Annotated in this window: 126 protein-coding genes and 1 pseudogene; 66 read left to right on the plus strand and 61 right to left on the minus strand. The window is 58.6% G+C overall.

Annotation, left to right across the window (positions count from 1 at the left end; genetic code table 11):
* The first annotated feature begins 1,447 nt into the window (after positions 1–1,447).
* Together ACRZ95_RS19360 and ACRZ95_RS19365 are read left to right on the plus strand one after the other, a co-directional pair.
* Positions 1,448–2,197: a class I SAM-dependent methyltransferase gene (locus ACRZ95_RS19360; RefSeq protein WP_170681376.1), complete on the plus strand. Its 750-nt coding sequence runs from the start codon at positions 1,448–1,450 to the stop codon at positions 2,195–2,197.
* Positions 2,194–3,135: a hypothetical protein gene (locus ACRZ95_RS19365; protein ID WP_170681374.1), complete on the plus strand. Its 942-nt coding sequence runs from the start codon at positions 2,194–2,196 to the stop codon at positions 3,133–3,135. The genes ACRZ95_RS19360 and ACRZ95_RS19365 overlap by 4 nt, the downstream gene beginning before the upstream one ends.
* 771 nt (positions 3,136–3,906) lie before the next feature.
* Here the strand turns inward: ACRZ95_RS19365 and ACRZ95_RS19370 are convergent.
* From ACRZ95_RS19370 to ACRZ95_RS19395, 6 genes and pseudogenes are all read right to left on the minus strand, one after another.
* Entirely contained in the window at positions 3,907–4,371 is a 465-nt protein-coding gene (locus ACRZ95_RS19370) for a hypothetical protein (RefSeq protein WP_480555473.1), read from the minus strand.
* 215 nt (positions 4,372–4,586) lie between these two features.
* Positions 4,587–4,718: pseudogene (locus tag ACRZ95_RS19375) on the minus strand (hypothetical protein); the annotation flags it as partial.
* The gene (locus ACRZ95_RS19380) at positions 4,669–4,794 is read right to left on the minus strand and encodes a hypothetical protein (RefSeq protein ID WP_480555436.1); all 126 of its coding nucleotides are present in this window, start codon (positions 4,792–4,794) and stop codon (positions 4,669–4,671) included. The pseudogene ACRZ95_RS19375 and the gene ACRZ95_RS19380, both read right to left, overlap by 50 nt.
* Before the next feature lie 445 nt (positions 4,795–5,239).
* Positions 5,240–5,554 carry a DUF1244 domain-containing protein gene (locus ACRZ95_RS19385; RefSeq protein WP_170681372.1) on the minus strand — a complete coding sequence of 105 codons (315 nt, stop codon included), beginning with the start codon at positions 5,552–5,554 and terminating at the stop codon, positions 5,240–5,242.
* Positions 5,555–5,630: 76 nt separating this feature from the next.
* Positions 5,631–5,870 carry a DUF6868 family protein gene (locus ACRZ95_RS19390; protein ID WP_170681370.1) on the minus strand — a complete coding sequence of 80 codons (240 nt, stop codon included), beginning with the start codon at positions 5,868–5,870 and terminating at the stop codon, positions 5,631–5,633.
* 61 nt (positions 5,871–5,931) lie between these two features.
* Positions 5,932–6,669: an N-formylglutamate amidohydrolase gene (locus tag ACRZ95_RS19395; protein WP_170681368.1), complete on the minus strand. Its 738-nt coding sequence runs from the start codon at positions 6,667–6,669 to the stop codon at positions 5,932–5,934.
* Positions 6,670–6,796: 127 nt separating this feature from the next.
* Between ACRZ95_RS19395 and pyk the strand changes: the two genes are divergently transcribed.
* The 5 genes from pyk to rplT all read left to right on the plus strand — a co-directional run bounded on the left by pyk (position 6,797) and on the right by rplT (position 11,254).
* Positions 6,797–8,242 carry a pyruvate kinase gene (gene pyk, locus ACRZ95_RS19400; RefSeq protein WP_170681366.1) on the plus strand — a complete coding sequence of 482 codons (1,446 nt, stop codon included), beginning with the start codon at positions 6,797–6,799 and terminating at the stop codon, positions 8,240–8,242.
* 246 nt (positions 8,243–8,488) lie between these two features.
* Complete coding sequence (locus tag ACRZ95_RS19405; protein ID WP_170380993.1) at positions 8,489–8,926, plus strand: universal stress protein; 438 nt, start codon at positions 8,489–8,491, stop codon at positions 8,924–8,926.
* Positions 8,927–8,940: 14 nt separating this feature from the next.
* Positions 8,941–10,491: an alanine/glycine:cation symporter family protein gene (locus ACRZ95_RS19410; protein WP_170681364.1), complete on the plus strand. Its 1,551-nt coding sequence runs from the start codon at positions 8,941–8,943 to the stop codon at positions 10,489–10,491.
* 182 nt (positions 10,492–10,673) lie between these two features.
* A complete protein-coding gene (gene rpmI, locus ACRZ95_RS19415; RefSeq protein WP_010443552.1) occupies positions 10,674–10,874 on the plus strand; it encodes a 50S ribosomal protein L35 in 201 nt (66 codons plus the stop codon).
* Between the two features lie 14 nt (positions 10,875–10,888).
* Positions 10,889–11,254 (plus strand): 50S ribosomal protein L20, encoded by a 366-nt coding sequence (gene rplT, locus ACRZ95_RS19420; protein ID WP_008756009.1) that lies wholly within the window; start codon positions 10,889–10,891, stop codon positions 11,252–11,254.
* 91 nt (positions 11,255–11,345) lie between these two features.
* Here rplT and ACRZ95_RS19425 read toward each other — a convergent pair whose 3' ends face one another.
* Both ACRZ95_RS19425 and ACRZ95_RS19430 read right to left on the minus strand, forming a co-directional pair.
* Complete coding sequence (locus ACRZ95_RS19425) at positions 11,346–12,164, minus strand: DUF2189 domain-containing protein (RefSeq protein ID WP_170681362.1); 819 nt, start codon at positions 12,162–12,164, stop codon at positions 11,346–11,348.
* Positions 12,165–12,306: 142 nt separating this feature from the next.
* Positions 12,307–13,698 carry an aminotransferase class III-fold pyridoxal phosphate-dependent enzyme gene (locus ACRZ95_RS19430; protein ID WP_170475109.1) on the minus strand — a complete coding sequence of 464 codons (1,392 nt, stop codon included), beginning with the start codon at positions 13,696–13,698 and terminating at the stop codon, positions 12,307–12,309.
* Positions 13,699–13,922: 224 nt separating this feature from the next.
* On the opposite strand from ACRZ95_RS19430, the gene ACRZ95_RS19435 reads away from it, so the two are divergent.
* Positions 13,923–15,551, plus strand: coding sequence for an acyl-CoA synthetase (locus tag ACRZ95_RS19435; RefSeq protein WP_170681360.1), 1,629 nt, complete (start codon positions 13,923–13,925; stop codon positions 15,549–15,551).
* On the opposite strand, the gene ACRZ95_RS19440 is transcribed toward ACRZ95_RS19435, so the two are convergent.
* The 4 genes from ACRZ95_RS19440 to hmgA all read right to left on the minus strand — a co-directional run bounded on the left by ACRZ95_RS19440 (position 15,548) and on the right by hmgA (position 19,236).
* Entirely contained in the window at positions 15,548–15,883 is a 336-nt protein-coding gene (locus ACRZ95_RS19440; protein WP_170681358.1) for a DOPA 4,5-dioxygenase family protein, read from the minus strand. The genes ACRZ95_RS19435 and ACRZ95_RS19440 overlap by 4 nt on opposite strands.
* A 90-nt stretch (positions 15,884–15,973) precedes the next feature.
* Positions 15,974–17,230 carry a fumarylacetoacetase gene (fahA, locus tag ACRZ95_RS19445; RefSeq protein ID WP_170681356.1) on the minus strand — a complete coding sequence of 419 codons (1,257 nt, stop codon included), beginning with the start codon at positions 17,228–17,230 and terminating at the stop codon, positions 15,974–15,976.
* A 20-nt stretch (positions 17,231–17,250) separates the two neighbouring features.
* Positions 17,251–17,874, minus strand: a complete 624-nt coding sequence (locus tag ACRZ95_RS19450) for a LysE family translocator (RefSeq protein WP_170681354.1) — start codon at positions 17,872–17,874, stop codon at positions 17,251–17,253.
* 6 nt (positions 17,875–17,880) lie between these two features.
* Positions 17,881–19,236 (minus strand): homogentisate 1,2-dioxygenase, encoded by a 1,356-nt coding sequence (hmgA, locus tag ACRZ95_RS19455; RefSeq protein ID WP_170681352.1) that lies wholly within the window; start codon positions 19,234–19,236, stop codon positions 17,881–17,883.
* A 57-nt stretch (positions 19,237–19,293) separates the two neighbouring features.
* Between hmgA and ACRZ95_RS19460 the strand changes: the two genes are divergently transcribed.
* From ACRZ95_RS19460 to ACRZ95_RS19470, 3 genes are all read left to right on the plus strand, one after another.
* Positions 19,294–19,734 (plus strand): MarR family transcriptional regulator, encoded by a 441-nt coding sequence (locus ACRZ95_RS19460; protein ID WP_170380509.1) that lies wholly within the window; start codon positions 19,294–19,296, stop codon positions 19,732–19,734.
* Between the two features lie 59 nt (positions 19,735–19,793).
* The gene (locus tag ACRZ95_RS19465; protein WP_170681350.1) at positions 19,794–21,050 is read left to right on the plus strand and encodes an adenylate/guanylate cyclase domain-containing protein; all 1,257 of its coding nucleotides are present in this window, start codon (positions 19,794–19,796) and stop codon (positions 21,048–21,050) included.
* 82 nt (positions 21,051–21,132) lie between these two features.
* A complete protein-coding gene (locus ACRZ95_RS19470) occupies positions 21,133–22,473 on the plus strand; it encodes a serine hydrolase domain-containing protein (RefSeq protein ID WP_170681348.1) in 1,341 nt (446 codons plus the stop codon).
* 160 nt (positions 22,474–22,633) lie between these two features.
* Here ACRZ95_RS19470 and ACRZ95_RS19475 read toward each other — a convergent pair whose 3' ends face one another.
* Positions 22,634–23,569, minus strand: a complete 936-nt coding sequence (locus ACRZ95_RS19475; RefSeq protein WP_170681346.1) for a hydrogen peroxide-inducible genes activator — start codon at positions 23,567–23,569, stop codon at positions 22,634–22,636.
* Positions 23,570–23,692: 123 nt separating this feature from the next.
* On the opposite strand from ACRZ95_RS19475, the gene ACRZ95_RS19480 reads away from it, so the two are divergent.
* Positions 23,693–24,379 (plus strand): GNAT family N-acetyltransferase, encoded by a 687-nt coding sequence (locus ACRZ95_RS19480; protein WP_170681344.1) that lies wholly within the window; start codon positions 23,693–23,695, stop codon positions 24,377–24,379.
* Positions 24,380–24,435: 56 nt separating this feature from the next.
* On the opposite strand, the gene ACRZ95_RS19485 is transcribed toward ACRZ95_RS19480, so the two are convergent.
* Positions 24,436–25,245, minus strand: coding sequence for a division plane positioning ATPase MipZ (locus ACRZ95_RS19485; protein WP_170681342.1), 810 nt, complete (start codon positions 25,243–25,245; stop codon positions 24,436–24,438).
* Between the two features lie 217 nt (positions 25,246–25,462).
* Between ACRZ95_RS19485 and ACRZ95_RS19490 the strand changes: the two genes are divergently transcribed.
* Positions 25,463–26,350, plus strand: coding sequence for an AEC family transporter (locus ACRZ95_RS19490; RefSeq protein ID WP_170681340.1), 888 nt, complete (start codon positions 25,463–25,465; stop codon positions 26,348–26,350).
* A gap of 80 nt (positions 26,351–26,430) precedes the next feature.
* The gene (locus tag ACRZ95_RS19495) at positions 26,431–28,017 is read left to right on the plus strand and encodes an MFS transporter (protein ID WP_170556343.1); all 1,587 of its coding nucleotides are present in this window, start codon (positions 26,431–26,433) and stop codon (positions 28,015–28,017) included.
* Positions 28,018–28,145: 128 nt separating this feature from the next.
* On the opposite strand, the gene rpmE is transcribed toward ACRZ95_RS19495, so the two are convergent.
* Both rpmE and rplS read right to left on the minus strand, forming a co-directional pair.
* Complete coding sequence (rpmE, locus tag ACRZ95_RS19500) at positions 28,146–28,367, minus strand: 50S ribosomal protein L31 (RefSeq protein WP_170380502.1); 222 nt, start codon at positions 28,365–28,367, stop codon at positions 28,146–28,148.
* Between the two features lie 11 nt (positions 28,368–28,378).
* Positions 28,379–28,762 (minus strand): 50S ribosomal protein L19, encoded by a 384-nt coding sequence (gene rplS / locus ACRZ95_RS19505; protein WP_170380501.1) that lies wholly within the window; start codon positions 28,760–28,762, stop codon positions 28,379–28,381.
* 366 nt (positions 28,763–29,128) lie between these two features.
* On the opposite strand from rplS, the gene ACRZ95_RS19510 reads away from it, so the two are divergent.
* Positions 29,129–29,926 carry a glycoside hydrolase family 25 protein gene (locus tag ACRZ95_RS19510; protein ID WP_170681338.1) on the plus strand — a complete coding sequence of 266 codons (798 nt, stop codon included), beginning with the start codon at positions 29,129–29,131 and terminating at the stop codon, positions 29,924–29,926.
* 5 nt (positions 29,927–29,931) lie between these two features.
* Here the strand turns inward: ACRZ95_RS19510 and ACRZ95_RS19515 are convergent, their stop codons facing one another.
* From ACRZ95_RS19515 to ACRZ95_RS19565, 11 genes are all read right to left on the minus strand, one after another.
* Positions 29,932–30,357, minus strand: coding sequence for a hypothetical protein (locus tag ACRZ95_RS19515; RefSeq protein WP_170681336.1), 426 nt, complete (start codon positions 30,355–30,357; stop codon positions 29,932–29,934).
* Positions 30,358–30,495: 138 nt separating this feature from the next.
* Positions 30,496–31,305: a tRNA (guanosine(37)-N1)-methyltransferase TrmD gene (gene trmD, locus ACRZ95_RS19520; RefSeq protein WP_170681334.1), complete on the minus strand. Its 810-nt coding sequence runs from the start codon at positions 31,303–31,305 to the stop codon at positions 30,496–30,498.
* A complete protein-coding gene (locus tag ACRZ95_RS19525) occupies positions 31,302–32,117 on the minus strand; it encodes a hypothetical protein (protein ID WP_170681333.1) in 816 nt (271 codons plus the stop codon). The genes trmD and ACRZ95_RS19525 overlap by 4 nt, the downstream gene beginning before the upstream one ends.
* Entirely contained in the window at positions 32,117–32,620 is a 504-nt protein-coding gene (gene rimM / locus ACRZ95_RS19530; protein ID WP_170681331.1) for a ribosome maturation factor RimM, read from the minus strand. The genes ACRZ95_RS19525 and rimM overlap by 1 nt, the downstream gene beginning before the upstream one ends.
* A 142-nt stretch (positions 32,621–32,762) precedes the next feature.
* The gene (gene bluB, locus ACRZ95_RS19535; RefSeq protein ID WP_170681329.1) at positions 32,763–33,398 is read right to left on the minus strand and encodes a 5,6-dimethylbenzimidazole synthase; all 636 of its coding nucleotides are present in this window, start codon (positions 33,396–33,398) and stop codon (positions 32,763–32,765) included.
* Positions 33,399–33,410: 12 nt separating this feature from the next.
* Entirely contained in the window at positions 33,411–33,800 is a 390-nt protein-coding gene (gene rpsP / locus ACRZ95_RS19540; protein ID WP_170350323.1) for a 30S ribosomal protein S16, read from the minus strand.
* 71 nt (positions 33,801–33,871) lie between these two features.
* Positions 33,872–34,168: a chorismate mutase gene (locus ACRZ95_RS19545; RefSeq protein WP_170380494.1), complete on the minus strand. Its 297-nt coding sequence runs from the start codon at positions 34,166–34,168 to the stop codon at positions 33,872–33,874.
* Positions 34,165–34,716 (minus strand): GNAT family N-acetyltransferase, encoded by a 552-nt coding sequence (locus tag ACRZ95_RS19550; RefSeq protein ID WP_170681327.1) that lies wholly within the window; start codon positions 34,714–34,716, stop codon positions 34,165–34,167. The genes ACRZ95_RS19545 and ACRZ95_RS19550 overlap by 4 nt, the downstream gene beginning before the upstream one ends.
* Complete coding sequence (locus ACRZ95_RS19555; protein WP_170681325.1) at positions 34,713–35,267, minus strand: GNAT family N-acetyltransferase; 555 nt, start codon at positions 35,265–35,267, stop codon at positions 34,713–34,715. The genes ACRZ95_RS19550 and ACRZ95_RS19555 overlap by 4 nt, the downstream gene beginning before the upstream one ends.
* The gene (gene ffh, locus ACRZ95_RS19560; protein ID WP_170681323.1) at positions 35,268–36,776 is read right to left on the minus strand and encodes a signal recognition particle protein; all 1,509 of its coding nucleotides are present in this window, start codon (positions 36,774–36,776) and stop codon (positions 35,268–35,270) included. It lies immediately after the preceding gene.
* A 206-nt stretch (positions 36,777–36,982) separates the two neighbouring features.
* The gene (locus ACRZ95_RS19565) at positions 36,983–37,501 is read right to left on the minus strand and encodes a hypothetical protein (protein WP_170681321.1); all 519 of its coding nucleotides are present in this window, start codon (positions 37,499–37,501) and stop codon (positions 36,983–36,985) included.
* An 88-nt stretch (positions 37,502–37,589) separates the two neighbouring features.
* On the opposite strand from ACRZ95_RS19565, the gene ACRZ95_RS19570 reads away from it, so the two are divergent.
* Positions 37,590–38,120, plus strand: a complete 531-nt coding sequence (locus ACRZ95_RS19570) for a prolyl-tRNA synthetase associated domain-containing protein (protein ID WP_170681319.1) — start codon at positions 37,590–37,592, stop codon at positions 38,118–38,120.
* Here ACRZ95_RS19570 and ACRZ95_RS19575 read toward each other — a convergent pair whose 3' ends face one another.
* Positions 38,121–38,861, minus strand: coding sequence for an aspartate/glutamate racemase family protein (locus ACRZ95_RS19575; protein ID WP_170681318.1), 741 nt, complete (start codon positions 38,859–38,861; stop codon positions 38,121–38,123).
* A gap of 73 nt (positions 38,862–38,934) precedes the next feature.
* A complete protein-coding gene (locus tag ACRZ95_RS19580) occupies positions 38,935–39,516 on the minus strand; it encodes an NAD(P)H-dependent oxidoreductase (protein ID WP_170681316.1) in 582 nt (193 codons plus the stop codon).
* A 112-nt stretch (positions 39,517–39,628) separates the two neighbouring features.
* Here ACRZ95_RS19580 and ACRZ95_RS19585 point away from each other — a divergent pair, with 112 nt between their 5' ends.
* The 4 genes from ACRZ95_RS19585 to ACRZ95_RS19600 all read left to right on the plus strand — a co-directional run bounded on the left by ACRZ95_RS19585 (position 39,629) and on the right by ACRZ95_RS19600 (position 42,245).
* Positions 39,629–40,507, plus strand: coding sequence for a LysR family transcriptional regulator (locus ACRZ95_RS19585; RefSeq protein WP_170681314.1), 879 nt, complete (start codon positions 39,629–39,631; stop codon positions 40,505–40,507).
* Positions 40,504–41,409 (plus strand): DMT family transporter, encoded by a 906-nt coding sequence (locus tag ACRZ95_RS19590; protein WP_170681312.1) that lies wholly within the window; start codon positions 40,504–40,506, stop codon positions 41,407–41,409. Before ACRZ95_RS19585 ends, ACRZ95_RS19590 begins: the two co-directional genes overlap by 4 nt.
* Before the next feature lie 59 nt (positions 41,410–41,468).
* Complete coding sequence (locus tag ACRZ95_RS19595; protein ID WP_170681310.1) at positions 41,469–41,744, plus strand: hypothetical protein; 276 nt, start codon at positions 41,469–41,471, stop codon at positions 41,742–41,744.
* A gap of 87 nt (positions 41,745–41,831) precedes the next feature.
* A complete protein-coding gene (locus ACRZ95_RS19600) occupies positions 41,832–42,245 on the plus strand; it encodes a universal stress protein (protein ID WP_170681308.1) in 414 nt (137 codons plus the stop codon).
* A 1-nt stretch (position 42,246) separates the two neighbouring features.
* Here ACRZ95_RS19600 and ACRZ95_RS19605 read toward each other — a convergent pair whose 3' ends face one another.
* Entirely contained in the window at positions 42,247–42,582 is a 336-nt protein-coding gene (locus ACRZ95_RS19605; RefSeq protein ID WP_170681306.1) for a metalloregulator ArsR/SmtB family transcription factor, read from the minus strand.
* 84 nt (positions 42,583–42,666) lie between these two features.
* Between ACRZ95_RS19605 and ACRZ95_RS19610 the strand changes: the two genes are divergently transcribed.
* The 8 genes from ACRZ95_RS19610 (at position 42,667) to ACRZ95_RS19645 (ending at position 49,004) form a co-directional block, all read left to right on the plus strand.
* Positions 42,667–43,578: a DMT family transporter gene (locus ACRZ95_RS19610; RefSeq protein WP_170681383.1), complete on the plus strand. Its 912-nt coding sequence runs from the start codon at positions 42,667–42,669 to the stop codon at positions 43,576–43,578.
* A 185-nt stretch (positions 43,579–43,763) separates the two neighbouring features.
* Positions 43,764–44,096 carry an AtpZ/AtpI family protein gene (locus tag ACRZ95_RS19615; RefSeq protein WP_170380482.1) on the plus strand — a complete coding sequence of 111 codons (333 nt, stop codon included), beginning with the start codon at positions 43,764–43,766 and terminating at the stop codon, positions 44,094–44,096.
* 2 nt (positions 44,097–44,098) lie between these two features.
* Entirely contained in the window at positions 44,099–44,857 is a 759-nt protein-coding gene (locus ACRZ95_RS19620) for a F0F1 ATP synthase subunit A (protein WP_170681303.1), read from the plus strand.
* A gap of 48 nt (positions 44,858–44,905) precedes the next feature.
* The gene (locus ACRZ95_RS19625; RefSeq protein WP_170681301.1) at positions 44,906–45,130 is read left to right on the plus strand and encodes a F0F1 ATP synthase subunit C; all 225 of its coding nucleotides are present in this window, start codon (positions 44,906–44,908) and stop codon (positions 45,128–45,130) included.
* Between the two features lie 86 nt (positions 45,131–45,216).
* The gene (locus ACRZ95_RS19630) at positions 45,217–45,768 is read left to right on the plus strand and encodes a F0F1 ATP synthase subunit B' (RefSeq protein WP_170681299.1); all 552 of its coding nucleotides are present in this window, start codon (positions 45,217–45,219) and stop codon (positions 45,766–45,768) included.
* A gap of 5 nt (positions 45,769–45,773) precedes the next feature.
* A complete protein-coding gene (locus ACRZ95_RS19635) occupies positions 45,774–46,334 on the plus strand; it encodes a F0F1 ATP synthase subunit B (RefSeq protein ID WP_170681297.1) in 561 nt (186 codons plus the stop codon).
* Positions 46,335–46,481: 147 nt separating this feature from the next.
* The gene (locus ACRZ95_RS19640; protein ID WP_170556363.1) at positions 46,482–47,339 is read left to right on the plus strand and encodes a DUF5672 family protein; all 858 of its coding nucleotides are present in this window, start codon (positions 46,482–46,484) and stop codon (positions 47,337–47,339) included.
* A 150-nt stretch (positions 47,340–47,489) separates the two neighbouring features.
* Positions 47,490–49,004, plus strand: a complete 1,515-nt coding sequence (locus tag ACRZ95_RS19645; protein WP_170681295.1) for an FkbM family methyltransferase — start codon at positions 47,490–47,492, stop codon at positions 49,002–49,004.
* 17 nt (positions 49,005–49,021) lie between these two features.
* Here the strand turns inward: ACRZ95_RS19645 and ACRZ95_RS19650 are convergent, their stop codons facing one another.
* A complete protein-coding gene (locus ACRZ95_RS19650; protein WP_170556365.1) occupies positions 49,022–49,798 on the minus strand; it encodes an FCD domain-containing protein in 777 nt (258 codons plus the stop codon).
* 149 nt (positions 49,799–49,947) lie between these two features.
* On the opposite strand from ACRZ95_RS19650, the gene ACRZ95_RS19655 reads away from it, so the two are divergent.
* The 4 genes from ACRZ95_RS19655 (at position 49,948) to ACRZ95_RS19670 (ending at position 55,595) form a co-directional block, all read left to right on the plus strand.
* On the plus strand, positions 49,948–51,156 hold the full coding sequence (locus tag ACRZ95_RS19655) for an aminotransferase-like domain-containing protein (protein WP_170681292.1): 1,209 nt from the start codon (positions 49,948–49,950) through the stop codon (positions 51,154–51,156).
* A 35-nt stretch (positions 51,157–51,191) separates the two neighbouring features.
* The gene (locus ACRZ95_RS19660) at positions 51,192–51,587 is read left to right on the plus strand and encodes a hypothetical protein (RefSeq protein ID WP_170681290.1); all 396 of its coding nucleotides are present in this window, start codon (positions 51,192–51,194) and stop codon (positions 51,585–51,587) included.
* Positions 51,588–51,728: 141 nt separating this feature from the next.
* The gene (locus tag ACRZ95_RS19665) at positions 51,729–55,184 is read left to right on the plus strand and encodes an AAA family ATPase (protein WP_170681288.1); all 3,456 of its coding nucleotides are present in this window, start codon (positions 51,729–51,731) and stop codon (positions 55,182–55,184) included.
* 54 nt (positions 55,185–55,238) lie between these two features.
* Positions 55,239–55,595, plus strand: a complete 357-nt coding sequence (locus ACRZ95_RS19670; protein WP_170668012.1) for a hypothetical protein — start codon at positions 55,239–55,241, stop codon at positions 55,593–55,595.
* Positions 55,596–55,619: 24 nt separating this feature from the next.
* Here ACRZ95_RS19670 and ACRZ95_RS19675 read toward each other — a convergent pair whose 3' ends face one another.
* From ACRZ95_RS19675 to cobD, 4 genes are all read right to left on the minus strand, one after another.
* Entirely contained in the window at positions 55,620–56,105 is a 486-nt protein-coding gene (locus tag ACRZ95_RS19675; RefSeq protein ID WP_170681286.1) for a LysM peptidoglycan-binding domain-containing protein, read from the minus strand.
* A gap of 132 nt (positions 56,106–56,237) precedes the next feature.
* Complete coding sequence (locus tag ACRZ95_RS19680) at positions 56,238–57,401, minus strand: lytic murein transglycosylase (RefSeq protein WP_170681284.1); 1,164 nt, start codon at positions 57,399–57,401, stop codon at positions 56,238–56,240.
* Between the two features lie 10 nt (positions 57,402–57,411).
* Positions 57,412–58,332, minus strand: coding sequence for an adenosylcobinamide-phosphate synthase CbiB (cbiB, locus tag ACRZ95_RS19685; RefSeq protein ID WP_170681282.1), 921 nt, complete (start codon positions 58,330–58,332; stop codon positions 57,412–57,414).
* A complete protein-coding gene (gene cobD, locus ACRZ95_RS19690; RefSeq protein ID WP_170681280.1) occupies positions 58,329–59,288 on the minus strand; it encodes a threonine-phosphate decarboxylase CobD in 960 nt (319 codons plus the stop codon). Before cobD ends, cbiB begins: the two co-directional genes overlap by 4 nt.
* Positions 59,289–59,469: 181 nt before the next feature.
* Here cobD and ACRZ95_RS19695 point away from each other — a divergent pair, with 181 nt between their 5' ends.
* The gene (locus tag ACRZ95_RS19695) at positions 59,470–59,832 is read left to right on the plus strand and encodes a response regulator transcription factor (RefSeq protein ID WP_170556374.1); all 363 of its coding nucleotides are present in this window, start codon (positions 59,470–59,472) and stop codon (positions 59,830–59,832) included.
* Here the strand turns inward: ACRZ95_RS19695 and ACRZ95_RS19700 are convergent.
* On the minus strand, positions 59,814–60,803 hold the full coding sequence (locus ACRZ95_RS19700; protein WP_170681278.1) for a glutathione S-transferase family protein: 990 nt from the start codon (positions 60,801–60,803) through the stop codon (positions 59,814–59,816). The two genes, ACRZ95_RS19695 and ACRZ95_RS19700, sit on opposite strands and share 19 nt — an antisense overlap.
* Positions 60,804–61,015: 212 nt before the next feature.
* Between ACRZ95_RS19700 and ACRZ95_RS19705 the strand changes: the two genes are divergently transcribed.
* On the plus strand, positions 61,016–61,369 hold the full coding sequence (locus tag ACRZ95_RS19705) for a hypothetical protein (protein WP_170494124.1): 354 nt from the start codon (positions 61,016–61,018) through the stop codon (positions 61,367–61,369).
* An 89-nt stretch (positions 61,370–61,458) separates the two neighbouring features.
* Here ACRZ95_RS19705 and ACRZ95_RS19710 read toward each other — a convergent pair whose 3' ends face one another.
* Together ACRZ95_RS19710 and ACRZ95_RS19715 are read right to left on the minus strand one after the other, a co-directional pair.
* The gene (locus ACRZ95_RS19710) at positions 61,459–61,986 is read right to left on the minus strand and encodes a L,D-transpeptidase family protein (protein WP_170681276.1); all 528 of its coding nucleotides are present in this window, start codon (positions 61,984–61,986) and stop codon (positions 61,459–61,461) included.
* A gap of 3 nt (positions 61,987–61,989) precedes the next feature.
* Positions 61,990–63,162, minus strand: coding sequence for a PatB family C-S lyase (locus ACRZ95_RS19715; protein ID WP_170681274.1), 1,173 nt, complete (start codon positions 63,160–63,162; stop codon positions 61,990–61,992).
* A 94-nt stretch (positions 63,163–63,256) separates the two neighbouring features.
* Between ACRZ95_RS19715 and def (ACRZ95_RS19720) the strand changes: the two genes are divergently transcribed.
* From def (ACRZ95_RS19720) to speB, 6 genes are read left to right on the plus strand one after another with little or no spacing between them, the layout of a single operon-like run.
* Positions 63,257–63,775 carry a peptide deformylase gene (gene def / locus ACRZ95_RS19720; RefSeq protein WP_170681272.1) on the plus strand — a complete coding sequence of 173 codons (519 nt, stop codon included), beginning with the start codon at positions 63,257–63,259 and terminating at the stop codon, positions 63,773–63,775.
* The gene (gene def / locus ACRZ95_RS19725; RefSeq protein WP_170681270.1) at positions 63,772–64,266 is read left to right on the plus strand and encodes a peptide deformylase; all 495 of its coding nucleotides are present in this window, start codon (positions 63,772–63,774) and stop codon (positions 64,264–64,266) included. The genes def (ACRZ95_RS19720) and def (ACRZ95_RS19725) overlap by 4 nt, the downstream gene beginning before the upstream one ends.
* A gap of 44 nt (positions 64,267–64,310) precedes the next feature.
* A complete protein-coding gene (gene fmt, locus ACRZ95_RS19730; RefSeq protein ID WP_170681268.1) occupies positions 64,311–65,225 on the plus strand; it encodes a methionyl-tRNA formyltransferase in 915 nt (304 codons plus the stop codon).
* A 6-nt stretch (positions 65,226–65,231) separates the two neighbouring features.
* On the plus strand, positions 65,232–65,468 hold the full coding sequence (locus tag ACRZ95_RS19735; protein WP_170380460.1) for a hypothetical protein: 237 nt from the start codon (positions 65,232–65,234) through the stop codon (positions 65,466–65,468).
* Between the two features lies 1 nt (position 65,469).
* Positions 65,470–65,706 (plus strand): GlsB/YeaQ/YmgE family stress response membrane protein, encoded by a 237-nt coding sequence (locus ACRZ95_RS19740; protein WP_170380459.1) that lies wholly within the window; start codon positions 65,470–65,472, stop codon positions 65,704–65,706.
* 59 nt (positions 65,707–65,765) lie between these two features.
* Entirely contained in the window at positions 65,766–66,587 is an 822-nt protein-coding gene (gene speB / locus ACRZ95_RS19745) for an agmatinase (protein ID WP_170681266.1), read from the plus strand.
* 2 nt (positions 66,588–66,589) lie between these two features.
* Here the strand turns inward: speB and ACRZ95_RS19750 are convergent, their stop codons facing one another.
* The 7 genes from ACRZ95_RS19750 to ACRZ95_RS19780 form a co-directional block, all read right to left on the minus strand.
* Positions 66,590–67,192, minus strand: coding sequence for a COG3904 family protein (locus tag ACRZ95_RS19750; protein WP_480555454.1), 603 nt, complete (start codon positions 67,190–67,192; stop codon positions 66,590–66,592).
* 36 nt (positions 67,193–67,228) lie between these two features.
* Positions 67,229–67,852, minus strand: a complete 624-nt coding sequence (locus tag ACRZ95_RS19755; protein WP_170681264.1) for a trimeric intracellular cation channel family protein — start codon at positions 67,850–67,852, stop codon at positions 67,229–67,231.
* Positions 67,849–68,316 (minus strand): ribonuclease HI, encoded by a 468-nt coding sequence (gene rnhA / locus ACRZ95_RS19760; protein WP_170380455.1) that lies wholly within the window; start codon positions 68,314–68,316, stop codon positions 67,849–67,851. The genes ACRZ95_RS19755 and rnhA overlap by 4 nt, the downstream gene beginning before the upstream one ends.
* Positions 68,309–68,902 (minus strand): class I SAM-dependent methyltransferase, encoded by a 594-nt coding sequence (locus ACRZ95_RS19765; protein ID WP_170681262.1) that lies wholly within the window; start codon positions 68,900–68,902, stop codon positions 68,309–68,311. The genes rnhA and ACRZ95_RS19765 overlap by 8 nt, the downstream gene beginning before the upstream one ends.
* Positions 68,899–69,351: a DUF3429 domain-containing protein gene (locus tag ACRZ95_RS19770; RefSeq protein WP_170681261.1), complete on the minus strand. Its 453-nt coding sequence runs from the start codon at positions 69,349–69,351 to the stop codon at positions 68,899–68,901. Before ACRZ95_RS19770 ends, ACRZ95_RS19765 begins: the two co-directional genes overlap by 4 nt.
* Entirely contained in the window at positions 69,348–70,298 is a 951-nt protein-coding gene (gene ispH, locus ACRZ95_RS19775) for a 4-hydroxy-3-methylbut-2-enyl diphosphate reductase (RefSeq protein ID WP_170681259.1), read from the minus strand. Before ispH ends, ACRZ95_RS19770 begins: the two co-directional genes overlap by 4 nt.
* 187 nt (positions 70,299–70,485) lie before the next feature.
* Positions 70,486–71,061: a LabA-like NYN domain-containing protein gene (locus ACRZ95_RS19780; protein WP_039541714.1), complete on the minus strand. Its 576-nt coding sequence runs from the start codon at positions 71,059–71,061 to the stop codon at positions 70,486–70,488.
* Positions 71,062–71,199: 138 nt separating this feature from the next.
* Between ACRZ95_RS19780 and folK the strand changes: the two genes are divergently transcribed.
* From folK to rnc, 9 genes are all read left to right on the plus strand, one after another.
* A complete protein-coding gene (gene folK, locus ACRZ95_RS19785; protein ID WP_170681257.1) occupies positions 71,200–71,769 on the plus strand; it encodes a 2-amino-4-hydroxy-6-hydroxymethyldihydropteridine diphosphokinase in 570 nt (189 codons plus the stop codon).
* A gap of 96 nt (positions 71,770–71,865) precedes the next feature.
* On the plus strand, positions 71,866–72,219 hold the full coding sequence (rpoZ, locus tag ACRZ95_RS19790; RefSeq protein ID WP_170380450.1) for a DNA-directed RNA polymerase subunit omega: 354 nt from the start codon (positions 71,866–71,868) through the stop codon (positions 72,217–72,219).
* Between the two features lie 26 nt (positions 72,220–72,245).
* Positions 72,246–74,378 (plus strand): RelA/SpoT family protein, encoded by a 2,133-nt coding sequence (locus ACRZ95_RS19795; RefSeq protein ID WP_170556386.1) that lies wholly within the window; start codon positions 72,246–72,248, stop codon positions 74,376–74,378.
* A gap of 16 nt (positions 74,379–74,394) precedes the next feature.
* The gene (locus ACRZ95_RS19800; protein WP_170380448.1) at positions 74,395–75,093 is read left to right on the plus strand and encodes a DUF2062 domain-containing protein; all 699 of its coding nucleotides are present in this window, start codon (positions 74,395–74,397) and stop codon (positions 75,091–75,093) included.
* Positions 75,086–75,832: a pyridoxine 5'-phosphate synthase gene (locus ACRZ95_RS19805; protein WP_170681255.1), complete on the plus strand. Its 747-nt coding sequence runs from the start codon at positions 75,086–75,088 to the stop codon at positions 75,830–75,832. Before ACRZ95_RS19800 ends, ACRZ95_RS19805 begins: the two co-directional genes overlap by 8 nt.
* A complete protein-coding gene (locus ACRZ95_RS19810; protein WP_170681253.1) occupies positions 75,829–76,452 on the plus strand; it encodes a LysE family translocator in 624 nt (207 codons plus the stop codon). The genes ACRZ95_RS19805 and ACRZ95_RS19810 overlap by 4 nt, the downstream gene beginning before the upstream one ends.
* Positions 76,449–76,868: a holo-ACP synthase gene (acpS, locus tag ACRZ95_RS19815; protein WP_170667994.1), complete on the plus strand. Its 420-nt coding sequence runs from the start codon at positions 76,449–76,451 to the stop codon at positions 76,866–76,868. Before ACRZ95_RS19810 ends, acpS begins: the two co-directional genes overlap by 4 nt.
* Before the next feature lie 56 nt (positions 76,869–76,924).
* A complete protein-coding gene (gene lepB / locus ACRZ95_RS19820; protein ID WP_170667993.1) occupies positions 76,925–77,764 on the plus strand; it encodes a signal peptidase I in 840 nt (279 codons plus the stop codon).
* On the plus strand, positions 77,761–78,441 hold the full coding sequence (rnc, locus tag ACRZ95_RS19825) for a ribonuclease III (protein WP_170463210.1): 681 nt from the start codon (positions 77,761–77,763) through the stop codon (positions 78,439–78,441). Before lepB ends, rnc begins: the two co-directional genes overlap by 4 nt.
* Positions 78,442–78,674: 233 nt before the next feature.
* Here rnc and ACRZ95_RS19830 read toward each other — a convergent pair whose 3' ends face one another.
* Positions 78,675–80,051: a multicopper oxidase family protein gene (locus ACRZ95_RS19830; protein ID WP_170681251.1), complete on the minus strand. Its 1,377-nt coding sequence runs from the start codon at positions 80,049–80,051 to the stop codon at positions 78,675–78,677.
* 158 nt (positions 80,052–80,209) lie between these two features.
* On the opposite strand from ACRZ95_RS19830, the gene era reads away from it, so the two are divergent.
* The 3 genes from era to ACRZ95_RS19845 all read left to right on the plus strand — a co-directional run bounded on the left by era (position 80,210) and on the right by ACRZ95_RS19845 (position 81,872).
* Positions 80,210–81,118: a GTPase Era gene (era, locus tag ACRZ95_RS19835; protein ID WP_170681249.1), complete on the plus strand. Its 909-nt coding sequence runs from the start codon at positions 80,210–80,212 to the stop codon at positions 81,116–81,118.
* A complete protein-coding gene (locus tag ACRZ95_RS19840; RefSeq protein ID WP_170681247.1) occupies positions 81,115–81,444 on the plus strand; it encodes a DUF1491 family protein in 330 nt (109 codons plus the stop codon). Before era ends, ACRZ95_RS19840 begins: the two co-directional genes overlap by 4 nt.
* Positions 81,445–81,548: 104 nt before the next feature.
* Positions 81,549–81,872 carry a SemiSWEET transporter gene (locus ACRZ95_RS19845; protein WP_170681245.1) on the plus strand — a complete coding sequence of 108 codons (324 nt, stop codon included), beginning with the start codon at positions 81,549–81,551 and terminating at the stop codon, positions 81,870–81,872.
* 7 nt (positions 81,873–81,879) lie between these two features.
* Here the strand turns inward: ACRZ95_RS19845 and trhA are convergent, their stop codons facing one another.
* Both trhA and ACRZ95_RS19855 read right to left on the minus strand, forming a co-directional pair.
* Positions 81,880–82,548 carry a PAQR family membrane homeostasis protein TrhA gene (gene trhA, locus ACRZ95_RS19850; RefSeq protein WP_170681243.1) on the minus strand — a complete coding sequence of 223 codons (669 nt, stop codon included), beginning with the start codon at positions 82,546–82,548 and terminating at the stop codon, positions 81,880–81,882.
* Positions 82,549–82,670: 122 nt separating this feature from the next.
* Entirely contained in the window at positions 82,671–84,956 is a 2,286-nt protein-coding gene (locus tag ACRZ95_RS19855) for a fatty acid cis/trans isomerase (protein ID WP_170681232.1), read from the minus strand.
* A 140-nt stretch (positions 84,957–85,096) separates the two neighbouring features.
* Here ACRZ95_RS19855 and recO point away from each other — a divergent pair, with 140 nt between their 5' ends.
* Positions 85,097–85,822 (plus strand): DNA repair protein RecO, encoded by a 726-nt coding sequence (gene recO, locus ACRZ95_RS19860; RefSeq protein WP_170681230.1) that lies wholly within the window; start codon positions 85,097–85,099, stop codon positions 85,820–85,822.
* On the opposite strand, the gene ACRZ95_RS19865 is transcribed toward recO, so the two are convergent.
* The 3 genes from ACRZ95_RS19865 to ACRZ95_RS19875 form a co-directional block, all read right to left on the minus strand.
* Positions 85,806–86,198, minus strand: a complete 393-nt coding sequence (locus ACRZ95_RS19865) for an META domain-containing protein (protein WP_170681228.1) — start codon at positions 86,196–86,198, stop codon at positions 85,806–85,808. The genes recO and ACRZ95_RS19865 overlap by 17 nt on opposite strands.
* A gap of 43 nt (positions 86,199–86,241) precedes the next feature.
* Positions 86,242–86,790 (minus strand): hypothetical protein, encoded by a 549-nt coding sequence (locus tag ACRZ95_RS19870; protein WP_480555461.1) that lies wholly within the window; start codon positions 86,788–86,790, stop codon positions 86,242–86,244.
* Positions 86,791–86,998: 208 nt separating this feature from the next.
* Positions 86,999–88,690: an acyl-CoA dehydrogenase family protein gene (locus ACRZ95_RS19875; RefSeq protein WP_170681226.1), complete on the minus strand. Its 1,692-nt coding sequence runs from the start codon at positions 88,688–88,690 to the stop codon at positions 86,999–87,001.
* Positions 88,691–88,834: 144 nt separating this feature from the next.
* Here ACRZ95_RS19875 and ACRZ95_RS19880 point away from each other — a divergent pair, with 144 nt between their 5' ends.
* Positions 88,835–89,599, plus strand: a complete 765-nt coding sequence (locus ACRZ95_RS19880; protein ID WP_170681224.1) for a sulfite exporter TauE/SafE family protein — start codon at positions 88,835–88,837, stop codon at positions 89,597–89,599.
* 4 nt (positions 89,600–89,603) lie between these two features.
* Here the strand turns inward: ACRZ95_RS19880 and ACRZ95_RS19885 are convergent, their stop codons facing one another.
* The 3 genes from ACRZ95_RS19885 to ACRZ95_RS19895 form a co-directional block, all read right to left on the minus strand.
* Positions 89,604–90,068: a hypothetical protein gene (locus ACRZ95_RS19885; protein WP_247748283.1), complete on the minus strand. Its 465-nt coding sequence runs from the start codon at positions 90,066–90,068 to the stop codon at positions 89,604–89,606.
* Between the two features lie 111 nt (positions 90,069–90,179).
* Positions 90,180–90,470 (minus strand): hypothetical protein, encoded by a 291-nt coding sequence (locus ACRZ95_RS19890; RefSeq protein ID WP_170380432.1) that lies wholly within the window; start codon positions 90,468–90,470, stop codon positions 90,180–90,182.
* Positions 90,471–90,813: 343 nt separating this feature from the next.
* Positions 90,814–92,412, minus strand: coding sequence for a phosphoenolpyruvate carboxykinase (locus ACRZ95_RS19895; RefSeq protein ID WP_170681222.1), 1,599 nt, complete (start codon positions 92,410–92,412; stop codon positions 90,814–90,816).
* Positions 92,413–92,473: 61 nt separating this feature from the next.
* Between ACRZ95_RS19895 and ACRZ95_RS19900 the strand changes: the two genes are divergently transcribed.
* The 8 genes from ACRZ95_RS19900 to ACRZ95_RS19935 are packed head-to-tail and all read left to right on the plus strand — an operon-like array spanning position 92,474 to position 98,184.
* Positions 92,474–92,740: a hypothetical protein gene (locus ACRZ95_RS19900; protein ID WP_170681220.1), complete on the plus strand. Its 267-nt coding sequence runs from the start codon at positions 92,474–92,476 to the stop codon at positions 92,738–92,740.
* A gap of 21 nt (positions 92,741–92,761) precedes the next feature.
* On the plus strand, positions 92,762–93,466 hold the full coding sequence (locus ACRZ95_RS19905; protein ID WP_170380430.1) for a response regulator transcription factor: 705 nt from the start codon (positions 92,762–92,764) through the stop codon (positions 93,464–93,466).
* Positions 93,467–93,498: 32 nt separating this feature from the next.
* On the plus strand, positions 93,499–95,217 hold the full coding sequence (locus ACRZ95_RS19910) for a sensor histidine kinase (RefSeq protein ID WP_170641374.1): 1,719 nt from the start codon (positions 93,499–93,501) through the stop codon (positions 95,215–95,217).
* 36 nt (positions 95,218–95,253) lie between these two features.
* Positions 95,254–95,691 (plus strand): HPr kinase/phosphorylase, encoded by a 438-nt coding sequence (locus tag ACRZ95_RS19915; protein ID WP_480555465.1) that lies wholly within the window; start codon positions 95,254–95,256, stop codon positions 95,689–95,691.
* Entirely contained in the window at positions 95,688–96,569 is an 882-nt protein-coding gene (gene rapZ, locus ACRZ95_RS19920) for an RNase adapter RapZ (RefSeq protein WP_170681216.1), read from the plus strand. The genes ACRZ95_RS19915 and rapZ overlap by 4 nt, the downstream gene beginning before the upstream one ends.
* Positions 96,566–96,958, plus strand: a complete 393-nt coding sequence (locus ACRZ95_RS19925; RefSeq protein ID WP_170474049.1) for a PTS sugar transporter subunit IIA — start codon at positions 96,566–96,568, stop codon at positions 96,956–96,958. Before rapZ ends, ACRZ95_RS19925 begins: the two co-directional genes overlap by 4 nt.
* Before the next feature lie 16 nt (positions 96,959–96,974).
* Positions 96,975–97,244, plus strand: coding sequence for an HPr family phosphocarrier protein (locus ACRZ95_RS19930; protein WP_170380425.1), 270 nt, complete (start codon positions 96,975–96,977; stop codon positions 97,242–97,244).
* 40 nt (positions 97,245–97,284) lie between these two features.
* Entirely contained in the window at positions 97,285–98,184 is a 900-nt protein-coding gene (locus ACRZ95_RS19935; protein WP_170681214.1) for a lysophospholipid acyltransferase family protein, read from the plus strand.
* A gap of 74 nt (positions 98,185–98,258) precedes the next feature.
* On the opposite strand, the gene ACRZ95_RS19940 is transcribed toward ACRZ95_RS19935, so the two are convergent.
* A complete protein-coding gene (locus ACRZ95_RS19940; RefSeq protein ID WP_170474043.1) occupies positions 98,259–99,134 on the minus strand; it encodes a 3-hydroxybutyryl-CoA dehydrogenase in 876 nt (291 codons plus the stop codon).
* 173 nt (positions 99,135–99,307) lie between these two features.
* On the opposite strand from ACRZ95_RS19940, the gene ACRZ95_RS19945 reads away from it, so the two are divergent.
* Positions 99,308–100,135, plus strand: a complete 828-nt coding sequence (locus tag ACRZ95_RS19945) for a DUF6473 family protein (protein WP_480555467.1) — start codon at positions 99,308–99,310, stop codon at positions 100,133–100,135.
* A 59-nt stretch (positions 100,136–100,194) separates the two neighbouring features.
* Here the strand turns inward: ACRZ95_RS19945 and ACRZ95_RS19950 are convergent, their stop codons facing one another.
* The 6 genes from ACRZ95_RS19950 to ACRZ95_RS19975 all read right to left on the minus strand — a co-directional run bounded on the left by ACRZ95_RS19950 (position 100,195) and on the right by ACRZ95_RS19975 (position 104,615).
* On the minus strand, positions 100,195–101,124 hold the full coding sequence (locus tag ACRZ95_RS19950; protein WP_170380422.1) for an electron transfer flavoprotein subunit alpha/FixB family protein: 930 nt from the start codon (positions 101,122–101,124) through the stop codon (positions 100,195–100,197).
* Positions 101,124–101,882 carry an electron transfer flavoprotein subunit beta/FixA family protein gene (locus ACRZ95_RS19955; RefSeq protein WP_170556409.1) on the minus strand — a complete coding sequence of 253 codons (759 nt, stop codon included), beginning with the start codon at positions 101,880–101,882 and terminating at the stop codon, positions 101,124–101,126. The genes ACRZ95_RS19950 and ACRZ95_RS19955 overlap by 1 nt, the downstream gene beginning before the upstream one ends.
* Positions 101,883–102,236: 354 nt before the next feature.
* Positions 102,237–102,809 (minus strand): cob(I)yrinic acid a,c-diamide adenosyltransferase, encoded by a 573-nt coding sequence (locus tag ACRZ95_RS19960; protein ID WP_170380420.1) that lies wholly within the window; start codon positions 102,807–102,809, stop codon positions 102,237–102,239.
* 2 nt (positions 102,810–102,811) lie between these two features.
* Positions 102,812–103,012: a twin transmembrane helix small protein gene (locus tag ACRZ95_RS19965; protein WP_170380419.1), complete on the minus strand. Its 201-nt coding sequence runs from the start codon at positions 103,010–103,012 to the stop codon at positions 102,812–102,814.
* Between the two features lie 79 nt (positions 103,013–103,091).
* Positions 103,092–103,919, minus strand: a complete 828-nt coding sequence (locus ACRZ95_RS19970; RefSeq protein WP_170681212.1) for an SDR family NAD(P)-dependent oxidoreductase — start codon at positions 103,917–103,919, stop codon at positions 103,092–103,094.
* A gap of 69 nt (positions 103,920–103,988) precedes the next feature.
* Positions 103,989–104,615 carry an SH3 domain-containing protein gene (locus tag ACRZ95_RS19975; RefSeq protein WP_480555471.1) on the minus strand — a complete coding sequence of 209 codons (627 nt, stop codon included), beginning with the start codon at positions 104,613–104,615 and terminating at the stop codon, positions 103,989–103,991.
* A 202-nt stretch (positions 104,616–104,817) separates the two neighbouring features.
* Between ACRZ95_RS19975 and parC the strand changes: the two genes are divergently transcribed.
* From parC to ACRZ95_RS19990, 3 genes are all read left to right on the plus strand, one after another.
* Positions 104,818–107,166 (plus strand): DNA topoisomerase IV subunit A, encoded by a 2,349-nt coding sequence (gene parC, locus ACRZ95_RS19980; protein WP_170681210.1) that lies wholly within the window; start codon positions 104,818–104,820, stop codon positions 107,164–107,166.
* A gap of 97 nt (positions 107,167–107,263) precedes the next feature.
* Positions 107,264–107,854, plus strand: coding sequence for a hypothetical protein (locus tag ACRZ95_RS19985; RefSeq protein WP_170380416.1), 591 nt, complete (start codon positions 107,264–107,266; stop codon positions 107,852–107,854).
* A gap of 115 nt (positions 107,855–107,969) precedes the next feature.
* Positions 107,970–108,060: GTP-binding protein (locus ACRZ95_RS19990; protein WP_215675807.1), on the plus strand; the 91-nt coding region annotated here is incomplete at its 3' end.

Below are 108,060 nucleotides of genomic sequence, written 5' to 3' on the forward strand. Positions count from 1 at the left end.
CTTTCAAAAAGCAAGATGTTCGCGTATCGGATCTTCCTATTCTAACGAAGAACGATCTGATTGAGATCGGACTTCCGATTGGGCCGCGTAGAAGAGCTGCTACCTTATCTTGAAGCAATTTCAGCGAGTAAGTCCGAATGGTGGAAGCTGGTCGAATTGCGCGATTCACTGGTATCTGTCTTGTAAGTGCGGGACATATCGACGGAAAAAAAGCCGTCATTGTCCCTGATGATGGCGGTAATGAGACCGATTTTGAATTTTCTGTGTAGGCCGGTTTGGCATGGCGCAGTGCCTTTCTAGTGACGTTTGAGCAAAGGGGTGTAGGACCTTTTCGCACGAGCCCCTACAGGGCCTGTCCGGTCCAAAAATCCCGCACTGCGCTGCCGACCCCGCACGGGCAAAACTCAGGCTGCGGTGTAGCTGCTGGTGTTGCCGTAGCGACGCGCCTCGGCCCATTCCAGCAGGTGTCACGGCGGTAGAGCGGCCCGACTTATAGAATTTGGGCCAAACCCTGTCACACGCCATTTCTGAATGGTGCGCATGCTCTGACACAGAAAGCGTCGAATACCATTCAGTCTTGTAATAAGGGGCCGTGTCCACTTTTACAGAATTTGCATGCCATCGGGAATTCTCTCGAAGCTCCATGCTGCCGGTCACGCACACCTCATCTTGTTCGCGTGGTCAAAAAACCTACTCGGTGTAGGGTCCAGGTTGGGTAAGTTCACCCCAAATATTGCAGAGACGTGATCGGTATTTTTGCTGCTAGAGGAAACAAGTGACGCAGCCAAGTTCCGACGCTTAGGAAATGGCTGGTATGTGGACGAACCTGCCATTCTGGTGACTAATCAAACGCCCGCTTTGTAGTGCGCCAGAAATATGACGCCGTAGTCGTCCAGTTCGTCATTGGGAGTAGGATTCTCGCATTGAAAACTCCGGCCAGAAGAAGTTGTTTGCTGGCGCCAAGAGTTGGTTGGTTACGAGGATTGGATCGGCTCGACGGAGCTCGCTTGCTCCCATGGCTTCGTCAATCAACCGCCTCATCGGGTAGCCGAGGGTTTCAGTCTCCGTTAAAAACTTTCGGGACGAGGTCGCGGATCAGCTCCGACAAGACCATGCGATTTCAGCCGATGGCCGTTTAGCTTAACAGGATATGTTCGATATCAAGCGTGACTTCGAATTGATACTATCAAAGAAGAACCGCTGAGAGCATCAAATGGATGGAAAGGTGAGATTTGTATATCGGTTCAGGCGTAAAGGGTGTCTTTCTAGCTGAGAACGCCGAACGCTTTGCTCCTGCCTCGAAGAACTAAGCTGGACCGGTCCTCAAGCAGTTGCATTTGCACTCGAAAAGCTGAATTGTCGCTAGAAGGAGTGAACGGTACAAGCCGGGTTACTAATCTGCCCGATTGCAGTTCGAAGCCGCTAGAACTTTTGGAAGGTGTGTTCAATGTTTAGTCCAGCAAGGGGCTTTCCTTATCGGCGCTTCTTTCGCCGGCTTCACAGCAAGTACATCTTCGATTGGTATTTGGAGATTGGTTGCAGGGAGGGAACAATCCTGTCCATGGTTCAGGGAAAGACGATCGGGGTTGATCCACATTTTCGACTTTCTTCTGGAGTTTTGGGCAAAAAACCGGAAATGCTTCTCTACCAAGAGGAAAGTGATACTTTTTTCGCAAAGGGGAGACTTGAACGGCTGGGCGCGAAAATTTCCGTAGCTTTCATCGATGGGATGCACCTCTTCGAGTACGCGTTAAGGGATGTACTGAATACCGAACGGTCAATGGCTCTCGATGGTGTGATTTTCGTTCACGACTGCTTTCCAAGAAACACAAAGATGACGACCCGCGATCTATCTTCGCTACCAGAAATTTGGACAGGCGATGTATGGAAATTGATCCCGATACTGCAGGAACACCGGCCCGATCTTAAGCTTACTGCCTTTGACGCGGCACCGACGGGACTATTAGCGATCACTGGCCTAGATCCGAAGCAATCGCACTTGAAGATTGGGACGTCTTTAGACGACATCGTTTCGCACTATCAGGATATGGAAATTGACGAATTTGGTATTGAACGCTTCTTCGAGCAACTTCCTTTTTCCAGCGCGTTGGACGAAGTACGTGCCAGTTTCCCAATAGCAGCACACCTGCACCGTCCTGAACTTGCCTTGCCTGAAGCATCCATCGTAACTCCATGAAACAGCGTGTTATTTTCGCCTTTCCACGTTGGCGTCGCAATCAAGGATCGGTGGTGCCTCGAGTGCAGCAAAATGCCAAACTCTTGGCCGAAGTGTATTCCGACACCTATGAAGTTGAGACGGTAGCACTTGCCAAACCACGCTTTACCGAACAGCATGAAGAATTTGTTCGACATGCTAAAGGTGCAGTTGTCATAGGACTTCAAACAAGCCTGCGCCTTCTTGGACGTGATCGCATGATTGCCCTGCGAGAGACCTCTGCCGGCATGTGCTCGGATCACGTAGACAGTGTCCCTGAAACAGACGAGCTAGGGATTTACCATGCACATATACTTGCGTCCCGCGTAGGCTGCCGGCGCGTAAATACACGTCTTGCAAAGGAAGGTGTTTCCGGGTCTTCCGTTGTCCATGTGACCCATCACGCCGATCCGCGGATTACTCTTGTTTCGGCGGCTTCAAGATCGGATTTTCGAATTGGCTATCTTGGGAACCCAAGAAAGATGATTGCACCGCCCGACCCGCGAGCGGTCCAAGTTCTAACTTATAAGGATCAGAGTGATTATACTAAAGCGCTGCAGCAAATGACTGACTATCCGATGCACTACGGTGTCCGGCCTCGAAGTGCGAGCCGAGAGGTTTCAAAGCCTTTCACCAAGGGCTTCTTCGCCGCGGCTATGGGGGCGAACATCTTGGTCAACAGGCAAACAGATGACGCGGAATTCTACCTTGGAACGGACTATCCATATTTGATCAAGTCATTCAGGGCACGCCACATCGCTGAAGGCATAGAGACCGCGCGGGCAGGCTATGGCGGTGCGGAATGGCGACGTGGACTTGAAGTTATGGAACATGTTCGTCAGCTCAGCACACCGAATTTCGCCATTAGAGAACTTGCGGAGGCGATCAAAACTGCGCTTGCCATTGCGGACCAGAATTAGGCTGGTTTATTGGGCAACACGGCGTGTTTTTCTTTGATCGTTCGATGCTACAATTGACGGGGTTAGAAAGGCGCATCTCTGCGGCTTCCTATTCTCCATCTGACGTCTTCCCAGTCCAGTCACAGTAGCCTGATCTGAAACCGTGTAGCTGGCGACCAAACCTATGTGAAATGGAAGCCCAAGCCACAAAGCTGGTACCGAAAGTAGTCCAACGAAAAGAAAATTTGAGGACCGCAGACTCATAAAAGAATTTCGATCAATTTATGCTCGTTTCGCTCGAACTGAATGACCGCCTTGGGCTCCAAGCGGTCATTTGAGAGATCGGCTTGGATTGTGGTCTTCCCTTCCTGTTGTAAACACGGTCCCGCGCATACCCCGGGAAGTGAGAAAACTCGTATGTACCTTATACGTAGACGCTACACGTAATTTAGTACGTGTAAGTAAACGTTTAGGGGGCTGGTCGCGTCGAGCGTTTTACCTAACTAGGCGGAGATCATGGTTGGGTTTCAGTGAGCCTACGATTGTATTGAGCGCGCTGTGTTTTCCTCCGCTGCCGGCTGTACAGGATCATAAGCCAAATGCGCGTACTGCATGGTTGTCTGAATCTGACTGTGACCCAGCTATCGCCCGACCATCTGGATTGGCACACCCGACGATACGGCATTTGACGCATAGGTACGGTACAGGTCGTGAATGCGGACATCGTGCAGACCCAGCCCGTTTAGTATGCGACGCCATGGCTTTTGCAGGTTGGTGGCGCGATGGCCAGAGCTAGCCCCGGAAATGACGCAAGGGTTGTCGCGAAGCTGTGGCAAGGCGCTTAGAACCGCTCGGACCGCTTGTAGTAGAGGAATGCGTCGCGCCTGTTTTGGTGTCTGGAAGCTCCATTCCTGCATCTGTAGTGAAGGGCCATTGCAGCGTCTGGATTTCGCCGAGGCGACACCCGGTCAGGATCAGCAACCGGAAGGCGGGGACAGCAAAGGGCAACTCCGATCCATCGCGTTCCGCGTCTGTAAAAGCCCGCCCAAGCCGTTGCAACTCGTTTTGGCTCAGAAACCGTTCCCGTTTCTCTTCGCGGTATTTTGCGACATGGCAACAGGGGTTTGACCCATTAGGCCGCAAGCCCCAGATTTTCCACTGATTGAGCATCTTGGACAGTACGCCCAATGTCCGGTTTGCCTGATAGGGCTTGTCCCGGAATTTGTGGTGCAGTTCGGCAAGGTCTTTTCGCTCCACATCAACCACTTTGAAGCTGCCGATGGCTGGATCTTTGAAAAGGTCACTAGCCCTGCGATATTCCCCTTGGGTAGACGGCTTACAGCGTGTTCTTTGATGTGAGTATCAAAGAACCGCTCACACAAGGCCGCAACCGTTGATGCGCGGCGATGCTGGGCAACCTCTTCGGCGGGGTTCACACCCCTAGCCACTTGTCCCATGAGCTCCTTTGCCAACTTCCGCGCTTCGGCTACGGTGATCTTGCCATGCCGACCGATGGAAACACGCCGTGTCCGTCCATCTTTCCGATACCGCGCTTCATAGGTTATTGGCCCCGGAAGGCATGACGCGGACGCCAAACCCGGCAATCTGGCTGTCCCAGACAAAGTAGTATTTCGCCTCAACTGGTAAGGCTTCTACCGCGGGTTTGGTCAGTTTGGGCATCCCTCATCCTTTCGCTGTCATCGCCCCATGGAAGCATTGTGGAAGTAACGGGAAGCGTTTCATGGCGTAGGAGGTAGAAACGGGGCGTGCTGGTCGCCAAAATTAAAAATGATTCCAATAAGATAGATTAAATCCGCGCCTTCCGGCGTAGTTGGTATAGGTGAGCGTAAGCTATCTCATAACCTGAAGGTCGTAGGTTCAAATCATACTACCCCAACCAATGTTTAGGGTCAGATAATAACAGCTTGAATGCCGCGTCCGCGCGGTGTTTCTATTTGCGACAACCCAACTGAAAGCACTGTGGAAGCATCACGAGCGGAAACGGCTTGTTCAGAGATCAACCTAAACTCGAAAAACATGAGCACGCATCACAGAGTGCTTTGGGGTGCTTCCGCATAGGAATTGCTCATCAGTCTTAAGTGTTTGGCCGCGTGGTTTCAAGTTCTTAGCCCTTCTTCGTGACATTCTCATCAAACGCGACCTTGAAGGCGGCTTGTTTGTCCGGGCTGGCTTCGGTCTGGTAGTTGGCTTTCCATTCATCCATGGTCATGCCGTAGAAGATCTGACGAGCTTCGTCTTTGCCCATCTCGATGCCTTTGTCGTTGGCCGCTTCCTGATACCAGCGTGACAGGCAGTTGCGGCAGAACCCGGCTAGATTCATCATGTCGATATTCTGAACGTCGGTGCGATCTTCCATCAAATGCTTTTGCAGCCGACGGAACGCTGCGGCTTGAAGTTCGATTTCGGTTTGCTTTTCCATGGTCTGGCTCCGAATAAGTGGATGCGGTCTGTTTCCGAATTAACGCTCTGATGTGCGTGTTTCAACTGACTCAGCGTTAGGCCAGTTTCAAGGCCAGCCAGGGAATGATGCAGAAAATCAAAGTGAGGATCTTGTAGTTGGCCAGATACCTAAAATAGGCGCGCTTTACATCAGGCCGCTCCATTCGGAACATTCCGGCATGAACCCCTGCAATCCAGTCCTGCAAAAGCACAATCATAACGGTTGTGAACAGCAAAACGACGATGTTCAGTACCGCCATCCAGCCAAAAACACTTGTCAGCAACTCTTGTGTCATGGTCGCCTCCTTCCCGGTCTCCAATGTGGGGGCTGAAGGTGCAGCTCACAACAATGTGCGATCAAAGGCCGCTGTCTGTTAGCGCATCCTGAAGGATCACTGCGAGCCTTTCTGCCCATGCCCGCTGTCCCGCGTGATCCGCGATCAGATCATTGCGAAGCTCGATCAATGCATTTGGTCGACCGTGCGAGGTGCAATGCGTGTCGATGGCATCGCCGGGCAGAACGCCGGTATAGGGCTCATTTACGCCGACGCACAGATCGTCTTCGGCCTTCAGGCGGTTGATCAGAGGGCGTGAAAAGCGCTCATCCGGGGTGTGCAGAACGCCTACATGCCAAGGGCGTGGTTCCCGACCGCGGAGTTGGCGGGTGAAAGAGTGCATAGACACAATCACCGCATGGGGCAGGGCGGCCAACCTCCCAAGCGCGTCGTGATAAGGGCGGTAGCACATGTCCAAACGCCGCTCGCGCTCGGCCGAATCAGCGTGGCGATTGCCGGGAATGATCGAACCGTCATAGAGCTTCATCAGCAGGGTCGGGTCGTCCTCACCCCGGTTCGGATCAATCACAAGGCGCGAGAAATTGGCTGCGATGACCGGCGCGTTCAGGATCTCGCCCAGATGTTTCGAGACCTCGTAGGCACCGACATCATAGGCGATGTGGCGTTCCATATCTTCGCGCGGCAATCCTAGATCCCCGCCGTTGATTTCGGGAGGAACGGTGTTGGTCGCATGATCGCAGGTGATCAGCCATCGGGATGGGCGATCCTCGCCATGGATAAAAAACGGAGTGTATGTCATGTGCCTGTCATCAAGTTTGCGGCAGGTGTATGGCAGTTGCTTCCAAAAGGGAATTGCGCAATAACCACCCACATACTGTTTGCGGTAACATTGCCGCATCACCGAGGGATTGAGGAGAGCGAAACCAGTGCGACGCCTTAGAAATGTAAAAATCGTGGCGACGCTGGGACCGGCGTCCAATGACTATGACACCATCCGGGCCTTGCATGAGGCCGGGGCCGACGTCTTTCGCCTGAACATGAGCCATGGCAGCCATGACGAGATCCGCGAACGGCATCGCATCATTCGTCAGGTGGAAAAGGATCTGGACAGCCCGATCGCGATCCTGGCCGATCTTCAAGGCCCGAAGCTGCGTGTTGGGGTTTTTGCCAATGATGCGGAAGAACTGGTCGAGGGTGCCGCGTTCCGGCTGGACCTCGACCCCGAGGCCGGAGACATCAACCGTGTTTGCCTTCCACACCCCGAGATTTTTGCAGCGCTCGAACCCGGCGCGCGGCTGCTGGTCAATGACGGCAAGATCCGTCTGACCGTGCAGGATTGCGGCCAGGACTTCGCCAATTGCACTGTCGAAGTCGGCGGGACGATCTCGAACCGCAAGGGTGTGAACGTGCCTGATGTGCTGCTGCCACTGGCAGCCTTGTCGGCCAAGGATCGCGATGATCTGGAGTTTGTGTGCCAATTGGGAGTGGATTGGCTGGCGCTCAGCTTTGTACAGCGGGCCAAAGATGTGTTCGAGGCGCGCGCGCTGGCGGATGGACGAGCGTCGATCCTGTCGAAGATCGAAAAGCCCGCAGCGGTTGAGGCGTTTGACGATATTCTCGACGCATCAGACGGGATCATGGTGGCCCGTGGCGATTTGGGTGTTGAGCTGCCGGTTTCGGCTGTTCCTCCGATCCAGAAACGTCTGGTTCGCAAGTGCCGTGGTGCGGCCAAGCCGGTAATCGTCGCGACCCAGATGCTTGAGAGCATGATCGAAAGCCCGATGCCTACCCGCGCCGAGGTCTCGGACGTTGCAACTGCGATTTACGAAGGCACGGATGCCATCATGCTCAGCGCGGAATCTGCGGCCGGTTCGTACCCGATCGAGGCCGTGCAGACGATGAACAAGGTCGCCATCGAGGTCGAGGCCGACCCGACCTACACGCAGATCATCGCCGCCTCGCGTACTGCCAAAGGGTCGACCATCGCGGACGGTATCGTGGCGGCCGCGCGGGAGATCGCGGAAAAGACCGACATCAAAGCGATCTGCTGTTTTACCCAAAGCGGCACCACAGCGCTGTTGACTGCGCGCGAACGTCCCGGCGTCCCGATCATCGCCATGACGCCAGCGACTGGAACCGCCCGCCGTCTGTGCCTGAGCTGGGGTTGTCACTGTGTGATGACGCCCGAGCTTGAGAGGTTCAAAGGGGCCGTGGTCAATGCGGCCCGCGCCGCGCGCGGAGGGGGCTTCGCCGCCGAGAGCGATCAGATCGTTGTTACCGCAGGCGTTCCGTTCAATGTCCCCGGAACCACCAATATTCTGCGTATTGCCCCTTGTGATGAGCGGCTGATCTACAACACCGATCCGGGATGAGTTCGCCCGGATTTCAGGAAGGATCATATTGAGAACTCTCAGGCCGCCTAATTTTTAGGCGGCTTTTCTTGTTTGTTTTCAAGGGGAAGATGCCCGTAGGGTTGTATTCAGCAAAAATACCTCTGTTTTTTGGTGATTTTGCCGGATACTGAACCTTAGGGCGATCATCTCAGATAGTTCCAGGTTCCGGTCGCCCTACCGGGGGCACGGGTCCCGGTCAAACCAGAAAAAAAATGGAGGAACGTCATGACAACAAAGATTGTCATTGGACTGGACGGGACAGAAACCGGAGAGCGCGCTATCGCCTTTGCCAAGGATTTGGCTGGGCGGATTGGCTCATGCGAAATGCTGGTTGTTTATGTCATCGAATGGTCCCCTTTCACTTTCCAAACACCGGAAGAAAACGCCCAACGGCACAAGCGTCGCGAGGAAGAGGTCGAACTGGCCACCTCGCGGATCATTGCCCCTACGGTTGAGGCGCTAAAGGCCGATGGGTTCGAAGCGCACGGCATCGTGCGCCATGGCGACGTGGCCGAGACGCTGAACGCGATCACGGTCGAAAACGGCGGCACTCAGATCATCGTCGGCCGCGCCTCGGCGGATGGGTTCAAGAAACGGCTGTTTGGAAGCTCGACTCAGAACTTGGTCATGCATGCCGACGTGCCTGTCACGGTCGTGAACTGAGCGGAGGGATTAGGATGAATATGCTTCAAAAACTGGGCCTTGGTGCGACCATGGCTCTGATGTCTAGCCCCGCTTTCGCGCAAGAGGCGCCCGGTCTGGACGAGAAGATCAATCAGGCTTTCGCGGATTTTACCGGCCCCTTCGTTAGCTTTATCTTCGCGCCGTTTCCGGGCACTGGATTCCCATGGATCGTGGGGTGGCTGGTCGTCGCGGCCACAGTGTTTTCGCTCTATTTTGCCTTTGTGCAATTCCGATTCTTCGGACACTCGATCAGCTTGGTTAAAGGCGATTACTCCGACCCCAATGACGCGGGTGAGGTCAGCCATTTTCAGGCCCTTGCCACCGCTTTGTCGGGGACCGTTGGTCTTGGGAACATCGCCGGTGTGGCGGTTGCCATCGGGATCGGTGGACCGGGTGCCACGTTCTGGATGATCGTCGCCGGCCTGCTGGGCATGGCGTCGAAATTCACCGAATGTACTTTGGGTGTGAAATACCGAAATGAATATGAAGACGGCACCGTTTCGGGTGGCCCGATGTATTACATGTCAAAGGGCTTTGCGGAACTGGGCCTGCCGGGCGGTAAAATCCTGGCCGTGCTGTTCTCGATCTTCTGTATCCTTGGCGCATTGGGCGGGGGCAACATGTTCCAGGCCAATCAGGCGCATCAGCAGATTGCTGGGATTGTCGGAGACTATCCAGGCTGGATCACAGGTTTGGTCTTTGCGGGCATCGTCTTTGCGGTGATCGTGGGTGGCCTGAAATCCATCGCGCGTGTGACCGAGAAAGTCGTGCCGTTCATGGGTGTCATGTACGTGCTGGCGGCGCTGGTTATCATCCTGATGCATGCAGACCAGATCGGGTGGGCCTTTGGTCAGATCTTCGCAGGTGCTTTCACCGGTCTCGGCGTTGCTGGCGGTATGGTCGGTGCGCTGATCCAGGGCTTCCGTCGTGCGGCGTTCTCGAACGAAGCGGGCGTGGGTTCCGCGGCGATTGCGCACTCAGCCGTACGGACCAAAGAACCGATCACCGAGGGCTTTGTCTCGCTGCTTGAGCCGTTCATCGACACGGTTGTGATCTGTACAATGACTGCGCTGGTGATCATCATCACCCAGCAACTGATCGTTGATCCGGCAACCGGCAACTACATGCTGAACGAAGCGGGCAATGCGATTGCAACGGTCGACGGCAATACCGGCGTCAGCCTGACCTCGGCGGCCTTCGGCAGCGCGTTCAGCTGGTTCCCGTTCATTCTGGCGATTGCCGTGGTCCTGTTTGCCTTCTCGACGATGATCAGCTGGTCCTACTATGGCCTCAAAGCCTGGACCTATCTGTTCGGCGAAGGCCACACCAAAGAGTTGGTGTTCAAGATCATTTTCTGCATCTTCGTTGTCATTGGTGCGGCGGCCAACCTTGGCCCGGTCATCGACTTCTCGGATGCGGCGATCTTTGCGATGGCGGTTGTGAACGTCTTTGCGCTCTACTTCCTGATGAAAGTGGTGCGTCAGGAGCTGGCGTCCTACTCCGAGCGTCTGAAGAGCGGCGAAATCCGCAAATTCAGCCACTAAACCAATACACCGGGGCGGCCCTATGCTGCCCCGGTGCCTAGGCCGCTGCGAAAAGCGCAGATTCTGGGCCAACCCCCCTTGCCAGTATGACCGAACTTGCGTAAACGGCGCATCTGATCGCGTGACCGGCCGAGATGGCATGCCGAGTCGCGTTTAGTACCGAACCCTGAAAGGAGACGGAAATGCCTAAGATGAAGACCAAGTCGAGCGCCAAGAAGCGCTTCAAGGTGACTGCGACCGGTAAGGTCCTTGCTGGCCAGGCCGGCAAACGGCACGGCATGATCAAGCGGACCAAGAAGTTCATCCGCGACGCCCGTGGCAACACCACCCTGTCCGCCCCCGACGCCAAGATCGTCAAGGGCTACATGCCCTACGACCGCTAAGAGGAGATTAAGAGATGTCCCGCGTTAAAGGTGGAACCGTAACTCACGCCCGTCACAAGAAGGTCATCAAGGCCGCCAAAGGTTACTATGGCCGCCGCAAGAGCACCTTCAAAGTTGCCCGTCAGGCCGTCGACAAGGCCAACCAGTATGCAACCCGCGACCGCAAGAACCGCAAGCGCAACTTCCGTGCGCTGTGGATCCAGCGTATCAACGCCGCAGTCCGTTCGCATGACGAGGCTCTGACATATTCCCGCTTCATCAACGGCCTGAACCTGGCCGGTATCGAAGTGGACCGCAAAGTTCTGGCAGACCTGGCCGTACACGAACCGGAAGCGTTCGGTGCGATCGTCGCCAAAGCTCAGGCCGCTCTGGCTGCCTGATCTCTGAAAAGAGAGACAGTGAACAAAGGGCCGTCCCATTTGGGGCGGTCCTTTTTGTTTTGGATGTGCCTGTCCCTTAAAGGAGTCCCGTTCAGTCCTCGGCCGGAGGGACGGCGCGCTGATACAGGTGCCACGTGGTGTGACCAAGGATCGGTAGGATGAAGATCAGGCCCAAGAATGCCGGGATCAGCGAGAGCAGCATGGTTACCGAGATGATCGCGGCCCAACCCAGCATCACCACCGGGTTCTCGGTGACGACTCGGATCGAGGTCAGCATGGCTGATACGAAGTTGGTCTCTCGGTCAAGAAGCAGCGGCATGGCGACAACGGTGACCGAAAACAGCACGGCCGACAGGCCCGCGCCGATACAGGTGCCAATGGCCAGAAAGGTCCAGCCCTCGGGCGTGAAGAAGACGGTGTTCAGAAATCCGTCAAAATCCGAGAAGGACGCATTCTGCAGGATGATCGCCAACCAAAGGCGCACCTGATAGACCCACACCCAGAAAATGAACAGGGTGACAAAGGCCATCCAGCCCATCTCGCGTTTGCGTTGATTGGCCATCACCGTCAGGATATCGGACCAGCCGAACTGTTCCCCGCTCTGCAATCGTCGGGACATCTCATAGAGCCCGGCAGCGGCAAAGGGCGCGACCAGTGGAAAGCCCACAATGGCCGGAATGATCATCCAGACCTTGCCGAGCCAGATCAGGCACCAAACAAACACAAGGCCAAAAACGGCGTAGAACAGGCCGAAAAACCCGCTCATGACAGGGCGGGCCAGAAAGTCTGCCATGCCCGCCTTCAACGAGTCCTTGATATCTTGCGCGCTTACAGTGTTGACCTTGAGCGCTGCACCTTGCGGCGATGCCATATCGCCCGACGGGTCCGTGTCTGAGGTTTTGGGTGTCATGATACACTCCTCTGCATGCAAGTCTGCGCCGGTTGATACGCAAGAGCAAGAGGTGTGTCTGATCGTCTGGTTAGTAAAAAGGCTTGCGACCCAGAGGTCGGGAAACCGGGGCGCGATTGCCCGGTTTCCCGTTTTTCATTCTCTAGCCGAACACACGTCCCAGCGCGCTGTCGACCGCATCGGTGATCTGGTCGATATCATCCGCCGTCGCGATGAGCGCAGGCGAGAAACACAGCGTGTTGTTGCGACCCGGCAGCGAGCGGTTGGTCGCGCCGATGATGACACCCTGCGCCATGCAGTCTGCCACCACGGCCTGTACCTTCTTTTCGTCCATCGGTTCACGCGTGGAGCGGTCTGCAACCAGTTCGGCACCCAGGAACAGGCCTTTGCCACGCACATCGCCGATGACCTTATGCTTCTCCATCAGCGCTTGCAGGTTACCCATCATGCGATCGCCCATGTCGACGCAGTTGCCTAGCAGGTTCTCATCCTCGATGATGCGCATATTCTCGATCGCCGCGGCCGGACCAGCGGTGCAGCCGCCGAAGGTCGAGATGTCACGGAAATAGTTCATCGGATCCGCCGCGTCGTCTTTGAACATGTCAAAGACCTCTTCGGTGGTGACCAGACAGGCGATGGCCGCATAGCCCGAGGCAACGCCTTTGGCCATGGTGACAAAGTCAGGCTTCACGCCATACTGTTGGTAGCCAAACCAGGTACCCGTGCGACCGACGCCGCACACAACCTCATCAATATGCAGCAGCACGTCGTACTTCTTGCAGATCTCCTGAACGCGCTGCCAGTAGCCTTCGGGTGCTTCGATCACACCGCCACCTGCGGTCACAGGTTCAAGGCACAGCGCGCCAACGGTGTCTGGCCCTTCGCGCAGGATGACCTCTTCGATCTGGTCAGCTGCCCATTCGCCAAAGTTTTCCTCCGGCGCGCCGTTCAGTTCGTGCTTGCGGTATTCCATGCAATGGGGAACACGCACGAAATCCGGAGCAAACGGGCCGTATTGCGCATTGCGCTCGTCCTGACCGCCCGCTGACATCGCCGCCAGAGTCGAGCCGTGATAGTCGCGATCGCGATACAGGATTTTGGTCTTTTTGCCGCCATAGCGCTTATGCGCGATCTGACGGATCATCTTGAAGGCTTTCTCGTTCGCCTCGGAGCCTGAGTTTGTGTAGTAAACGCGGCTCATGCCCGGCATCTTTTCGATCAGCTTCTCCGCAAAGATCGAACCGGGAATCGACCCTGCCGAATTCGCAAAATAACAGAGCTTCATCAGCTGGTCATAGACCGCCTTGCAGATGGATTCGCGGCCATAGCCGACGTTCACCGTCCAGACGCCGCCAGAGACCGCATCCAGATGCTCTTTGCCTTTCTGGTCCCAGACGCGCATGCCTTTGCCTTCAACAATGATGCGGGGATCGTTTGTTTCAAAGGGTTTATGCTGGATCAGGTGGTGCCAGATATGGGCGCGGTCGGCCTCGACCACGCGGGAAAGATCGTTTTCGTTGAACGTGCCGTCCATGACATGTCCTTTCAGTCTGATGCGGTGTGCAGATTGTGGGATCGGTCCCACGATAGCAAGTAAATGCGATGGCCCAGATCACCGCGAATGGGGGCGCGAATATAGGGCCAGATGTCATCATAGCGTATCGCCAGAGCCCCGCCACTTGTCGTATTTCTACAAGATAGTCACAGCCTCGTGTTTATGGTCATGTGGCGACACACGCGAATTGGGAGGGTTGGCGGATGCAAGCAGCCAATATGTATGAGCGTCATCTGGATAAGAACCGTGCGAATTACACGCCGCTATCCCCGCTCAGCTTCATCGAACGGACGGCGGCGGTGTATCCCGACTACCCGTCCGTCGTCTATGGAGACCGCCGCTACAGCTGGGCGCAGACCTATGCGCGCTGCCGCCGTCTGGCCGGCGCCCTGACGGCTCGTGGGGTGGGAAAGGGCGATACCGTCTCGATCATCGCCGCGAACATCCCCGAGCTCTATGAGGCCCATTTTGGCATTCCCATGGCTGGCGCTGTTCTGAACGCAATCAACACGCGCCTTGATGCGCCGATCATCGCATTCATCCTCAACCACGCCGAGGCCAAGGTGCTGTTGGTCGACCCCGAGTTTTCCGCCGTCGTCAAAGAGGCGCTGCCGCAGGTCGATCATGACCTTCTGGTGATCGATATCGAAGATCCTAGCTTTGATGGTGGCGAACGCCTTGGCAGCCTGACCTATGAAGCCCTTCTGGGCGAAGGCGACCCTAAGTTTGACTGGTCTCTGCCCGCAGATGAGTGGGATGCGATCACGCTCAACTATACCTCTGGCACGACCGGCAACCCCAAGGGCGTGGTCTATCACCACCGTGGGGCCGCCTTGAATGCGCAGTCCGACCTGCTGGATTGGGGTATGCCTAAGCACTCGGTCTATTTGTGGACCCTGCCGATGTTCCACTGCAATGGCTGGTGTTTCCCCTGGGCTATGGCGCTGAATGCCGGAGTCTCGGTCTGTTTGCGCGCGGTTCGGGCCGAACCGATCTATGCCGCCTTTCGGGAAGAGAAAGTCACCCATTTCTGCGGCGCGCCTATCGTGCTGAACATGCTGGCGCATGCCCCAGACTACCTCAAGGATTTCGACCACCAGATCAAGGTAATGACCGCCGGTGCCCCGCCGCCTGCCGCCGTGATCGAAGCGATGGAGGGGATGGGCGTCGAGGTGACCCATGTCTACGGCCTGACCGAGACCTACGGCCCTTCAGTCGTCTGTGCGTGGAAGGATGAGTGGAACCAGAAGGCTCCAGCCGAACGGGCCGCCCTCAAGGTGCGTCAGGGCGTGCGCTATTCGGCGCTTTCGGGTCTGATGGTAGCTGATCCCGAAACGTTGGAGCCGGTGCCCGCCGATGGTGAAACCATGGGTGAGATCTTCATGCAGGGCAATGTGGTAATGAAAGGCTATCTCAAGAACCCGGATGCCACCGACAAGGCGTTCAACGGCGGTTGGTTTGCCTCGGGCGATTTGGGGGTGATGTACCCCGATGGTTATGTCGCGCTGAAGGACCGATCCAAGGACATCATTATCTCGGGTGGTGAGAATATCTCATCTGTCGAGGTTGAAGGTGTCCTCTATAAGCACCCTGCGGTTATGGAAGCCGCAGTGGTCGCCCGCCCGGATGAGAAATGGGGCGAAACCCCATGTGCTTTCGTTGAGTTAAAGCCTGAGGCTAGCGCGACCGAGGCCGATCTGATTGCGTTCTGCCGGGACAACATGGCCCATTTCAAAGCGCCCAAGACCGTGGTGTTCGGGACTTTGCCCAAGACATCCACCGGCAAGGTTCAGAAATTCGTGCTGCGGGATCAGGCGCGGGCGTTGGGCTAGGCCTTGTCGAATATCGACAGGTCCAGATCCAAAAACTCTCCCATCCATACGGCGTGATCCCGGTGGTCGGCCAGGTGATCGCCGGTTTCAGCATGGGTGAAGATCGTCAGGCCCTGCCGGTTGAGCATCAACCACGGAATAACCTGATCGAACGCGTCGGCGGCAAAGCCCAGCTGGCAGCTCCACTTCGGATGCGGGCCAACCGGGCGCGCGTGCATGCGCCCCATCTGGACCGGAAAGAGGCGGGCCGCCTCTTCGCAGATTTGTTGCGCTAAATCCTGTGTGTCGGCGTCGAAATAGACATGGGCGTGATAGCCGGTGATCTTAGACATCGGGGGCCTCATTGCTTGGATGCAATGAACCTAGGCGGTCTTGGCGCTCAATCCTACCAACACCGGCACACAGGTGCTGTGCGGCATGGCTCAGGGTTTGAAAGGGTCTTCCAGCGCCGGTAGTACAGTGCCATGGCAAGTCCCGAACCCGATTGTGTAGCCATCCCCCTGCGCAGAGCCGGACAGGGTGAGCGTGTCACCGTCTTCAATGAAGCTGCGGGCCTCACCGGTCTCAAGACTCAACGGGTCCTTGCCGCCCCAGCAGAGTTCCAGCAGCGAACCTCGGGTATCGCGCGTCGGCCCGGAAATCGTGCCGGACCCCAGCAGATCACCGGTATTCATCGGGCAGCCCGAACTGGCGTGATGGGCCAGTTGTTGCGCGGCGGAGTAGTACATCTCGCTGTAGTTCGTGCGCGTTATAGTGGTCGCCGCCTGTCCTTCGGGGGTCAGCGTCACCTCAAGCGAAAGGTCATAGAGCATCGGGCCACAATCCTTCAGGTGATCCAGCAACTCGAATTCGCGCTCAGGTGTGTCACAGCGGAACGGCTCCAGCGCCGGTTTGGTCACGATCCATGGGCTGATTGATGTGGCCGTGGCCTTGGCTTGGAATGGGCCAAGAGGCTGATACTCCCACGCTTGAATATCCCGGGCGGACCAGTCGTTCAGCAATACGTAGCCGAAGATATGATCATCCGCCTGCTGCACCGAGATCGGGCCGTCGGACGGAGTGCCAACGATTGCCCCCATCTCAAGCTCAAAGTCGAAGCGGCGGCTGGGCAAGAAGGCGGGTTTGTCCTGATCGGGCGACTTCAGCTGCCCCCACGGGCGCCGGATATCCGTACCCGACACCACGACCGAGGATGCCCGGCCGTTGTACCCAATGGGAATATGCAACCAGTTCGGTGGCAGCGCGTTTTCGGGGTCCCGGAACATCGAACCCACGTTAAAGGCGTGATGCCGACCAGCGTAGAAATCGGTGTATTCGCTGACCGCGAAGGGCATGTGCATGACAACCGCGCTTTGCGGTACCAGCAGGGGCTCCACCACATCTTGCTCCGTCGCGCCTTCGGACAGAAGCGTCGTCAGGCGGTCGCGCAGGGCGGCCCAGACGGCGGGGCCTTGCTCCATCAAAGGGTTCCAGAACGGCAGGTCGAAAAGCGGCTCATCGGTCAGAGTGATGACCCCTTCGGCCTCGGCTGCAGTGACATCGAGGATCATGTCCCCAATGGCGACACCGCATCTGGGTTCTTCGTCGCCGGCGGCAAACACCCCGTAGGGCAGGTTGTTCAAAGGAAATGGATGGGTCGCATCATTGGCCGAAGCGACCCAGGATTTCAGCAAAGGCATCTTTTGATCCTTGTCTTGGTTTATTGAGCGTCTCGCAGGGACTTCAGCCCCAGCAGAACGGCAGCCAGAATCATGAACCCGCCACCCGCGCGATCCAGCCACAGCCGCGCAGACCCTTTGAGCCGCGTCGCCAGCCAACTGGCGCTGGCCCCGTAAGCGGTCAGAAACAAGCCGTCCATGATCAGATAGGTGGCCGAGAGGATCGCGAATTGCGGCAAGAAGGGCAGCGCGCCGTCGATGAACAGCGGAAACAGAGCAGCAAAGAACACAACTGCTTTGGGATTGGCGGCTGAGGTGATGAAGCCCTGCATCCACAAGGTTTTGCGGCTGGCCACCTGCGCGGTTTGCGCTGTTTGAGGTTTGGCTTTGACAATCGCTTTGACGCCGAGAAAAACCAGATATGCGACACCCAACCATTTGATCACAGCCAGCGCGGTGCCCGAGGCCGCAATGATCGCGGCAAGCCCGAGACCCGCCGCCAACATCTGCAACAGGTTCGCCGTCAGATCACCAGCAGCCGTGAACACGCCCCGGCGCAGCCCGTTGGTGGCCGAGTTCGACAGCATCAGAAGCTGGCTTGGCCCCGGTGTGCTCATCAGCAGCAGGACGGTGGCGACATAGGTGATCCAGATATCAAAGCTCATTGCAGGTCATTTCTTTCCCGGTGTTCCATCGAACTTTTTCTCAAGCGAGGACCAGCAGTCAATATAGTCGTCCTGCAAGGGTGCCTCGGTCGCGGCAAAGGCGGTCAGATGTTGCGGGAAGCGGGTTTCGAACATGAAGGACATCGTGTGGTCCAGCTTGTCCGGCCCCAGATTTGCGTTTGAGGCTTTTTCGAACGCTTCGCGATCCGGACCATGCGGGATCATCATGTTGTGCAGGCTCATGCCGCCGGGAACAAAGCCCTGAGGTTTAGCGTCATACTGGCCGTAGATATTGCCCATCAGCTCGGACATGATGTTCTTGTGGTACCACGGCGGGCGGAACGTATCCTCGGCCACCATCCAGCGTTCGCGGAACAGGACGAAGTCGATATTGGCTGTGCCGGGCTGGCCCGAAGGGGCCGTCAGTACGGTGAAAATCGACGGATCGGGGTGGTCGAACAGGATCGCGCCAACCGGGCAGTAGGTGCGCAGGTCGTACTTGTAAGGCGCATAGTTGCCGTGCCAGGCCACTACGTCCAGCGGGCTATGACCGATCTGAGTGACGTGGAACTGCCCACACCATTTGATCGTCACGGTTGAAGGCACCTCTCGGTCCTCGAACGCCGCGACGGGCGCTTTGAAATCGCGCGGATTGGCCATGCAATTGGCGCCAATCGGGCCGCGACCCGGCAGTTCGAATTTCTGGCCGTAATTTTCGCAGACAAATCCGCGCGCCGGACCTTCCAGCACTTCAACACGGTAGAGCAGCCCGCGCGGAAGGATTGCGATTTCCTGCGGCTCCAGATCTATGATCCCAAGCTCGGTCACAAAGCGCAGGCGGCCGTCTTGCGGAACCACCAGAAGCTCGGAATCGGCCGAGAAGAAATAGTCGTCCACCATCGAGTCGGTGACCAGATAGACATGGCTGGCCATGCCGACCTGTGTGTTCACATCCCCCGCCGTCGTCATGCTGCGCATGCCGGTCAACCAGGTCAAAGGGGCGTCAGAATGCGGAACTGGGTCCCAGCGATACTGGCCCAGGCTGATCACATCCGGGTCGATACAGGGCGCGGACTTCCAGTAGGGCAGGTCGATTTTCTCATAACGATGGGAATGCTTGACCGAAGGGCGAATGCGGTAGCACCACGTCCGCTCGGGCGGGTTGGCGGTGAAGGCCGTGCCGCTGAGCTGTTCGCCATAGAGGCCATAGTTGCAGCGTTGCGGGCTGTTCATGCCCTGCGGCAAGGCGCTAGGCAGGGCCTCGGTCTCAAAGTCATTGCCGAAGCCAGGCATGTAGCCGGGACGCGTTCCTACAGGTGTGACAGCCTGCGTCAGGCCATGCGGTTCAGCCTTGTTGGTCATCTTGAACTCCTCGGTTTTCTGCTTGTGAATTATTAGTTGTTTTTGTAACTAACAAGCATGTCCCAAGAAAAAGATGATTTTGATCTGCAGATTTTTTTGCCGTTTCTATTGAATCAGGCAGCTGAGGCAGCCTCGTTGGAGTTTCAGCGCCTCTACAAGGAACGCTATGGCATGCTGCGCAGCGAATGGCGGGTGCTGTTTCATCTGGGTGTCTTTGGCACTCTGACCGCGAAAGAGATTGGCAAGCGCGCGAAACTGCACAAAACCAAGATCAGCCGCGCGGTTCACAAGCTGGAACAAAGCCGTTACCTCAAGCGCACAAGGGATGAGGATGACCGAAGGGTCGAATGGCTGACGCTGACGCCCGCCGGTCAGGCCGTCTATCGTGAACTGAGTGGTATCGCAGAGCGCTATGATGGGAAACTGGCGGGCGCATTCTCGGAAGAAGAGGCCGCCATGCTGAGGAAAATGCTGCGACGGCTGGCAGGGATGGCTTAGGGTCTGGTAATTTCCATCACGCAGCCCACATTCAGGGCAGTACTTTGACGGACAGTTCCATGACCTCTTCAGATCCCATCTTTGACCTTATCGACTGGCTTGTTTCCAAAGGGCTAGAAGGGGCTGGTCAGGAAGAATTGCTTGACGGCTTTTGCAACCGCCTGATTGATCTAGGCCTTCCCCTGATGCGGTTCCACGCGGCGCAGTCGACGCTGCATCCGCTTTATGGCGGCACTGGCTATAGCTGGTATCGGGATTCCGGCGGGGAATCTGAGCGGTTCGCAAACACCGACACCCCAAGCGAGGTCTGGCAACGCAGCCCTCTCTATGCGCTTTTGCATGAAGACATGGATGACCTGCGCGTTCGACTGGTGGACCAGAACGAACCAAGCCGTTTCCCCTTGCTGAATGACCTGCGAGAGATCGGGGCGACGGATTACTATGCAACGGGTGTTTCGTTTGAACGCTCCGATCAGGTGCGCCCGGCGGGTGAGAAAAAGATCGGTGACGGAGTGCTGATGTCCTGGACCAGTGACGCCCCGACCGGTTTTGATGACAGCGATCTGGGGAAAATTCATGTCGCTCTGCCGCATCTTGGGCTTGCGTTGAAATCCGCCAAGAACCAGACCATGGCCAAGGATCTGATGCGCGTCTACCTGGGACGTGATGCGGGGCGGCGCGTCCTCTCTGGCGAAATCCGTCGCGGTTCATTGCAGCAGATTGATGCGGTGATCTGGAATTTCGATCTCGAAGGGTTCACCACCCTGTCTGAGGATATGCCGGGTCACGAGATCATCGACATGCTGAACGACTATCTGGCCGTTGCCGTGGGTGTGGTGCACGACAATGGCGGCAACATTCTAAAGTTCATGGGTGACGGGCTGATGGCCATGTTTGATGTGGGAGAGAGCGACGCTGATGCCCGTGCGGCTCTCGCAGCCGTCGCCATGTTGCAAAGCCGGATGGAAGAGCTGAACGCGCGACGACTGGCAGATGGGCAGAGGGTGGCAAATTTCACCCTGGCGCTGCATTCGGGTGAGATCCTTTATGGCAATATCGGCTCGGAAACCCGCCTGGATTTCACGGTGATTGGCCCTGCGGTGAATCAGGCGGCCCGGATTGCCGGGATGCATCGGTCGTTGGGCCAGAGGATTCTCGTCTCCGACGACGTCGCCCGCGCCGCACAACCTTGCAGCCAGGAACTGATTTCGGTCGGGCGCTACATGTTGCGCGGTGTGAACGAACCGAAAGAGCTGTTTACGATATACAGCCCCACGCAGCTCTCGGACGAGACAGAGATCAAGAACGCAACGTAACGGTGGCGCGGCGCCCGTCGTGGTGAAACCTTCTGGTCAAGTGGGAAAAAAGGGGCGGGCCGCTTAGGTCCGAAGGGGGCGCATGTTCGGGAAGGTTCTAAAATACGCGGTTGGGACGTTGGCATTGGCTTTTGTCGCAGCAGGTGGTTACCTGTGGATCGCGCCACCGGATCTGTTGAAAGTGGGCACCAACTATTCCGCCAAGATCGTCTGTTCGAACGTGTTCCTGGCCGGGCGCGATGCAGAGACTGTGTTGCAAAGCGATGTTCAGGCGCCGGGACATCCCTTGCTGAAGCAGGTTTCGGTCAGCGTCGACGAACAGGGCCAATCGGTTGAGGCGCGGATGTTTGGCGTCTTCGCTCCGGCCACATCCCAGTATCGTCCCGGTTTGGGGTGCACCAACGTTCATGCGGCAAATCTGTCAGATCACACGCTACCCGAACCCGCGCCCGTACCCAACGGTCTTTGGCCGCAAGGAAATGAGGTGGTTCTGTCCGAGAACCCCACGCTGACTGATGTTTTGTCGGACCCTTCCTTACTGGGCGAGGGCTACCGCGCTGTCGTGGTGGCCAAAGACGGGCGCATCATTGCCGAGGCTTATGCTGATGGCTTTGATGCCGAAACCCCTTTGCTGGGGTGGTCGATGACCAAAACGATCACTGCGGGGCTAATTGGTACGCTGATCCAGTCGGGCGACATGGCGCTGGGCGATGATCTTACGGACGTCTTCCCAGATTGGGCCGGGGACTCGCGCCGCGACATCACAGTCGAGGATATGCTTGCCATGTCCAGCGGCTTGCAGTGGGATGAGGAATATGGCGACGTCTCGGACGTAACGCGGATGCTGTATCTCAAGGATGACATGGTCGATTTCGCCGCCGGACGCCCCGCCGCCTATCCCACCGCGACCGAGTTCAGCTATTCCTCGGGCACGTCCACAGTTCTGTCGCGGGTGTGGCAGGGCCAGCTTGAAGAGGGCGACCTCGGCTACCCCCGCACCGCATTATTCGACCCTCTGGGCATGCACTCAGCTGTGATGGAGACCGATGGGGCAGATACATTCGTGGGTTCAAGCTACATGTACGCCACCGCGCGCGACTGGGCGCGCTTTGGGCAGTTTCTGCTGCAAGGCGGTGTTTGGAAAGGGCAGCAGATCTTGCCCGAAGGCTACACCGATTGGATGTTTGAACCCGTCGCGACCTCAGACGGGGCTTATGCCAAAGGGCACATGTGGCTGGACGGCCCACGTGGTGAGCCGCAATTCGAGGACACCGTCTGGCTGCAGGGCCATGACGGCCAATCCGTAGGCATTTTTCCTTCGCAGGATTTGGTCGTGGTGCGTTTGGGGCTGACGCCGTCACGGTTGGGATATTCGCCACTGCCTTTGGCCAAGGCTCTGATCGCGGCTATGGGTGACGGCTGAGCTGCTGCAGCGTACAGACGGCGGTCGCAGGTTTTCCTCTTGCTCGGACCTGTTGCGTCGATCTCCGAAAAGAGATGCCAGCGCGGATTGGCCAAATTCGGGTTTCTATCCTGAAGAAGAACCACCTGCTCGCAGGCATATCGGTCCAAACGCACTCCTTCTAGCCCTCGATGCTGACCAGTCCCGAAAACTCATTTCTGGCGACACTTAGAATAATCTCCGAAAGGAAGGCGAACGTCTTGTGGTGACCGCTGGACTTTCGCCAAACCAGACCGATGGACCTGTTCAACCGTCCCGGGCGATAGGGCACCAGAACTACATCTCCGCCGACCTCTGGAATTTCAGATGCGGCGTAGAGTGACGGAAGGAAGGACACGCCGATATTCATTGCTGTCATCTGCCGAATTGCGTCAAGACTTGTACCCTCGTAGTCGTAAAGGAGGTTGGCCCCCAAGCTATTGGCGAGGTCTGCAACTTGGTTGTGAAGCGTGAAACGACGAGAGAGCGCCAGAATGCTCTCACCCTTCAGGTCTTGGTCATTGGCCATTTCCTTGTGGGCAAGGCGGTGATTTCGGGCCACCGCAAGCTTCAGAGGTTCCCGAAGCAGGCGCAGGATCGTGACATCTGTCGAGTTCACGGGCAATTGCGTCAGAATGAAATCATGTATCCCGCTCAGAAGCTCCTGCATCAGTTCGGATGGCGCTCCGTCTCGCACTGTCAGTTTTAGGTTCGGGTGGTTTTCATGCAGGTGGTGAAAAACACGTGGCAAAAGGTACGGACCGAGGGTTGGTGATGATCCTAGTCGGAACGTGCCCGCAAGTTCGGACTTCATCCGACCTGACGTCTCTTGCAGCAAAGCGACCTCCGATAAGATGCTCCGGGTTTTTTCCAGTACTTCGCGCCCTTCAGGTGTCAGCACTGCTCCGGCTCTGCCGCGCTCGACCAGTTTCAGTTCAAGCGCTGCTTCGAGATTGGCAATCTGCAGGCTGAGAGATGGCTGGCTGATACCTATCCGCTCAGCGGCTTTTCTGTAGTGACCAGTTTCGGCCAGCGCTCGGAAGTAAGTCAGTTGTTTTAGTGTCAGCTGCAATTCCATTGATAGGTTTTTCCAATCAAAGTTTCTAACACAATAGGCTATTATATTGGGCCGAAACAACCATTATTACCATGTGGCCTATTTTAGAGCGCTTGTTTTTGGTGCGTTTGCTCGGAGGATTTCATGAATATTCAAAACAACTTTGCCAAAACGGACGATGTCCGCGCATTTCTAGCCTCAGTCCACTTGCCAACTTCGCGATCACAGGGTGTCCTTTCACGGGACGAAATTGACTGGTGCAAGATGCGTGGCATCGAGTTGGCATATGATCCTGTGCAAATCGGATGGGTGCCTCTGCTCTGTGAGGATGACATATCTGAAACATCCAGCCGGCCTCAATCTCGGCAAATTCGGTTGCGTCCCTGGCAGGCGCAGGATGCAGCTGACTATGCTGCCATGCTCTCGTCAGAACGCTTGTGGCAATATTTACCCGACCGATACCCGGGCCCAATCAGCGAGGATGACGCGCGACAGTTGATCGAGTTGACGGGTGAAGACCATCACGAAGTCTTGGCCGCTTCGATAGACGACACTGTCATCGGACAAGCCCGAATGCTGAGAGTGGGACAAGACAGCGCCGAAATTAGCTATTGGATCGGCGAGCAGCATTGGGGCAAAGGGTATGCCAGCTCCATCGTAGCGCAATTCTGCACACAGTGCTTGCGTCTGAACCCTGAGATTAGTCGGCTTTTTGCGGTTGTGCACGAGAGCAATATTGCGTCTCAATCGATCCTCAAAAAGTGCCGCTTTGCCGAGATATCTCGTGACACTGTCTGGATAACATTCGAGCGCTACCGCCGCGCGTCTTAGGCTGTAGTGCCCGATTGGGGTTGCCAGGTCTGGCGAGTAAGCGGTTCAAATAGCGCTTAGAAGTCGATCTCGACGCCGGGCAAGTTCAACTCCCGCATCATGTCGCGCAGCTCCTGACGCGCGGCGATGTTCGAGATGTTCAGCTGTTTGACGCCGATATCTTTGAGGTCCAGCAAAGTCAGGCCACGGGGAAAGAGCTCGCGGAAGATGACCCGCTCGGAAAAGCCCGAAGCGACGCGGAACCCGATGCGTTGCGACAGGATCTCGATCGCGCGTTGCATTTTTTCCTTGTTGACCATGCGCTGAGTACCCACCCGGTTGCGCACGACGACCCAGTCGATCGGTTTCAAACCAGCCTGCGCCCGTAATTGCCGCGCGTTCCAAACCATTTCGGAATAGACCGAAGGGCCGAGGATCTTCTCACCTTTGGAGTCAATCCGGGCCAACAGGTCGAAATCGATGAAACTGTCGTTCAGTGGTGTGATCAGCGTATCGGCTAGCGAATGCGCCACTTGGCTGAGGCGGGTGTGTGAGCCAGGGCAGTCGATCAGGATAAAATCGCTGTCGTTCTCAAGCTGCGAAACAGCCGCCGACAGACGATGGTCATAGATGTTCTCGCCTGGTTTCAGGGTGCTGGCATCGATCTCAGGCAGGTCGTGGTGGCGTGGGCTGGGCAGGGTCGCCTCAGCGTTTTTCAAGAAATTCGCCCGGTTCTCGAAATAGCGTCCCAAGCTGCGCTGGCGCAGGTCTAAATCCAGCGTGCTGACCTTGCGGCCCAGACGCGCCAGAGCGGTGGCCACATGCATGGAAACGGTCGATTTGCCTGCGCCGCCCTTTTCGTTCCCCACTACGATGATATGTGCCATGCCGTCGTTCCCAAGCCCTGCCGTGTTTGTCCACACGTTGTTATTAGCCACTATATGTTGTGTCAGCGGGGAAGAAAAGAACCTCGGGGCGTTGTTTCGACCAATATCAGGCTCTAATTTGGAAAACCCAATCGCTTTGGCAGTTTAGAACGCCATGCTTGCCAAAACCGGGCCCGTGATTCACTCTTTAATCGAGGATCGGACAGGAGGATACCGGTTGGAGCAACTGTTCCTGAGCGTTCTGAACGTGGTTTTACCGGTCCTGATTTGCGTGGGCATCGGGTATGGGCTGGCGATTACCAAGTCTCCGTTTGACAATAAAGTGGTCGGAGGGATCGTCTCGCGGGTCGGCTATCCGACCCTGATCCTGTCGCATCTTGCGGGCACCAAGCTGAATGTGGGCACGTTTCTGGATATGATGAGCGCTGCTGCGCTGGCTGTGGCCAGCTTTGGCGTTCTGGGCTTTGTGGCTTTGCGGCTTCTGCGCCTGCCTGTAAGGGCGTTCCTGACGCCCCTGATGCATGGGAATGTGGGCAATATCGGCCTGCCGATCACTCTGCTGGCGCTGGGCGACGCGGGGATGGCCTACACAATGGCCTTTGTCGTCGTTGTCCTGATCAGCATCTTTACCGTTGGAATGTGGATCCCGGCCGGTGTGTTCTCGGTCAGAAAGCTGGTCACATCACCGATCATCTATGCCGTGGCCCTGTCGTTGATCCTGATGGCCACAGGGACCAGCCTGCCGCAACCGATCGCCAAGTCCTTCGATATCCTGGGCGGGTTGTCGATCCCGCTGATGTTGCTGACACTGGGCCACACGCTGGCGACGCTAAGGATTGCCAGTCTGGGGCGTGCAGTCTTGCTGACCGGACTGCATCTGGTCATGGCTGTGGGTATTGCCATGGGTCTGGTCTGGCTCTTCGGCTTCACGGGTGCCGAGCGCGGCGCCCTGATCCTGTGCTGCCTGATGCCATCCTCGGTGGCAACATACCTGTTCATTGACCAGCACGTGCCGGAATACGGCCCGGATGTCGCCGGGTTCATCCTAGTGTCTACCTTGACGACCATACTCGTTCTACCGCTGGCCTTGACCTATTGGATTTGACGTAAACCCTATGCGTGGCTGCAAAAATCGCTAATCTACTGATAAATGGCGGTAAAGAGCCACAAGCTCAGGGTGACACGATGAACGGAAAGACGCCGACAGACGTAACCCCACAAGCCCGCGCCCGCGTGGTGCTGGCGATGACGGCAATCTGCATGATGGTTGTAGGGTTTAACACCACCGCCGTTGCGACGATCCTACCTAACCTGAAGGCCGAATTCGACCTGACACCGTCCGGCCTGCAATGGGTAATGGCGATCTATACCGTCGCAAGCGCCTCACTTGTTACCATCGTCAGTCGTCTGGGCGATATCACCGGCAAGATGGGGGTTTTCTTCTTTGGTATGGTCGTCTTTGCCTTCGGATCTGGCTCGGTCCTGTTTGCGCAAGACGCAACCATGCTGTTAATCGGGCGCGGTGCGCAAGGCGCGGGGGCGGCGGCGTTGTTCGGAACCTCTCTTTCCCTGCTGACAGCAGCGACCCCTGAGGAGCAGAGGGCAGGTGTCACCGGATTCTGGGGCGCTATCGTCGGGCTGGCTATAGGCGTTGGTCCCATCGTAGGCGGTGCCTTTGGGCATTACATTAGCTGGCGCGCGGTGTTTGCCGCAGATCTAGTTCTACTGGTCGTGGCCTTCACAATTGGGTTGCATGTCAGCAAACGGAAGTACGTGCCTGACACACGCCTTGCCGGGGCACGTTTCGACTATCCCGGAGCAGTTGCCATTCTGTTGTTTCTCGGGCCGCTGTCCTTTGCGCTTAGCAATGGGGAAAGCGGCGGGTGGAGCACGCCACTGACGCTAATACCGCTGGCTGTGGCGGCCCTGGCGACCGTCCTGCTGGTCATTGTCTCGCGTCGCAGTGATGACCCGTTGATCGAGCTGCGGTATTTCCGCCATCCGCGTTATTTCATGGCCGCCGCGGGAATGTTCTTTACCGGTTTCACGCTTTTCTGTTTCTTTGTCTATTTCAACACGTTTGTGCAATCGCCGGATGCCTTTGGCTATACCTCCATTGGCGCGGGATTGGCGATCATGCCGCTAAGCCTCAGCATGTTCGTCATATCTGTCACCGCGCCCAGGTTTCTGGCACCCTACAGTTTCCAGTGGCCGGTTGCGATCGGACTGGGGGCAATGGGATGTGGGTTCCTGTTGCTGACGACAGTTTCGAATACCACGCAATATTCCGAGATCTGGTGGAAGCTGCTGATAGTCGGGATCGGGTTGGGTATCTGTTTCTCGCTTCTGCCACGCCTCGGCCTGCGGCTGCTGCCCGAAGAGCATGTAGGGCAGGGCTCAGGCGTGATCAACGCCTGTCTCTATTTCGGAGCAACCATGGGGGCAGTGGTCGGTGGGTTGGCAGAGTCCATCACCATACGCCGGGGCCTGTCCGAAGTGATTGACGCACTACCCTCCGGATCAACGCAGCGGGCTGATCTGGCACATGCGCTAACCCACGGCAAACCTGGCGAGGTCCAGCAGTTACTCACCAGCTTGGAGCCGACGGCAGGAACAGCTTTGGCTGAGGCTCTGCGGGATTTGCAGGACAACGCCTTTGACAGCGCAATGGTGGTCGCCGCGATTGCCGCTCTGATCGGGATGGTTTTGGCGCTGCTGCTGCTGCGCGGACCCGTGCCACCACTGCACAGTGCAGTGGAACTGACGAAATAAGAAAGTTCCCGATCTGATTTCATTTTGGAAAAAGGTCAGCGGGGCGCGGCGTGCATTATGCATTTAGTCGGAAACAAAAAAAGGCCGCCCCTCAAGGGACGGCCTTTCGAAATCGAACGTGGCAAGACTTAGAAGCCCAGACCTTCGTATTTCTTTTTGAACTTCGACACGCGGCCGCCGGCGTCCATCAGGCGCGACGAGCCACCGGTCCATGCGGGGTGCACGGAGGGGTCGATTTCCAGAGCCAGCTGATCGCCTTCGCTGCCCCAGGTGGATTTCATCTGAACAACGGTGCCATCGGTCATTTTGACATCGATGACGTGATAATCGGGATGGATGTCTTTTTTCATCTTTCCGTTCCTTACGCTTCGGCGCCAGCTTTGGGCTTGTAGTTGGTGACCTCTGCGATACGTGCGGATTTACCACGACGGGTACGCAGGTAGTACAGTTTGGCGCGACGGACGCGGCCACGGCGAACAACGGTGATGCTGTCGATGTTGGTCGAATGCAGCGGGAATACACGCTCCACGCCTTCGCCGAACGAGATTTTGCGGACGGTGAACGAACCGGCGATGCCGTTGCCACCTTTACGCGCGATGCAGACACCTTCGTAGTTCTGCACACGGGTACGCGACCCTTCGGTCACTTTAAAGCCGACACGAACGGTGTCACCGGCTTTGAAATCGGGGATGTCTTTCCCCAGGGCGGCAATCTGTTCCGCCTCAAGCTGTGCGATCAGGTCCATCGCATTCACTCCTATCTGCTCGTGGTTGGTCCACGAAGTTTGGGCACGGCCTGAGAGCTCTTGGTCTTCACCGGGTCCTGCGAACAGCCCGCCAGAGGTCAGATCGAATGTTCCTTTGGTCCGGTCTGACCTGACACGCGTTGGCCGAAGAAAGCCAAGCGTTGTGCCATAAAACAAACCAAAACACCGGAGTCGCATCACGCGGCACCGGATTGCGCTGCTTTAGGGTGTTTGCGGACAGGGATCAAGCCCAAATCGCAGGCACCGGCGGTGGGATTTTGCCAATTCCCGAATGCGACGTTGCTTTGTGCGTTGGATCAGGCATTCTGAGGTCAATTACAAGAGCAGTTATTTCAGGCTGAAACAATGACCCGATTTGCAATCATGCTGGCCCTGGCGGCCGCTGTTTTGATGTCCTGCGGACGCAGAGGACCTCCGCCGCAGGTCGTAGAGGCCACGCCGGGCGTGGACCGGACCGCGCCCGCCGTGATCTACCCCGACTTTGGCGATGCCGATCCCCATGACTGGGATGGGCGGCATCCCGGCCTGTATCCGGTTCACGGGTTGGATGTTTCGCGTTGGCAGGGGCCGATCGACTGGCGTCAGGCAAAGGCCTCGGGCGTCAGCTTTGTGTTCATGAAAGCGACCGAGGGGGGTGATTTCCTCGACCCGATGTTCAACGAACATCGCCGCGGCGCGCAGGCGGCGGGCGTTCCGTGGGGGGCGTATCACTACTACTATTTCTGCCGACCGGCGCGTGAGCAGGCGCAGTGGTTCATTCGGAATGTCCCGAAAGGCGCGGACCTGCCACATGTGCTGGATATGGAGTGGACGCCGCATTCGAAAACCTGCACCCTTCGCCCTGATGGCAAAATCGTTCGGGCCGAGGCGCAAAAGTTCCTCGATATCCTCGAACGTCACTATGGCCGCCGACCCATCGTCTACACGACTGTGGATTTCTACCAGGATACCGACATCGGACGGTTGTCAAAGACCGAGTTCTGGTTGCGCTCGGTCGCGGGACATCCCCGTCAGGTCTATCCCGGCGCGGTGTGGAGGTTCTGGCAATACACTGGCACCGGGCTGGTGCCGGGGGTTCAGGGTAAGGTCGACATAAACGTCTTCAGCGGCCCGCCCGAGATTTGGGCGCAGTGGAAAGGATAGACGCCTTAGGATTGAGGTGCCGCGTAGCTTTCCACGGTGCCGCCCGCGACAAGGTGATCTAGCCTGCGCACGCGTTCCTCACCGTAGGCATTGCGCAGCCAGAACGCTTCTCCTTGGGTCAGAACGCGGCGGTCAAAGCCGCGCTCGCTCAGGCAGCGGTCTACCTGATCCATCTCGCCTTGCGCCCTGAGTTCGTGTCGGCTGCCATATGCAAGCACAGATCCGACCAAGGGCGACGACATCAAGATGAAGGCTGGATAGGCTCCGATCACTGCGGCATTCCCGCCGATTTCTGCTTCGTTCGAGCAAGACAATACCGCGTTTCGAGCGGATGCCATATTGTGTCCGGCCTGAGTTGGCACGGAGTCTTCCAAAGCACTGGTCGCGCATGCCGAGACAAGTGCGCAGCCCAAAAGTAATAGCTTTTTCATGAATTGCCGTTCATTCAAATGTGCGAATCTTTTGTGTCCATCGCATTGCTCTGGGATGAGTATCCCGCGATTTCTTCAACTGCAATTAGCATCAGCTTTAACTGTGGACCTGCGGTTTGCGGGCCACAGTAGCCTGTATCATTTGATAGATTTCTGCCTGGCGCGAACGTATTCGTCCCACACATCAGGCCGCCGTTCCCGCGTTAGGTCCTCGGCCATCTTTTGGCGCCATTCGGCGATGCGGCCGTGGTGACCGGACATCAGGACCTCGGGGATCGGGCGGCCGTTCCATTCTGCGGGGCGCGTGTATTGCGGGTGTTCCAGCAGGCCCGAGGAAAAGCTCTCTTCTTCGGTCGAGGCCTGATTGCCCAGCACGCCGGGGATCAGCCGCACGGTGGCGTCGATCAGAGCTTGCGCCGCGATCTCACCGCCGGTCATGACGAAATCGCCGAGGCTGACCTCTTGCACGCCGTAATGCTCCAACACACGCTCGTCTACGCCCTCGAACCGACCGCAGAGCAAGGTCATCCCGTCGCAGCGCGCCAGATTCTGCATCATCCGCTGGTCCATACGCTTGCCGCGCGGGCTGAGATAGATTAGTGGCCAGTTGCCTCGGATACCGGCCATGGTCTGTTCGATGGCAGGCCCCAACACGTCGGCGCGTAGCACCATACCAGCGCCCCCGCCTGCGGGTGTGTCATCCACATTGCGGTGTTTACCGATCCCGAATTGCCGCAAATCAACAGTTTCCAGCTGCCAAAGCCCTTCCTGCAGAGCCTTACCTGTCAGGCTTTCGCCCAGAACGCCGGGGAAAGCGCTGGGAAACAAGGTGATGATCTTGGCTTTCCATACGCCGTGCAGATCCGGCGTTGGAGTCATCAACTCGCGCGGTTGCAGAGTGGGTCGGATGGCCTTGCGACCGTAGGATTTGCTTGGTGTATCTGTCATGATTGGGCAACCAGATCGTCCTTGGCGCGTTTGATGAGGGCCTTCTTTTGCGCCATCAAAGCCGCATCGTCCAGCGCGGAACGGTTCAACTCCAGCAATTCTAGCAGAACATCATCAGTCGGACGGGCCTTGTGCGGCTCCGGCGCGACCAGTTTGAACATCTTGTCGCGTGGTAGATTCAGAAATGCCGCAAACGGAGCGCCCGGACCAAAGCGCCGCTTGCGCAGGTCCTCCATCCACTCGGTCTGGACCTTGACTAGCGGTAGTCGGTCCTGAAGCATGTCGGCCGTCTCTTTCGGAGAGGGCAGGTGGTTCAGCGCCTCCCGGAACCCGTCATAGTCTTGCACCAGCCGCGTCCGCCTCAAATCATGTGCCCAGAGGCTGCGCGTCCAATCCTCACGCTGTCGCAGGGACAGATAGATCGTAAGGTCGACCGGCTCGGGACCCAGCCGATCCTTGACCTGTTCAACCAGCGTCGTCGCCAATTCCGGGGTCGCCCCGTAGCCTTCGGCGCTGTTGCGACTGGGGCGCAGACCGGCGAAGTTTTCCTCGCTGAGGATCAAGCCGCGACTGGTGCCAAAGTCGATCGGTTCCAGCAGCGCATGCACACCTGTTTCGAACTCGGCCAGGGTGCTGTTCATGCGATAGACCGAATGCCGCGTGGCGATGTCTGCAAGTCCGGTTTTGCGGGTCTTATAGGGCAGGATCAGTGAAAAATGCGGCCAGATCAGCTGACGGTTCTTGTAGAGAAACGACTGCGCAACAGTGGTGCCGGTCTTGTGCAACCCCAGATGCAGCAGAACGCGCCGCATCAGATCAGGCCTTCTGGCGGATCGGCGACGATGCGACCGGCCTCCAGATCAACTGTCGGAACAGCGTCCAAAGTGAAGGGCAGCAGGACAGTCGATTTCAGACCCGGCCCGTGCAATTCCAACAAATCCGCGGCGCCGTGGTTCTGGACCGATTTGACCCGGCCCAGCAGGGTGCCGCCGGTGTCATACACCTCCAGCCCGATCAGGTCGGTGTGATAGAACTCGTCATCCGGCAGCGAAGGTAGTTGATCCCGCCGAGCATACAGGCGTAGGCCGTTCAGGGCGTCCGCCTCTTCCTTGGTTTCAACCCCGCCCAGACGCGCGGCAAATCCGTTTTTGATTGCGCGGGTCAGCACCACGGGAAAGCGCTCTTTGCCGTCTTCGTCGGTCAGTGGCGAATAGGCTTCGATGTCTTCCGGCACGGCGCAAAAGCTTTTCAGCCGCACCTCGCCGCGCACACCGTATGAGCCCGCAATGCTGCCGACGCAGATCAGATCACTCATTTGAGCCTTCCGTTATACATAGTCCGTTTCGCCATTGCCCGATCACTTCGCAGGCTTCGCGCTGGTTATTGCGTTCAAAGAACACGCCGACAATAAAAGCGATCAGCAACAGGATGGGAAGTCGTAACAATCCGAACATCGGCTATCGCACCTCGATCGGCAGAGTCTCGTCGCGGTCTTCCCAACCCGCCCGTTCCAGCTCGGGCGTGTCGGATTCTTCTTCCGGCCAGCCGACGCAGAAATAGCCGATCAGCCGCCAGTTGTCCGGCACGTTCAGATCGGTGTTCATTTGGTCGGGGTCGAGGATCGAGACCCAGCCCAGCCCCAGCCCCTGCGCGCGCAGGGCCAGCCAGAACAGGGTGATGGCTGAGACAACCGAATAGCGCCGCATCTCGGGCATGGTGCCCGCGCCCAGACCCTGGCCTTTGCTGGTGGTGTCATCGCAGAACACCGCCAATTGCACTGGCGCTTCCTGCATGCCCGAAAGTTTGAGGCCGCTATACAGCTGTGCTTTCTCACCGGAATACCCGGCCAGAGCGTCCGCATTGGCGGTTTGGAAATTCTTGAGCGCCGCGTCGCGCGCGGCCTCACTTTCGACGCGGATCACGCGCCAAGGTTCGCTGAGCCCCACGGAAGGGGCCAGCAGAAATGCGTCGAGGCAGCGCGTCAGCACTGCCTCGTCCACAGGGTCGGTGCGGAACCGACGCACATCGCGCCGGAGCCGCATCAACAGATCGAACTGCGTGCGAAAATCGTCGGTGAAAGCCTGATCCTGCACGCGTCGGCCTGCTTATTCTTCTGCTGCAGCTTCTTCAGCCGGTGCAGCAGCAGCTTCGGCCGCTTCAGCAGCCTTTGCAGCTTTCTCTTCTGCGCGCTCTTGGGCTTTCTTGCCCGGAGTACCCTTGTTGGGGTTGTTGCGCTCGGCTTTGTCACGAGTGCCGGCAGCTTCCAACATGCGTGCGATACGGTCGGTAGGCTGAGCGCCCTGATCCAGCCAGTACTGGATGCGCTCCATGTTCATTTTCACGCGCTCTTCGCTGTCTTTCGGCAGCAGCGGGTTGTAGGTGCCCAGTTTCTCGATGAAACGACCATCGCGAGGCATACGGCTGTCAGCCGCAACGATGCGATAGAAGGGACGTTTTTTCGAGCCGCCGCGGGCGAGACGAATTTTCATTGCCATGGTGGTATCTCCTTTAGATGGCGTGTACCGGGAATTGCCCGGTCAATTCTGGTATTTGTTGAACCGGACGTTCACTCTTGATGTTTCCGGTGGTGTCGGATGACTTCCTGAATGATGAAATTCAGAAAAGCCTTGGCGAAATCTGGGTCCAGATCGGCCTCTTTCGCCAGGTCTTCTAGCCGTGCGATCTGCGCGGCTTCGCGCGTGGGATCGGACGGGGGAAGGTCGTGTTCGGCCTTGAGCTTGCCAACGGCCTGCGTGTGCTTGAACCGCTCGCCCAACGTATAGACAAGGATCGCGTCCAGCCGGTCGATGCTTTCGCGATGCTCTTTCAGCAGCGTCGCAGCCTGTGTCACGGGGTTCGTCATTGGCCGGTCCTTTCGGAGGTCAAAGCAGTTTTAGAAACGGTGATACGCGGGTGACGCCACATCTGGGCTTTCTTGCCCAGCAGCTCGGCTTCGCGCTCATAGGTGGCGCCAAGACGCTCGGCCAAAGCGCGCGAGCGGTCATTTGCGTGGGCGATATAGGACATAACGCCGTTCAGGCCTTGATGCTGGGCAGCGTAGTGGCGCGCGGCCTGCGCGGCCTCAAAGCCCAGACCTTTGCCTTCTGCCTGCTCCATCAGGGTCCAGCCCAATTCCGGCTCATCCCAGCCCGGAGCAAAGATCATACCCGCCCAACCAACGAACGCGCCGCTGGATTTCTGTGTCAGATGCCACAGGCCAAAGCCATTGAGCGCCCAATGGCCCAACCGTTTAACCAGCGAATCCCAGCTGCCCAGTTCATCCTTCGGACCTCCGACCATATAGCTGCGTTCTGTATTGAAGAACGCAGTCATCGCGGGAAGGTCGTCCTGATGCGGTGCGCGCAGGATAAGACGTTCGGTTTCGACAGTGGGGATGTTGAAAGAGGTCATGCGTAGGCCTCCATTCCACCATTCACCAGATCCGCCGGGGCTGGGTGCCGCCAGATTTCCGACGTCCCATATTTGGGATGCTCGTAATTGTATTCGAACTGTGCGCCCAGACGTTTGGCAACGGCGATGCTGGCGTGATTATCAGGATCGATCAGCGAGATCGCAGTATCCCAACCCAGAACATCATAGGCATAGCTGCGCGCTGCAAACCCGGCCTCAGTCGCGTATCCCTTGCCAGTGGCGTGGTTCAGCAGCGTCCAGCCAACCTCGGGTTCAGGCCAGCCTTCGGGGCACCATAGACCGACACGACCAAGATATTCGCCGGTGTCTTTTTCATCGACGCTCCAGTATCCGTAGCCGCGCAGCGACCAATGGCCCAGCAGAGCAGCGATCACACGCCATACCTCGTCCCGGCGCATCTGACCGCCGACATACTTCGCAGCTTCGCTGGAGAAGAACGCGGTGTCTGCGTCCAGATCAGCCTCGAACGGCGCGCGCAGAATCAGGCGCTCGGTCTCAAGTTGGGGGATATTAGGCGCGAGGGCAGTCATTTACTTCTTCTTGCCAAACCCGCTGAGGCCCTGAGGCAAGCCCATGCCGCCGCCCAGTCCGGGCAGACCACCGGGCATCTTGCCACCCATGGCCTTGGCCGCCTGTTCCAGCGCCTTGGGGTCCATGCCTGCTGCCATTTCTTCGGGCGAGGGACCACCTTTGCCGAACATGCCCTTCATGGCCTGTTTCAGCATCTTGCCTTTGCCCATCTTGCCCATTTTCTTCATCATGTCCGACATCTGCCGGTGCATCTTGAGCAGTTTGTTGAGGTCGCTAACCTCCATCCCCGAACCGGCGGCGATCCGTTTCTTACGGCTGGCCTGCAGCAGCTGCGGGTTGGCGCGTTCGCGTTTGGTCATCGACTGGATCATTGCAATCTGCTGGCGCAGGATCTTGTCATCGAGACCGGCCTGATCCATCTGCTTGGCCATCTTGCCCATGCCAGGCATCATGCCCATCATGCCCTGCATACCGCCCATCTGGATCATCTGCTCCAGCTGCATTTTCAGGTCGTTCATGTTGAACTGACCTTTGACCATGCGCTTCATCATGCGCTCGGTCTGTTCCATCTCCATCGTTTCCTGGGCCTTTTCGACCAGAGCAACGATGTCGCCCATGCCCAGAATACGACCAGCGATCCGGTCCGGCTCGAAGGTTTCGAGCGCGTCCATCTTCTCGCCCAGACCAACAAAACGGATCGGCTTGCCGGTGACAGCGCGCATCGACAGCGCCGCACCGCCGCGCCCGTCACCGTCCATCCGGGTCAGGACCACGCCGGAAATGCCGACCTTGGCGTCGAACTCCTCGGCGACTTCAACTGCGACCTGGCCGGTCAGGCCGTCGACGACCAGCAGGGTTTCGCGTGGGTCAACCACATTGCGGACCTGCTCGACCTCGTCCATCAGCACTTCGTCAATGTGCAGACGGCCCGCAGTGTCGAGCATGTAGACGTCGTAACCACCCAGCGTCGCCTGCTGTTTGGCGCGTTTGGCGATATCGACCGGCGTCTGGCCCGGAACGATCGGCAGCGTGTCAACACCAACCTGCGTGCCCAAAACAGCAAGCTGATCCATCGCCGCCGGGCGATAGACGTCGAGCGAGGCCATCAGGACCTTCTTGCCCTCTTTCTCTTTCAGTCGTTTGGCGAGCTTACCGGTGGTCGTGGTTTTACCCGAGCCCTGCAGACCGACCATTAGGATCGGGGCAGGCGGGTTGTCGATCTTCAGCTTGCCGGGGTCTTCTTCGCCACGCAGGGTTTCGACCAGCGCGTCGTGCACGATCTTGACGACCTGCTGGCCGGGCGTGATCGACTTGGTCACCGCCTGGCCGGTCGCCTGCTCCTGAACCTTCTTGACGAAAGCGCGCGCCACCGGCAGCGAGACGTCGGCCTCAAGCAGGGCAACGCGAACCTCGCGCAGGGCGGTTTTGACGTCTTCCTCGGACAGCGCACCTTGTTTTGTCAGCCGGTCAAAGACGCCAGAGAGGCGTTCGGATAGATTTTCAAACATGCCTTCGGCCTCCTATGCCGGTTTAGATGTGGCATCCCCTAAGTAGGAAACGCCGGTTAAATGCACAATTGCCCCCTCCCACTGAATTAGACGTGGGGGTAATGCCAAATGGCATTGCCCCCACGGGCGAAACTCGCTGGTGGGGGGCGATCCCTGAACGACTCAAGGGACCGGAAGGTCTACGCTTCCGGATGTTTGGTGGGGCTTTAGGCGGATTGGATGTCAGAGTCAACCGTGTGCGCCGGAAGCCAGGCATTGACCGCATCGACCATCCGCTGTGCGCCGCCTCCGCTGACATAGGCTTCGACAATCGGGTGACGACCAGCACTCATGCCCTTTTCTAAGATTAGAACAGGGCGATGCATCTTGGACGAGTTTCCTTTACGGCTCGAGGTGGTGGTTTCCACCTCGGCATGGGAGAGGTTCGACAGATCATGTTCCACGGTGTCATAACCAAAGATCGATTGGCGGCGGATCACGATGCTGTTTGTGCGACGGTCCAGTATGACCTGCACGCGCCGCACAAAGACGCAGAAGGCGCCAAAGCCCAAACCTCCACCGACCAGGGCAAAGAAAATGCCGAAGAAGATGCCCTCACCCCCTTCGGTGGCCATGAAGAGGCCTGCGCCGACGAAACAGAGGATGAAGACAACCAGCATGATGCCTATCAGCCAGGGTGTATTGGACAGGATCAACTGGTCCGGGGTGTTGCGCGTGACTTTCATGGCGGTACGCTAGCATCGAATTCGAGGGCTGTCGTGGCTTGAATTCGCCCGCGCGTTGCGCGATGAGCGCGTCGAACAGGAGGGTCTCATGGACGCATCATCCGCTTTTCAGGACACATTGCCGCTCAGTTCCGATGCGTTGTTGGCGCAGCTGGATGATTGGGGGTTGGAGTATCGGCTGCATTCTCATGTGCCGCTGCGCACAGTTGAGGATGCAAAGGCCGTTGAGGACCAGTTTATGGTGCCGGGTGAGAATGCCTTGCGGTTGAAGAACCTGTACCTGCGCGACAAGAAAAAGCGCAACTATCTGGTGACGCTTGAACAGAGCCGCGAGATTGACCTCAAAGCGCTGGGCGCTGAATTGGGGATCGGTAACCTGTCTTTCGGCTCGGCGGATCGCTTGTTGGAGAACCTCGGCATCCGTCCGGGTGCAGTCAGCCCGCTGGCGATGATCAACGGGGTACAGAATAACGTGCGGTTCTTCATGGACGCAGCGGCGCAGCAGGCCGACGTGATCTACATGCACCCGCTGGTCAATGACCGAACCGTCGCGATGACGCAGTCCGATTTGATGGCGTTCTTCGACCGGATCGGATGCGCCGTGACCTGGCTGCCTTAGTCACTCCTCCAACGCTTGTTTCAGCGCGGCGGCTACATGGGCCGCCGAAGGGTTGATGAACAAATGTCCGTCGGCTTCGAACACGGGATCGTCCAGATGGTTGGGGAAGGCCAGCGGCAGTTCCGTACAAGCCAGCAGGATGGCCGTGCCCGGTTCTGCATGCTTGTTACAAAAGGCCAGCAGCCGGTCATGAGCGGATTCTGACGCACCGCCGTAAAACTCGTTGTCGATCATGGCCTGCATCTCGGCGATTTCGACTTCGGGCAGACGATCATTTGCGGCGAGGCCCTCCTGTGCCAACCTGTCGGCGTAGTTGGTCGCCTGCATGGTCACGGCCGTGCCCAAAACCAGCGCCCGTGACGCGCCTGTTGACGCGGTGACCTCGGCCGTCGCGTCGAAGATGCTGAGAATTGGCATCGACACGCCCTGCCGGATAGCATGAAGACGTGCGTGCGGAGTGTTTGAGGCGATGATGCCAAAGTCGCATCCCGCATTCTCCAAGGTCAGAAGCGCCTCTCGAAACACCGCGTCGAATGCGGTCCAACTTGCCTCATCGCCGGCCATACCGCGCAAGGCCCGTGTTTTGGCTTGCGTGACGGACTCGATTGTCATCGGTGGAATGGGGAGGGGGGACCCGTGTCCACGCGCGGCGAAGTGGCGGCTCGCCCCTTCGGAAATCGCGCGGTAGTAATCCACCGTCGAGGCCCAGCCGACGCCCCCAAGAATTCCGATCTTTTTCATGACAAACGCCCAATCCGCAGAAAGCTACTGCCGTGCAGATTGGACGTTTCGCTTTGCTTTGGCCAGAGCCTGATCAGGCTGCCAGTTCACCAATGGCTTTGTGGGCATTTTTGACCGACGAGTCGGCGTCAATGGCCAATTGATCTGCAGCTACGACGTCGACGTCAGTGATGCCGATGAAGCCTAGAACATGCTTGGCGTAATTGGTTGCAAAGTCGATTTCAGATCCGACCGCCGTGCCACCTGATGCGATTGCCAGAACGGCGCGTTTGCCTTCGAGAAGGCCTTTGGGGCCGTTTTCGGAGTAAGAGAATGTCAGACCGACTCGGGCAACCAAATCAATCCATGCCTTGAACGCCGCCGGGACCGAGAAGTTGTAGATCGGCAGGCCGATCACGATGGTATCGGCGCGTTGAAGTTCGTTCACCAGCTCGTCGGACAGGGCCAGTTGATCACGCTGAACGGCATCGCGTTGGTCTGCCGGAGTGAAGTTAGCGGCGATCCAGTCCTCGGTCAGCAGGGGCAGGGGGCTGGCCAGATCGCGGCGGATGATGCGTTCCGCGCCAAGATGCTGGACGACGCGATGCGACAGGTCGCGGGTTGCTGATCCGGTGCGGCGGGCCGAGGCGTCGATATGCAGGATTGTTTTGGTCATGATGTCCTCATTGGGGAAATTTCGCTCTGCTCCCAATATGAGCGTTGTGCTGGCGAACAAAACTCGGCTAAGTCAACATTGAGTGTTTGAAATTGCACATTATGAGGTCGTGATGGACAATTGGGACGAAGTCAGAACCGCGTATCAGGTGGCCCGTATGGGAACGGTCAGCGGCGCGGCCGAGGTTCTGGGCGTGCATCATGCAACGGTCATTCGCCATATCGACGCCATCGAGGCGCGCCTTGGAGTGAAGCTGTTCCAGCGTCATGCGCGGGGGTACACCCCGACCGAAGCGGGTGAGGACCTTTTGCGCGTGGCCCAAGCCACAGAAGATCAGTTCAACCAATTGGTTGGTCGCATGAAAGGGCGCGGCGATGACGTCTCGGGCGAGTTGGTCGTGACCTCTCTGGCGTCGCTGGCCCCCCTGGTCGTGCCGACATTGACCGAGTTTCAGAGGTCACATCCGGGCCTGATCGTGCGCTATCTGACCGGGGATCGTCTGTTTCGGCTGGAATATGGTGAGGCGCATGTGGCCATTCGTGCAGGTGCCGCGCCTGATCAGCCTGACAATGTTGTACAGCCCTTTGTAGCGCAGGAGGTCGGGCTCTACGCCAGCAAGGATTATATAGCACGGCGCGGCAAGCCTTCGGGTGTAGAGGATTTTGGCAATCACGCATTTGTCGGCAATGACGATGAAAACAGCCGCGCGCCGTTTTCACGCTGGCTGCGTGCAAATGCACCGGTTGAGGCGATGACTTTCCTGTGTTCCAACAACTTCACCTGCGGCGAAGCGGTTCTGGCTGGGGCAGGGATAGGCTTCATGGCCCGGTGGGAGGCCGTGCGCCATCCTGAACTCGAAGAGGTCATGGAGCCGCTGCCGGAGTGGTCCGGCAAGCTGTGGCTGGTGACCCATGTAGACCTGCATCGTACGACCAAGGTGCAGTCTTTCCTGCAATTCCTGAAGGACCAGTCCAAGGGCTGGCTGCCATGAGCCCACAAGCGCGTGGCCATCTGGCCATGCTGGTCTTCTCGGCCCTGGTCGCAGGCAGTTTCTCGTTGGGGTCGATCATCGCCAATGAGATCGCTCCGGCGGCGCTGAATGCGGTGAGGTTCGGGATAGCAGCAGCTGTGATCGGCCTTGCCGCATTGGCCACCACCGGTTTGCCACGCAGTGCAGCGCAGGCGCCTTGGCGGTATCTTGTGCTGGGCGGGCTGTTCGCCACCTATTTCGTGCTGATGTTCTACGGGCTGCAAACCGCCCCCCCGGTCAGCGCGGCTGCGGTATTTACCCTTACACCCGTGATTGCCGCCTTCGCTGGGTGGGCGCTGTTGCGTCAGGTCACAACGCCCCGGATGGCTCTGGCCTTGGTGGTCGGCGCGGCAGGTGCGCTTTGGGTGATCTTTCGCGCTGATTGGCAGGCGTTCCGGGCGTTCTCGATCGGAGGAGGTGAGATCATCTATTTCTGGGGCTGTGTCGCCCATGCGATCTACACCCCGATGGTGCGCAAATTGAACCGGGGCGAGCCGGCCGTGGTGTTCACCTTCGGCACGCTCGTCGCAGGGTGCCTGTTGCTGACCGGCTTTGGCTGGCGCGACATCCTTGCAACCGACTGGGCCAACCTTCCGGGTATCGTTTGGCTGGGCCTGTTCTACCTGTCCTTCTTTGCAACAGCTGTCAGTTTCGTGCTGGTGCAGTTCGCAGCTTTGCGCCTGCCCTCGGCCAAAGTGATGGCGTATACTTATCTCGTCCCAAGCTGGGTGATCCTGTGGGAGATCGCGCTGGGCAACGGCATCCCGACAGGCCTTCTTCTGGGTGGGGTCGGGCTGACCATCCTCGCGCTTCTCATGCTCTTGAAAGACGAAGCGCCCGCTCCGCAAACAGCGCCGGAGTGACTCTTGTGCTTGATCCCAGCTGTGGCAGAATTCGACCATTGCACGAAAGGAACGCAAAAATGACCCGAGTTTTCGTGATTGGAACGGCCCTTTTTCTCTGTGCCTGTGCCCCGAGCGGCTCTGACAAGAAGGGATCAGATCTGCAGGCCAGTTGCGAGGCGCTGGTATCGGCGGAAACGGGTGTGGCATCTGGCGATGTTCAGGCGACCTCAACGCGGTCAGAGGCAACGGGAACGGTCGTGAGCGTCTCTGTGGCGGGTGCTGAAGCGCCCTGGATTTGCCGGGCCGATGCGACCGGTGTGATCACCGGTGTAGAATACAGTCAGGAGGGGTAAACCGGCCCTTTTTTAAAGGGGTTGAGCCAGATCAAGGCCCCAAATTGCGTTGTCCTCTAACCTCAAACCCGGAGAGAGGAGGAATTCATGTACAATCACATCATGATCCCTGTCGACTTGCATATGCCGCCTGAGGTCCAGAAGGCAACTGCAGTCGCGGCTGAAATCGCCAAATGGCAGAGCGCCAAGGTTACCCTCGTCAGCGTGACGGGTATGCAGCCTGGCGAGGCCTTGCAAACGGATGAGGCGATTGCCGAAAGCCTATCGGCGCTGGCAGACGAGATCGGCAAACTAAGTGGCACCGAGGTTGAGACGCGCAATATCCACTCTGTCGATGTCGCCGCCGAGGTAGACGGGGATCTTGCGAAAGCCGCCGAAGAGATTGGCGCGGATCTGATCGTTGTTGGCACACACGCCCCGCGGATCACAGACTACATCTTCACGAGCCACGCCGGGAAACTGGCGCAGCATTCAAAAATGTCGGTCTTCGTGGTCAGATGACTTAGGGGTCGTCTCCCGACGGTAGCTCGACTTCCAAAAACCGTTCGAACGCGTCCAGATTGACGGGTTCGAACTGCCCGAAGCCCTGCATCCAGACCGAGGCTGTGCGCAGGGCGTCCGGCTCCAGCTTGCACCATTTCACCCGCCCGCGTTTTTCCTGGCTGATCAGCCCGGCCCGGGTCAGAATGACCAGATGTTTCGAGATCGCGGCCAGAGACATCTCGAACGGTTCGGCCACATCGGTGACGGCCATGTCATCCTCCAGCAGCATCGCAAGGATGGTGCGGCGGGTCGGATCGGCCAAAGCGGCAAAAACAGTATCGAGGTCGTTTGACATGTCACGTTCCTAATACGCAGGAACCGGTTTGACAATTTGCGGCCCATCGCGATGCTGCGCGTTGACTTGAAAATGGGTGTCTCAATGCCGCTGAAATACTGGCTGGTGATCTGTATCCTCGGCATAGGCTGGGGCATGTCTTTCATGTTCAACGCCATTTTGCTGCGCGAACTCGGGCCGCTGTCCGTGTCCATGGGGCGGGTTGGGTTTGGAGCACTGGGGTGCTGGATTTACGTCATTGGCGCCCGTCTGAACGTACGCCTGTCAGGCAACCGCGCGATTGCCTTACTGGGGTTTGGTGCGCTCAGCTATGCCGCGCCATTCGCGTTTTACGCGCTGGGCCAGCAGCATATTGGTGCCGGCGTGGCGGGTATCGTGAATGCAACGACGCCTGCCTTCGCGGTCATCGTCTCGCATTTCTGGCCGGGGGGTGAGCGGGCAACCTTCTTGAAGTCTATGGGCGTGGTCTGTGGGTTCGCGGGCATTGTCGTGCTGTCGCTGCCGGTTCTGTATTCCGGGGCCGGTTCCCAGTTCTGGGCCATACTGCTGATCCTGCTGGCTCCGGTCTGCTACGCCTTCTCGGTCAACTTCGCGCGCGCGTTCCAGGATATGCAGCCCGTGGTTCTGGTTGCCTTGGCTCTGACCGGAGCAACACTGGCAATCACTCCGCTGGCCCTCTGGCAAGAGGGGTTGCCCCATGTCACCCGGGTTGAGACCTGGGCGTCTCTGCTGATGATCGGATTTGTCCTGACCTCGGCGGCGTTCATCGTGTTTTATTGGCTGCTGCCCAAAGTGGGTCCGACGAACATTTCAACCGTTACCCTCATCGCGCCGGTCTCGGCGTTGGTGCTGGGAACGTGGGTGTTAAAAGAGGCCCTGCGCCCCGAGCATATGCTTGGTATGGCAGCGATCCTTGTCGGGCTTTTGCTGATCGATGGCCGCATTGTTCGGCGGATGCGCCAAGGCACGGAAGTCAAAGATCAACCAAAGGGTTGAATATGGCATTTTAGGCGGATTGCCTGATTTTGGCCTTTGCCTGTGCAGTTGAGCGATTTTGAGTAGGTGGTTTATTATTTTAAAATCAGTACTTTAACCTGCGTCAATTCGGGCGTTCAAGCCCGTTGACTCTGCGCCCCTTGCCCCTTAGCACCTAGCCTCAAGACTATACGAGGGAAACGCCCGTGACCGATGACGACCAAAAGCAGCGTATGGCGCAGCTTGAGGCCAAGATCGACGCGGCGAAAAAGGCAAAACAGCCCAAGCCCCGTGCAGATGCTGACGTATCCGGAGGCGAGCTTGCCTGGAGGATGGTCATCGAAATGGTATCCGGTCTGGGGATCGGATTTGGCATCGGATATGGGCTGGATAGCCTGCTCGGGACAATCCCGATCTTTCTGGTGCTGTTCACATTGCTGGGCCTTGTCGCGGGCGTGAAGGTTATGCTCCGCAGCGCGAAAGAGGCCCAAGAGAAACAAATGGCGGCGACGGCTGCCGAGAAGGACGAGAGGGACTGAACGTGGCAACTGAGACCACCGCAGCAGAAGGCAGCAGCCTGGTATTCCACCCAATGGATCAGTTCATCGTCAAACCGCTGTTTGGCGACGGCGCTGTTGGTATGTTCACCATCACCAACGTAACCCTGTGGCTGTTCTTTGCAATCGTCGCGGTTATTCTGCTGCTGGTTCTGCCCACATCGAAGCGCGCGATTGTTCCGACACGTATGCAGTCTGTTGCAGAGCTGACCTACGGATTCGTCTACAAGATGCTGGAAGACATCTGCGGCAAGGAGGGCGTTAAGTTCTTCCCCTATGTCATGACCCTGTTCATGTTCATTGTCTGCGCCAACTTCCTGGGCCTGATCCCGACCTCGTTCACTACAACCTCGCATTTCGCGGTCACCATTCCGCTGGCGCTGGCAGTGTTCCTGACCGTAACCGTTCTGGGCTTCGTCAAAAACGGCGCCGCGTTCCTGGGTCTGTTCTGGGTTTCCAGCGCGCCTCTGGCCTTGCGCCCGATCCTGGCGATCATCGAGCTGATCTCGTACTTCGTACGCCCCGTCAGCCACTCCATTCGTCTTGCCGGTAACGTCATGGCTGGCCACGCGGTTATCAAGGTTTTCGCAGGCTTCGCTGCGGTTGCCGTGATCTCGCCCGTGTCCGTTCTGGCGATCACCGCAATGTACGGTCTTGAGGTCCTGGTGGCCTTCATTCAGGCCTACGTATTCACCATTCTGACCTGTGTTTATCTGAAAGATGCGCTGCATCCGTCGCACTAAGGTCCGAACACCCAACATCGAAACTTCCAATTCGTAAGGAGATACATCATGGAAGGCGAACTCGCACACATCGGCGCAGGCCTGGCAGCAATCGGTTCCGGCGCAGCCGCAATCGGGGTGGGCAACGTAGCAGGCAACTTCCTGGCCGGCGCTCTGCGCAACCCTTCGGCGGCTGCTTCGCAGACCGCAACCCTCTTCATCGGTATCGCGTTCGCAGAAGCCCTGGGGATCTTCGCATTCCTGGTCTCGCTGCTGCTGATGTTCGCCGTATAATCTGCGGAACCTGATCCTTACGCGCAGGTGGGCCCAAGCCATAGCGGCCCACCTGTTGTAAAGACACGTTTCCGACGGAGGATATCATGGCGACTGAACCCATTACTAAAGAGGTAGCTGGCTCGTGCGTCGACTCCTATGGCTCTGCCATCGGGATGCCGCAGCTCTGCTTCGATTGGTTCCCCAACCAGATTTTCTGGCTGGTCATTACGCTGGTCGTCATCTTTCTGGTCCTGTCTCGCGTGGCTCTGCCTCGCATCGCGGCAATCCTGGCTGAACGTCAGGGGACCATTACAAATGACCTGGCTGCGGCCGAAGATCTGAAGGCCAAAGCGGTCGAGGCCGAAGAGGCCTATAACAAGGCGCTGGCCGATGCCCGTTCTGAGGCTCAGCGTATCGCAGCGGAAGCCCGCGCCGAAATCCAGTCTGGTCTGGATGACGCGATTGCCAAAGCGGATGCGGAAATCGCTGCAAAGGCGGCTGAATCGGAGAAGGCAATTGCCGACATCCGTGCCGGTGCGTTGGAAAGCATTCAAGTGGTTGCCAAAGATACGGCGGCTGAACTGGTGACTGCACTGGGCGGCGAGGCAGATGCCAAAGCCATCGACGGTGCCGTTGACGCGCAGATGAAAGGATAAGTGACATGCGGAACACTCTTGCCCTTATCCTGACCTTCGGCGCGGCCAGCCCCGCATTGGCGGCCAAAGGACCGTTCTTCTCGCTGGGCAACACCGACTTTGTCGTCCTTCTGGGCTTCATCGTCTTCATCGGGGTTCTGTTCTACTTCAAGGTCCCCGGCATGATCGGTGGCGCCCTGGACAACCGTGCCGAGGGCATCAAGTCGGAACTCGACGAAGCCCGAGCCCTGCATGAAGAAGCCCGCAGCCTGCTGGCCTCGTATGAGCGTAAGCAGCGTGAAGTGCAGACGCAGGCAGATGCCATCGTGGCTGCGGCCAAGGACGATGCGGCTCTGGCAGCGGAACAGGCCAAGGTCGACCTGGAAAAATCCATCGCACGCCGTTTGGCGGCCGCGCAGGATCAGATCGCTTCGGCTGAAGCTTCGGCTGTGAAGGAAGTTCGCGATCAGGCGATCTCGGTTGCGGTATCCGCTGCAAACGCCGTTCTGGCGAAACAGATGACTGCGACGCAGGCGAACAAGCTGATCGACGCGGCCATTGCTGATGTCGGTGCTAAGTTGCACTAGAGCATGCAAGACCAATGTTTCAGGCGCCTGTTGAGGTGCCTGAAACATAACAACACCGAACGTTGCGGACGCCCTGTATTTCCAAAGAACAACACTTCTATAGTACCTGCTGGTTGCATTGAAACAGAGTGACTTAGGAGATTGATCTTGAACAAGTCAGTAAGCAGTACATGTACTGTTGTGGTTCCGGTCTATCGTGAACTTTGTTCGGCTGAGCTTCAGGTACTCAAGCACAATCTGGACGTGTTGGCGAGAAATAGAGTCGTGCTCATTGGTTCACGCTGTCAACGTGATTTGCTGCGAAAAACGAGAGATGTCATATCACCAGCGGTCGGACAGGAAGTTTTCTTGGAGCTCTTTGAAGGCAATCACTTTGAAAGTGTAAAAGGTTACAACAGTCTACTAAAGAGCGAGACATTTTTTCGCCGCTTCTTGGACAGCGAGTACATTTTGATCTGTCAGCATGATGCGGTTGTTCTAAGGGATGAAGTTGAGGAGTGGGTGCAAAAAGGCTATGCATTTGTCGGAGCACCTATGTTTAAAGGGTATAGCGAGCCTCACAGGCCATTGAAGCTCTTGAAGACGTTGAATGGAGGGTTCAGTTTGCGCCACGTTCAATCTGCTTTGAGGGTGTTGCAATCGACGAAAATGATCAATCGAACCAAGTTTTTTAGTACGCTTTCTAAGCTTGGTTTCGTGCGTATTGCTGATTGGATTTGTCGAATTTTTCTAAATTCCAGGGTAATGGTTGTGAAATCCGGTATAAACGAGGACATTTTTTGGTCCGGATTTGTGCCAGAAAGATTTCCAGAATTTCGGGTTCCACGGCCGAGAGACGCCGCTCAATTTGCCTTTGAAGCTTGTCCGTCAGAGTTATATGAACTGCTTGACAGAAAATTACCAATGGGCGGTCATGCTTATGAGCGGTATGAGCCTGACTTTTGGGTAAAACATGTGCCCGCCGAATTGAAGGCTGCGATAGGATATTTGGGAAAAACTGAATAGCGAAGGCCGGACTATTGCTTCTGCCGAAGTGTCAAACAAGGCAAACACTTGGTCGGCAGGTTTCATTGGACACCAGCCTGGCAGAGCTCAGTACAATCTTGCTTTGTGCAAACTGCGACGCATGTCGCGCGAGGAAACGGACGAAAAGAAATGAAAACGATACCGAAGGCGTCTGTCGTAACCAACAAGACCGGGTACGAGTTGGAGTTTTCGTTCTGTTCGTTGGTGTCCAGCGCTGATCAATACCAAAATATGATTGTTTCAATGCGAAATGCGGGTTTTGATGATACATTTTGCGAGTTTCTATATGTCGACAATCGCGTGGAAAATACTGGTGATGGATTTGCTGGTTTGAATGCGGCCCTAAACCAGGCTCGAGGGCGGTATGCGATTTTGTGCCATCAGGATATCCTTGCAATAGATGGACCCACAAGGTTGCGAGAAGTAATTTCACAAGTTAGCGAGCTGGATCCAAATTGGGCGGTTTTAGGGAACGCAGGAGTTGGAGGCAAAGATCGTTATTACTATTTGACTGAAAGAAACACAGTTGTCGCAGGGACGAAAAGGAACCCAATAGCCAGGGTGAATTCTCTTGATGAGAACTTCATGGTGGTTCGCCAAAACACCCGCGTTGCATTCTCGAATGATCTCACGGGGTTTCATCTCTATGGAACAGACCTCGTTGCGCAGGCCGAAATGCGAGGATACTCTTGTTACGTCGTCGATTTCCGAGTGGAGCATTTGGGCCTAGGCAAGATTGACGATGCGTTCAAGGAATCTTGCAATAGGTTCGAAGAAAAATATGCTCGCGCATTCAAGCCGAAGACTGTAACCACGACATGTGCAACAGTCGACATTGGTACATTGGAAGGTAAGGGGCGAAAAGATCGCTACCTTGGATTTGAACGCGGACCAAACTTTGTTCGGCCGAGTAAAAAAGCGAAGAAGAAAATTCGTTCAAAACTGTCGGGGCACACCATTGAAATAGACGGAATGCGATTCAGCTACCCCGAAGATATTCCTTTTGCTGCGTACCACGCCCTCTACAAAGGGATTTATCAGCAACCAGAGCGCAATTTGATGCAGGACTATCTTCCTCCTGATCTCCCAGTCGTTGAACTTGGTGGATCCTATGGAATTGTCTCAGGACTTTTGAATCGAAAACTGAACGAGGACGCTCGCCAAGTTGTTGTCGAAGCTAACCCCGAACTCTTAGACCTATGCAGAGAAAACGCGCTCGCTATCAACCCTAGTCGAAAACTTGCGCTAGTTAATTGTGCGATAGACTATTCTGGAAGAGATAGTATCCCGTTTACGGTCACCTCCGGTACCCACGGTAGCCATGTCGCTGAAAACTGGCGGGACAACGGAACCGGTGGCGAAAGAATATCGGTGCAAGCCATAACATTGACGCAGCTACTGCAACAAGAGTGCATTGAAGGTGAGTATTCTTTGGTGTGTGATATTGAAGGCGCTGAGTTCGATCTGATTTCCCAAGATGCAGCGGCGCTTAGCAACTGTCGCGCAATGATCGTGGAATTGCATCCTGGAGTGTTTTACGATCGGGGGAAAACCGTTCAGCAATTACTAGAAAAGCTGGAGGCTTACGGTTTTGAAATTCAAAAAAGTGAAGCGACGGTTGTTGCTGCCGTACGAGCAACCTAGGAATTGGTAAACCTACATCAATCGGGCCACATCATCGGTAGATGTTGAAGTCTTTGCTTTGCGATTTCGTCATTTCGTTTCGAGGTTTGTTGCTCGAAGAGACACGTTTCGACAAAACTCAAGTGTTTTTCAACAGCTTGCTTTGCCTTGAAAGGATCGCGCTGTTGCAGTGCCTGATTGATCGCTCGGTGTTGGTCGAGGATGGCTTCGCGGGTTGCGCGTTGCTGGAACATCATCTGGCGATTGTAGAACACGCCCTGACGCAGCAGGTCATACATTGACCGCATCATATGCAGCATGATTACATTGTGGCTGGCCTCGATGATGGCCATGTGGAAGTCCGCGTCCAGTTGCGCCTCATCTTGGGTGGCGTTGCGGTCATGGGCGGCCTCCATCCGGTCAAAGATCGCCTGAACGACTTTCAGATCACTTGTCGATCCCAGACGCGCGGCACGCTCGGCGGCCAGCCCCTCGAGGTCGCGGCGGAAAGAGAGGTAGTCGAACACTGCCTCTTCATGGCTGCCAAACAATCGGATCAGCGCTGGCGAAAAGGCGGACCCGAGCACCTCGGCTACGTAGATTCCTGACCCGGCTTTCGCGGTCAGCAGGCCCTGCTCCTGCAATTCGGCGATGGCGTCGCGGAGGGATGGGCGAGAGACTCCCATCCTCTCGGCCAGTTCTCGTTCTGACGGCAATCTCTCGCCGGGGCGCAGGATGCCACGCAGGATCAGCAGCTCGATCTGCCGGACCACTGCAATCGATAGCTTCTCGGTCTGAATTTTCTGAAAGGGCATAGGGTCGTCCGAAATTGGTCAAAACATATGACCACAGGGCGCGTGCAGGTTCAAGAACAGGGCCTCACATCGTGTGAAACATTAGGTCAATATTATTGACTTTATTTGGCGTCCGCATAGGCTGCGCGCATTGAGATCGGAGGAGCCCAATGACCACACATCCGCTATTCGCCACTCGGACGCAGAACATGAAGGCATCCGAGATCAGGGAGTTGCTGAAACTCCTGGATCAGCCAGATATCATCTCATTCGCCGGTGGTATCCCCGATCCTGCCCTGTTTCCGGCGGACGCGTTTGCGCAGGCCTTTCAGGCAGCTCTTGGTCCGGACCGGCAGGCGCAAGCGCTGCAATATTCGGTGAGCGAAGGATATGCTCCGCTGCGCGAATGGTTGGTCGACCATATGGCCTCAATCGGAGTCGCGTGTGACATGGACAACATCCTGATCACTTCGGGCTCGCAGCAGGCGCTGGACTATTTGGGCAAGCTGTTCTTGTCTCCCGGCGATACCGCCTTGGTCGGCTGGCCGACCTATCTGGGTGCAATCTCCGCGTTCAATGCCTATGAGCCGCGTTTCGACCAGCTCAGCATTCCCGGCAATCAAGGGGCCGAGGAATATCGAAAGGCCGCAGGCGAGGGACGGGTCAAATTCGCGTATCTCTCGCCGGACTTTTCCAATCCCACGGGTGAAACTGTCGATCTGCGTGGGCGCGAGGCACTGCTGGATCTGGCCGAGGATCTGGACTGCGTGGTTATCGAAGATGGGGCCTATCAGGCGCTGCGCTATGACGGTGCGCCAATCCCTCCGATTCTGGCGCTGGAGCAAGCGCGGAAGGGGTCGATTGAGGGCTGTCGGACGATCTATTGCGGCAGCTTCTCGAAAACCCTGTCGCCGGGGTTGCGGGTTGGTTGGGTTGTGGCGGCCAAACCTATCATCTCGCAGCTGGTTCTGATGAAGCAGGCGGCGGATCTCCATTCGGCCACGATCAACCAGATGGCTGTGCATCAGGTGGCGCAGGCCTGTTTCGAAAGCCATATCCCAAAAGTGAGGCAGACCTATCGCGCGCGCCGCGATGCCATGTTGACGGCGTTGCAGGCCCATATGCCCGACGGTGTCTCCTGGACCAAACCCGAGGGTGGGATGTTCGTGTGGCTGACGCTGCCCGCCGGGACCAGCGGTGCTGCGCTTTTGGCCCGAGCTCTGGACACGGTCAAAGTGGCCTTTGTTCCCGGTCAGGCGTTTTTCCCGGATGGCAGTGGTGAAAACACCCTTCGGCTGAGTTTCTCAAACTCCGATGAGGACACCATCCGCGAGGGCATTCGGCGCCTTGGGCAGGTGCTGCGTGCTGGCGGTCAGTAAGGCTTCGTTAACCATATCGCCGTTAGAACGGCAGCATGATGCGCTTGCTTCCTGTCCTGCTGCTGGCTGCCTGTTCGGGTGGCTCGCCTCATTTCCGTGATATGCCTGCGACGCGGGTTGCAGTGAATGGTAGTGTCTTTGACGTGCGTGTGCGCGGCCCATTGGCCGAGGCGGTGCGAGTGAACTCTCAATACGCGCCGCGGCTGGGGCCGGTTCGCGACCGGGCGGCGCTAGCCATGGCGCAGGTCTCGGGCTGTCCGTTGATGGATGTGTTGGGGGATGCGGCGGTGACGGTGGGCGTGTTGGGCTGTGATCAGGAACTTGGGGAAAAGCTGATCTTTGGTGCGCTGCTTTTGCGGCCCTATGAATGCGTCAACTACGGTTATTCCGGCAGTTCCGACTATCAGGTCTTTGAGTGTACGCCCTATTAGCGCGCGTCGCATTGCGCGTGAAACTGCCAAGATGTTGTGGATAACTCGGGTCCATCGCCCATATCCTGCGCATATCCGTTGACTCGGCCCCAATCCGTTGCGCAGACTTCCCTGTATTAGGAATCATGGGACAGGCGGCCTTTGCGCTTTAGCAAACTCAAACTGACCGGCTTCAAAAGCTTTGTTGATCCGACCGATCTGATCATTGCGGACGGGTTGACCGGTGTGGTGGGTCCCAATGGCTGCGGCAAATCCAACCTTCTTGAAGCTCTGCGCTGGGTGATGGGCGAAAACCGTCCCAAATCCATGCGTGGCGGCGCGATGGAGGATGTGATTTTCGCCGGGGCGGCTACGCGACCTGCGCGCAACTTTGCCGAAGTGGTCCTAACCATGGACAACTCGGAACGTCTGGCGCCTTCGGGCTTCAATGACAGCGACCAGTTGGAGATCATCCGCCGCATTACCCGCGATGTCGGCAGCGCCTACAAGACCAATGGCAAGGACGTGCGCGCCCGCGATGTGCAGATGCTGTTCGCCGATGCCTCGACCGGGGCGCACTCGCCGGCACTGGTGGGTCAGAACCGCATTGCCGAGCTGATCAACGCCAAACCCCGCGCCCGACGCCGCATTCTGGAAGAGGCTGCCGGGATCTCAGGCCTCTATCAGCGGCGGCATGAGGCCGAGTTGAAGTTGAAAGGCACTGAGGCCAACCTGACCCGTGTCGATGATGTGTTGGAACAGTTGGGCGGCCAACTTGCGCAATTGGCGCGTCAGGCGCGTCAGGCCGCGCGCTACCGCGAGATCGGAGAACAGCTGCGGCAGGCCGAGGGGATGCTGCTTTATCGGCGATGGAAAGAGGCCGATATCGCCCGCCAGGTTGCCGAAGACAAGCTGCGCGACCGGATCACAGAGGCTTCACGCGCTGAAGCCGCTGCTCGAGAGGCCGCTGCCAAACGCGCGGAGATTGAGGAAACCTTACCGCCCCTTCGCGAAGAAGAGGCCATCGCCGCCGCCGTCCTGCAACGCCAGCAGGTACAGCGCGATCAACTCTCGGATCAGGAAACCCGCGCGCGCCAGACCATTGAGACGCTGACCAACCGCATCCAGCAACTCGGCAACGATATCGAACGCGAAACGGGCCTGAACCGCGATGCAGGCGAAATGATTGAGCGCCTCGAATGGGAAGCCCGCGAGCTGATCAAGGCTGCGGAAGGTCATGATGAAAAGGTTGCCGAGGCAGCTGAGGTGGCGCGCGAAGCGGCCTCGATCCTGCAGGAACGCGAAGACCACCTGTCTCAACAGACCGAGGATATGGCCCGCCTGGTCGCGCGCCACCAGTCGGCGCAGCGCTTGGTTGAGGACAGCCGCAAGACCCTAGCTCGGTCCGAGGGCGAAGAGCAGAAAGCGCGGCTGGCGGTGGACGATGCCAAGTCTGCCCTGACGCGCGCGGATGACGCTTTTGAGGCGGCGCAAGAGGGTGAAGAAGAGGCTCGTGAAGCTGCCGAAGCGGCCGAGGAAGCGCTGGCTGCCGCAGATGAGATGCGGACCGAGACGCAGGCGCGCGAGGCTGAGGCCCGGGCCCAACGGTCCGAGGCCGAGGGTGAGTTGGGGGCTATACGGGCCGAAACCACCGCGCTGGCCAAACTGGTCGAACGGGACACTGCCGAAGGTGGGCAGGTGCTGGACCTTCTGCGCGTCGCACCGGGCTTTGAAAAGGCGCTTGGGGCGGCTTTGGCCGACGATCTGCGCGCGCCCTTGGTTGAGGGCGATGAGCCATCAGGTTGGGTGCAGGTCGCGGGCTACGACGCGGATCAGCCTCTGCCGGAAGGGGCCGAACCTTTGGCGCTGCATGTCTCGGGGCCGGATCGCCTCAGCCGCCGGATCGCGCAAATCGGCTTGGTTGATGCAGAGCTTGGCGCGCGGTTGCAGACGTCCTTGAAACCGGGTCAGCGGCTGGTGTCGCGATCCGGTGATCTGTGGCGCTGGGACGGATTCCGCGCCTGGGCCGAAGATGCACCCAGCGCAGCTGCCTTGCGGTTGGAGCAGTTGAACAAGCTGGAAGCTTTGAAACAGGAACTCGCCCGCACCGAGGCGCAGGCCGAAGGGGCCCGCGCAGCGCATGAGGCCCTGTCGCAGCAATTGGCCGATGTCACCGAAGCAGACCGCCGCGCGCGTGAGGCGCGCCGCGGGGCCGATCAGCGCATGGCCGAAGCCGCCCGCGCCTTGTCGCGCGCCGAGGCGGATCGCAATCTGGCGCAGGGCAAGCTGGAAACTCTGACCCTGTCTGTGGATCGCCACAAAGATGACGCCATGTCTGCCCGCGCGCAATTGCGTGAGGCCGAAGCCGCGCTGACCGAACTGGGCGACCTCGACAGTGCCCGCGCGCAGGTTGAAGACATCAAGCAAACGGTCGAAGCCGCGCGGATCACAATGCTGACCCACCGCTCGACCCATGATGAGTTGCGCCGCGAAGGTGAGGTTCGGACACGTCGCAGCCAGGAGGTGACGAAAGACCTCAGCGGGTGGAAGCACCGGTTGGAGACCGCCGAAAAGCGGATTTCCGAACTGGCCGACCGAAAGGAGGGGTCCGAGGAGGAACTCTCCGAGGCCATGGCTGCGCCCGCCGAGATCGCCGAGGCACGGGAAGAGCTGAACGAGATGATCGAAGCCGCCGAAGCCCGCCGGGCTGAGGCCGCCGATAAGCTTGCCGAGGCCGAAACCCAGCAGCGGGAGGTTGTCATGGCCGAGCGTGACGCAGAACGCGTGGCCTCAGAAGCGCGCGAAACCCGTGCGGCAGCTGAGGCGCGCTGTGATGCGGCGAAGGAAAGCGTCGCAGCAGCGGCCGAGCGGATTGCCGAAGATCAGCAGCTGACCCCGAACCAATTGCTGAACCAGTTGGACGTGAACCCGGATCAGATGCCCGCCGCCGACGCGCTTGAGGCAGAGGTCAACCGCCACAAACGCCAGCGCGACGCGATGGGTGCGGTGAACCTGCGGGCCGAAGAGGACAGCAAAGAGGTTAAGGAAGAGTTCGACACTCTGAACGGTGAAAAGGCCGATCTGGAAGAGGCGATCAAGGCCTTGCGCAGCGGTATTGCCAGCCTCAACCGCGAAGGGCGCGAGCGTCTGCTGACTGCGTTTGAACAGGTGAATTCGAACTTCGCCATGCTGTTCAAGCACCTGTTTGGCGGCGGCGAGGCCAATCTGGTCATGGTCGAAAGCGATGACCCGCTGGATGCCGGGCTCGAGATCATGTGCCAGCCGCCGGGCAAAAAGCTCTCGACCCTGAGCCTGTTGTCGGGCGGGGAACAGACCCTGACCGCGACCGCGCTGATCTTTGGCGTTTTCCTCGCCAATCCTGCCCCCATCTGCGTGCTGGATGAGGTCGACGCACCGCTGGACGATGCCAACGTCACCCGCTTCTGCGACCTGCTGGACGAGATGTGCCGCCAGACCGACACACGGTTCCTGATTATCACCCACCACGCGGTGACCATGGCGCGGATGGACCGGCTGTTCGGCGTCACGATGCAGGAACAAGGCGTGAGCCAACTGGTCTCGGTCGACCTGAAAAAAGCCGAGCAGATGGTCGCCTGACCGCTCACCGCAACGTTATGACGGTTTGGCGGCGGGGCAGGGTAGTCTGGCCGTATGATGCGTTTTCTGATCCCATTTCTGTTTACTGCCGGTCCGGTCTGGGCCGTCGACTGGCCCACCAAACCCGGAGATGTGCCGTTGTCGCCGGATGAACTCGACGCCTTGGCGGGCCGAACACTGACCTTCTACGATGACGGCAAGGCTGCATTCTCGGCGGGCGGTGCCTACTCCTACACTTACGCCAGCGGAGAGTCCGCCTTTGGCACCTACAGCTTCGCCGCGGATGGCAGCGTTTGTATCGCCTATCGCAACGGGTTCAGCCGGTGTGACCTCTATGTGCGCAGCGGCGATCGGTTGATTCTGATCGATCAAAAGGGTGATCGGTATCCAGTTAGACCCGAAGCGCAATAGTAATCTGCCGCTACTCACGCGCGATTAGACGATCGGAATCCTCAACTCCTGACCGGGGAATATTACATCAGGGTCGCTGATAAAATGCGCGTTTGCCCGTTGGATCACCGACACCTGTCCGGCATTGCCGTATTGCGATACAGAGATCGCCGTCAGCGTATCTCCGGGCGCGACGGTGTAGTTCCGATACCCGACATATCCCGGCAGAATGCGCGGACCGTAAAAGATCGGAACATGGACGGTCGGAATCCCGCCCTCCCCACCGGCGCTGTCGTCCTTGACCGTCAGGATCAGACGGTCGAGTTGGAAATTCGGATTGTCAGGGACTTCCAGCGTGGCCTGAAACTGGCGAAGCGCAATTGCCCCAGCCGTCGCGGCTCCATTGAATTCCACATGACCTTCGGTGACCGAGATCGAAAGATGGCCTTCAAAGCCAACGGCGTTGCCTGCGATCATGATTGTCTGGCCGACGATGTCGAAGGGTTGGGGCTGAAGTATTTCAATATTCATTAATGAACTCCTTCGCAATGGATAAGGAAATCATACCCCGAACGGGCTTCGGGACAAAATCGGACCGGTGGAAAATGGCCAATCATGCGCCCCGGCTGACGTTCTGGTCAGCCAGCAGGGGTGCCACTCCGTCTAAAGTCTGTTCAGTAAGTCAACCGTAGGCCAGGCATCCGCAGGCAGGCCCAATCGCGCCTGTTCCGCCTGTACTGCGGCCCGAGTGCCCGCGCCCAGAATGCCGTCGATTTTGCCCACGTCATAGCCGCGCGTTTGCAGCTTGCTCTGCAATTGCTTCATCTGCGCGCCGTTCAGGCCTGCTGCGGGATTGCCCGCGTCATAGATCTGCGCGCCTTCTAGCCTTGTGCCGAAATAGGCCGCCGTAAGGACATAAACAAAGCTCTGGTTCCATTCGAAATAGACGTCGAAATTCGGATAGGCTAGAAAAGCCGGCCCTTTGTGCCCCTGCGGTAGGATCAGCGAGGCAGGCAGGTTGGCCAGCGAGCCGCTACGGGCCTGCACACCCATTGCCTGCCAGTCAGACACTGCACGAGGTTTGCCCGGCCCGGACAGCGACCAATCCATCTGCGCGGGCACTGTCACCTCCTGCAACCAAGGCTGGCCCGGTTGCCAGCCCAGATGCGACAGCATCTTGCCCCCCGACATCAGCGCATCCGGGGCCGAGGTTTTTAGTGAGACCTTGCCGTCCCCATCCCCATCCACGCCGTTTTCCAGAATGTCTCGGGGCAGCATCTGGACCATGCCGATTTCTCCGGCCCAGGCGCCCGTGGTGCGGGCGGGGTCGAAATTGCCCTGACTGTACAGCTCGATGGCCGCGAAGATCTGGGGTCGGAACAACTCGGGGCGGCGGCAGTCATGGGCCAGCGTGACCAGCGCATTGCGGGTGTTGAAATCGCCCTGAAACGCGCCGTAATCGGTCTCGAACGCCCAGAAGGCCAGCAGGACCCCGCGTGAGATGCCATATTCGCGCTCGATCCGGTCGAACACCGCGTCGTATTTCTGGGACATGGCCTTGCCGCGGTCGATCCGGTTGGCCGAGATCAGGCGGCGCGAAAAGTCGATGAAGGGTTTCTGGAACACCCCTTGCGCGCGGTCGGCTTTCAGAACGGCGTTGTCCTGCTGGACGCCCTTGAAGAAGGCGTCGACAGTCGGCTTGTCGAACCCTTGTTGAACGGCCTCGGCCTTCAGCCCTTTGACGAAGGAATTGAACCCTCCGCCACATTGCGCAAAGGCGGGCGAGGTCATCAGGGCGGCGGCGAAGAGGCCGGACAGAAAGCGCATGGGGCGTCCTTTAGAAGATCACGTTGATCCCAACCCACACTGAGACGAGGCCAAGCGCAAGCCCCCAGACACGCCAGAGCATGTCGCTTGCGCGGAAAACCTCTGCCGCGCCGATCTGACGGCGCGCATCGCCATTGACCCAGGCCAGGTCGCGCAACTGTCCGTCATAGCTGCGCGGCCCGGCCAGTGCGACGTCGAGCGCGCGGGCCATGGCGGCCTCGGGCCAGCCTGCATTGGGCGAGATATGGCGGCGGGCATCCTGCAGGATATCGTTCCAACGTGCCCATTGACCTGACAGCGCCACGATCATCAGGCAGGTCAGGCGCGCAGGGATCAGGTTCAGCAGGTCGTCGAACCGGGCCGAGGCCCATCCAAAGTCGCGGTGTTTCTGGGTGCGGTAGCCGATCATGCTGTCAGCGGTATTCACGGCCTTGTAGACCAGCAACCCGGGCAGGCCCGCCACCAGAAACCAGAAAGCGGGCGCGATAACGCCGTCGCTGAGGTTCTCTGCCGCGCTTTCGATTGCGGACCGGGCAACTTGTTCTTCGGTCATGTCGCTTGTGTCGCGCGAGACGATCATAGCCACCTGCGCCCGCCCGTCAGCGAGCGAGACGCGTAGCCCGTCGCCGACGGCGCGGACATGGGTCACCAGAGATTTCTGCGCTAGCAGGATTGCGCAGACTAGAATTTCGATCACTCCGCCAAACTGCGCCAGCACCCAGCCGACACCATAGGCTGCCACGACCAGCAGGATCAGCGTGCAGACGCCCTTGGCGCGCCGTGCCGCACCGCGGTTCAGCCGATTGTCCAGCCATCCTATGGCATTGCCGATCACCACCGCAGGGTGCCGGATGCGGCACCAGAGCCAGTCCGGCTCGCCCAATGCCGCGTCCAGACACATGGCGCAGACCAACAGAAAGGGGATGCTCACAGCGCGGCCTCCAGCCGATCCCACCCGTGTGCAGGAGGGAGGCCAAGGCGCAGATAGCGTTGGGAGTAGGGGAAGATGCGGCTCCAGATATGAGCCTGTGCCAACCGGTCTTGCCAGAGGACTGCATCATCGACCTCGTAGAGGCGGAACAGGCTTGTGCCTCCGACCAGCCGCGCGCCTTTATCAATAACCAGGGCGTCCAGCCGGGTGGCCTCGTCCTCCAGACGCACGCGAGTCTTGCTTGCCCAATCCGAGTCCTGCAGGGCTTGTGTTCCGACCCGCAGCGCAGGACCCGAGACAGCCCACGGGCCGGTCAAGTCGTTCAGGCGGGCAATCAGGTCCGGCGCACCGATAGCAAAGCCCAGGCGCATCCCGGCCAGCCCCCAGAATTTGCCGAAGCTCTTCAGCACGATCACGCCGGGCTGTCCGGCCAGATGGATCAACGAGGCACCGGGCATCACGTCGCAAAAGCTTTCGTCAATGATGGTCAAAGGCGCGGTGGCGTCGTTGGCTCGCCACACCCGGCCATCCGGGTTGTTCGGGTGTACGATTACGCGCGCATCAGCAGGGCCGGTTTCCTGCACCGACCAGCCTTGAGCCCGAAAGGCGGCGGCGTGTTCGTTATAGGTGGGCATCGTGATCTGGACCCGGCCTTGCGTCGCCAGTGCGGGAATGCGCGCGATCAGGGCCGAAGCTCCGGGCGCGGGCAGGATCGCCGCCTCCGCCGGGACATTCCAGAACTGGCGGGCGGCTGTGCTGAGGCGCTCGAACGCGCCATGATCGGGCAGTTCGGTCCAATCCGAGGGGTGCAGCCCTGCAATCGGGTAGGGATGCGGGTTGATGCCGGTGGACAGGTCGATCCAATCGCTGCGCGCGCCGCCATATTGCGCGATGGCCCCATCCAGACCGCCACCATGGTCGCGTTTCGCACGAGGATTCAATTCGGTATCGTTCATCCCAACGCATGCCCCAAATGTCGTATTCGCCCCGCTTCAAGCGGATTTTCGCCGTTTTGACAAGCAAATCCGCGTGATCAGGGCCGTCAGCAGGCGGAGTTAACACTTTGTTAAGGAAATGACGTGATCACGGGTCTTGGGGGTCGGCACCACTCACCACACCAAGTGCCGAGGTTGTAGTATGAAAGTTTTGATTGTTGAGAGTAACCCCGATCTGGGTCGGGTCTGGAAAAGGCATCTTGAACGGCAAGGTGCCGAGGTGACGCTTGTGGCTGGGCAAGAGGCCGCGATACTGGCGCTCTATGGCTCTGAGTTCGAGATTATCGTGCTGGATCTGGTTCTGGAAACCGGCAGCGCGCTGGCCGTTGCCGATTTCGCCAGCTACCGTCGCCCCGAGGCGCGGGTGATTTTTGTCACCAACACCACCTTCTTCTCGGACGGGTCGATCTTTGCCCACAGTCCCAATGCCTGTGCCTATGTGCAAAGCGGCACCCCGCCCGAGGATCTGGCGGCGATGGTAGAGCATTACGCAGCGGGGCGCTGATCCCGTCCGTGCGGTTCAAGATAGTCAAGCGTCGGGTTCACCGGGATGATCCGGTGCGGATTGATGCTGTCGTGACTGTAGTGATAGTGCCGCACGATATGGTTCATGTTCACGGTCTGCGCGACGCCGGGCCATTGATATAGCTCACGCGTATAGGCCCAGAGGTTAGGATAGTCGATCAGCCGTCGTTTGTTGCACTTGAAGTGCAGGTGATAGACCGGATCGAACCGGATCAGTGTGGTGAACAGACGCCAATCGGCCTCGGTCACGCGGTCGCCCATCAGGTAGCGGTTCCGGGCCAGACGATCCTCGAGCCAGTCCAACGTGTCGAACAGGGGACGGATGGCGGCGTCATATGCCTCTTGCGAGGTGGCAAAGCCGGATTTGTAGACACCATTATTGACGTCCGAATAGATCCGCGCGTTGACCTCTTCGATCTCGTCGCGCATTTCCTCGGGCCAGTAGTCATCTCGGTTGCCCGTGATCTCGTTGAAGACCGAGTTGAACATGCGGATGATTTCCGAGCTTTCGTTCGAGACGATCGTCTCCTGCTGTTTGTCCCACAGGATCGGCACCGTAACCCGGCCGGAATAGGCGGGGTCGGCCTTGGTGTAGATTTGATGAGCATAGTCCAGACCATACAGATCATCTCCGGTCGCGCCGTGATCGTCGGTTTCAAAACTCCAGCCCTTGTCCAGCATGTCTGGATGCACCACCGAGACTGAGATCAGATCGGTCAGCCCTTTGAGTTCCCGAAAGATCAGTGTGCGATGGGCCCAAGGACAGGCGTGACTGACATAGAGGTGATAGCGCCCCGGTTCGGCCTTGAAGCCACCTTTGCCGGACGCGCCAGCGCTGCCATCAGCCGTCAGCCAATTGCGGAATTGAGCGGCGCTGCGCTTGAATGCGCCGCCGGTGGATTTGGTGTCATACCAGGTGTCGTGCCAGGTTCCGTCGACCAACAGGCCCATCTCGCGTCCTCCGTATCTGCGTTTCGGCAAAGATAGGGCGCAGTACCCGGCCTTCCTATGACAGCCCGCGCGCATGCAGCCTGCACCTGCGCACAACACCAGCCTGAGATGCGCGCGCAACATCTGCGTGCGCTGTGTTGGTATGTGGTCGGCTTCACTGGATTTTTACAGTTTTGCCTCCACAATAAGAGATATCGAAGGGGGGAAATTTGATGAGTACCTATGTTTCCAAGGAAATGAGCGCTGAGTTGGAGGCTGCGCGAATCGCCACTTTGAAAAAGACCAGCCGTTTGCGGGTGGAAATGGGCGACAATTACTTCAAAATTCTTAGATTGTGGAAGAATGGATTTACAGTCGAGGCTGAAACCACGCCGCGTTTGCGCGGGTTGGTCGATATCCATGACGGTGCGAACCATTTGTATCAATGCCTGATCGTCGCGGACGAGGAAGAGGCAGGCGAAATGCGCTATGAGTTCAAGCGCAACACGGCGGCTTCCGACAAGGCACCGCTGGATTTCTACCGCGCACCGGATGCTCCCATTGCCCTGCTGGGGTACGAGGACTGAAGCGCTTTCCCTAAGGGCAGTTTATCGAAAGGCGCGTTCGACCGCAGGGAGGGGCCGCGTGTTTCGGCTCAAATCAAACGGAAAGCGATCTAGGGTCGAATTTCGACGGTTGTTCCGGTCGGAGTCAGGCTCCAAAGCTGGGCCATCTTTTCATTGGACAAAGCGATACAGCCCAGCGTCCAGTCTCCGGGCAGGGTGAGGCCGACAACGCCATTTGGTTGCCCGTGAATGAAGATATCGCCGCCGGGGTCTATGTCCTGCTGCTGTGCGCGGGCGATGTCTTCGGGTTGCGGGTAGTCGATCCCAAGTGACAGGTGGAACGCACTGTTCGGATTGCGCCGGTCGATGGTGAACACTCCGACGGGCGTCCTACCGTCGCCTTCCTGCTCCTTATCTCCTTCCGGTGCGAACCCCAACGCAATCTCGGTTTGCAGTACGATGGCGCCATCCAAGGTTGCGGTCAGACGACGGGCAGATTTTTCGATCAGAATGTGGTCGATCTGTGCCGCGTCAGGCGCCATGGCAGGCGCGGGAGGGCGCGGCCCGTATCTCTGCCAGCCGATCCAGCCAAGGGCCGCGATCAGAAAGACCAGCGTGATCCGGGCCAGCAGGCGCATCCGCTATTGCAGATCCCCGAACGCCTGTTTCAGCCGCGCGCAGGCCACTTCGACGCGGGCGCGTTGGGTGGCAAGATTGAAGCGTTCGAAAGTCTCGCCGCCCGAACCAAATCCGGGGCCTGACGAGGTCGCGATCCGCGCATCTTTGCGCAGGCGTCGAACGAACTCATCATGGTTCATCCCGGTGCCCGAGAAATCGACCCAGGCCAGATAGGTCGCCTGCAGGGGCATCGACCAAAGGCCGGGAATCTCGGCGATCGTGGCGTCAAACAGCTGGCGGTTTTTATCCAGATGCGCGACCTGAGCATCCACCCATTCCGCCCCTTCGGGCGTGTAGGCGGCGGTGATCATGGCCACGCCCAAGGCGCTAGGTTCATAGTCCAACGTATCCAGCCGGTGGCGCATCGCCGCGCGCAGCTTCGGGTCGGGGATGATCATGTTGCCGGTGCGCTGTCCCGCAATATTGAAGGTCTTCGACGCCGCCGTAAGAGTCACAGTCCAAGGTCGTGCCTCAGGTGCTGCGACATCCATCGGGACAAACTTCGCCCCCGGGTAAACCAGATCATGATGGATCTCATCCGAGACCAGAATCAGCCCGTTGCGCCCCGCGAATTCAGCCACCGAGCGCAGCTCCTCAGTCGTCCAAACCCGGCCCGACGGGTTTTGCGGCGAACACCACAGCAGCAGCTTTTCTGACCCATCCAGACGCGATTGCGCGTCGTCCAGATCAATCGCGTAGCTGTCGCCGTCGCGCACCAGCGGGCATTCCACCACACGGCGTCCGGATTTGTTAACCTTATGGGCAAACTCATGGTAAACGGGCGTGAAGATCACAGCGCCATCGCCCGGTTCGCTCCAGACATCCAGACAGAGGGCGATTGCATTGCCCAAACCTTGCGAGGTCAGCACCCAATCGGTGTCGATTTGCCAGTCATGGCGGGTTTGCATCCACCACTGAACCGAAGCCAAGTATTCAGGGTGTTTCCACGAATAGCCAAAGACCCCATGTTCGGCTGCACGGCGCACCGCATCAATCACGCACGGCGCGGTCTGATAGTCGGAATCTGCCGTCCACATCGCCAGCCCATCATCGGGGGATACGCCGTAGAGTTGCTCCATCTTGTCCCATTTTGAACTGTGGGTTCCGCGGCGGTCGGTTGGGGTATTGAAAGTCATGTCTGCTCCATCTGTCGAGGCGAAAGCTAACTACAAATCGGACGGGTGCAAGGGGGGCGTTGCGGCGACGGGCGGGATGCCCTAAATCAGCCTCATGAAACGCACTATTTTGATCCATCCCGATCCTCGCCTGAAAAAGGTCTGCGCCCCGGTTGCTGATCTGACAGATGATCTGCGCAAGCTGGCCGATGACATGTTGGAGACCATGTATGATGCGCCTGGCATTGGTCTGGCCGCGCCGCAGATCGGAGTGCTGGATCGCCTGATCGTTCTCGATTGCGTCAAGGAAGAAGGCGAGGCTCCTCGTCCGCTGGTCATGTTCAACCCCGAAATCATCGCCTCGTCGGATGAGACCAATGTCTACGAGGAAGGTTGCCTGTCGATCCCGGATCAATATGCCGAGGTTACGCGGCCTAAAACCGTCGACGTGGCCTGGATGGACCAGAATGGTAGCGCGCAGCAGGAGAGTTTTGATGGGCTCTGGGCCACCTGCGTGCAGCATGAGATCGACCACTTGGATGGCAAGCTGTTCATCGACTACCTCAAGCCGCTAAAACGGCAGATGATCACGCGCAAGATGCAAAAGCTCAAGCGCGAGAAGGCCCGCACATGAGTGTCCGCACCTGCCTGCCATGGCCGGACAAACGCCTGCGGACCAAGGCCGAGGATGTGTCTGAGATCACCGATGAGATCCGGGCCATATGGGACGATATGATCGACACGATGGAGGCGATGCCCGGTGTAGGTTTGGCCGCGCCTCAGATCGGGGTGATGCTGCGTCTGGCCGTTGTCGATGGCTCGACCGAGCGCGGTCGGGTGGTACGACTGGCGAACCCGGAAATCCTGCACAGCTCGATCGAGTTGCGCGAACATGATGAGGCCAGCCCGAATCTGCCGGGCGTGTCGGCCAAGGTAAAGCGCCCTCGGGCCGTGACCGTCAAATTCCTGAACGAACAGGGCATCATTGACTGCCGCGATTTTGTGGGGATCGAGGCCACCAGCGTGCAGCACCAGATCGACCATCTGAACGGCCGGATGTATTTCGACCGCCTCAGCAAGGTCAAACGAGACATGCTGCTGCGCAAAGCCAAAAAACAGGGGTAGGTCGGGCTTCAGACCGGCACCCGGAAATCGTACCGGAGCGGAAGATGCGACTAATTTTCATGGGCACGCCCGATTTTTCGGTCCCGGTATTGGACGCTCTGGTCGATGCGGGGCATGAGATCGCCGCCGTCTATTGCCAGCCCCCGCGCCCTGCTGGCCGGGGCAAGAAAGACCGCCCGACACCCGTGCATGCGCGCGCCGAGGCGTTGGGGCTAGAGGTCCGGCACCCAGTCTCGCTGAAATCGCCCGAAGAACAGGCCGCGTTTGCCGCCTTAAACGCGGATGTGGCGGTAGTCGTCGCCTACGGCCTGCTTCTTCCGCAAGCCATTCTGGACGCACCCGCACAGGGTTGTCTGAACATCCATGCGAGCCTGTTACCACGCTGGCGCGGGGCCGCGCCGATCCATCGCGCGATCATGTCGGGCGACGTGGAAACCGGCATCTGCATCCTGCAGATGGAGGCGGGTTTGGACACCGGCCCCGTTCTGATGCGTGAAGCCACGCCGATCGAGGCCGAGGAGACCACCGCGCAGCTACACGACCGGCTCTCGACAATGGGGGGCGCGTTGATCACCGAAGCCTTGACCCAGCTGCCGGACCTCACCCCCCAGCCACAACCCGAAGAGGGTGTCACCTACGCCTCGAAGATCGACAAATCCGAGGCGCGGATCGACTGGACCCGTACCGCGGTTGAGGTCGACCGCCAGATCCGGGGCCTGTCGCCCTTTCCCGGCGCGTGGACCGAGATGGAGGGCGCGCGCCTCAAGCTGCTGGCTTCGCGCGTGGCACAGGGGCAGGGCACTCCGGGAGAGGTCCTGACATCCGAATTGCATGTCGCCTGCGGGCAGGGCGCGGTTGAACTGTTGCGCTTGCAACGGGCAGGCAAAGGCGCGCAGGATAGGGAAACCTTTCTGCGGGGTTGGCCCATCCCGGTCGGCACCCGCCTGACGTCGGAGTAGAGACAGATGTTCATGGTCCTGATGGGCACCGTCGTGATTGCCGGGATTGTCGGCTACCTGTCCGAGAAGACGGAATTCACCCATAACGGTTACCTGCAATCCATCATTATCTGTGTCGGCGGCGCGTTCCTGTTCTACTTCGTCCGCATCATGTTCGGCATTAGCTTTGGCCCGCCTGGGCTGGACGCGGTTCTATCCTCAATCGGTGCGCTGATCATCGTGCCGACCCATTGGAGGCGATGACATGCCTGTCGTCGCCCTGATAGTGATCGGAGCCGCCGCAGGGTTCCTCGCGACCCGCCTGATGCGGATTGAGGCCGATATTCCCACTACCATGCTGATTGGTATCGTCGGTGCCTTGGTCGGCGGGTTCCTGTTGCGTGCACTGATCACCGTTTCCGGCTGGTTGTCCGGTTTTGTGGGGGCGGTGCTGGGCGCGTTGCTGGTGATCTGGATATGGCAGAGTTTAAAGCGCCGTTAAGGCTTGACCTTTCCCTTGGGTCGCCGCCTGATCAAGTCGAGTTTTCAAGCAGGTGACCCATGTCTTATGATCTGAACGCCGGTGATGTTGCCCTGATGGGCGTTCCACTGGATTTGCATTCCTCATTTCTGCAGGGTCCGGCCTTTGCACCCGGGCGCATTCGCGAGGCGTTGCATTCCGGTGCGGCCAATCTGACGGCCGAGGATGGCACCGATCTGGGGGCCACGGACCGGTTCAAGGATACGGGTGATCTGGAGGTGTTCGAGATGCGCGGGCATGAACCAATCGACCGGATCGAGGCCGGGGCCGCCGCACGGATCGAAACCGGCGCGCGGCTGTTGTCTCTGGGCGGTGATCACTCGGTCGCGTTCCCGCTGATCAAGGCCCATGCCGAGCGGTACGAGGGGCTGAACATCCTGCATATCGACTCGCATCCCGACCTGTATGACACGCAAGATATTGGCCCTCTGGGCCATGGCTGCCCTTTCGCGCGGGTGATGGAGACCGGCAAGGTCAAACGTCTGGTTCAGGTCGGTATCCGCACCATGAACAAGCACCAACAGGAGCAAGCGGACAAGTTCGGGGTCGAGGTGATCGACATGCGCAATTGGCGTCCCGATCTGGAGATCAGCTTTGACGGGCCGGTCTACCTGTCTCTGGACCTCGACGCGCTGGACCCGGCCTTTGCACCGGGTGTGTCACATCACGAACCTGGTGGGCTCAGCACACGCGAGGTGATCGACCTGATCCATCGGTTCGAGGGGCAGTTGGTCGGCGCGGATATTGTCGAACTGAACCCCCATCGCGACCCCTATGGAATGACCGCAATGGTTGCCGCGAAATTCGTCAAAGAGATTGGCGCGCGGCTGTTGTCGCGCTGATTTCAGCGCGCATCGCAGGTTGAGGCTGACCCCAGAAGCGTCGCGCGCGTGGTAGCCATGTCGTAGCTGTTGGCCTCGGCGGCTGTCATCCAGTGCATTTCGTCCTCCGAGGCGACCTCTAGCGTGTACCAATAGAAATCCTCGGACACGCCGATATAGTCATAGTAGTCCAGATATCGGTCGTGTTCGGGGTCGTCCTTGGGCAGTTCGGTAGCGATGATGCCCCCTCCGCCCCAGCTATGAACGCCGACGCAAGCGCCGGGCTGCAAGGTGCGCCTGTTGCCCGCCAGAAACAGGTCCGTCCCGCCCGAGGCGACCATGCCATCAGACGGCACCACCGTGTCAAAACCATGGTTGCGCACCTCGCGCGAGAAGATCACGTTGGCGTCGTCATCCACCGATCCTTCGATGCTTTGCAGGACAAGCGTTTTGATCTGCGGGTTGTCGGCGGCCACCGCACGAAAGGCGCCAAGGGTGGTGTGGTCGATGGCTCCGGTGACGACGATCTGATCGCCCTGGGCCACGAATCGCGTCGGGCTATAGGGTTCCGCGCAAGAGGCGAGCCATAGCACACTGGCGGCGAACAAGAACAGGACGGGTTTCACGAGTGGGCCTTCGGTTTGTTTCGGGCGGTACACGCCCTATTGGCGCGGCGGGCGGGCTTTGTAGACGGGAAGCCTCCAACCAAAGGTAAGCGATCCGGCGCGCAAGGCCCAGCAGATCGCGGCACATAGCGCCAACGCGGGCAGGCCCTCGAGACCAAGTCGTGTCGCGACTACCGCCGTCAACGCACCGGCAAACGCGCATGAGACGTAAAGCTCTCCCTGTTTCAGGACCAGAGGGACCTCATTGCAGACCACATCGCGCATCAATCCGCCCAGACATCCGGTGGTGACGCCCATCAGCACCACGATGATGCCGGATTGATCCAGCGAAAGAGCTGCTCCGGTTCCCGCAGCAACGGCAATGGACAAAGCGAAACTGTCCAGCCAGATCAGCCAGCTATAGCGGCTTTCGACCAGATGCGCGGTGAAGAACACAAGAACGGCGGCCCCGACCGCGATCAGGATGTAGTCCGGCTGGCCAACCCAAAAGACCGGATGGCGATCCAGCAGCAGGTCCCGCACGGTGCCGCCTCCGACCGCAGTCAGGCAGGCGATAAAGGCAAACCCGACCAGATCAAGCTGCGCCCGGCTGGCCACCAGCGCCCCGGTCAGCGCGAAGACCAGAACCGAGGCGTAATCCAGCAGGGCAAGCGCGCTCACTCCTGCGCCTTTGCGGGTTTGAAGGGAGCCATGCCCGCGCGGGCCAGCTCATCTGCTTTTTCGTTTTCGGGATGGCCTGCATGGCCTTTGACCCATTCCCATGTCACGTCATGACGACCCTGCGCCTCGTCCAACCGCTGCCAAAGGTCGACATTTTTGACGGGTTTCTTGTTCGAGGTTTTCCAACCGTTCCGTTTCCACCCGAAAATCCATCCCGTCACGCCGTTCTTCACATAGGCGCTGTCGGTCACAACGGTGATCTTGGACGCGCGCTCCAGCGCCTCCAGCGCGCTGATCGCGGCCAGCAGTTCCATCCGGTTGTTGGTGGTCTCAGCCTCACCGCCCTTAAGTTCCCGTTCTTTCAGGACCGAGTCCCCCTGCATCGCGCGCAGCAGCACGCCCCAGCCACCGGGGCCGGGATTGCCGGAACAGGCGCCGTCGGTATAGGCAAATAGCTCAGGCATGGGCGGCAAGCCCAATCCAGTCCGAGACTGAGCCATCCAGCCCGGTGCCGCTGCCAAGTCGTCGTGCGGTGACGGTAAAGCCCGCCTTTTGCAGATAAGTTTTCAAGTCTTCCTCGGAATAATAGCTGTAGAACCGCCCCAAACGATCCGGCCCTTCACCCTGTCCCAGCTTCATGGCGATATAGAAGACGCCCTTGGGTTTCAACGCCCGGTGAATGGCGGCCAGATGGTTCGGTAAATCCGCGCGTTTGGCGTGTAGAAGGCTGAAATTGGCCCAGATGCCGTCATAGACATCCTCGTCCTTCAGGTCCGAGAACGCCGCCTGGCGGGCGGAAACGCCAGGGTGCGCCGAGGCCAGCCGGACCATCTCGGCCGAGGCATCCATGGCCTCAACCTCTAGCCCCGCCTGCGCCATGATCACTGATGAGGCACCGGGGCCGCAGCCCAGATCCAGCACCTTGCCACCTGTTGGGACGGCCTGAATGAACCGGGTCAGTTGCGGGTCCTCGGTGTTGGCTTGATCGGTCAGGTCGGCATAGCGCGCGGCCTGTTCGTCATAGACTGAGATCGTCTCACGATCGCTCATAGGTATACCCCGACAGCCAGGCACAGCAGCACGATGGCCGTCAGCAGGATACGCAATCGCATCCACCAGCGTGGCGCGAGGCCCCAATACCGGAACAGGGCGTCCAGCACCAAAAGCCCGGCAAAGCCGATCATCAGATTGGTGCCGGTGCTGATCGGCCCGCCGCCTGTCATGAAAAACGCCCAAAGGGCGGGAAGGACCGACAGAGTATAGCCCACAGTCGCCCTGCTGCCCGAGGTCTTCGTGGCAAACCCCCACAATACACCGGACATGAAACTCAGGATAACCGAGCCATAGAACAGCTGAATGTAAGGCCCCACGAAACGAGAGCCTAGTTCGCGCATGCCCAGATCGTGCAGATCCGAATTCAGATAAGTCAGTGCCCCCCAAATGAACGGGATCAGCCCCGCCAACCCCAGATAGAGCGCGGATTTGGGGACGCCGTTCATGCCGGTTGCCTCAACACGCGCGGGACTTTGAATTCTACGTTTTCGACAGCGGTTTCCACGAGGTCGACGGTTACGTCGTAGTGATCGCTGAACGCGTCGATGACTTCATTCACCAGTACCTCAGGGGCTGAGGCTCCGGCAGTGATGGCAATGCTCGAAATTCCCTCAAGCGCGCGCCAGTCAATATCGGAGGCACGTTGCACCAACTGCGCATAGTTGCATCCAGCGCGCGAGGCGACCTCGACCAATCGCCGTGAGTTGGACGAGTTCGGAGCGCCCACCACCAGCAGCGCATCCGCTTTCGGCGCTACGGCTTTCACGGCCTCTTGCCGGTTTGTTGTGGCGTAGCAGATGTCTTCCTTGTGCGGGCCGACGATCTTGGGGAACCGCTCTTCAAGCGCCGCGATGATATCCTTGGTGTCATCGACCGACAGGGTGGTCTGGGTGACAAAGGCCAGCTGATCCGGATCTCGGACCTGAACTGTGCCGACATCTTCGACGGTTTCGACCAGCAGCACCTCGCCTTCGGGCAGCTGTCCCATGGTACCGATGGTCTCGGGGTGGCCTTTGTGGCCGATCATTATCATCTGCAAGCCATTATCCGAGTGGCGCTGCGCCTCGACATGGACCTTCGAGACCAGAGGGCAGGTGGCATCGACATACATCATCTCGCGACGAGCGGCCGTGGCAGGTACGGATTTGGGGACCCCATGAGCCGAGAAGATCACCGGCCGGTCATCTGGACACTCATCCAGTTCCTCGACAAACACGGCCCCCTTGGCGCGCAGCCCGTCGACCACGAATTTGTTGTGGACGATCTCGTGCCGGACATAGACCGGCGCGCCCCATTTCTGCAGCGCCATCTCGACGATCTTGATGGCACGGTCCACGCCCGCGCAGAACCCGCGCGGCGCGGCCAGGTACAAAGTCAATGGCGGCTTGGTCATGTCGCTGTCTCCTTGCGCCACAGGTAGGTCTTTTCACGGCCTTGGTCCAGACAGGGCGGCGTCATTGATCTGACATGAATCACTGATAGCCGTTAGGTGTTTCAGTACCAAACCTTAGTTAAAGAAGCGCGGCCAGGGTTTCATACCCTGACCGCGCTAATCTCATCCCCAATCGTGACGCCGAGGGCTAGTGCCCGCCGGCGGCTGCTACACTACGTGGTTCGGTCGGCATTTCCCGAGGCGGGCGGCCGATCACGTCGCGCAGGTCTTCCAGTTCGATGAAGTTGTCAGCCTGGCGGCGCAGCTCGTCCGAGATCATCGGAGGCTGGCTGCGGATGGTCGACACGACCGAAACCCGCACGCCTTGGCGTTGCAGGCTGGCAATTAGCGGGCGGAAATCCCCATCGCCCGAGAATAGCACGATATGATCAACGCGTGGTGCCAGTTCCATGGCATCGACGGTGAGTTCGATATCCATGTTACCCTTTACCTTCCGACGCCCCATACTGTCGGTGTATTCCTTGGCCGGTTTGGTCACCATGGTGAAGCCATTGTAGTGCAGCCAGTCAACCAGTGGTCGGATCGGAGAGTACTCGTCATTCTCCAGCAGCGCCGTGTAGTAGAAAGCACGCAGAAGCTTACCACGGCGCATGAATTCCTGCCGCAGAAGCTTGTAGTCGATGTCGAAGCCAAGTGCTTTTGCGGCGGCATAAAGATTCGAGCCGTCGATGAACAGCGCTAGCCGTTCGTCCTTATAAAACATAAATAGGTCCTTCCGGTATAATCCAGCCCGCTGCGCGTCTAAGAGTGAGTGGTGTAAAATTAAGCGTGCTGGTGTGCCTATAATTAGGGCTTTTAATGCGCATCGCAAGTATGCATTTGGCCGAATATGGGGGTATTAATGGGCAAAACCACTTCAAATGCAGTTGTTGCGATGGGCGCAAATCTCAATCTGAGCGGACTAGGGCCCAAGGTGACACTTCGCAACGCAATAATAGCGCTTGCGGACCGTGGTGTGGTGATTCGCGCCGAAAGCCGGTTTTTTGCAACCCCCTGTTTCCCTCCGGGTGCGGGCCCCGACTACGTCAATGCAGCCCTTTTGATCGAGACTGACCTTACACCTGCGCAGCTGCTGGAGGTTCTGCATGAGGTCGAGCATGAGTTCGGTCGTGAGCGGGTGCAGCGCTGGGGGATGCGGACGCTGGATCTGGATCTGGTGTGCTACGATGATCAGTTATTGCCCGATCCCGCCACCTTCGATCGCTGGCTGACCCTGCCCGCGGATGCACAGCGTCAAGAGGCGCCAGAGCAGCTGATTTTGCCCCATCCCCGCTTGCAGGACCGGGCGTTTGTGCTTGTGCCTATGGCCGACGTGGCCCCGGATTGGCGCCATCCGGTTCTAGGCCAGACCGTCCAACAAATGCTCGAGGCACTGCCAGCTGAAGATATAGCAGCGGTCACACCTTTGTAGATTGGTGGATTTGCGCTATTTCCTGCTTGTCAAGGCGTTCAATCGGTCTTAGATACAACGCTTCCTGATATGGACTCAGCAACGGAGTAGCGTTCCATGGCCCGCGTGACGGTTGAAGACTGCGTAGACAAGGTTCCCAACCGGTTTGAACTGGTGATGCTTGCCGCCCATCGTGCGCGTGAGATTTCCGCCGGTGGACCGATCACTGTGGACCGTGACAACGACAAAAACCCCGTTGTCTCGCTGCGTGAAATCGCGGACGAGACCCAGAGCGCAGACGAGCTGCGCGAGCGTCTGATCGAGGCCAACCAGACCCAGATCGAGGTTGATGAGCCGGAAGAAGATCAGATGGCGTTGCTGATGGGTGCCGAATCGGACAAGCCTGCCGAAGATGACATGTCGGAAGAAAAACTCCTGCGTGCTCTGATGGAGGCTCAAGGGCAGGGGTAAGCCCTCAAAACGAAGGTGCGGACCGGATGATTTCTGCTGACGACCTGATTGCGCTGGTCCGCAATTATAACCCAAAGACAAACGCTGAACGCATCGCCAAGGCCTATGAATTCGGCCAGCAGATGCATGAAGGGCAGTTCCGCCATTCTGGCGAGCCCTATTTTACCCATCCCGTTGCCGTTGCCGCCATCCTGACCGAACAGCGTCTGGATGATGCGACCATTATCACGGCGCTTTTGCACGACACGATCGAAGACACCAAAGCCAGCTATGGTAAAGTGGCCGAGCTGTTCGGGGATGAGGTCGCCAAACTGGTCGATGGCGTCACCAAACTGACCAACCTGCAACTCTCAAGCCGCGAAACCAAACAGGCTGAGAATTTCCGCAAGCTATTCATGGCCATGTCCAAGGATTTGCGGGTGATCTTGGTCAAGCTGGCCGACCGCTTGCATAACATGCGCACGATCAAGGCGATGCGCCCGGAAAAGCAGATCGTCAAAGCACGCGAGACGATGGATATCTACGCGCCGCTTGCGGGCCGGATGGGAATGCAGTGGATGCGCGAGGAACTCGAAGACCTCGCCTTCCGAGTGCTGAACCCCGAAGGGCGTCAGTCGATCATCCGCCGCTTCATCACACTGCAGCGCGAAACCGGAGACGTGATCCACCGGATCACAGGCGACATGCGTCATGAGTTGGAGAAAGCGGGCATCGAGGCCGAAGTCTTCGGTCGCGCCAAGAAACCCTATTCAATCTGGCGCAAGATGCAGGAAAAGGATCAGGGCTTCTCGCGCCTATCCGATATCTACGGCTTCCGCATCATCACCGAAACCGAGGAAGACTGCTACCGCACCCTCGGCGCGATCCACCAGCGCTGGCGCGCGGTGCCTGGCAGGTTCAAGGACTATATATCTCAACCGAAATCGAACGGCTACCGCTCGATCCACACCACTGTCTCGGGGCGTGACGGCAAACGGGTCGAAGTTCAGATCCGTACCCGCCAGATGCACGATGTGGCTGAAACCGGCGTGGCCGCGCACTGGTCTTATCGCGACGGTGTCCGGACCGAGAACCCGTTTGCGGTCGACCCGGCCAAGTGGATTTCGAACCTGACCGAGCAATTCGACAATGAGGAAGATCACGAAGACTTCCTTGAAGCCGTCAAGCTTGAGATGTACTCGGACCAGGTATTCTGCTTCACGCCGAAAGGCGATGTCGTGAAGCTACCGCGTGGGGCGACGCCGATTGATTTTGCCTACGCCATCCACACCCGTATCGGCCACGCCTGTGTCGGGGCAAAGGTCGATGCGATCCGCGTGCCGCTCTGGACCCGACTGAAGAACGGGCAGTCGGTCGATATCATCACCGCCGATGGCCAAACCCCTCAGGTCACTTGGCTTGAGATCGCGGTGACCGGCAAGGCTCGCACCGCGATCCGCCGTGCCCTGCGCGAGGTTGACCGTGAGCGGTTCATCAAACTTGGCAAAGAGCTTGCGCGTTCCGGGTTCGAACATGTCGGCCGCAAATCCACAGACAAAGCGCTGGATACAGCCGCCAAACACCTGCGTCTGAAAGACCGGCATGAGCTGCTGGCACGCTTGGGCAGTGCCGAACTGACAGCCCATGACGTGGTCAGCGCCGTTTATCCGGAACTGACACAGGATGACGGCGATGCGATCCCCCTGCGGCGCGCCGTGATCGGTCTTGAGCCAGGTCAGAAATTCGACCGCGCCCCCTGCTGTCAGCCCCTGCCGGGCGAGCGGATTGTCGGCATCACGCATCGGGGTAAGGGCGTCGAGGTTCACGCCATCGATTGCAACCGCCTGGGCGCATATGAGAATGAGCCCGAGCGGTGGGTCGATCTTCACTGGCATTCCGGCACCCACCCGGCAGTCTATGGCGCGACACTTGACCTCACCATCGGCAACGATGCGGGCGTACTGGGGCGTATTTGCACATTGATCGGCGAGAAAAAGGCCAATATCTCGAACCTTGAGTTCGTCGACCGCAAACCGGATTTTTACCGACTGCTGATCAATGTCGAACTGCGAGACCTTGAACAATTGCATTCGCTGATGCTGATGCTCGAGGCAGAAAGTGACGTGGCCGCTGTCGAACGGTACCGAGAGCGTGAAAATGCCGCCCTGCCGGCTGGTTGAGATGAGGTGATCAGGAGTGGTTTTCAAGCGCCGAGATCGACGCTCTCCCATTCAGGCCGCATCTGAGTTTGTCTATCCACGTGGCGGATGGACCCGCGCCTTTCACTATGTCAAACATCGCGTTCGCCGCTTGCCAGACTCGCCCGAGCGGATCGCGCGCGGTATCGGGGCAGGGGTGTTTGCCGCGTTTACACCCTTCTATGGCCTGCATTTTCTGGTCGCCGCCATCGGAGCGCGCCTGCTCAACGGCAATATCGTGGCCGCCCTTAGCGGCACGTTCTTCGGCAATCCGCTGACCTATGTTCCGATCGGCGTCATCTGCCTGCAGACGGGGCACTTCCTTCTTGGAACCGAATTCGAGAAAAGCGAAACCCGCGGTCTGATGGGGAAATTCGCGGATGCGATGGGCGATCTGAAGAACAACTTCCTCGCCATGTTTACCGACCGCGTCGCGGATTGGCACGGCCTGGGTCTTTTCTACCGCGAAGTGTTCTACCCCTATATGATCGGCGGCATTCTTCCCGGTCTGCTGGCTGGGGTGATCTGCTTTTATCTCAGCCTGCCGCTGATCCGCACCTATCAACAGCGCCGCCGCGCGCGGATCAAAGCCAAATTCGACGAAATCAAACGTCTGGCTGAAACCGAGGCTGACACTTCGGTGGAAAAGGCACTAGCTTCAGCTCAAACCGTAAAAAAGGAATCGCGCGATGTCTGACACTTATCTGCGTCTTGGTGTGAATATCGACCACGTCGCCACCGTGCGTAACGCACGCGGTGGGGCTTATCCCGACCCGCTGCGTGCCGCCAAACTGGCCGAAGAGGCCGGGGCCGATGGCATTACGGCGCATCTGCGCGAAGACCGCCGTCACATCTCGGATGCGGATATTGATGGGCTAATGGACGTCCTCTCGGTCCCTCTGAACTTTGAAATGGCGGCCACCGAAGAGATGCAGAAGATCGCCCTGCGGCACAAACCTCATGCGGTCTGTATCGTGCCGGAGAAGCGTGAGGAACGCACCACCGAAGGTGGGCTGGAAGTCGCGCGCGAGGAAAACAAGTTGGCCCACTTCATTGCTCCGCTTCGCGATGTCGGCTGTCGTGTGTCGATCTTCATCGCCGCTGACCAACGCCAGATTGAGGCCGCCCACCGTATAGGGGCCGAGGTGATCGAGCTACACACAGGCGCCTATTGCGACGCCTTCGCCGAAGGCCGCATGGAAGAGGCCGAGCGTGAGCTGGAAAGCCTGCGCCAGATGTCGACCTTTGCCCATTCGCTGGGCCTCGAAGTCCATGCAGGCCACGGGTTGACCTATGAGACGGTGAAACCCGTCGCGGCCTTCCCAGAAGTGCGTGAGTTGAACATCGGCCACTTCCTGATCGGTGAGTCGATCTTTCTGGGCCTTACCCCCGCCATACAGGAAATGCGTCGCCTGATGGATGAGGCGCGGGCGTGATCACGCCCGCTTTCATAGCGATCTGGTTTGCCTGGTTGATGGCCGGTGGCTCACCCGGTCCGGCCACCATGGGCATTGCCGGTACCGCTATGTCTGAAGGTCGCCGTGCAGGGCTGGTCTTTGCACTTGGCATATGCGCGGGCTCTGCTGCTTGGGGGATTGCCGCCGCGCTGGGCTTGTCGGCGATCATGCTGGCAAATGTCTGGGTCTTCGAGGTGATCCGTTACTTTGGTGTCGCCTATTTGGGCTGGCTGGCCCTCAAGGCCCTGCGCCGCGCGATGACCGCGGGTGAGGTTCCATTGGGCAAGCCAGTCACCGGGTCGCTGCGCACGATCTTTGCGAAAGGTGCAGCCATTCACCTGACGAACCCCAAGGCGATCCTCAGTTGGGGATCGATCTATGCGATCGTTGCCCCAAATGATGCCAGCCTATGGGTGTTGTTGGGATATTTCGGCCTACTTTATGCGGGATCGTTGCTGATCTTCATCGGTTACGCCTTCCTGTTTTCCTCGTTGCGTATGGGTAGCGCCTACCGGCGTGCTCGACGTTGGTTCGATTTTGCCTTTGCGGGGTTCTTCGGCGTCGCCAGCTATAAGATTTTGACGGTTCGGTTGTCGTGATCCTCGGAGTTGGTACAGACCTCGCGAATATCGAGCGCATTCAGCGCACGCTCGACCGTTTCGGCGACCGTTTCCGCAATCGCGTGTTCACCGAGACCGAGCAGCGCAAGGCGGAACGTCGCTACGACACCGCAGGCACCTACGCCAAACGTTGGGCCGCGAAAGAGGCTTGTTCCAAGGCGTTAGGCACCGGTCTGCGCATGGGCATCGCCTGGAAGGACATGGCGGTCAGCAACCTGCACACGGGCCAGCCCGTGATGCATGTAACCGGCTGGGCCGCCGACCGGCTGCGCCAGATGACGCCGGAGGGCCATGAGGCGATTATCCACGTCACCCTGACCGATGACCACCCCTGGGCGCAGGCCTTTGTGGTGATCGAGGCGCGCCCGCTTCAAGAAGCCGGTACGCAGCCTTGACTTGCCCCCGCATGGCCCGCATTTAGCACCCAACACACCAAGGAGCAGAGAGCAGTATGGCCGAGGACGTCAAAACCGGAAATCCCATCTGGGAGACGATCAAAACCATTGTCTACGCCCTGTTGATCGCAGGCGTTTTCCGCACCCTGTTTTTCCAGCCCTTCTGGATCCCCTCCGGCTCGATGAAACAGACCCTGCTGATCGGCGATTTCCTGTTCGTCAACAAGATGGCCTACGGTTACTCCTACGCCTCCTGCCCCAGCCTGATCATCCCCAGTATCGGTCTGAATATCGACGCCGAGGATATCTGCGGCTGGCTTCCGGGTGACGACAATACCCGCATCTGGGGCGGAGAGCCCGAACGCGGCGATGTGATCGTCTTCCGTCACCCTGTGACGGGGCGTGACTATATCAAACGCCTCATCGGCCTACCGGGCGACCGCGTTCAGGTCCGTCAAGGGCAGATCATTCTGAACGGCACACCCGTCCCGCAACAAGCCGATGGCGTCTTCACGGAAGTGGCGGCTCCGCAAGGTCCGCAACGCTTGCGTCCGCGCTGCTCCAACGGCCCGGTCGGTATCGGTGGCGTCTGTGAGAAAGAGCGCTTTGTCGAGACCCTGCCCAATGGCGTATCCTATGACGTGCTGAGTATCGGCAATCAAGGGTCCGACAATACCGGCATCTACACGGTGCCCGAAGGCCACTATTTTTTCATGGGCGACAACCGCGATAACTCTGCCGACAGCCGTCTGCCGCAATCTGCTGGTGGGGTAGGCTATGTTCCTTACGAAAACCTGATCGGTCGCGCAGACCGGATCATGTTCTCGTCGGCTGGCCGGTCTATGCTGTTCTTCTGGACATGGCGCAGCGACCGCTTCTTCAAGGCGGTCAATTGAAGGTATCGGCCGACATAAAGGCGTTTCAGCACCGCTTAGGGTACGAATTTTCGAACCCCGAGCTGTTGGTGAGGGCGCTGACCCACGGTTCGGTTTCGTCCGCCACCCGGCCCGACAACCAACGGCTCGAATTCTTGGGCGACCGCGTTCTGGGCCTCGTTATGGCGACAGCCCTGCTAGAGGCGGACAAGAAAGCCTCCGAAGGCCAGCTGGCCCCTCGTTTCAACGCGCTGGTGCGTAAAGAAGCCTGTGCCGATGTCGCCCGCCAGATTGATCTGGGCGCCGTACTCAAGCTCGGCCGGTCCGAAATGCTGTCCGGGGGGCGCCGCAAACAGGCGCTTCTGGGCGACGCCATGGAGGCAGTGATCGCCGCCATCTACCGCGACGCCGGTTTTGAGGCCGCCCGCGACGTCATCCTCGCCCTCTGGGGGGATCGCATCCACACGGTCGAATCTGACGCTCGCGACGCCAAGACTTCGCTACAGGAATGGGCGCAGGCCCGCGGCCAGAAACCGCCCAGCTATATCGAGGTCAAACGCAGTGGCCCCGACCACGCTCCGGTTTTCACCATCGCCGCCCGCCTGCAGGACGGGACCGAGGCACAGGCCACCGCTGGATCAAAACGCCAGGCCGAACAGGCTGCGGCAAAGGCCCTTCTGGACTCGCTGCCGAAGTAGCCCTCGTTCATCTTCCAAAACCCGATCCGCTCTTCATCCGGCCAAAAATATCCCGGGGGTGAGGCCGGATGAAATCTGGACGAGGGGGCTGGCCCCCTACCGGTCGGATTGGCGTAGTCAATCCGATGCCTGCAACGTTTTGGGTTAAATTAGTGACACGAATACCCTGCCACGCTTCCAGCGTTCTCGGGACATTTGTGCCACTCGTTGATTCATGTGAAACCCGAAACGCTTTAAACCACCCGGATATACCCGGTCAGACCGGTTTTCTGATGCTCGATCACATGACAATGAAAGGCCCAGTCGCCGGGATTGTCCGCGACCAGTGCGATCTCGACCACCTCATCTTTCAGCAGCAACATGGTATCGGTCAGCAAAGGCGGCAGCTTGCGTAGGTTCGATTTCATCGGCGTGAACACAAGCCCATGCAGGTGGATCGGATGAAGGTTCGGCGATTCGTTTCGTAGCCGCAGAACGTAACTTTTGCCCATCTCCAAAACGGCCAGAGGGCCAACACCCTCGGCGGCATCGCCCGCCCAAGGGGTTCGGTTGATCGACCAGAAATTATATCCCAGAGAGCCACAGAACCCGTTATTCGGCTCTCCACCTTCGGGCGTCCAGCCAAAGACGAACTCATGCAGTTCGGCCTTGGTCAGATCAGGCCGTGCAACCGGATTCGGGGGCAGTGGTTTCAACTCCTGCAAATCGCGCGCAACATCCGCGCCTAGGGCCCGAAGACGTGCCATCGGGCGATGCGGCTGACCCGGCAGTTTCGCGACCAGATCCACCATCTGCCCCTCGCCTGAGGGCATCGCCACCGCGAAATCCACCCGTTGGCCCGGTCCGACCAGCAGAGGGTCCTCGGCGCGTGGCAGGGGGAGCTCGACATCAACCGGATGTCCGTCCCAGGCGATGATCCGGGTCTTGCCGCCCGCAAGATGCAGCCGATAAATCCGGGTCGTGTCCGTGTTCACCACCCGCAGCCGTACCAACCCGCCCGAGACGTGGTCATAAACGGGCGTATCCAGCCAGTTTGCAGTTTGTAGATTGCCGAACGTTCCAGCCCTTGCTGCGCCGCGCTGGGTGTAAGCGGGCAAGAACTGGTCTTCGTCATCCAGACGGAAATCGCGCAGGTTAATGACCTGTTCGCCGTCAAACCCGGGATATTCGGCCTCGGCAATGACCATCACGCCGGTCAGACCGTGAGCCATCTGCTCCATCGTCATACAATGGGGGTGGTACCAATAGGTCCCAGCGTCAGGGGGCGTGAACTCATAGTCGAACAGTTCATTCGGTCCCAATGGCATCTGGGTCAGATAGGGAACGCCGTCCATCGCATTAGGAATACGCAGCCCGTGCCAATGCATCGCGGTGTAGTCTAGTGTCGAGTTGCGTACTGGCAGGCGCATCGCCTCACCCTGACGACCCCGCAGTACCGGCGGCGGCGCATCAGAGGATAGGCTGACCATCCCGGTCGTCACCTGATCGCGCAATGTAAAACTGGCCGATTGGATGACCAGTTCAGGCGCGGCCGAGGCTAGACCGAACCCTCCCAATCCGATTGCCCCTGCGGCGGCGCTGGTGCCCAAAAGGAACTCGCGACGTTTCATGATTTGCCTCTTTGATGAAATCCTCGCCTGGCTGTCATCGGCGTGGCGTAAGGCTACAGTTTCACTGCGCACAACGGATCGCAATGCGACAAAACCCTCTGGCCCGCGCGGGCATTCTGCTATAGGGGTGCGCACTTGCAAACAGGATCGCAACACACATGACCACACGCGCCGGATTTATCGCCCTGATCGGAGAGCCCAATGCAGGCAAATCCACCCTTTTGAACCGCATGGTCGGGGCCAAGGTCTCGATCGTGACGCATAAGGTGCAGACCACCCGCGCCCGCATCCGTGGCGTGGCGATGGAGGGCGACGCGCAGCTGGTTTTTGTGGATACGCCCGGCCTGTTCAAACCGCGCCGCCGTCTGGACCGAGCCATGGTTGCCGCTGCCTGGGGTGGGGCGGCTGATGCGGATGTGGTTGTCCTGATGATCGAGGCCCATCGCGGCATCACCGAAGGCGTCGAGCGGATCCTCGAAGGTCTCGAAGAGATCGGGCAGGGCCGCACCATCGCGCTGGCCATCAACAAGATCGACAAGGTGCCCTCCGAGAAGTTGCTGGCGCTGACCAGCGACTTGAACGCTCGCTACCCTTTTGCTGAGACCTTCATGATCTCGGCTGAGAAAGGCCACGGCGTCGACGACCTGCGTAAATGGCTGGCGGGAGAGCTGCCCGAAGGCCCTTGGCTTTATCCCGAAGACCAGATCGCCGATCTGCCCCTGCGCATGATCGCCGCCGAGATGACGCGCGAAAAGTTGACCCTGCGCTTGCATCAAGAACTGCCCTATCAGCTAACCGTCGAGACGGAGAACTGGGAAGAGCGCAAAGACGGCTCGGCCCGGATTGATCAGATCATCTATGTCATGCGCGACGGCCACAAAGGCATCGTACTGGGCAAAAAAGGCGAGACGATCAAGGCCGTCAGCCAGGCCGCGCGGGCGGAACTGGAAGAGTTTCTGGATCGTAAGATTCACCTGTTCCTGCAGGTCAAAGTCCGGCCCAACTGGCTGGAGGAATCCGAGCGGTACTCGGAAATGGGTCTGGATTTCAAAGACGGCAACGCATGACGCGTCTGACCGCAGACTTCTGGGTCCATGCCTATCTGGCACGGCTGCGGTTTCAGGAAATCCCGGCCTTCGTGGTGGCGCATGGCGATGACACGGCGGGCGCGGTGCTGGTCAAACTCAACACGCTTGATGGGCAGGCGGTGGCCTTCCAACGCAGCTTTGACCTGATGAGCGGCGTTCGTAAATGGGTAGAACTCTCCAGCGGCGCCGAACGCGATGTGGACGAGGCCATCCAGCGCCAGCGCAGCTTTGACCCTGATCTCTGGGTGATTGAGGTCGAAGACCGGCAGGGGCGGCATTTGCTGGATGATGAGGGGCTGGAATAAACCCACCCACAGGGACTTGGACAGGCGGCTCAAACCGTCTAGTTTGAAGGGCAGGTCGGCACAGGCTGATCGTTGAGAAAACCGCAAAAAGGTCAGGTGTTGGCGTGGCTGAAACACTCGCTGAGAAACTTGAAAAATCGAACCTGGGTCACTGGATGCAGCGATTCGAAGGCTTCATGGTCTTCATTGGTGTCGTCGGCCCCTTTGCCACGCTGCCGCAGCTGATCAAGCTGTTTTTCACACACTCGCAACACGCCACCGGCCAGTCGCTTTTGTCCTGGTCGCTTTATGCTGCGCTGTCATTCTTGTGGTTTGCTTATGGGTTGGTGGTCGGGAAGCTGCCGATTTATGTGGGCAATGGAATCTCGATGGTCCTCAACCTGTTGATGGTGGTTGGTATCTTGATGCACGCGGGCCTGACGTTCTGAAGGGTCTTTAGCCCAACAACAACGGCTCCAGCGACACCCGCAGCGATACGGCGGCGAAGAACAGAACACTGCCTGCCAGAACGAAAACATGCCAGATCGTGTTGTGATAGGGCATCCAGTCGGACAGGTAGAAGATGACACCTGCGGTATAGACTACCCCTCCGGCAATCATCAGAGCGAGTACCGAAGGTGGCAGCTCGTCCAGCAAAGCGTGCCCGCTCCAGACGGCGGCCCAGCCCATTCCCAGATACAAGATCAGCCCGATCCAGCGAAAGCGGTGCGGGTCCACCATCTTCAGCACTGATCCCAGCGTGGCCGAGGACCAAAGGCCGATCATCAGCCCCGGGGCTTGCGCTCCGGACAGCAGCAGGAAGGGCGTGTAAGTGCCTGCGATCTTCACATAGATGCCCGAGTGATCAAGCCTGCGCAGAACTTCTGACCATCGATCACTGACGACCATGTTGTAGAGCGCAGAAAAGCTGAGCATCAGGATCAGCGTCACTCCGTAGATCGACGCGCCCATGACCGCGTCCGGGTCGGCGCGATAGAACATCGTCATGACAATCAGAATGGGAACCGCGATGAGGGCTAGAAACAGGCCCAGAACATGTACAACTCCGTCACTGACGCGCTCTGCCCGGCTATAGGCTGGCCGGATATGTGCAAAAGATCGCATAGCAGAAGGGTAGGGCCGCTGCCGTCCTTCGGCAAGTCTGTCGGGCTGAACTTATCGTGTGGGTGTCACAGCTTGCGGCGCTGGCGGGTGTTTTTCATCCCCTCTTCATCAAACCGCAATGCTCAGGTCGGATCTTCGCCGGGCTTTGGGTCTTTGTACCGGTTGAGGTCCAGAATACCCGCCTGAATTGGTTTGTCTTGCAGAAAACGGGCGTGGATCTGATCGCTGATGGCCCAGAAGTCCTCGCTGGTCCGGCGCACGCCGAAATCGGCGACCAGCTGCATCCAGTCTTCTTGAGTGGCAAGTGATTTCACGGCTTGAACAAAGTCAGGCAATTGCGCCTCAGGCAGTTTGAAGAAGAAGTTTGGGTAGCTTCCGATCATCTCAGGCAGAATGGTCAGAACGTCTTTTTCGGGCTCTCGCCGGGCGGATTCGTCAAACAGGAAGGCAATGTTGGTATGGGCCTTGTCGTGGATCAGGGTGAAAACTTCGGCTTTCTCGTCGCTTGTCTCGACCACCAGCAAGGAAAGGTCAGGCAGGAACTTGACCCAAGGCCCCGTCTGGCTGGCCAGGGCAGTCAGCGCATCCTGCGCGCAATGCGCGCCATCGCATCGGTTGATCGGGTCTGAGCGCGACCATAGCCCGTTGCCGCGGGCCAAAAGCTGCAGAAAAAACTCCTGCTTGGGGGCGTCCGTTTCAAACGTGACCCCGGTGGGCATCGTGTCGTCGATGCGACGGGTGTGCCAAAAAGTGTGCAATCTGGCCAGAACGCCTCGGTACCAGTTTTCGTGCATCCCCGGCCTCAGATTGCGCGGCATGAAGGTCAGGAAGTTGTCCTCACTCTCCATGCGCAATTCGTCCATGTAGATACGGGTCGCCAGTTGATGTTCGACACGCCCGAACACGTCATATCCAGCCACCAGATTATAGTAGATCCGTTCAAACACAGGATAGTCGATGACCCAGGCGGTTTCCGGAATATCGCCGTGAAATCCTGTCAGGGCCGAGGCGTTGTCGAAATGCCGAAACACGGTGATCAGGGCGTTCGGGTTGGTTCCTTCACCATCCCAAATCGCGTCATAGCCCCAGCCAGTTTGATGCGCGGGACCGCTGCGATAGCGGGTATCGCGGAACTCAAGGTACTCGGCCTGGTTCTGATGCGAGAACATGTGCAGGTCGCCCAAGCTTTGATCCACTTGCGCGACGGGCAACTCAAGAAGCGCAGCGCCTTCGGCCAGAAAGCTTGGGTCGGTGATCGCGAGGTCTGCGTCGGGGTCAAGGAAACTGACCCAGAACCGGTCCTCAATGACGTCAACGGCAGTCTCCCCGTGACAGACGGGGCCGCGGATGAAGCTACGGACAAAGAACAGCGCATCGTCCAAAAGGAATTGATAGCGGCTACGCGCGGGGATCGCCGCGAAGGTCGAGAACGGGTCTCCGCCTTCGGCATCGCCATAGGAGGGCAGGTCGGTCAGCGCCCAGTTGGGTTGCAGGAATAGCGCCTGAAACCGCGCCATGCGATCAGGACTTAACGTGTAGACCAGATGTTCCTTGTGGACGATGGTTTCATCGACCGGTTGTAGACGGTAGTAGAAAGGGTCCGCGCCGGGGTCGTCAAACGGGCGGCGGGTGGCGATGATGTCGATCTTTTCTCCGTTGGGCGTTCTGGACCGGACCATTTGAAAGAACCGCCGTGGGTCATCGCCTTCAAAATGCAGGCGGGCCAGAAACAAATGTTCGAACAGATACCGGTTCATCAATTGAGCGCGCGGGTCGGGGGCGTTGAAGAACGCCTCCCAGGCGGTAACCTGCCCTTGGATATCGTCCGGCAATGGCGTAGCCGCCTCAGGCAAGGCTGCTCCGCTCTGCACCCAATCCATCAACAGTTCATGCTCCGAGGCCGTCAGTGGCGCGGTCCCATAGGGCATTCCGGCCGTCGGATGACTTTCGCGGAAGGCGTCGAACTCCTGATCGGTTGGGCATACCAAGGGGCGGTCAAGCGCCAGCCCCAACGAGTCGGGCAGAGGCGCGTTTGCGGGCAGAGGGTTCTCGGCACCCAAGGCCAGATAGCGTTCCAGTAAGCTGGACTCGCCTTGTGCCTGCGGAAGAACTGCATGGAATCCCAAATCCCGCCACCCCTCAACCGTTGTGGCATCCTGCCCCAAACGGGTGGGTTGGGCATCTTCCAGACGCTGCGAATGGTAAACCGCCAGCTTGTTGCCGCCGCGCAGCAGCCCCTCGGGTGAGGTCAGCTTGACCTGACAGGGCGCATCGTAGCAGCCGTGGCAAACCACGCATCGCTTGTCGAGAACCGGCTTCACCTGCGACCAGTCTGCCTGAGCGAATGCGGAAAGAGGGCTAAAGCCGATCAAGCTTGCAAATAGCAAAACCCAAACTCTGCCTGGCATCTTTGTCCTCCCTCCCATCGCGCGCCCAATGATAATCTTGGACCAAGCGCCCGGTTTGTCGAGTCCCCATCCCGCTTGCGCCCGCCGCGCAGTTGCGCTCTTGTGAGGCGAGCGATTTCCAACCCCGACCGGAGCTTGCCTTGGACTGGCGCGATTACGGCATCTTACTGACCACGCGCCGCCACGGTGAAACGGCCGCGATCATCGAGGTCTTTACCGAGGCCCATGGTCGTCATGCGGGCGTGGTGCGCGGAGGAACCAGCCGCAAGATTGCGCCGATCTTGCAGCCCGGCGCGCAGCTGGACGTGCTGTGGCGGGCGCGACTTGAGGAACATATTGGCACCTTCCAGGTCGAACCCCTACGCTCGCGCGCGGCGGCGGCGTTCTCTGGTCGGCTGGCGCTGGCGGGGCTTAACGCCGTAGTGTCGCTGTTGTCCTTTTGCCTGCCCGAGCGCGAGCCGCATCCCGCAATCTACAGCCAGACCGAACAGTTGATGGATCTGCTCGGGCAGGATGAGATCTGGTCGCTGGCCTATCTGCGGTGGGAACTTGCGCTGCTTGAGGAGCTGGGCTTTGGCCTCGACCTGTCCTCTTGCGCTGTGACAGGCGCGACCGAGGGGTTGGTCTATGTCTCGCCCAAAACGGGTCGGGCCGTCAGCGTTGAAGGCGCTGGGGAGTGGGCCGACCGCCTGTTGCCCCTGCCACCCTGTCTGCGGGGCGAAGGGACGGCCCCGGATGCCGAGATCGTGCAGGGGTTGAACACGACGGGGTATTTCATGGAACACCGCGTTGCGCCCGCGCTGGGCCATCATCCACTGCCCGAGGCGCGGGCGCGGTTCGTCGAGAGGCTTACTCGGCGGCTTTGAACACCATCTCGTGCCCGTCCTCATTGCGCAGAATAAGAAAATCGCCCGAAACCTCGGATTGGGTCATCGCCAACAGGGCGGCGAAATACATTCCCTCGGCCTCAAGCGCGGCACAGGCGGCGCGGGTGGCGGCAAGGTCCTTGATCTCGAACCAAGGATAGGGCGCGTTCAGCGTGCCATTGTAGCTATTGCAGGGGGCATTGCCCGCGATCTTGCCCTCTTCGGGGAATTGCAGCAGGGCGCTGGCTTCAAAAGGCTGCCCGTCAATCTCTTGCAGCACCCAGGACCGGTCAGACGCGCCATAGGCAGCCACGGTTTCGTCGCGGTCGCATTGAAACAGGGCCATCATGGGCAGAACGAGGGTTAGGCGTAACATGGGCACAAGCTAGCGCGACTAGGGTTTCGGCTGAACCGGAATCTCAGCTGCCCGCGTTGGCCGAGATCAGCTCTTCGCGCACCTCCAGTCGGGGCCGCCAATTGTAGCGGTCGTCTTCCGAGATCTCGCCCCAGAACAGGTCGCCGCTCTGCCGCCAGGGATCAAGGATCACGCCGTCCTTCAGACTATCTCCCCGCGCACTGATCGCCGCCGAATGGTGGATGATGCGGAACGTGGTCGGAGGGGAGGTTGCCCAATGCACGTCCAGCGTTTGAAAGTCCTCTTGCTGCAAGCGCCGGGTCATGGCCTGCGCCCAGTCATTGCACAGGCCATAGTCACGAAAGCCGTTGATGACCTTGGCGTTGTGAACGATCGGCGAATCCGTCACGTTCCAGTCGCGCTTCAATTGTTGCGAATAGCTGTAAGAGATTTCTGCGGCGCGGCGGGCCTCGGCCGGGTCGACATCGGGGCCAAGGTTGCGGATCTCAAGCGCCAGCCCATCGACATCCGACCGTGTTACGGTCGAAGACGGAGTGCAGGCCCCAAGGGTCAGCATCACCAAGGCAGCAAGCAGCGCGGTCAGGCGTATCACGTTTGTCTCTCCGTCCGGGTTTCGAAAGGTCGTGTAAGTGATCTGCGCGAGATCGGGAAGGGGGAAGTTGCAGTGAGGAGTGTTCAGAATTGGTTCTGTTGGCGTTATGGGACACGCTGTTAGCGCCGCGCACAAAATAAGCAATTCAAGAAAAAAACCCGGCGCGGGCGCCGGGTTCAGTTGGGGAAATGAAGTTGCCGAATATCGGTCAGCCCAGCAGACGCCGTGCGATGACCTGTGCCTGAATTTCGGCAGCCCCTTCGAAAATGTTCAGGATACGCGCGTCGCACAGAACGCGGCTGATCTTGTATTCCAGCGCGAAGCCGTTGCCGCCGTGAATCTGCAGCCCGTTATCGGCCGCGGCCCAGGCCACACGTGCGCCCAGCAGCTTGGCCATACCGGCCTCTAGATCGCAGCGTTGGCCGTGGTCTTTTTCCCAGGCCGAGAAATAGGTCAGCTGCCGCGCGATCATGATCTCAACCGCCATCATCGCCAGCTTGCCGGACACGCGCGGGAAGTTGATCAGCGATTTGCCAAACTGCTTGCGGTCCTGCGCATATTGCATCGCGATATCCAGCGCACTTTGCGCAACGCCGATGGCGCGGGCGGCGGTCTGGATGCGGGCGGATTCAAAAGTCTCCATCAACTGCTTGAAGCCTTTGCCTTCTTTGCCGCCCAGAAGGTTTTCACCCTTCACGTGGAAGCCGTCAAAGCCCAGCTCGTATTCCTTCATGCCGCGATAGCCCAGCACCTCGATCTCACCGCCGGTCATGCCGGGGGTGGGGAAGGGGGCTTCGTCCGTGCCCGGTGTCTTTTCGGCCAGGAACATCGACAGGCCGCGGTGGTCGGTGCTGTCAGGATTGGTACGTGCCAGCAGGGTCATCACATGGGTGCGGGCCGCGTGAGTTATCCACGTTTTGTTGCCCGTGATCTCATAGTCGCCATCGGCGGTCTTGACCGCGCGTGTGCGCAGGCTGCCCAGATCCGAGCCGGTGTTGGGTTCGGTGAACACAGCCGTCGGCAAGATTTCAGCGCTGGCCAGCTTCGGCAGCCAGTTCGCTTTTTGCTCATCCGTACCGCCTGCGATGATCAACTCAGCCGCGATCTCGGAGCGTGTGCCCAGAGAACCGACGCCGATATAGCCACGCGATAACTCCTCGGACACCACGCACATCGAGGCTTTGGACAGGCCAAATCCACCGAATTCTTCGGGGATGGTCAGGCCGAAAACGCCCATCTCGGCCAGTTCTTCGATGACTTCGATCGGGATCAGTTCGTCCTTGAGGTGCCAGTCATGGGCGTGCGGTTCGACCTTTTCGACGGCATAACGGCGGAATTGGTCACGGATCATCTCAAGCTCTTCGTCCAGACCCGACGCGCCGAACATGGTGGCTCCGGCCTGGTCTTCCATCAGGGATACAAGGCGCGAACGCGCAGCTTGCGTATTTGCCTGCGCCATCAGAGTCTGGATCTCAGAAGTCTGGAACCCGGACAGAGCGTCCCAGCCCAGCCCCAAATCCTGCAGGCGGACAACCTCGCCCTGGTTCATGGGGATACCACCAGCGACCTGATGCAGATACTCACCAAAGGCGATCTGGTGCAGCAGTTGCTCAATCTCGCCAAACTTGCCGTCCGCCTCAAGCGCTTCGGCCCAGCGTTGCATCTGCGCGAGGGACTGATGATAGGTCGCCAGCCATGCTAGCCCGTGGGCAGCTGTCTGGTTCGCCTCGATCAAAGCGCCCGAGACGCGACCGTCCGCCTCGACCATGGACCGCACCGAATCGCGTGCACGCTCAAATACAGCTTCGACCGCGGGTACGGCGGCTTTTGTCAGGGCCAGAAGGTCCGGCAAAATCGCAGCTGTCGTCATCTGGGTCATATCCTGTCCGTCATGGGCCATGAATCACGTCCTCTTTTGCGTCGTCTGGTCATATCATGCTGCACGTGCAGCGCAACAAAAATACTTATTACGTAGCGAAAAAGTTCAAATATTACCTTGGCATTTTTGCAGTGCAGAGAGCGCACAGGGTGATATCTAGACGGCATGACACTGTTTTCCACACTCTCTCCGACCGATCTTGCCCTGGCTGCTGCGATTGCGTGTCTAGCCGGATGGGTTAAAGGCATGGTCGGGTTTGCGATGCCGATGGTTCTCGTTTCGGGGCTGAGCATGTTCCTGTCGCCTGAGCTCGCGGTTGCCGGTCTGATCTTCTCGACCGTTGTGACCAATGGTGTTCAGGCGCTGCAGGAAGGGGGGCGGGCGGCTATTGCCTCGATCCTGCGGTTCCGGGTCTTTCTGAGCGTTGGTTTGATCTTTCTGCTGATCGGAGCGCAGTTGGTGACGCTGGTTCCGGCCTCGACCTTCCTGATGTTGATCGGCATTCCGGTGACAGCCTTTGCATTGCTGCAGATCCTCGGGGTTACCTTTTCCCTCAAGGAAGCATCAGCGCGTATCGAAGCGATCTTCGGCGTAATTGCGGGTTTTGTCGGCGGGATTTCGGGCGTATGGGGGCCTCCGACCGTGGCGTATCTGACGGCCCTGAACACCCCAAAGCAAGAGCAGTTGAGAGTGCAGGGCGTGATCTATGGTTTGGGTGCTATTGCGTTGACAGTGGCACATATCGGATCAGGGATACTGAACCGAGAGACCGCGCCGTTCTCAGCCGTTTTGGTCGTGCCAGCCCTTGCGGGGTTGTGGCTGGGGATGCGGTTGCAGGACCGTATTGATCAGGCCCGGTTTCGGAAAATCACCCTGTTGGTGCTGCTGATTGCCGGGCTGAACCTTGTCCGCCGTGGTCTCTTCGGTTAGCGGATCAAGCCCGCTTGTCCGCAAAGCGAAACGCGAAATAGAGGCCGAGCATCAGGAAGAAGAGGCCCGAGACGTCTCCGATCAGAAAGGCTATGTACTCAGCGGTCGCACTGCCGAAGGCCAGGTTCGTCAGACCTGAGACCAGGAACGAGGTCACGACGCCGACGCCCATGATGCAAATCCAGCAGGGTTTGCGGTCAGCGCGCGGGAACAAATCCCATCCGAGCCACTTGCAGAGATAGAAGACCGCGGGAACCGTTGTTACGGCGATTGCCATCGCCATAATACGACTGGGTAAGAACACATCGCTGCCGCCGAGTGCTGCGAAAACGATGAAAACACCGGGAAGAAGGGCAAAGATCGCCCTCCAGCCCAACAACCACGCGGATAGAACGCGCACGCCATGTGGTAGAAACAGCAGACTTGCCCGGCTTGGATATTCGGGAAAGAACAAGTTCTGCAAAGGCATCAGGACCTCAAAAGTGAGGAAGGATGCGATCACATAGGCCAAAGAGGCAAAAAATGTTTCCGAGGCCCACTTGCGCACGTCGATCAGCCGTTGATCTGCCGGGGCGCGGCGTCACCGTGGTGCATGTACGATATACCGTCCGCGGTTGGCTGTGCCGCTTTGCGACAGATAACCCTTTTCGACCAGCGACTTCAGCGCGCGGAAAAAGGTGGGCCGCGAAACGCTCTGGACCAGAGTGTGTTCGATCAAGCCGAATGTCCGGACTTCCTGATCGGCTTTCGATAGCTCTTCGGCCGCGTAATAAATGTCGCGCTCGACCGGAGAAAGCTGTTCAAGGCCTAGTGTGCGCTCCATGCTTTGCATGAGCTTGCGAAGTTCGGTGAGTTTCGAGATTTCGGTCATATCTTACCTGTCTTTTTCGTGCCAACGCGGCCAAAGCCGAAACCTGGAAATATATCCAAACACCGTGGTGTCTGGCTGGTTTCATATTGACACTTTACCCCATCTACTTAGACTAGCGTCGTGATTAGGTTGCCCAATTCGCTGGTGTGAGTGTCCGCGCATGAGCTGCCCAAAGGTTATTTTAAGATTCGGCCCGGTGCAAAAGCTCCGGGCCAATTTAATGTAGCGACTGTAGCGTATCGGAAACTTCGGAACAACGCATTTGTATATGCTGTTTCCGCGCGGTAACCGGAAGGTGAACGCTCTGGCATAGAAAAGGGCGCCGAAGCGCCCTTGATTCAGGTCAGCCGATGGCAACAGCCTTGATGTCTTCGTCGATGAACGGAATGTACTGTTCAAAGTTCTCCGCAAACATCTGCACCAGCTTCTCTGCCTGCTTGTCGAACGCAACCTGATCATCCCAGGTGCGGCGCGGATCCAGCAGAACCTCAGGCACTCCGGGAACCGAGACAGGTACGTCGAAGCCGAAATTAGCATCCTTGCGGTACTCGGCATCGGCCAGCGAACCGTCCAGCGCAGCAGTCAGCAAGGCGCGGGTTGCCTTGATCGGCATCCGGCTGCCAATCCCGTAGGCGCCACCGGTCCAGCCGGTGTTGACCAGCCAGCAGGTCGCACCGTGCTGGGCGATCTTGTCACGCAGCAGGTTGCCATAGGCCTCGGGGCGGCGCGGCATGAAGGGCGCGCCAAAGCAGGTCGAGAAGGTTGGTTGCGGCTCGGTCACGCCACGCTCGGTACCTGCTACCTTAGAGGTGAAGCCCGACAGGAAGTGATACATGGCCTGCGCCGGTGTCAGCCGCGCGATGGGAGGCAGTACGCCGAACGCATCACAGGTCAGCATGATGATGTTCTTGGGATGACCGCCCAGAGCGCTGCTGGATGCGTTCGAGATATACTCGAGCGGGTAGGCGCAGCGCATGTTTGCAGTCAGTGAGTCATCATCGAAATCAAGTTCCTTGGTTTCGGGATCGAAGACCATGTTCTCGATCACCGTGCCGAATTTCGAGGTCGTCGCGTAAATCTCGGGCTCGGCCTCGGCGTTCAGGTTGATGGTCTTGGCATAGCAGCCACCTTCGAAGTTGAACGTACCACGATCCGACCAGCCATGTTCGTCGTCACCGATCAGAATCCGTGCCGGATCGGCGGACAAGGTGGTCTTGCCGGTGCCGGACAGGCCGAAAAAGACGGCGGTGTCGACCGGGTTCCCAACAGCGTGGTTGGCCGAGCAGTGCATTGGCATCACGCCTTTTTCCGGCAGCATGTAGTTCAGCAGGGTGAAAACGGATTTTTTGTTCTCGCCCGCGTATTCGGTGCCGCCGATGAGGATCAGCTTGCGGTCGAAGTTCAGTGCAATCACCGTCTCGCTACGGCAGTTGTGCTTGGCGGGATCCGCTTGGAAGCTGGGGCAGTTGATGATGGTGAAGTCAGCCGTGAAATCATCCAGATCTTCGCGATCCGGGCGGCGCAGGAGGTGGCGGATGAACAGGTTGTGCCAGGCCAGCTCGGTGACCATGCGCACGTTGATCGAGTAGGTCGGATCGGCCCCGCCAACGAGGTCCTGCACAAAGTAGTCGCGGCCTTTCATATGGGCCAGCATGTCTTCGTACAGTGCGTCAAAGCCTTCGGGGCTCATGGCGGCGTTGTTTTCCCACCAGATGCTGTCGGCGACGCTTTCGGTTTTGACGACGTGTTTGTCCTTGGGCGAACGGCCAGTGAACTTGCCGGTGGTGACCAGAAAGGCCCCGCCATTGCCAAGGGTGCCTTCGCCGCGCTTCAGCGCTTCTTCGATCAGCGCCGGTTCCATGAAGTTGTAATAGACATTGCCCAGACCCTCGATGCCCTGATCTTCGAGGCGGAATTGCGGGTTAACCCGTCCAGATGTCATGTGTGTCTTCTCCTGTGGCGGCGCGCAAGGCGGTACGGCCCGGTGCGCTCTTGGGGCAATCATGCCGGAGGACTCCGGCGGACAGGCGTCCTCTTATCATGGTCGTTTGGGGCATGAACAGAAGGCTTTGACGCAGTTAGCGCAACCAAGTACAGGTTTAGCGCAACCAAGAATTTCCTGTCGGAAAACCGGGCAGCATTTTGCGGCCAGCAAGGCATTTTTGCCGCAGAACTGCCGCAAGAATGGCTTGATTCGTGGTTACGGATTGATTCGGCGCCTTAAAACCGCCAACAATATCCTACAAAAAAGCGTATTATTGCGTATATGAGCAGGAATAGGGGTGACCCCAATGTCAAAGATTGCACTAGTGGATGACGATAGAAACATTCTGACGTCGGTATCCATGACGCTCGAAGCCGAGGGTTTCGAGGTTGAAACGTATAATGACGGTCAGGCTGCGCTGGATGCTTTCAATAAAAAGCTGCCCGATATGGCTGTTCTGGATATCAAGATGCCGCGGATGGACGGGATGGATCTATTGCAGCGGCTGCGCCAGAAAACCCAGATGCCGGTTATCTTTCTAACCTCCAAGGATGACGAGATCGACGAGGTTCTGGGTCTGCGCATGGGCGCGGATGACTATGTGAAGAAGCCGTTTTCGCAGCGCCTTTTGGTCGAACGTATTCGCGCCTTGCTGCGTCGTCAGGAAGCCACCGAGGGCGATAGCGCTGCGGTTAGCACAGGTGATGCGAAGGTCATGGAACGTGGTGAGTTGCGGATGGACCCGCTGCGCCATGCGGTGACCTGGAAGGGCAATGATGTCTCGTTGACCGTGACCGAGTTTCTGCTTCTGCAGGCCCTGGCGCAACGCCCTGGCTTCGTCAAAAGCCGCGACCAGCTGATGGATGTGGCCTATGACGATCAGGTCTATGTCGACGACCGCACCATCGACAGCCACATCAAACGCCTTCGCAAGAAGATGCGCGCCGCTGATCCTGAGTTCTCGGCCATCGAGACGCTCTATGGCATCGGCTACCGCTACAACGAAGAATAGGCACGCGCCCCGTTTGAAGGTATTGTGGTCCCGTGCGTGACACTGACCAATTTGACGAGCTGCACGACGGTGATGTCGTCATCGGGGATGACTGGGTTATCCCACAAGACCCCGAGTCTGCTGAACTGCGAGAAAAGCGGTCGCGGAGGAACCTGTTTTCTCTGCGTGGCTCGCCTTTGGCGCGCAAGATCGTCACCTTCAACCTGATCGCTTTGGTCATTCTGGTGACCGGGCTTTTGTATCTGGACGATTCTCGGAAGGAACAGGTTCAGCAAACCGCGCGCAACCTGATGGGTGATGCGCAGCTGGTCAGCAACGTGTTCGAGGCTCAGATCCGTCAGAACGCAGCCGCGGGCGCTCAGAATCCGCGGGTGCTGGATGTGGGTGACACGCTGGCAGGGTTAAGCCTACCAGAAGGTGGCGAAGTTTTCGTCTACGACGCCAGCGGCACGTTGATCGGCTGGACGCGGGGTGCCTCAGTTGCGGTGGATCTGTCAACCATCCTGCAATCAGAGGCGGACATCCAAACCGGAAGCACCGTTATCAGTGACGCTTTGAATGCGGTATGGACCGGGGTGTCCCGGGTATTCAACTGGTCAACGACTGACGAGGCCCCGACACTGGCCCAACGGGTGCAATCCATCATCCCTGATACGCTTGGCGGCAGAACACAGGTGCAAGCTGTGCAGGACGAGATGGAAGAGACGGTGATCGTTGCCGCCGCTCCCATCGTGTTCAACGACACGACGGTTGGAGCTGTTGCCATAACCGGACCGGCAGGCGAGATCGACGCGCTGGCCCGGCGAGAGCAGGAGCGGATCCTGCAAATGTTTGTTGTGGCTCTGCTGGTCTCGGTCGGTCTCAGCCTTGTTCTGGCGTCGACCATTGCCAATCCGCTGGCCGATCTGGCCGCCGCGGCCGAGATGGGCAAGGACCGGGGTACAGGCGTTAATCCGGGCCGCATTCGTATCCCGGACCTCAGCGCGCGTCCCGATGAGATTGGTCGCCTTAGCCTGGCGCTGCGGGGCATGGTCACGGCACTCTACAACCGGATTGACGCAAATGAACAGTTCGCGGCCGACGTGGCGCATGAGATCAAGAACCCGCTGGCCAGTCTTCAATCCGCCGTGGGAACGCTGCGGATGGTCAAGCGCGACGATCAGCGCGAAAAGCTGATGGGAGTCATCGAACATGACGTGCGGCGTCTCGACCGTCTGGTCAGCGACATCTCTAACGCCTCGCGGCTGGATGCGGAGCTTGTGAAAGAGGCTGAGCAGCCCTTTGACCTGCTGAAACTGCTGGACAATTTGGGTCAGTTTCTGGGCGAAGATGCCAAGTCTAAGGGCATTGAATACGCCACCGATCTACCCGCCGACCCGATCGTGATCAATGGGCTTGAGGCGCGCTTGGCCCAGGTTTTCGTCAATCTGATCACCAATGCGATCTCCTTCTGCGAGGAGGGCGATGCGATCCGCGTTTGGGTACGTCAACGCGACCACCGTGTGCTTGTCGTTGTCGAAGACACAGGCCCCGGCATACCAGAACAGGCTCTGACCAAGGTCTTCAAACGCTTCTACTCTGAGCGCCCCGAGGAGCATTTTGGCAACAACTCCGGCCTCGGCCTGGCGATCTCGAAACAGATTGTCGAAGCTCATGGCGGTGTGATCTGGGCTGAGAATATCCGACCGACCGAAGCCGATGTCACCTCGGAGCCGCTGGGTGCGCGTTTCGTCGTGGGGCTTCCTGTCTAGGACATGTGCAGTCAGACTCTTTCAGACATCGCGGACATGGAGAGTGCCTGCGTTCACGCAACCTGTGTCGCGGTTGAGGGGCGGGGGCTGCTGATCGTTGGGGCCTCGGGGTCGGGTAAATCCTCACTCGCCCTTCGCATGATGGCCCTTGGGGCCGATCTGGTTGCCGACGATCGGGTCGATCTGAGCCGGGACGAGGGCGCGGTGATTGCCGACGCACCACAGCGGATTGCCGGCTTGATCGAGGCGCGTGGCATCGGACTGTTGCGCGCCGCCCCTTGCGGCCCGGTGGCCTTGGGTTATGTGATCGACATGGACCAGACGCAAACCACCCGCCTGCCAGAGCCCGTTACTTTGCAACTGCTGGGGCACTATGTACCCTTGTTGTTTGGCGCTGGCGTGCCCAATTTGGCCGAAGCACTGATGCAACTGCTTAAAATGGGGCGCGTAGACCCGGGATGGACCAGCACATGACAGCGCAACGGCGGATCGTTCTGGTGACCGGGCCGTCCGGCGCAGGACGATCGACAGCCATTCACGTGCTTGAGGATCTGGGGTTTGAGGCGATAGACAATCTGCCCATGGGGCTGCTCACGCGCCTGCTGGAAGGCTCGGGGAACGATCGGCCCATGGCGTTGGGAATTGATGCGCGCAACCGGGATTTCTCTACAATCGGCTTTATCGAACTGGCCGCCAAGCTGGGCCGCATGGAACAGGTTGACCTGACCGTCCTCTATCTGGATTGCAGTGATGAGGTTCTTCTGCGCCGCTTCTCGGAAACTCGCAGGCGCCACCCTGTGGCAAAGGACGCGGGCCCTGAAACCGGCGTGCGTCAGGAAAAAGAGCTGCTGGCCCCAATTCGCGAAATCGCCGATACCCTGATCGACACCAGCGCCCTGAATGTTCACCAACTGCGTGAAGAGGTCGAACACTGGTTCGCCCCACAAGGTGGCCGCCATCTTGCGGTCTCGATCGAGTCCTTCTCGTATAAGCGCGGCCTGCCGCGCGGCCTCGACATGGTGTTTGATTGCCGTTTTCTGGCCAATCCTTACTGGCGCCCCGAATTGCGTGCTGCTGATGGTCGAAACGCTGACGTGGCGCGCTATGTCCAAAATGACAAGAACTACGCTCCGTTCTTTGACCGGGTGGTCGGAATGCTGGACCTTCTGCTGCCTGCCTTTCGCGCCGAGGGTAAAGCGCACCTGTCGGTTGCTTTCGGGTGTACCGGCGGCCAGCACAGATCTGTCGCTTTGGCCGAGGCGATTGCGAAAGCCCTTGCAGACAGGGGGCAGCAGGTGGCAATTAGGCACCGCGAGATGGAACGACGCGCATTGAATGTGAGGCCGGATTGATCGGGATAGTGATCGTAGCGCATGGAGGGTTGGCCAAAGAGTATCTGGCCGCCATGCAGCATGTTGTCGGGCCTCAGCCCGGCCTGGTCGCGATTGCGATCGAAGCCGATCATGACCGCGATGAAAAGCAGGCCGAAATCTGCCGCGCCGCAAATGACGTTGATATGGGTGGCGGTGTGGTGATCGTTACGGACCTGTTCGGTGGCAGCCCGTCGAACCTTAGCCTCCGGGCCTGTGCGCCGCAGGATCGGCGCATTTTGTATGGCGCGAACCTTCCCATGCTGATCAAACTGGCTAAAAGTCGCCACTTGCCCGTGGCCGACGCCGTGCGTCACGCGATGGAGGCTGGACGCAAGTACATCAATGCGCAAAATGTGACATTGGACTAGGACCGGACGTATTGAAATGACCAATCGAAGCTTGAAAATCATCAATGAAAAGGGCCTGCACGCCCGCGCCTCGGCCAAGCTGGTTGAGGTGGTAGAAGGTTTCGATGCCAGTGCCGAAGTCTCCAAGGACGGACTTTCTGCATCAGGCGACAGTATCATGGGCCTTTTGATGTTGGCAGCCTCGCGCGGAACCACTATTGACGTCGAGACCTCCGGGCCGGATGCTGAGGCATTGGCAGAAGCCTTGGAAACGCTTGTGAACGACAAGTTCGGCGAGGGGTTCTAAAGCCACCCCGCCGGGACAGGAAGAACGGGAAGACCAGGAATTGGCGGAAACAACGCACGACACCAAGACAGGCCCCGTTGTAGACGGGACCGAAGATCAGGGCGAGGTCTACGACCGTAGAACCCTGACCTATGCCAATTCGTTCGACGATGCCTGGACCGCGACGGCAATCCGCGCCATCGAATGGTTTACTGGCAAGCTGACCATTCTTCGGATGGTCAATAAATTCGAAAAGAAAAACGAGCAGTATCGCGGCCAGCGGTTCTGGGGTGGGGCGCTCAAGACGATGGGGATCACCCTCACCACACCCGAGGAACAGATCGCACGTATTCCCAAAACCGGCGCCGTTGTCGTTGTCGCCAACCATCCTCATGGCATGGTGGACGGCATGATTTTCGCTGAACTGATTGGACGTGTCCGTAGCGACTACCGTATTCTGACCCGCTCGGTTCTGACTGGCTTGGATGAGGCCGCGACCTCGTTTATGATCCCGGTTCCCTTCCCGCATGATCCTGAAGCGCAAACCAAAATGCTGGAAATGCGGACCAAGGCGATGGACCACCTGAAAGAGGGCGGCGTGGTCGCCCTGTTCCCCTCGGGTGTAGTGATGTCCTCGGATGATTGGTTCGGGCCGGCGATTGAACGCGAATGGAACGTCTTCACCGCCAAGATGATACGCCGTTCAGGCGCGACCGTGGTGCCGATCTACTTCCCCGGCCGCAACTCGCGCGCCTATCAGATCGCCAACAAACTCTCGCCGATCCTGCGGCAGGGCTTGTTGCTGCACGAGATCGTCCGCTCGTGCAACAAGCCCCAATCCCCGGTGATCGGAGAGCCGATCTCGGGCGAAGACATGCAGCTGCTCGAACGCGACCCGCGTGGATTCATGGCGTGGCTACGAAACCACACGATGTCCTTGGGCGGCATAGCAAAGCGCTGATCCGCTCCTTCATCTGGCTAAAGTATCCCGGGGGTGAGACCGGATGAAATCCGGGCGAGGGGGCCGGCCCCCTATTAGCGCGTCGGAACCGGCACGTCGCCGCGATAGTCGTAGAATCCACGCTGGGTCTTGCGCCCCAGCCATCCAGCCTCGACATATTTCGTCAGCAGCGGACAGGGGCGATACTTGGTATCGGCCAATCCGTCATGCAACACGTTCATGATCGCCAGACAGGTGTCGAGCCCAATGAAATCTGCCAGTTCCAGCGGTCCCATCGGGTGATTGGCGCCCAGCTTCATCGATTGGTCGATGGATTGAACACTCCCCACACCTTCATAGAGCGTATAGACCGCCTCGTTGATCATCGGCATCAGGATACGGTTCACGATAAAAGCCGGAAAATCCTCGGCGCTGGCGGCGGTTTTGCCCAGTTTGTCGACAACGGCCTTACAGGCGTTATAGGTCTCTTCGTCGGTGGCAATCCCTCGGATCAGCTCGACCAGTTGCATGACGGGCACCGGGTTCATGAAGTGGAACCCCATGAACCGCTCTGGCCGGTCGGTCCGGCTGGCCAGACGTGTGATCGAGATCGAGGATGTGTTCGATGTCAGGATTGTATGGGGCAGCAAATGCGGTTGCAGATCCTCAAAGATCGCCTGTTTGATCGTCTCACGCTCGGTCGCGGCCTCGATCACCAGATCGGTCTGGCCCAGACGCGGCAATTCCAGCGTGGTGGTGATCCGCCCCAAAGCGGCTTGCACAGCCTCGTCCGAGATCTTCCCGCGTGAAGCCTGACGCGCCAGATTGCCCTCAATCGTCTTAACGGCATTGTCCAGGGCGTCCTTGTTGACGTCATTGACCAGAACGTCATAGCCGGCCAAGGCCAGAACATGCGCGATCCCGTTGCCCATCTGGCCTGCGCCAATCACTCCGACCGATTTGATTTCCATGCTCTGGTGCCTCTGCTCTCAGCTCGCCGCGACATTACCGGCAGTTTGGGGCGGGCGGCAAGAGGCATCAGAGGTCTGCGGATCGGTCAAACTTGCCTCAAATCCGCGCATTAGCAATTTCGCAAGACTTGCGACGGCAAGATGGCAACCGGGTGAAAAATTGGGTGAGTGATATGAGCTATCATCGAACGGGCGCAGCAGTGCCCGAAGACAGCATCTGTCAGTATGGGGAGTCAAAACTACGGTTCCGGGGGCCGTCGCGCGCATTGGACGGCTCCTATCTGGCATGTATCGGAGGGGATGAGACCTTTGGGAGGTTCGTTGAGCACCCCTATGCCGCGATTCTCGAAGGCTTGCTGGACCGCAAATGCGTCAACTTTGGCAGTCTTCTTTGTGGGGTTGAGGCGCTGTGCGGCGATTCCACCTTGGTTGAGCTGGCGAATGATTCCGATCTTTGCGTGCTGCAATTGCCGGGGGCGCTGGGGCAATCGAATCGCTTTTACCGGGTGCATCCGCGCCGCAATGACCGGTTTCTGTCTCCTACACCGGACCTGCTGACGCTTTACCCTGAGGTGGATTTTACGGACGTCCATTTTGTGCGTCACTTGCTGGGGCTGTTGCATTCCTATTCGGACGCACGCTTCGAAATCGTCACCCACGAGTTGCGCAAAAAGTGGGTCGAGACGCTTGGCGCTTTTCTACAGGAGGTCCGGCCTCCGGTCGTTTTGCTGAACCTGCAGGTCGATGGCGAGATCGCCCATGAGGTCGCCGCACCGCTGGGCTGTGAACCGGTCTTTGTGGATACCGAGATGTTGGACGCACTGCGTCCGTTCGGTGCGGATGTCGTTTCGATGTCAGTCCGGATCTCCGGCGAATCGGATGAGTTGGAGGATATGCTGTTCGGGACCCTTCAGCAGCCTATGGCCGAACATATGATCGGCCCGGCGACCCATCGTCGGATCGCAGAAGCGCTTTCCCGATCGATCCGTGATTTGCATTGAAAAAGGCCCGCCGAGGGGGCGGGCCTTACAATGGTTTTCCAAGCAACCGCTTGGTTCGATCAGCCGAGTTTCTCGGTCAGTTCGGGTACGGCCTGGAACAGGTCAGCAACCAGACCGAAGTCAGCAACCTGGAAGATCGGTGCTTCTTCGTCTTTGTTGATCGCAACGATGACCTTCGAGTCCTTCATACCAGCCAAGTGCTGGATCGCGCCCGAGATGCCGACGGCGACATACAGGTCCGGTGCAACAACCTTACCGGTCTGACCCACCTGCCAATCGTTCGGGGCATAGCCCGAGTCCACGGCGGCACGCGACGCGCCAACAGCGGCGCCGAGCTTGTCAGCCAGAGTCTCGATCAATTTGAAGTCTTCTTCCGATCCGACACCACGGCCGCCCGAAACAACAACACCAGCCGAGGTCAGCTCGGGACGGTCGCTCTCGGCAACCTTGTCCTCAACCCAGGACGACAGGCCGGGGTTTTCGCCAACCGAGATGGTCTCAACCGCAGCCGAACCGCCTTCGCCTGCCGCATCAAAGGAAGCGGTGCGGAAGGTGACGACTTTTTTGGCGTCGTTCGATTTGACGGTCTGGATCGCGTTGCCTGCATAAATCGGACGCTCGAAGGTCGAGCCGTCAACCACGCCGGACGCATCCGAGATCACCATCACGTCCAGCAGCGCAGCAACGCGCGGCATGACGTTCTTGGCGTCGGTGGTGGCAGGGGCAACGATGTGCTCATAGCCATCGGCCAGGCCTACGATCAGTGCTGCGGTCGATTCCGCCAGGCGGTGGCCCAGCGACTCGTCTTCAGCAACCAGAACCTTGGACACGCCGTCGATCTTGGCAGCAGCCTCACCGGCAGCAGCGGCAGAACCGCCCGCTGCCAGAACGGTCACATCACCCAGCGATTTCGCAGCGGACACGGCCTTGGCGGTGGCGTCCAGCGACAGTTCGCCGTTGTTGACTTCGGCAAGCAGAAGTACAGCCATTACACAGCCCCCGCTTCTTTGAGTTTCGAGACCAGCTCATCAACCGAGCCGACGACGATACCAGCGGCACGGGCCGGCGGCTCGTCGGTTTTGACGATTTCCAGACGCGGAGTGACGTCGACGCCGTAATCGGCGGCGGTTTTCTCATCCAGCGGCTTTTTCTTCGCCTTCATGATGTTCGGCAGCGACGCATAGCGCGGCTCGTTCAGGCGGAGGTCAACGGTCACGATGGTCGGCATCTTGACGTTGATAGTCTGCAGGCCGCCGTCAACCTCACGGGTGATCTTGGCGGTGTCGCCTTCGATGTCCAGCTCGGACGCGAAGGTGCCCTGGCTCCAGCCCAGCAAGGCCGACAGCATCTGGCCGGTGGCGTTCATGTCGTTGTCGATCGCCTGCTTGCCCGCCAGAACGATGCCTGGCTGCTCTTCCTCGACCACTTTGGCCAGGATTTTTGCGACGGCCAGAGGCTCGATATCCGTGTGGACGTCATCCGCAGCAATAACCAGGATCGCGCGGTCCGCACCCATGGCCAGAGCAGTCCGCAGCGTCTCCTGCGCCTGCTTCACGCCGATCGAAACAGCAACAACTTCGTCAGCCTTACCTGCTTCTTTCAGGCGGATCGCCTCTTCAACTGCAATCTCGTCGAACGGGTTCATCGACATCTTTACATTGGCGAGATCAACACCGCTGCCATCCGCCTTAACACGGACTTTAACGTTGTAGTCAATCACGCGCTTGACAGGCACAAGTACCTTCATTTTTGCGTTCGCTCCTTACAAAAACGGCAAGCCGCGTCGCGACTCCACCAATGCTCTCGCGGGACTAGATAGCGCCTCAATCTCATCGACAACAGAGCAAAATCGTCACGTCATGGGCTTGAGACGTCGCGTTTTGTGTTTTTTAACGAATAGGGAGCACAGATTTTTTGAAGGTTGGCCGACGATGGTGCGGTCGGAAGGACTTGGTCGTTGTCGCCAACCCGCCCAGCTGAACTTAGTAGATTGATTGTTTTGGTGACCGGGGCGCCGAGTAGACGACACGTTGCGCCTGCCTTCTAAACCGGGGCACCGCCCTTCCGGTCGCCGGGACGTCCACTGGACGTCCCGCCGCTTTCAGCGGTTCGCGCCCGGAACCCACAAGACATCATCCTTGCCGCTGTTGTTGGCGCAGCGGGCGGCGACGAAGAACCAATCGCTCAGACGGTTCAGGTATTTGACCGCGACTTCGTTGACAGGTTCCATATTGGTCAGCTCAACCGCCAGACGCTCAGCCCGGCGTGAGACGGTGCGGCAGACATGCAGATGCGCCGCCAAAGCCGAGCCGCCGGGCAGGATGAAGCTGCGCAGCGGTTCAAGATCGGCATTCATCGCGTCGATTTCAGCCTCTAGCCGGTCGATTTGGGCAGGCGCGATGCGCAACGGCGGGTAGTCGGCCTCTGCGTCTTTTTCCATGTCGGGGCGGCAAAAATCAGCCCCCAGATCGAACAGGTCGTTTTGAATGCGGGCCAGCGCGGCGTCAGTTTCGCCCTCGGCTTCGGTCCGGGCGACGCCGACAAAGGCGTTCAGCTCATCAACCGTGCCATATGCGGCCACGCGACCCGAGTATTTTGCAACCCGTTCGCCATTGCCCAAAGCGGTTTTCCCGTCATCGCCTGTGCGCGTGTAGATTTTGTTCAGAACGACCATCTTCAAACTCCTTGTCCGCGCAGGAAGACGTAAAGCACAATCAGCAATACGGCAATGAATTGAAAGAGGATGCGCAGGCGCATCATCTTGTTGCTCTTCTTGGCGGCATCCATGCCGCTTTTTCCGAAATTTGCGATGCCAAGGGTCAGCACGACGACAACCGCCGCCATCGCCAGGAGCAAAACGACCATCAAAGGGTCCATCGTCAGTCACCGTCCGCTTTTTCTTTGGGTGCGCCTGATCTAGCGCCTGCAGGGCCAAAAGCGAACGGGAAATTTTGCCTCAGATGTCTGACAGGATTCGGTCGATGGCTTTTGTTGGCAGAATTCGCCGCAAATAGCCTGCGATATAGGTCGGCGTCGTCACGTAATAGCGCGCCTTTGGCCGTCTCGCTTCGACCGCGTGGGCCAGCTTGTTGGTGACCGCCGAGGCAGGCAGTTCGAACGTGTCCGGGCCAGAGCCTTCATAGAGCCGTTTCAGCAGCGACGCCTCGTACCTGTCACGCAAGACCGAGTTCTCCCAATCCACGAAGCGCTCGAACACCGGGATCGCCTTTTCGCGGATTTTCGACGTGATTGGACCGGGTTCGATCAGGATGACTTTGACGCCGCTGCCGCGTAGTTCCAGGCGCATCGTGTCGGTCAGACCTTCGATCGCGTATTTGGTGGCGACATAGGCGCCGCGCCAGGGGAACGCGACCAACCCCAGAACCGAGGAGTTCTGGACAATGCGCCCATTACCCTGTTCGCGCATGACGGGAATGACCTGCCGCGTCAGCTCGTGCCAGCCGAAGACATTCGATTCGAAGATGAACCGCAAACCGTCGGTCGGCACATCTTCGACCGCGCCGGGCAGCCCGTGCGCTCCGTTGTTGAACAGGGCATCCAAAGTGCCTCCGGTGGCCTCAAGAACCTCGGCCAGTCCGGCGGTGATGCTGCCTGTGTCTTGATAGTCAATTCGCGGGCTTTCAAATCCCTGCGCGCGCAGCCTGTCGCAATCACGCTGCTGGCGGCACGAGGCAAAGACGCGCCAACCACGCGCACGCATACCGTGTGCTGCATCCAGGCCGATGCCGGACGAGCAGCCGGTAATAAGAATTGATTTCTGCATGATGGCCCCGAACCTCAACGTCCCCAACACCTAGGCTGCGAGAGGAAACAGGGCAATGACGCCCGGACGTCAGTTTGTGGTTTTGCGGACCAGTGATGCCGAAATCCATCCGACCTGTTGCCCGGGAAACACGCGTGTGCGCAACCAACCCGTGCCGGAATCGCTCAGGACCTCGACCCGTTGTCCGATCGTGGCCTTACCGATGATGGGATAGATCGTGCCCGGCCCGTCACGCATGTTGACGCGAGTGCCAGAGATTTCTCGGATGTCCTTTTCGGGCTCTGCGACAGGTGCCACAGCAGGTTCGGCATCGGTTGTGACCTGCTGCATCGCCGTCACGCCGCCTTCCAACGAGGCCAGCGTCAACGTGACATCCTGATCTTCGAACAGGGACGGATTCGCCTGCAATCCGGCTGCAACCTGAGACAGAAGCGCCTTGGTTTCTTCCTCACCCAGAACAGGTTCTGGTTCTGCAATAAACTCAATAACAGGGATGGGTTGAACTGCGGCGCGGGTCACCAACTCCTCAACCGGTGCGGCAGCCGGAGGCGTCGCCTTGGGTGCAGGTTCGAACGTGGCCGCCATACGCTGCGGATTGTCACTGCGCAGGCCGCGCGGCTCGAAATCGGGGCCTCCGCTCATGACGTAGAAGGCCCAGCCAAGGGCGGCAAAAGTAACAAGTATCAGGCGCGTCATGACGCTTCCCCCCGAAGAAATCGTAAATACAAGAATTGGCAGCAGTTTAATTCATGAGACCATAGCATATTTCGAGGCGGGAGTCGAAAAATGGGGGAAATCCGGGGGTTGCCTCCCCCTGTTGCAAAAAGCGCGACTTGTCCCCAGTAAAATAAGTCTTGGTTGCTTTACCAAGCTGCGCTTGCGTCGTATCACATCATATATGAACGATACGATCGACGACCCCAACATGGAGGCCCCTGACAATGGGGGCGAGGTAGCCGAACCGCTACGCCGCGCAATTGGTGAGCGCTATCTGACCTATGCGCTGTCCACCATCATGCACCGCGCCCTGCCGGATGCGCGTGATGGTTTGAAACCGGTTCACAGGCGAATCCTCTATGCGATGAGGGAACTACGACTCAGTGCAACCGGAGGTTTCCGGAAGTCCGCGAAGATCTCGGGCGATGTGATGGGTAACTATCACCCCCACGGTGACGCCGCGATTTACGACGCGATGGCGCGTCTGGCGCAGGACTTCAACGTCCGCTACCCGCTGGTCGACGGGCAGGGGAATTTCGGCAATATCGACGGCGATAACCCCGCGGCTTCGCGATACACCGAAGCGCGGATGACCATCGTGGCCGAGGCGCTGCTGGAAGGTCTGAACGAAGATGCTGTTGATTTCCGAGACAATTATGATGGGACGCTGACCGAGCCGGTCGTGCTGCCTGCGCAGTTTCCGAACCTGCTGGCCAATGGGGCCAGCGGTATTGCGGTGGGCATGGCGACGAATATTCCGCCGCACAATATCTCGGAACTCTGCGACGCTTGTCTGCATCTGATTAAGACGCCCGATGCGCGCGACGATACGCTGTTGAACTACGTGCCCGGCCCGGATTTTCCGACAGGCGGCGTGATCGTCGAACCGCCCGAGAACATAGCGCAAGCCTATCGCACCGGGCGCGGATCCTTCCGGCTGCGCTGTAAGTTCGAAGTCGAAGATCTTGGCCGTGGCCAATGGCAGATCGTCGTTACCGAGATCCCTTATCAGGTTCAGAAATCCAAGCTGATCGAGAAGATCGCGGAACTGATCCAGACCAAGAAAATCCCGATCCTTGCCGACGTGCGGGACGAATCCGCAGATGACATCCGCCTGATCCTTGAGCCGCGTTCCAAGAACGTGGACCCCGAGGTGCTGATGGGCATGCTCTATCGCAACTCGGATCTTGAGGTGCGGTTCAGCCTGAACATGAACGTGCTGATCGACGGTGTGACGCCCAAGGTCTGCTCGATGAAGGAAGTGCTGCGCGCCTTCCTCGATCACCGACAAGAAGTCCTGATCCGCCGCTCGCGTCACCGCATGGCCAAGATCGACCACCGGTTGGAAGTGTTGGAGGGCTTTATCGTCGCCTTCCTCAACCTCGACCGTGTGATCGACATCATCCGCTACGACGACGACCCTAAAGCGGCGCTGATGCGCGAGGATTGGGGGATTGATCACGTCCGCGCCACGGACGAATCCGACTACATCACGCCCAAACCGGGTGAGGGTGAGTTGTCTGAAGTTCAGGTCGACGCGATTCTCAATATGCGCCTGCGCAGTCTGCGCCGTCTGGAAGAGATGGAACTGGTCCGCGAACGCGACGAGTTGATGCTGGAGCGCGCCAATCTCGAAGACCTACTGGCCGATCCCGCTCTGCAATGGGCCAAGATCGCCGAGCAGTTGAAAGAGACCAAGAAGACCTTCGGCAAAGACTACGAAGGCGGCGCGCGCCGTACCCGGTTCGCCGAGGCCGGACAGGTCGAGGAAGTGCCGCTTGAGGCGATGATCGATAAGGAACCGATCACGGTGGTCTGCTCTCAGATGGGCTGGATTCGGGCCATGACCGGTCACATCGACCTCAAGCGTGAATTAAAGTTCAAAGACGGTGACGGCCCCCGGTTCATCTTCCATGCGGAAACCACGGATCGGTTGCTGGTCTTTGCCTCGAACGGACGCTTCTACACCGTCAGTGCCGCCAACCTGCCCGGCGGGCGGGGCATGGGTGAGCCGCTCCGCCTGATGGTCGATCTTCCGAACGAGGCGCAGATCATCGACATCCTGATCCACAAACCGGGGCGCAAGCTGCTGGTGGCCTCGGACGCTGGCAACGGTTTCATGGTGCCCGAGGATGACGTGCTGGCGCAGACCCGCAACGGGAAACAGGTACTCAACGTCAAGGGCGACGAGACGGCGATGATCTGTAAACCCGTCGCAGGCGATCACGTCGCAGTAGTCTCGCAGAATGGCAAGTTCCTGGTTTTCCCGACCGAAGAGCTGCCCGAGATGACCCGAGGCAAAGGCGTGCGTTTGCAGAAATACAATATGGCGCGCGGCCGGCAGGGCACGTTGGAGCTGGATGGCGGCCTGTCCGACATCACCACCTTTAACTGGGAAGAAGGGCTCAAGTGGTCCATGGGCGGCGACAAAACCCGACACGAGGCGGATATGTCCCAATGGCTGGCCAAACGCGCCAGCGTCGGGAAAAAACCCCCTTATGGTTTCCCGCGTGACTATAAATTCTCGTGATCTGTCGAGGGTTTCGGGCGAAATCCGCCGATACGGCTTGGCACATGCCGTATCGGTGCGCTAGATCAAAGAAAAACAGGCCTATCGAGACGAGATCATGCTGCGCATTTTGACCCTGATTACTGGACTGGCCCTCATGGGCGCCTGCACGCAGACGCAAGTGTATGAAGAACCCGAGTCGTTGGGGGAGTTCAAGCTGCGCGTAAACTACGCTTTCGCTGAGAAAGCCCGCCAAGGACCGGTCTCGCGCGATGCGACTCCAAAAGAATGGGAAAACGCCATTCAGAACGCGGTTGATATCCGTCTCGGCCGTTATGAAGGCGCACAGGAATATGACATCGGTATCAGTCTCGAAGGCTATATGCTGGCGCCTCCGGGCATTCCCGTCATCTACAATCCCAAAAGCACGGCGATTGTTCTGGTCAATGTCTACGATGTGAAGAAGAAAGAATTCCTCGCCAAGGGTAAGCAATTCCAAGTTCTGGAAGACACGACCGGAGAGAGCGCTCTGACAGGATCGGGCAATACCCGCACAAAAGAAGAGCAGATGAGCGGCCTTGCCCTGAAAGTTGCCGACCGAGTCGAAGAGTGGCTGGCCGAAGAACACAAGGACAATGGTTGGTTTGATCGGCGTCCGGACCTGATCCAGCCGCTGGAAACGAGCGAGCTCACGCAAAATCCGGCGTGATCGGCGCATTTCCCTCAGGATGTGCTTGATTTTCCCCTTTGAACCAAATATCTCGCGCGCGCAGATGTAACCACGGGACCAAGGGTCCCCCAAATCGCAAAAGGGCGCCTGAGGAATGGCAAAGGAAAAGTTTGAGCGTACAAAACCGCACGTCAACATCGGCACGATTGGGCACGTTGACCATGGTAAGACGACGCTGACCGCAG

Source organism: Ruegeria sp. AI3, assembly GCF_056541245.1.

What these genes read in the sequence shown, in the direction of transcription:
- ACRZ95_RS19360 (WP_170681376.1), top strand. Translation starts at nt 1,448, where the DNA reads ATGTTTAGTCCAGCAAGGGGCTTTCCTTATCGGCGCTTCTTTCGCCGG.
- ACRZ95_RS19365 (WP_170681374.1), top strand. Translation starts at nt 2,194, where the DNA reads ATGAAACAGCGTGTTATTTTCGCCTTTCCACGTTGGCGTCGCAATCAA.
- ACRZ95_RS19380 (WP_480555436.1), bottom strand. Translation starts at nt 4,794, where the DNA reads ATGCCCAAACTGACCAAACCCGCGGTAGAAGCCTTACCAGTTGAGGCG.
- ACRZ95_RS19385 (WP_170681372.1), bottom strand. Translation starts at nt 5,554, where the DNA reads ATGGAAAAGCAAACCGAAATCGAACTTCAAGCCGCAGCGTTCCGTCGG.
- ACRZ95_RS19390 (WP_170681370.1), bottom strand. Translation starts at nt 5,870, where the DNA reads ATGACACAAGAGTTGCTGACAAGTGTTTTTGGCTGGATGGCGGTACTG.
- ACRZ95_RS19395 (WP_170681368.1), bottom strand. Translation starts at nt 6,669, where the DNA reads ATGACATACACTCCGTTTTTTATCCATGGCGAGGATCGCCCATCCCGA.
- ACRZ95_RS19405 (WP_170380993.1), top strand. Translation starts at nt 8,489, where the DNA reads ATGACAACAAAGATTGTCATTGGACTGGACGGGACAGAAACCGGAGAG.
- ACRZ95_RS19410 (WP_170681364.1), top strand. Translation starts at nt 8,941, where the DNA reads ATGAATATGCTTCAAAAACTGGGCCTTGGTGCGACCATGGCTCTGATG.
- rpmI (WP_010443552.1), top strand. Translation starts at nt 10,674, where the DNA reads ATGCCTAAGATGAAGACCAAGTCGAGCGCCAAGAAGCGCTTCAAGGTG.
- rplT (WP_008756009.1), top strand. Translation starts at nt 10,889, where the DNA reads ATGTCCCGCGTTAAAGGTGGAACCGTAACTCACGCCCGTCACAAGAAG.
- ACRZ95_RS19425 (WP_170681362.1), bottom strand. Translation starts at nt 12,164, where the DNA reads ATGACACCCAAAACCTCAGACACGGACCCGTCGGGCGATATGGCATCG.
- ACRZ95_RS19430 (WP_170475109.1), bottom strand. Translation starts at nt 13,698, where the DNA reads ATGGACGGCACGTTCAACGAAAACGATCTTTCCCGCGTGGTCGAGGCC.
- ACRZ95_RS19435 (WP_170681360.1), top strand. Translation starts at nt 13,923, where the DNA reads ATGCAAGCAGCCAATATGTATGAGCGTCATCTGGATAAGAACCGTGCG.
- ACRZ95_RS19440 (WP_170681358.1), bottom strand. Translation starts at nt 15,883, where the DNA reads ATGTCTAAGATCACCGGCTATCACGCCCATGTCTATTTCGACGCCGAC.
- fahA (WP_170681356.1), bottom strand. Translation starts at nt 17,230, where the DNA reads ATGCCTTTGCTGAAATCCTGGGTCGCTTCGGCCAATGATGCGACCCAT.
- ACRZ95_RS19450 (WP_170681354.1), bottom strand. Translation starts at nt 17,874, where the DNA reads ATGAGCTTTGATATCTGGATCACCTATGTCGCCACCGTCCTGCTGCTG.
- hmgA (WP_170681352.1), bottom strand. Translation starts at nt 19,236, where the DNA reads ATGACCAACAAGGCTGAACCGCATGGCCTGACGCAGGCTGTCACACCT.
- ACRZ95_RS19460 (WP_170380509.1), top strand. Translation starts at nt 19,294, where the DNA reads ATGTCCCAAGAAAAAGATGATTTTGATCTGCAGATTTTTTTGCCGTTT.
- ACRZ95_RS19465 (WP_170681350.1), top strand. Translation starts at nt 19,794, where the DNA reads ATGACCTCTTCAGATCCCATCTTTGACCTTATCGACTGGCTTGTTTCC.
- ACRZ95_RS19470 (WP_170681348.1), top strand. Translation starts at nt 21,133, where the DNA reads ATGTTCGGGAAGGTTCTAAAATACGCGGTTGGGACGTTGGCATTGGCT.
- ACRZ95_RS19475 (WP_170681346.1), bottom strand. Translation starts at nt 23,569, where the DNA reads ATGGAATTGCAGCTGACACTAAAACAACTGACTTACTTCCGAGCGCTG.
- ACRZ95_RS19480 (WP_170681344.1), top strand. Translation starts at nt 23,693, where the DNA reads ATGAATATTCAAAACAACTTTGCCAAAACGGACGATGTCCGCGCATTT.
- ACRZ95_RS19485 (WP_170681342.1), bottom strand. Translation starts at nt 25,245, where the DNA reads ATGGCACATATCATCGTAGTGGGGAACGAAAAGGGCGGCGCAGGCAAA.
- ACRZ95_RS19495 (WP_170556343.1), top strand. Translation starts at nt 26,431, where the DNA reads ATGAACGGAAAGACGCCGACAGACGTAACCCCACAAGCCCGCGCCCGC.
- rpmE (WP_170380502.1), bottom strand. Translation starts at nt 28,367, where the DNA reads ATGAAAAAAGACATCCATCCCGATTATCACGTCATCGATGTCAAAATG.
- rplS (WP_170380501.1), bottom strand. Translation starts at nt 28,762, where the DNA reads ATGGACCTGATCGCACAGCTTGAGGCGGAACAGATTGCCGCCCTGGGG.
- ACRZ95_RS19510 (WP_170681338.1), top strand. Translation starts at nt 29,129, where the DNA reads ATGACCCGATTTGCAATCATGCTGGCCCTGGCGGCCGCTGTTTTGATG.
- ACRZ95_RS19515 (WP_170681336.1), bottom strand. Translation starts at nt 30,357, where the DNA reads ATGAAAAAGCTATTACTTTTGGGCTGCGCACTTGTCTCGGCATGCGCG.
- trmD (WP_170681334.1), bottom strand. Translation starts at nt 31,305, where the DNA reads ATGACAGATACACCAAGCAAATCCTACGGTCGCAAGGCCATCCGACCC.
- ACRZ95_RS19525 (WP_170681333.1), bottom strand. Translation starts at nt 32,117, where the DNA reads ATGCGGCGCGTTCTGCTGCATCTGGGGTTGCACAAGACCGGCACCACT.
- rimM (WP_170681331.1), bottom strand. Translation starts at nt 32,620, where the DNA reads ATGAGTGATCTGATCTGCGTCGGCAGCATTGCGGGCTCATACGGTGTG.
- rpsP (WP_170350323.1), bottom strand. Translation starts at nt 33,800, where the DNA reads ATGGCAATGAAAATTCGTCTCGCCCGCGGCGGCTCGAAAAAACGTCCC.
- ACRZ95_RS19545 (WP_170380494.1), bottom strand. Translation starts at nt 34,168, where the DNA reads ATGACGAACCCCGTGACACAGGCTGCGACGCTGCTGAAAGAGCATCGC.
- ACRZ95_RS19550 (WP_170681327.1), bottom strand. Translation starts at nt 34,716, where the DNA reads ATGACCTCTTTCAACATCCCCACTGTCGAAACCGAACGTCTTATCCTG.
- ACRZ95_RS19555 (WP_170681325.1), bottom strand. Translation starts at nt 35,267, where the DNA reads ATGACTGCCCTCGCGCCTAATATCCCCCAACTTGAGACCGAGCGCCTG.
- ffh (WP_170681323.1), bottom strand. Translation starts at nt 36,776, where the DNA reads ATGTTTGAAAATCTATCCGAACGCCTCTCTGGCGTCTTTGACCGGCTG.
- ACRZ95_RS19565 (WP_170681321.1), bottom strand. Translation starts at nt 37,501, where the DNA reads ATGAAAGTCACGCGCAACACCCCGGACCAGTTGATCCTGTCCAATACA.
- ACRZ95_RS19570 (WP_170681319.1), top strand. Translation starts at nt 37,590, where the DNA reads ATGGACGCATCATCCGCTTTTCAGGACACATTGCCGCTCAGTTCCGAT.
- ACRZ95_RS19575 (WP_170681318.1), bottom strand. Translation starts at nt 38,861, where the DNA reads ATGAAAAAGATCGGAATTCTTGGGGGCGTCGGCTGGGCCTCGACGGTG.
- ACRZ95_RS19580 (WP_170681316.1), bottom strand. Translation starts at nt 39,516, where the DNA reads ATGACCAAAACAATCCTGCATATCGACGCCTCGGCCCGCCGCACCGGA.
- ACRZ95_RS19585 (WP_170681314.1), top strand. Translation starts at nt 39,629, where the DNA reads ATGGACAATTGGGACGAAGTCAGAACCGCGTATCAGGTGGCCCGTATG.
- ACRZ95_RS19590 (WP_170681312.1), top strand. Translation starts at nt 40,504, where the DNA reads ATGAGCCCACAAGCGCGTGGCCATCTGGCCATGCTGGTCTTCTCGGCC.
- ACRZ95_RS19595 (WP_170681310.1), top strand. Translation starts at nt 41,469, where the DNA reads ATGACCCGAGTTTTCGTGATTGGAACGGCCCTTTTTCTCTGTGCCTGT.
- ACRZ95_RS19600 (WP_170681308.1), top strand. Translation starts at nt 41,832, where the DNA reads ATGTACAATCACATCATGATCCCTGTCGACTTGCATATGCCGCCTGAG.
- ACRZ95_RS19605 (WP_170681306.1), bottom strand. Translation starts at nt 42,582, where the DNA reads ATGTCAAACGACCTCGATACTGTTTTTGCCGCTTTGGCCGATCCGACC.
- ACRZ95_RS19610 (WP_170681383.1), top strand. Translation starts at nt 42,667, where the DNA reads ATGCCGCTGAAATACTGGCTGGTGATCTGTATCCTCGGCATAGGCTGG.
- ACRZ95_RS19625 (WP_170681301.1), top strand. Translation starts at nt 44,906, where the DNA reads ATGGAAGGCGAACTCGCACACATCGGCGCAGGCCTGGCAGCAATCGGT.
- ACRZ95_RS19630 (WP_170681299.1), top strand. Translation starts at nt 45,217, where the DNA reads ATGGCGACTGAACCCATTACTAAAGAGGTAGCTGGCTCGTGCGTCGAC.
- ACRZ95_RS19635 (WP_170681297.1), top strand. Translation starts at nt 45,774, where the DNA reads ATGCGGAACACTCTTGCCCTTATCCTGACCTTCGGCGCGGCCAGCCCC.
- ACRZ95_RS19645 (WP_170681295.1), top strand. Translation starts at nt 47,490, where the DNA reads ATGAAAACGATACCGAAGGCGTCTGTCGTAACCAACAAGACCGGGTAC.
- ACRZ95_RS19650 (WP_170556365.1), bottom strand. Translation starts at nt 49,798, where the DNA reads ATGCCCTTTCAGAAAATTCAGACCGAGAAGCTATCGATTGCAGTGGTC.
- ACRZ95_RS19655 (WP_170681292.1), top strand. Translation starts at nt 49,948, where the DNA reads ATGACCACACATCCGCTATTCGCCACTCGGACGCAGAACATGAAGGCA.
- ACRZ95_RS19660 (WP_170681290.1), top strand. Translation starts at nt 51,192, where the DNA reads ATGATGCGCTTGCTTCCTGTCCTGCTGCTGGCTGCCTGTTCGGGTGGC.
- ACRZ95_RS19670 (WP_170668012.1), top strand. Translation starts at nt 55,239, where the DNA reads ATGATGCGTTTTCTGATCCCATTTCTGTTTACTGCCGGTCCGGTCTGG.
- ACRZ95_RS19675 (WP_170681286.1), bottom strand. Translation starts at nt 56,105, where the DNA reads ATGAATATTGAAATACTTCAGCCCCAACCCTTCGACATCGTCGGCCAG.
- ACRZ95_RS19680 (WP_170681284.1), bottom strand. Translation starts at nt 57,401, where the DNA reads ATGCGCTTTCTGTCCGGCCTCTTCGCCGCCGCCCTGATGACCTCGCCC.
- cobD (WP_170681280.1), bottom strand. Translation starts at nt 59,288, where the DNA reads ATGAACGATACCGAATTGAATCCTCGTGCGAAACGCGACCATGGTGGC.
- ACRZ95_RS19695 (WP_170556374.1), top strand. Translation starts at nt 59,470, where the DNA reads ATGAAAGTTTTGATTGTTGAGAGTAACCCCGATCTGGGTCGGGTCTGG.
- ACRZ95_RS19700 (WP_170681278.1), bottom strand. Translation starts at nt 60,803, where the DNA reads ATGGGCCTGTTGGTCGACGGAACCTGGCACGACACCTGGTATGACACC.
- ACRZ95_RS19705 (WP_170494124.1), top strand. Translation starts at nt 61,016, where the DNA reads ATGAGTACCTATGTTTCCAAGGAAATGAGCGCTGAGTTGGAGGCTGCG.
- ACRZ95_RS19710 (WP_170681276.1), bottom strand. Translation starts at nt 61,986, where the DNA reads ATGCGCCTGCTGGCCCGGATCACGCTGGTCTTTCTGATCGCGGCCCTT.
- ACRZ95_RS19715 (WP_170681274.1), bottom strand. Translation starts at nt 63,162, where the DNA reads ATGACTTTCAATACCCCAACCGACCGCCGCGGAACCCACAGTTCAAAA.
- def (WP_170681272.1), top strand. Translation starts at nt 63,257, where the DNA reads ATGAAACGCACTATTTTGATCCATCCCGATCCTCGCCTGAAAAAGGTC.
- def (WP_170681270.1), top strand. Translation starts at nt 63,772, where the DNA reads ATGAGTGTCCGCACCTGCCTGCCATGGCCGGACAAACGCCTGCGGACC.
- fmt (WP_170681268.1), top strand. Translation starts at nt 64,311, where the DNA reads ATGCGACTAATTTTCATGGGCACGCCCGATTTTTCGGTCCCGGTATTG.
- ACRZ95_RS19735 (WP_170380460.1), top strand. Translation starts at nt 65,232, where the DNA reads ATGTTCATGGTCCTGATGGGCACCGTCGTGATTGCCGGGATTGTCGGC.
- ACRZ95_RS19740 (WP_170380459.1), top strand. Translation starts at nt 65,470, where the DNA reads ATGCCTGTCGTCGCCCTGATAGTGATCGGAGCCGCCGCAGGGTTCCTC.
- speB (WP_170681266.1), top strand. Translation starts at nt 65,766, where the DNA reads ATGTCTTATGATCTGAACGCCGGTGATGTTGCCCTGATGGGCGTTCCA.
- rnhA (WP_170380455.1), bottom strand. Translation starts at nt 68,316, where the DNA reads ATGCCTGAGCTATTTGCCTATACCGACGGCGCCTGTTCCGGCAATCCC.
- ACRZ95_RS19765 (WP_170681262.1), bottom strand. Translation starts at nt 68,902, where the DNA reads ATGAGCGATCGTGAGACGATCTCAGTCTATGACGAACAGGCCGCGCGC.
- ACRZ95_RS19770 (WP_170681261.1), bottom strand. Translation starts at nt 69,351, where the DNA reads ATGAACGGCGTCCCCAAATCCGCGCTCTATCTGGGGTTGGCGGGGCTG.
- ispH (WP_170681259.1), bottom strand. Translation starts at nt 70,298, where the DNA reads ATGACCAAGCCGCCATTGACTTTGTACCTGGCCGCGCCGCGCGGGTTC.
- ACRZ95_RS19780 (WP_039541714.1), bottom strand. Translation starts at nt 71,061, where the DNA reads ATGTTTTATAAGGACGAACGGCTAGCGCTGTTCATCGACGGCTCGAAT.
- folK (WP_170681257.1), top strand. Translation starts at nt 71,200, where the DNA reads ATGGGCAAAACCACTTCAAATGCAGTTGTTGCGATGGGCGCAAATCTC.
- rpoZ (WP_170380450.1), top strand. Translation starts at nt 71,866, where the DNA reads ATGGCCCGCGTGACGGTTGAAGACTGCGTAGACAAGGTTCCCAACCGG.
- ACRZ95_RS19795 (WP_170556386.1), top strand. Translation starts at nt 72,246, where the DNA reads ATGATTTCTGCTGACGACCTGATTGCGCTGGTCCGCAATTATAACCCA.
- ACRZ95_RS19805 (WP_170681255.1), top strand. Translation starts at nt 75,086, where the DNA reads ATGTCTGACACTTATCTGCGTCTTGGTGTGAATATCGACCACGTCGCC.
- lepB (WP_170667993.1), top strand. Translation starts at nt 76,925, where the DNA reads ATGGCCGAGGACGTCAAAACCGGAAATCCCATCTGGGAGACGATCAAA.
- ACRZ95_RS19830 (WP_170681251.1), bottom strand. Translation starts at nt 80,051, where the DNA reads ATGAAACGTCGCGAGTTCCTTTTGGGCACCAGCGCCGCCGCAGGGGCA.
- era (WP_170681249.1), top strand. Translation starts at nt 80,210, where the DNA reads ATGACCACACGCGCCGGATTTATCGCCCTGATCGGAGAGCCCAATGCA.
- ACRZ95_RS19840 (WP_170681247.1), top strand. Translation starts at nt 81,115, where the DNA reads ATGACGCGTCTGACCGCAGACTTCTGGGTCCATGCCTATCTGGCACGG.
- trhA (WP_170681243.1), bottom strand. Translation starts at nt 82,548, where the DNA reads ATGCGATCTTTTGCACATATCCGGCCAGCCTATAGCCGGGCAGAGCGC.
- ACRZ95_RS19855 (WP_170681232.1), bottom strand. Translation starts at nt 84,956, where the DNA reads ATGCCAGGCAGAGTTTGGGTTTTGCTATTTGCAAGCTTGATCGGCTTT.
- ACRZ95_RS19865 (WP_170681228.1), bottom strand. Translation starts at nt 86,198, where the DNA reads ATGTTACGCCTAACCCTCGTTCTGCCCATGATGGCCCTGTTTCAATGC.
- ACRZ95_RS19875 (WP_170681226.1), bottom strand. Translation starts at nt 88,690, where the DNA reads ATGGCCCATGACGGACAGGATATGACCCAGATGACGACAGCTGCGATT.
- ACRZ95_RS19880 (WP_170681224.1), top strand. Translation starts at nt 88,835, where the DNA reads ATGACACTGTTTTCCACACTCTCTCCGACCGATCTTGCCCTGGCTGCT.
- ACRZ95_RS19885 (WP_247748283.1), bottom strand. Translation starts at nt 90,068, where the DNA reads ATGCCTTTGCAGAACTTGTTCTTTCCCGAATATCCAAGCCGGGCAAGT.
- ACRZ95_RS19890 (WP_170380432.1), bottom strand. Translation starts at nt 90,470, where the DNA reads ATGACCGAAATCTCGAAACTCACCGAACTTCGCAAGCTCATGCAAAGC.
- ACRZ95_RS19895 (WP_170681222.1), bottom strand. Translation starts at nt 92,412, where the DNA reads ATGACATCTGGACGGGTTAACCCGCAATTCCGCCTCGAAGATCAGGGC.
- ACRZ95_RS19900 (WP_170681220.1), top strand. Translation starts at nt 92,474, where the DNA reads ATGCCGGAGGACTCCGGCGGACAGGCGTCCTCTTATCATGGTCGTTTG.
- ACRZ95_RS19905 (WP_170380430.1), top strand. Translation starts at nt 92,762, where the DNA reads ATGTCAAAGATTGCACTAGTGGATGACGATAGAAACATTCTGACGTCG.
- ACRZ95_RS19915 (WP_480555465.1), top strand. Translation starts at nt 95,254, where the DNA reads ATGGAGAGTGCCTGCGTTCACGCAACCTGTGTCGCGGTTGAGGGGCGG.
- rapZ (WP_170681216.1), top strand. Translation starts at nt 95,688, where the DNA reads ATGACAGCGCAACGGCGGATCGTTCTGGTGACCGGGCCGTCCGGCGCA.
- ACRZ95_RS19930 (WP_170380425.1), top strand. Translation starts at nt 96,975, where the DNA reads ATGACCAATCGAAGCTTGAAAATCATCAATGAAAAGGGCCTGCACGCC.
- ACRZ95_RS19940 (WP_170474043.1), bottom strand. Translation starts at nt 99,134, where the DNA reads ATGGAAATCAAATCGGTCGGAGTGATTGGCGCAGGCCAGATGGGCAAC.
- ACRZ95_RS19945 (WP_480555467.1), top strand. Translation starts at nt 99,308, where the DNA reads ATGAGCTATCATCGAACGGGCGCAGCAGTGCCCGAAGACAGCATCTGT.
- ACRZ95_RS19950 (WP_170380422.1), bottom strand. Translation starts at nt 101,124, where the DNA reads ATGGCTGTACTTCTGCTTGCCGAAGTCAACAACGGCGAACTGTCGCTG.
- ACRZ95_RS19955 (WP_170556409.1), bottom strand. Translation starts at nt 101,882, where the DNA reads ATGAAGGTACTTGTGCCTGTCAAGCGCGTGATTGACTACAACGTTAAA.
- ACRZ95_RS19960 (WP_170380420.1), bottom strand. Translation starts at nt 102,809, where the DNA reads ATGGTCGTTCTGAACAAAATCTACACGCGCACAGGCGATGACGGGAAA.
- ACRZ95_RS19965 (WP_170380419.1), bottom strand. Translation starts at nt 103,012, where the DNA reads ATGGACCCTTTGATGGTCGTTTTGCTCCTGGCGATGGCGGCGGTTGTC.
- ACRZ95_RS19970 (WP_170681212.1), bottom strand. Translation starts at nt 103,919, where the DNA reads ATGCAGAAATCAATTCTTATTACCGGCTGCTCGTCCGGCATCGGCCTG.
- ACRZ95_RS19975 (WP_480555471.1), bottom strand. Translation starts at nt 104,615, where the DNA reads ATGACGCGCCTGATACTTGTTACTTTTGCCGCCCTTGGCTGGGCCTTC.
- parC (WP_170681210.1), top strand. Translation starts at nt 104,818, where the DNA reads ATGAACGATACGATCGACGACCCCAACATGGAGGCCCCTGACAATGGG.
- ACRZ95_RS19985 (WP_170380416.1), top strand. Translation starts at nt 107,264, where the DNA reads ATGCTGCGCATTTTGACCCTGATTACTGGACTGGCCCTCATGGGCGCC.